Genomic DNA, 80760 nt, shown 5'->3' with positions numbered 1-80760 from the left:
CTAACAAGACAGTCTCCACCACCGGGAGTCGAAACATGCAGCGTTCCATTGCCACCGTGTCCTTGAGCGGTACCCTGCCGGAAAAACTCGAAGCCATTGCCGCCGCCGGTTTCGACGGGGTGGAGATTTTCGAGAACGACCTGCTCTATTACGACGGCAGTCCTCGGGAAATTAAACAGATGTGCGCCGATCTCGGGATCGCCATCACGCTGTTTCAACCGTTCCGCGATTTCGAAGGCTGCCGCCGCGACCGCCTGCCGCGCAATCTGGAGCGGGCCGAGCGCAAGTTCGACCTGATGCAGGAACTGGGCACTGACCTGGTGCTGGTGTGCAGCAACGCTTCCGCCGATTCCGTGGGTGATGAGCAAATCCTCATCGACGACTTGCGCCTGTTGGCCGAACACGCCGGTGCGCGTGGCCTGCGAATCGGTTACGAGGCGTTGGCCTGGGGCCGGCACGTCAATACCTGGCAGCAGGTATGGAACATCGTTCGCCAGGCGGACCACCCAAGTCTGGGCGTGTTGCTGGACAGTTTCCACACGTTGTCGCTCAAGGGCGATCCGAGTGCCATCGCCGACATTCCCGGCGAGAAAATTTTCTTCGTGCAAATGGCTGACGCGCCGATCCTGGCCATGGACGTGCTGGAATGGAGCCGGCATTTCCGCTGCTTCCCGGGCCAGGGCGAATTCGATTTGCCGGGGTTCCTCGCGCCGATCATCAAAAGTGGCTACACCGGGCCGTTGTCGCTCGAGATCTTCAACGACGGCTTCCGCGCCGCACCGCCACGGGCCAACGCCGCCGATGGTTTGCGTTCGTTGCTGTACCTGGAAGAGAAGACCCGCGAGCGACTGGCGCAGGAAACCAAACCTGCGGCCAGCCCGGACATTCTGTTCGAGACGCCGAAGGCCAGTGAATACAACGGCATCGAATTTCTTGAGTTCGCCGTGGACGAAAGCCTCGGCGCCAGGCTTTCTCATTGGCTGGAGCGGCTGGGCTTCGTCAAGGCCGGTCAACACCGTTCAAAAAGCGTGAGCCTGATGCGTCAGGGCGACATCAACCTGATTCTCAACTCCGAGCCCTACTCGTTTGCCCACAGCTTTTTCGAAGCGCATGGCCCGTCGCTTTGCGCCACTGCGGTGCGGGTCAATGACAGCGCCAGCGCGCTGGCCCGGGCCGTGGCTTACAAAGGTCAGCCTTATCGCGGACTGGTCGGCCCCAATGAGCTGGAACTGGCTGCGGTGCGCGCGCCGGATGGCAGCCTGATTTACCTGGTGGACCAGGACGCCGACGTCTACGGCACCGACTTCAATCTGCAACCGACGGAAACGGCCAGCGGTGGCCTCAAGCGCATCGACCACATGGCCATGGCGTTGCCGGCCGACAGCCTCGACAGTTGGGTGCTGTTCTACAAAAGCCTGCTGGATTTCGAAGCCGATGACGAAGTGGTGCTGCCCGATCCGTATGGTCTGGTAAAGAGCCGGGCACTGCGTAGCCGCGACAGTTCGATCCGCTTGCCGCTGAACATTTCCGAGAACCGCAACACCGCGATCTCACACGCGCTGTCGAGTTATCGCGGCTCCGGTGTGCATCACATCGCGTTTGACTGCGACGATATCTTTGCCGAAGTCCGTCGGGCCAAGGAGGCGGGCGTACCGCTGCTGGATATCCCGCTCAACTATTACGATGACCTGGCGGCGCGGTTCGATTTCGACGACGAATTCCTCAGCGAACTGGCTTATTACAACGTGCTCTACGACCGCGATGCCCAGGGCGGTGAGCTGTTCCACGTTTACACCGAGCCGTTCGAAGGGCGGTTCTTCTTTGAAATCATCCAGCGCAAGAACGGCTATGCCGGTTACGGCGCGGCCAACGTGGCGGTGCGGCTGGCGGCGATGGCTAAATCCCGCAGCGGCGCCGTTCGTCAGGCGAAGTTGTAGCAATTTCGTAAACGCGAGGTTAAACCGCTGCCGCGCGGCTTCCTTCACTGTGCCGTGCGGCTCATAATCGCCAGCCTGTGCAGTGATGGCCGTGAGCCCGCAATGACAATGACATCAGAACTCTCCGTAGCGCCCGACGAACCCTTGGCCGAGCCACGCAAGAGTCGCAAGAACAACCCGGAAAAGACCCGCGAGAACATTCTTCAAGAGGCCATTGTAGAGTTCGTCCAGCAGGGGCTTTCCGGCGCTCGCGTCGATGCGATCGCCGAGCGTATCCACACCTCCAAACGCATGATCTATTACTACTTCGGCAGTAAGGAACAGCTCTACATCGAGGTGCTGGAGAAGCTCTACGGCGATATCCGCAGCACCGAAAACCGCCTGCACCTGGCCGAACTGGCGCCGGTGGAGGCGATTCGGCGGCTGGTGGAGTTCACCTTCGATCACCATGATCGCAATGTCGATTTCGTGCGCATCGTCAGCATCGAGAACATTCACAACGCCGAATTCGTGAAGCGCTCCGATGCGATCAAGGCGATGAACAACACCATTCTTGATTCACTGGGCGTGATATTGCGTCGCGGGGCTGAAGAGGGTGTGTTCCGGGCGGGGCTTGAGCCCCTGGATGTGCATCTGTTGATCAGTTCGTTCTGCTTCTATCGCGTGTCGAACCGCCATACGTTTGGTGAGATTTTTCAGATCGACCTGCCGGACGAAAGCATCAAGCAGCGTCATCGAGAGATGATTTGCGAGTCGGTGTTGCGATACCTGCAGGCCTGACGCGTATTTGTAGGAGCCGGCTTGCCGGCGATGGCGTACTCAAGGGCGCCATCGCCGGAACGCCGCCCGCAGCAAGCCGGCTCCTACAATTTGCGTTAACCATTCATGCTTTGAAAATGCGCCAGCATTCGCTGTGCATCCGGCACCACGCCGCTGAACAATTCAAACGCCTTCACCGCCTGAAACACCGCCATGTTGCCGCCATCCAGTGTGCGGCATCCCAAGGCGCGGGCGTTGCGCAGCAGTTCGGTTTCCAGTGGGAAGTACACGATTTCCGCCACCCACAACTGTGGCCTTAGCAACTCCACCGGGACCGGCATGCCAGGCAGTTTTTTCATGCCCATGGGCGTGGTGTTTACCAGACCGTCAGCCTGAGCCAGCGTGTTCGGCAAATCATGACCCGCCACGGCTCGGCCAGCGCCGAAATGCTGATTGAGATTGTCCGCCAGACTCTGCGCGCGACTGATTTCCACATCGAAAATGCTCAGCCGCTGTACGCCTTCGCTCAATAGCGCGTGGGCCACCGCCGCACCGGCACCACCGGCGCCCATCTGGACGACACGCTCAAGGGCAACGCCCTGCAAGCCACGGCGAAAACCTTCGGCAAAACCCAGGCAATCGGTGTTGTGGCCGATGCGTCTGCCGTCCTTCAACACCACCGTGTTCACCGCGCCGATACCGCGGGCTTCCGGCGACAATTCGTCAAGCAGGGGGATGATCGACTGCTTGCACGGAAAGGTGATGTTCAGACCGGTGAAGTTCATACGTTCCGCCGCCATCAACAGGTCGGGCAGGGCGCTGCTGTCGAGTTTCAACTGATCTAGATCGATCAGGCGGTAGAGGTAACGCACACCCTGGGCGTCGCCTTCATGTTCATGCAGTGCGGGCGTACGGGACGCCTGAATGCCGGCGCCGATCAGCCCGGCCAGTACCGCGTTGTTCTGAGTCACGGCGTTCACCCTTTCAAGCGCAGGCTGAAATGCTCCAGCGCCAGGCGATAGCCGTGGCTGCCGAAACCGGCCATTACTGCGGTGGCAATGGCTGAAACAAAGGAGTGGTGGCGGAAAGGTTCACGAGCATGGACGTTGGACAGGTGGACTTCGATCACCGGCAATTCGCTGGCGACCAGGGCGTCACGAATGGCGACCGAGGTGTGGGTCCAGGCTGCGGGGTTGATGACGATCCCGGCGCAACGGCCGCGGGCGGCGTGAATCCAGTCGAGCAGTTCGCCTTCATGGTTGGTCTGGCGAAACTCCACCGCCAGGCCGAACTCTTCGGCGGCCCGGCCGCACAACGCTGCGATATCCGCCAGGGTTTCGTGGCCGTAAGTTGCCGGTTCACGGGTGCCGAGCAGGTTCAGGTTCGGGCCGTTGAGCACCAGAACGATAGGGTTCATCAGGGTCTCTCCACATATTATTTTTGGCATGGGCTGTTGTTCCAGCCTGTGGAGATAAATTGTACTAGATGGTTAATTTGGTCAATTGAACAGGCGCCGAGACGGAGGTTTGTGTGCGGTGATCGGACGGTTTCGGCATCTCAACGCGGCAAATGCTCGATCAGAAAATCAATAAACGCCCGTAATCGCAGAGGCACATGGCGGCTTTGCGGGTAAAGCAGGGTGAATGGTCGTGACCGTCCGCCGTAAGGTTTGAGGATTTCCACCAGCGAGCCATCGGCCAGCTCTTTTTCGACGATAAAACGATAGGTCTGGAATAGACCCGCCCCATGTTTGGCCAGGGTCACACCGCCCAGCACGTCGTCGGAACAACTGAGATCGCCCTCGGCGAGGATTTCGCGCTGCACGCCATCGTCGTTGAACAGCCAGGCAATCCGCCGACCGCTGCTGGGCAAATCGTACTGGATGCATTCATGATTTTTCAGGTCGTCCAGGGTTTGCGGCGTGCCCGCGCGCTTCAGGTAATCGGGGCTGGCGATCATCACCAATTGCGCGTCCTCCAGTTGCCGGGCGATCAGCCCGGAATCCGGAATCGCCCGCACGCGGATGGCCAGGTCATAGCCTTCACCGACGAAATCGATGTTGCGATTGCTGATGTGCGACTCGACTTTCACCTGCGGAAAACGCTCCCGAAACGCCGGCAGCAACGGCAGGATCCGGTGATGTGCATACGTCGTGGGAATACTGATGCGCAAGGTGCCGGAAGGCTCTTGCTGCTGGCCCATCACCTCGCGCTGAGCCTCGACCAATTGCGCCAGCGCCTGACGACATTCTTCGTAATAGCGGCGCCCGCTATCCGTCAGTTTGACGCTGCGAGTGGTGCGCGCGAACAGCCGCACGCCCAGGCGTTCCTCCATGCGCGACACGGACCGACTCACCGCTGCCGGCGTCACGCCAGCGACCAGCGCGGCGGCGGTAAAACTGCCAGCTTCAGCGGCGAGGCAAAACAGTTCGATGCTGCCGAGCTGAAGATCGTCGAATGTTCGCTGCATGATTGATTACACCGGGGATCAAATGAAGGACTTGATGCAGTGTTTATCAAATTGCGGAAAGGATTGCTTACCATTTTTGCAGCGTATCGCCACGCCCGATGCGAGTTGGAACGCTAGCCTCAAGTTCGGGCGATAAGGTGAAGGCTTGCACCGGTTATCGGATTTTCAAGGGAATGACGGGTCATTGGGCTCAATAACCTAACGGATGGGTTAGCATGAAATTGTTCAGCTACAAAGGGCTTTCAATGGTGATCATGTTGCGCGATGAACACTGCCCACCGCATACGCATGTAGACGCCGGAGCCTGGAGCGCACGCTTCAAGTTCTGCTTTTGGCACAACGGCGTCGAGCTGTGGGATGTGGTGCCTCATTCCAACCGGCCACCTGCCGCCGTGCTGGAAGGCTTGCGTCACGCACTCCGACAGCCTGCTCATTTGCGTCGTGCCCGTAAGATCTGGTGGGAAAAGCTGCACACGGTCTGCCTCAATCATCAGATATGGGACTGGCAGACCAGCGAAGTCGCCGTGGTGAAAAGGATTGCCAGTGCGACCAACATGATTTATTCGGCTTGCTATGAGCCCGAGACGAACAAGACCTTGCTGGCGCTGTTTGGCGTTTCGGAGGGTGTGGAGATCAAGTTATGAAATCGATAGAGGCGAAAACACTGGCGGATCGGCCTGTGACAGAGACCGCGCTGGATACGGCTATCCGTCGTGGGCAAGTGCGCCACAAAGCTGGTTTGCACGTGACGGCCGTGTTCTATGTGGAGCCGTGTCTGGCAGTCAGTTTCGTTGATGGCAGTGGCGTGCTGCTGCCGGTGCAGCACTATCCGGAGTTCGATGGATTCGAGGTCGAGGATTTCGCCGACCTGAAAGTCGGTTTTTCCGGAACCGCCCTCTGCCATGAGGGCAAGGATTTGCATGTATCCATCGCTGGCATGATCTCGGCGAGCAAGCCGCTGATGGACATGGCCGCCTCGGTCATCGCTTCGCGCAATGGTCGCCAAAGCAGCGCCGCCAAAGCGGAGGCGGCGCGAGCCAATGGTCGCAAGGGCGGACGTCCGCGCAAACCAGAAATCACCGAATGAGCACGCACAAAAAAGCCGTCGAAATGACGGCTGTTTTGTATCGCTCAGCAGCAATCAACGACGGGTCAACAACACCCCGGATTCCATGTGATGAGTCCACGGGAACTGGTCGAACATTGCGCATTGGGTAATGCGGTGGGTGTCGTGCAACTGGGCGATGTTGGCCGCGAGGGTTTCCGGGTTGCAGGAGATGTACAGGATATTGTCGAAGCGTCGGGTCAACTCGCAGGTGTCCGGGTCCATGCCGGCGCGAGGCGGGTCGACGAAGACGCTGCCGAACTCGTAGCTCTTGAGGTCGATGCCGTGCAGGCGACGGAACGGGCGAACTTCGTTCAGGGCTTCGGTCAGCTCTTCAGCGGACAGGCGCACCAGCGTGACGTTATCCACCGCGTTTTCGCTGAGGTTGCTCAGCGCTGCGTTGACTGAGGTCTTGCTGATCTCGGTGGCCAGCACTTTGCGTACGCGGGTCGCGAGCGGCAGCGTGAAGTTGCCGTTGCCGCAATACAGCTCCAACAGATCGTCGGGACGATCGCCGAGTGCGTCAAAAGCCCAGTTCAACATCTTCTGGTTCACGGTGCCGTTGGGCTGAGTGAACGCGCCTTCCGGCTGGCGGTAGCTGAACGTGCGGCCACCGACTTCAAGTTTTTCGACGACGTAATCGTGGCCGATGACTTCGCGTTTGCCCTTGGAGCGACCGATCACGCTGACGTTCAAGTCGGCTGCCAGCTTCGATGCCGCCGCGTGCCAGTGTTCATCCAGCGGGCGGTGATAGCACAGGGTAATCATCGCATCGCCGGCCAGGGTGGTCAGGAACTCCACCTGGAACAGCTTGTGGCTCAGGGCCGCACTGGCTTTCCACGCGGCCTTGAGCTGCGGCATCAGTTGATTGATGCGCAGGCTGGCAATCGGGAACTCTTCGATCAGGATCGGCGTGCGTTTGTCTTCCTGGGAAAACATCGCGTAGTGACGCTCGCCGGCTTCACGCCACAGGCGGAATTCGGCACGCAGGCGGAAGTTCTTCAGCGGCGAGTCAAATACGGCTGGCTCAGGCGCATCGAACGGGGCCAGCAGGTCGCGCAGGCGCGAGACCTTTTCTTCGAGCTGAACGGTGTAAGCCTGGGAATCAAAAGTCATGCGTTGAACCAACCCAACTTGATCACAAACAGAATCGACAGAATCACCAGCGCCGGGTTCAGCTCACGGCCGCGACCGGACAGCAGCTTGATGGCGGTCCAGGAAATGAAACCGAAGGCGATGCCGTTGGCGATGGAGTAAGTGAATGGCATGGCCAGCGCAGTGACCACGACCGGTGCGGCAACGGTGATGTCGTCCCAGTCTATTTCGGCCAGGCCGGAAGTCATCAGGACTGCGACGAACAGCAGTGCCGGCGCCGTGGCAAATGCCGGAACACTGGCGGCCAGTGGCGAGAAGAACAGCGCCAGCAGGAACAGGATCGCCACCACAATGGCCGTCAGACCGGTGCGGCCACCGGCGCTCACGCCCGCTGCGGATTCGATGTAACTGGTGGTGGTCGACGTACCCAGCAACGAACCGGCCATGGCCGCGGTGCTGTCCGCGATCAGCGCGCGGCCCATTTTCGGCATGTGGCCGTCCTTGCCCATCAGGCCGGCGCGTTTGGCGACGCCGATCAGGGTGCCGGAGTTGTCGAACAGGTCGACGAACAGGAAGGCGAAGATCACGCTGACCAGACCGATGTCCAGTGCACCCTTGATGTCCAGTTGCAGGAAGGTCGGCGCCAGCGATGGCGGCATCGACATCACGCCTCCGAACGGGGTGAAACCGAGGGCAATCGACGCAATGGTCACGACCAGAATCCCGATCAGCACCGCACCGCGCACGGCGAGGGCTTCAAGGGCAACGATCAGGGCAAAACCCAGGGTGGCGAGGATCGGTGCCGGTTGTTTCAGGTCACCGAGGCCGACCATGGTCGCCGGATTGCTGACCACGATGCCGGCGTTGTGCAGGGCGATCAGCGCCAGGAACAGGCCGATACCGGCAGCAATCGCCGAACGCAGCGGCAGCGGGATGCTGTTGATGATCCATTCCCGGATGCGGAAGATCGACAGCAGGAAGAAGCACACTGCCGAGATGAATACCGCGCCCAGCGCCACTTGCCAGGTGTGGCCCATGTGCAGGACCACGGTGTAGGTAAAGAAGGCGTTCAGGCCCATGCCCGGTGCGAGGGCGATCGGGTAGTTGGCGATCAGGCCCATGGTCGTGGAGCCGATGGCGGCTGCCAGACAGGTGGCGACAAACACCGCACCTTTGTCCATGCCGGTCTCGCCGAGGATGCTCGGGTTGACGAACAGAATGTAGGCCATGGCCAGGAAGGTCGTGACGCCCGCAAGAATCTCGGTCCGCACGTTGGTGTTGTGTGCCTTGAGTTGAAACAGCCTTTCCAGCATGTCTGCTCCCCGTGGCGCGCCCGGCGCCGTGAATGTATCGACCTCAACAGCAAAGCACAGACCGCTGCAGGCGCCTGGTAATTTTCTGTGGGTCGGAAAAAGCCGCGCATCATACCAGCCGCGTGGGGTTGTGGCTGCTTATGGTGGTGATCGTCGTCGATGTTTTGCGTTAAAGCCAAGTGCGCCATACTGCGCGCTGGTTTTGGGGGACATGGGGATTGCATGAAAAAGCGTCTGGTTAACGTATTTGGAGTATTGATTGCCTTGATGCTGGGGGCGCAAACCGCTTCGGCTGCCTCGGCGGCACCGTTGAGCCAGGTCAAGGTGCTCAAGGTCGAGTCGCCAGCCTGCGGGTTTGAAGACATTGGCGAGGGGCAGGAGGCAACACGCTGCGATCACAGCGGGCCGAGCATCAAGATCTACGTGCTGGAAGTCGGCTATGGCCGCAAGGCGCAAGTCGGGCTGGACGGTTTCGATGTGGACGGCACCCGAACCCCGATCTGCGCCTTTGATAACGGCAACCTGACCGATTGCACCGTCGGCAGAAAAACCGTGGGCTATCTGTATGTCTTCGATCTGGCCGGCAAGCAAGAAGGCACGTTCACCTTCAGCAACACGTCCATCAATGCGCCGGGCAACACGCTGTCGACGCAGCTTTACATCAAGTAACGGCCGGCTCGAACAAGGGTCAGGAAAGCTGACTACGCTTTAAAGATCATCCTGTGGATTGCGCCCATGACCTTTAGAGCCCTGATTACCCTCGCCGAGGGCATCGATGACCTGCAAACCGTGACGCTGATCGATGTGCTGCGCCGCGCCAAGGTTGAAGTGGTGGTGGCCAGCATCGAGGGCCGGCGCATGCTCACCTGTGCCCGCGGCACCCGCGTGACGGCCGATGCAATGCTGGTGGATTTGCTGGCCCAGCCGTTCGACCTGGTCGCGCTGCCTGGCGGTGCCGTCGGCGCGCAACATCTGGCAGGCCATCAACCCTTGCAGCAATTGATCAAGGATCAGGCGGCAGCCGGCCGTCTGTTCGCCGGCATCGCCGAAGCCCCGGCCCTGGCACTTCAGGCCTTTGGCGTCCTGCGTCAACGGCGGATGACGTGCCTGCCGACCGCCAGTCATCAACTGTCGGGTTGCAACTTCGTCGACCAACCGGTGGTGGTCGACGGCAACTGCGTGACCGCTCAAGGTTCAGGCGGCGCTTTGGAGTTTGCCCTGACACTGGTGGAACAACTTTGCGGCAAGGCCATGCGTGCGACGGTGGCGGGGGAATTGGTGGTTTAACGAGTGTCAGGCCGTCGTTTCTTCCACTGGCACATGCATGCGATCCCGGTTGGCCAGGGTCGGAAACAGTTTGATCCAGACCCCGGTCACCACCAGCGTGCCGATGCCGCCCATGACCACCGCCGGCACGGTGCCGAACCAATGGGCGGTGAGACCGGATTCGAATTCGCCCAACTGGTTCGAAGCGCCGATGAACAGGCCGTTGACGGCGCTGACCCGGCCACGCATTTCATCCGGGGTTTCCAGTTGCACGAAGGACGCGCGGATCACCATGCTGATCATGTCTGCTGCGCCCAACACGACCAGCACCGCCAGCGAGAACCAGAATGAAGTGGACAGGCCGAACGCAATGGTCGCGACGCCGAATACACCGACGGCGGTGAACATCACCCGACCGACCTTGCGATCCACGGAGAACCGCGCCAGCCATAGCGACATCAGCAACGCGCCCACTGCCGGAGCCGAACGCAACAAGCCCAGGCCCCATGGCCCGGTCAGCAGAATGTCCTTGGCAAACACCGGCAGCAAGGCCGTCGCGCCGCCGAGCAGCACGGCAAACAGATCCAGAGAAATCGCCCCGAGAATATCCGGTCGGCTGCGAATGAAGCGGATACCCGCCAGCAGCGAGTCCAGGGTGGCCTTGCCTTTGTTCAACGGCGTTTGCCGCGCGGGCAGGTTGAGCATCAGCAGGCAGGCGATCACATAGAGAATCACGGTCGGGCCGTAGACCCAGACGCTGCCAAAGGCATACAGCAAGCCGCCGAGGGCCGGCGCGACGATGGTCGCCGATTGTTGGGCGGACTGTGCAGCGGCGACGGCGCGGGGGAACAGCGTGGAGGGAACGATACTTGGCAGCAGCGCCTGGGTGGTCGGCATCTCGAAGGAACGCGCGGCGCCGAGCAGAAACGCGAGGATGAAGATCATTTCCCGGGTGACATGGCCGGTGGCGCCGCCAATCGCCAGGGTCAAGGCAATCAAGGCTTGCAGCGACTGACAGATCGCCGCGACTTTGCGCCGGTCGTAGCGGTCGGCGACATGCCCGGTGTGCAACATGAACAGCACGCGCGGGGCAAACTCCACCAGGCCGACCAGGCCCAGATCCAGCACGTTACCGGTCAGTTGATAGAGGTTCCAGCCGATGGCCACGGTGAGCATCTGAAAGCCGCTGGCGGTAAACACCCGGGCCAGCCAGAACGCGATGAAAGGGCGGTGATGACGTAACAGCAAAGGCGCTTGGCTGGGCATCGGAGGCAGATCTTGAGCGAGGGGAGGCCCGAGATTATCACCAACCTGTAACCAAAAGTTGCAGAGGCGGGAAATTTAGTTAGCTAGACACCGATCCCGAAAAACCTGAAATCCCCTGTGGGAGCGAGACCGGCTTGCCGGCGAAGGCGTCGGTACATACAACCTATAAGGGACAGACAGACCGCTTTCGCGAGCAGGCTCGCTCCCACAGGAATGTGTTGCCAGCTATGACTGTGGCTATGAGGCAACCTGTCACGCGGCAAAAGACCACACCGTCCATCGCCAAAAACCGGACTACTCTTTTACCCATGCTTGATCCAGATCAAGGCCTTTGCGGAATTGATCTGGTGGCCAGATGGCCGAATTCCCTACGTGTGATGTTTGTAAAAAGAAGAACGAATTCAAATTCGCCACACTCCTATTCGTGGGGGCCGTGGGTGTAGGCCGCAAGCCTTCAGCCGGTATTACCTGACAGAGGAAGACTTATGTTCGGTTTGGAGGCGCTTGATCTCGCCCGAATTCAGTTCGCGTTCACCATCTCGTTCCACATCCTGTTCCCGGCCATCACCATTGGTCTGGCGAGTTACCTGGCGGTACTCGAAGGCCTGTGGCTGAAAACCAATAACGACACCTACCGCGATCTGTACCACTTCTGGTCGAAGATCTTTGCCGTCAACTTCGGCATGGGCGTGGTCTCCGGGCTGGTCATGGCTTATCAGTTCGGCACCAACTGGAGCCGTTTTTCGGACTTCGCCGGTTCCGTCACCGGGCCGTTGCTGACGTACGAAGTACTGACCGCGTTCTTCCTTGAAGCCGGTTTCCTTGGGGTCATGCTGTTCGGCTGGAACAAGGTCGGGCGCAATCTGCACTTCTTCGCCACGGTCATGGTCGCCATCGGCACGCTGATCTCGACTTTCTGGATTCTCGCTTCCAACAGCTGGATGCAGACCCCGCAGGGCTTCGAAATCGTTAACGGCCAGGTCATTCCAACCGACTGGCTGGCGGTGATCTTCAACCCGTCGTTCCCGTACCGCCTGATGCACATGGCGACGGCCGCGTTTGTCGCGACCGCATTCTTCGTCGGTTCCTCGGCGGCCTGGCATTTACTGCGCGGCAAGGACAACCCGGCGATCCGTACCATGCTCTCGATGGCCATGTGGATGGCCTTGATCGTCGCGCCGATTCAGGCGGTCATCGGTGACTTCCACGGTCTCAATACGTTGAAGCATCAACCGGCGAAAATCGCCGCGATCGAAGGCCACTGGGAAAACCACGGCGATGAACCGACCCCGCTGATCCTGTTCGGCTGGCCGGACATGAAAGAAGAGAGGACCAAGTTCGCCGTCGAGATTCCGTACCTGGGCAGCCTGATCCTCACGCACTCGCTGGACAAACAGGTGCCGGCGCTCAAGGAGTTTCCGCCGGAAGACCGGCCGAATTCGACCATCGTGTTCTGGTCGTTCCGGATCATGGTCGGCTTGGGCATGCTGATGATCTTTACCGGTCTGTGGAGCCTGTGGCTGCGTAAAAGCGACAAGCTGTACACCTCGCGACCGTTCCTGTACCTGGCATTGTGGATGGGGCCGTCCGGCCTGATCGCGATCCTCGCCGGTTGGTTTACCACTGAAATCGGTCGTCAGCCTTGGGTCGTCTACGGCCTGATGCGCACTGCGGATGCGTCCTCCAATCACAGCTTCATGCAGATGAGCATCACGCTGATCCTGTTCGTCGTGGTCTATTTCGCGCTGTTCGGTGCCGGTCTGGGCTACATGATGCGCCTGGTGCGCAAAGGGCCGAAGATCGACGAAGGCAAGGAAACCAACGACGGTGGTCCCGGCCAGAAACGCACACCGGCGCGTCCCCTGTCTGCGGCTGACGATGATGGCGCCGAAAACGACCACAGCCCCAGCCTGACCAAGGAGATTTGAGTCATGGGTATTGATCTTCCGCTGATCTGGGCCGTGATCATCATCTTCGGCATCATGATGTACGTGGTCATGGACGGCTTCGACCTGGGGATCGGGATTCTCTTCCCGTTCATTCCGGGCAAGACCGACCGTGACGTAATGATGAACACCGTGGCGCCGGTCTGGGACGGCAATGAGACCTGGCTGGTGCTGGGCGGTGCGGCGTTGTTCGGCGCCTTCCCGCTGGCGTATTCGGTGGTGCTCTCGGCGCTGTACCTGCCGCTGATTTTCATGCTGATCGGGCTGATCTTTCGCGGCGTGGCGTTCGAGTTCCGCTTCAAGGCCAAGGACGACAAGCGCCACCTCTGGGACAAGGCGTTCATTGGTGGCTCCATCGCTGCGACTTTCTTCCAGGGCGTCGCGCTGGGGGCGTTCATCGATGGGCTGCCGGTGGTCAACCGTCAGTTCGCCGGCGGGTCACTGGACTGGCTGACACCGTTCACGATGTTCTGCGGCGTGGCGTTGGTGGTGGCTTATGCGCTGCTCGGTTGCACTTGGCTGATCATGAAAACCGAAGGCAAGTTGCAGGAACAGATGCACAACCTGGCGCGGCCGCTGGCGTTCGTGGTGCTGGCGGTGATTGGTATCGTCAGCATCTGGACGCCACTGGCTCACGCGGAAATCGCTGCACGCTGGTTCACGTTGCCGAATCTGTTCTGGTTCCTGCCGGTGCCGATTCTGGTGTTGGTGACCATGTACGGCTTGATCCGCGCTGTGGCTCGCAATGCGCACTACACGCCGTTCCTGCTGACGCTGGTGCTGATCTTCCTCGGCTACAGCGGTCTGGGCATCAGCCTGTGGCCGAACATCGTGCCGCCGTCGATCTCGATCTGGGACGCCGCCGCACCGCCGCAAAGCCAGGGCTTCATGCTGGTCGGCACCTTGTTCATCATCCCGTTCATCCTGGGTTACACCTTCTGGAGCTACTACGTGTTCCGCGGCAAGGTCACCCATGAAGATGGTTACCACTAATCCTGTAGGAGCAAGCTTGCTCGCGATGGCGTCATCACTGACGCCATCAACCTTGAAGAGGAGGGTTGGAACGCCATGACTGGTAAACACACTTTGGAAGAAATCCAGGCCGCAGAGAAAAAGCCGCTCTGGCAGCGGCTTGGCTGGCTGGCGATGATCTGGGCCGGCAGCGTGGTAGCGCTGTTCATCGTTGCGAGCCTGATGCGCATGTTCATGAATGCCGCAGGCCTGTCGACCCACTGAATTCGCAAAATCCCATCCCGATGCCTTGCGGCACGGATTTACAACCCTCCTGCGCTGGAGGGTTTTTTTTGTCCGGGATTATTTTCGGGCTTTGAGGATCACGAACTTCGGTGTGGCCGCCACTTGTTCGACGCCACGGAACAACCGCGCCAGTTTGCTGTGATAACCCAGATGACGGTTGCCGACGATGTACAGCGCGCCGCCCACCACCAGCGCTTCGCGCGCTTGCTGGAACATCCGCCAGGCGAGGAAATCGCCCACGACTTGTTGTTGGTGAAACGGGGGGTTGCACAGCACCACGTCCAGTGACTGCGGCTCCTGCCCGGCCAGACCATCCCCGGCACGCACGATCACGTCCCGGTCACCCAGCGCCGCGCGCCAGTTTTCGGCAGCCGATTGCACGGCCATGAAGGATTCGTCCACCAGCGTGTAGTGTGCCTGCGGGTTTTGCAGAGCGCTGGCAATGGCCAAAACGCCGTTACCGCAGCCCAGATCCGCGACCCGTGCCGTGCCGAGGTTTGTCGGCAAGTGCGGCAAAAAGGCTCGGGTACCGATATCCAGCCCTTCGCGGCAGAACACATTGGCGTGGTTGAGCAGTTCAATCGCCGGCGCATCGAGCTGATAGCGAGTCGGGTAGGGCGACGTCGCGGGGGCTTTGGCTTCAGCCGTAGCCATCAACAGCCGTGCCTTTTTCACCGCCAGCGAGGCTTGAACCGGACCGATGTAGCGCTCCAGTAAATCCCCGGCGGCGCGTGGCAGATGCTTGATCATGGCGCCGGCAATCACTTGGGCGCCGGGCGCCAGTTGGCTTTGCAGACGAATCAATTGTTCCTCCAGCAAGGCCAGGGTTTTCGGTACGCGGATCAGGACCCGATCAAACGGGCCACTAAACGCTTCGCTGGCAGGCACGCGAGGCACGGCATCAAATGCCTGAGCGTTACGGATCAGATTTTTTTCCAGGCCCTGAAAGGCCAGGAACGAGTCGCCGCTGCTGGTCACTTGAACCTTGCCCGCGAGGCTGGCGGCCAATGCGCCAAAGCTGTCGTTGAGCACCAACACTCGAGTGTTCGCGCCCGGTTGTTGGTCGGCCAGATGATTGAGCAGGTATTCGTCGGCGGCATCGAACGCTTGCAGCGGTTCGTTCTGCTGTTCTGGCTGGCGGATCAGGTCGAGGCGGGCGAAGGGTGTTTCGAGCAAAGGCATGGGGCGGGGCTCTGGGTAAATCAACGGGTATCCCGCGGCCCAGGGGCGTTGTAGCGGGCGAGGCCGTCCGAGTGCACTGCGTCGTGAAGGTTCACACGTCAACACTCAGGAGGAATCGCAAATGGTACGTTACTCGCAGGTTTTAATCGATCAACGTGTCGAGGTGCTTTTGAGGTGACCGGCCTTGATCGCGGCGATGATCGCGGCAATCTTGTTGCTGACTCCGAGTTTCAAAATCACGCTTTGAATGTGGAAATGGATGGTCCGTGCGCTCAGGTTGAGAATTCGCGCGCTTTCTTCAGCCGTCTTGCCGGCTGCCGCCAGTTCCAATACGTCGATTTCCCGTGGAGATAAATGCGCAGCGGGTGGTTTCAGCATTTTCTTGGGCAGCGATTGCGCGATCAGCGCATGAAGATGACGGCACATGAATACCGAGAAACCGAGGTTTTCATACAGCTCCAGGGCCGTGATCGGGCAATGGCTCCTTGCCAGGCTCAGAATGCTGCACAGGCCGCTGTCTTCGTCATGCAGCGATTGTGACCAGCCGTGCTGCAAACCATGCGTTTCCAAGGCCTCCCACAGGGAAGGAACCTTGGAGAAAAGAGTTTCGCTCCACATAATGGGCAGCATTGAGTGATTGCAATGAGCTACTACCGGGCCCACCGAGCTTAAGTTTTTCTGTTCATAATACTTGTTCCAGATGGTTGGGTAATTGTTGTGTCGGATAGTGTTGAGCTGGTTGTTTTTTGTTTGATAAGTGGTTGAAAAAGCGAAAAATTTAAACCCGATGTTTTTCGCGAATTCAAGTGCGATCGGGTACGCGGCATCAATATGCTTCGTGCTCGATAGTTGGTTGAGTTGTGATTCCTTCCACCGCTCCATCATGTATCTCCATTTTACAATCTGCCGGGGTGCTGATTGGATCCGAAATCCTGCACGAGCCGAGTGTAGGACGAATCCTACATAAAAGTGAGATTTTTTGGCTTTACTGCGCTTTAAAAAATAAATATCAAGTTCTAATGGAGTTTTTAAAAATACGGCGGGTTTTGAATGTTGAGTTTAATTTCATTAACCGTTTTATTAACTGAATGGTACGTCAAAAAAAATCAAATACTCTTTGTAATGTTCAGGTTGATAATAAAAGGCACTACAAATCGTCGGTGTTTGTTTTCCCCGCTTTGCGGGACACTGGATGCTATCTGTTGAATGGAGCGCCCCATGACTGCCAGTGCAGAAAAATTCACGCGCCAGACCCTGCTCGACGTCAAGCCGTTGACCCCGAGCCTGTTCACCCTGCGCACGACACGGGACCCGGGCTTTCGTTTTCGTGCGGGGCAATTCGCCCGTCTGGGCGTGACCAAGGCAGACGGCAGCGTTGTGTGGCGTGCCTATTCCATGGTTTCTTCGCCTTATGACGAGTTCCTCGAATTCTTTTCCATCGTGGTGCCGGGGGGCGAGTTCACCAGTGAGCTGAGTCGGCTGGGCGTCGGCGATACGCTGCTGGTCGACCGCCAGGCCTTTGGATACCTGACGCTTGACCGCTTCATCGATGGGCGTGATCTCTGGTTGTTATCCACAGGCACGGGCGTGGCGCCGTTTCTGTCGATCCTGCAGGACTTCGAGGTCTGGGAGAAGTTCGAGCGAATCATCCTGGTCTACAGCGTGCGCGAAGCCCGGGAGCTGGCGTATCAGGAACTGATCGCGGAATTGATGCAGCGTGACTATCTGGCCGAGTACGCGCACAAGTTTCAGTACATTGCCACCGTCACCCGCGAACAGCATCCAGGTGCCTTGAATGGCCGGATCACCACCTTGATAGAGAGTGGCGAACTGGAGCGGGCGGCAGGCGTGGCACTGACGGCCGAGCATTCAAGGGGCATGCTGTGTGGCAACCCGCAGATGATCGATGACACGCGAAAACTGCTGAAACAGCGTGACATGCACTTGAGTCTCAGCCGACGCCCCGGGCACGTGGCGGTGGAAAACTACTGGTAAAAAAAACGGCGCCACGAAGGCGCCGTTTTTTATCTGCATCAGATCATTCAGGCCGATTATTCTGGGCCTTCAACAGATCGCGAATCTCACCCAACAGCTCTTCTTCCTTGGTCGGAACCGGCGGCAGGGTGGGCGCAACGGCTTCTTCGCGCTTCAAGCGATTGATGGCTTTGACGCCCATGAAAATCGCGAACGCGACGATGATGAAGTCGATCATGCTCTGGATGAATTTGCCGTACGCCAGCACCACTGCGGGGGCGTCGCCGCTGGCGGCCTTGAGCGTAATGGCGAGATCACTGAAATCCACCCCACCGATCAGCAGGCCGATTGGCGGCATGACCACGTCGCCGACAAACGACGAAACGATCTTGCCGAAGGCGGCACCGATGATGATACCGACGGCCATGTCGACCACGTTGCCTTTTACCGCGAAGGCCTTGAACTCATTTAGCACGCCCATAGGTTATTTCCTTGTTACAGATGAGGTTGGTAACGCAGTGTAAATCAGCCAAATGGTTCTTGCCCGAAACAACTGCTTACAGCGCTTGCCTGCTATCGACCGGGGCAACGGTAAAAAGTTTTCAAAATGCCATCATTGGTGCATTTATCTGCGTTTTTCAGGTGTGTGCCCGCTATCCATCTGAAGGGTGTTGTTCGTCATTCAGTCGCTTGCGCTGATCAGCGATGGAGGTGGTGGTCCTTATCAAAAGTGCGCGCGTCACAGGAGCGACTTGTTGAGTGTAATGGGAGAGTGCGTGCTATAAGTTTTACAGCGGTTAACTTCAAGTATAAGTTCCTGGTTCGGAAAATAGTGGCTGGAGAAACACAGAATGCGTGATGCCGTAAAGCCATCGATTTGATTTTCAGTATTAAACTCTTGGTTTGTTAGGTGATGTTGTACGTTAAGTTTGCAGAGTGTTAAGAGTTGTACAGCTTTGTGGGTTTTGGATTTAACGTTGGTCGAGTTATTTTGGCAGCGCGTTGTACAAGTTATGAAAGTTGCAACGCTGTCGTTGTCTCGAGAATCGAACAAGTTGCCGCCCAATTCCATTGGGCAACTCCGTCGCACTGATCCAGTCCAGCTGAGCTATCATCGCGGTTTTTGCCGGGAGTTCAGATGGCCAAGGCCAAGCGCATGTACGGCTGCACCGAGTGCGGCTCAACCTTCCCCAAGTGGGCCGGCCAGTGCGGCGAGTGCGGGGCCTGGAACACCTTGACCGAAACCATGGTCGAGAGCGGCGGTGCCGCAGCCCCCAGCGGCCGCACCGGCTGGACCGGCCAACAGGCACAAATCAAGACCCTGGCCGAAGTCAGCGTCGAAGAAATACCGCGCTTTTCCACTGCCTCCAGTGAGCTCGATCGCGTCCTGGGTGGCGGGCTGGTGGACGGTTCGGTGGTTTTGATCGGCGGTGATCCGGGCATCGGCAAATCAACCATCCTCCTGCAAACCTTGTGCAACCTCGCCAAGAGCATGCCGGCGTTGTACGTCACGGGCGAAGAGTCCCAGCAGCAAGTGGCCATGCGCGCCCGACGCCTGGGATTACCGCAGGATCAACTGCGTGTCATGACCGAAACCTGCATCGAAACCATCATAGCCACCGCCCGGGTCGAAAAGCCCAAGGTCATGGTGATCGACTCGATTCAGACGATTTTCACTGAACAGCTGCAATCGGCACCGGGCGGCGTGTCCCAGGTGCGGGAGAGCGCAGCCTTGCTGGTGCGTTATGCCAAACAGAGTGGCACAGCGATTTTCCTGGTTGGCCACGTGACGAAAGAAGGTGCGCTGGCCGGACCGCGCGTGCTGGAGCACATGGTCGATACCGTGCTGTATTTCGAGGGCGAATCCGACGGTCGCTTGCGCTTGCTGCGGGCGGTGAAGAACCGTTTTGGCGCGGTCAACGAACTGGGCGTGTTCGGCATGACCGACAAGGGTTTGAAAGAAGTCTCCAACCCTTCGGCGATTTTTCTTACTCGTGCACAGGAAGAAGTCCCGGGCAGTGTGGTCATGGCAACGTGGGAAGGGACCCGACCGATGCTGGTGGAGGTTCAGGCGTTGGTGGATGACAGCCATCTGGCCAACCCGCGTCGGGTCACGTTGGGGCTGGATCAGAACCGACTGGCGATGTTGCTGGCGGTTCTGCATCGACACGGCGGCATTCCGACCCACGACCAGGACGTGTTCCTCAACGTGGTGGGCGGCGTGAAGGTGTTGGAAACCGCTTCCGACCTGGCGCTGATGGCGGCGGTCATGTCCAGTTTGCGTAACCGGCCATTGCCCCATGACCTGCTGGTGTTCGGCGAAGTCGGTTTGTCTGGCGAAGTGCGTCCGGTGCCGAGTGGGCAGGAACGCTTGAAAGAAGCGGCCAAGCACGGCTTCAAACGGGCCATCGTGCCCAAGGGCAATGCGCCGAAGGAGTCTCCGCCGGGATTGCAGATTATTGCCGTGACCCGCCTCGAACAGGCCCTCGACGCACTCTTCGAATAACCTGCCAGATAGAACACCGATCCTGTGGGAGCGAGCCTGCTCGCGATAGCGGACTGTCAGTCAACATCATCGTTGAATGATAAACAGCTATCGCGAGCAGGCTCACTCCCACATTGGATTGGTGTCGGGTTTTCAGACTTCGATCAGGGCGCCCAATTCGCGCTCCAGCTCCTGCGGATCCCCCAGATTGAGCTCGATCAATCGCCGCAGCCGCTCGATGGATTCCAGGCTGATGTATCGGCAAGCGAATCCCAAATGGTGAGGATCGTCGTGCTTCAGTTGCACATCCATCTTGATGTCAAAGTCCTTGCTGAGATGAATGTCGACAGAAAACATCTTTTTCGGGTCGCCCAGCCACGGCTCGGGTCGCTCGATCAGTATTCCCTTGAGCGACAAGTCAATCAGCTTCACTGGCCAGATGAATTCCCCTTGGCAAAGCTCGGTTCGGGCATCGAACGCAATACGTTTGAAGCGGCGGCGATTGGCAGGGTGTTCGCTCATGGCTTATTCCTCTTAATGTCCGCTGACTATAGACCCGCATTGTCAAAGCCTGCCAGCCGACACAGGCGTCTAGACCAATGTCGGGTATGGCCTTTGCCGTCAGGAGAGCTAAACTCGGGGTGGCTGTCTTTCTTGTCCACCCTGGCTGGAATAAAAAAATGAAAAATAATAATAGCCCGCTACGCCACCTACCCTGGCTGCTGCTGGCAATCGTAGGAGCGTGCGCCCTTGGCGTAGTGGCATTGCGTCGAGGCGAGGCAATCAACGCCTTGTGGATTGTGGTCGCTGCCGTGGCCATTTATCTGGTTGCGTACCGTTATTACAGTCTGTTCATCGCTAACAACGTGATGCAACTCGATTCACGACGGGCCACCCCCGCTGTGCTCAACAATGATGGTCTGGACTACGTCCCTACCAACAAACACATCCTCTTCGGTCACCACTTCGCGGCCATTGCCGGCGCAGGGCCATTGGTCGGTCCGGTGTTGGCGGCGCAGATGGGCTACTTGCCCGGCACGCTGTGGCTGATTGCCGGCGTGGTGCTGGCCGGTGCGGTTCAGGACTTCATGGTCCTGTTCATGTCCACCCGCCGCAACGGCCGCTCCCTGGGCGACATGGTCCGTGAAGAAATGGGCCGCATCCCCGGCACCATCGCGCTGTTCGGCTGCTTCCTGATCATGATCATCATCCTCGCGGTGCTGGCGCTGATCGTCGTAAAAGCCCTGGCCGAAAGCCCGTGGGGCATTTTCACGGTGATGGCAACCATCCCGATCGCGATGTTCATGGGCATCTACATGCGCTACATCCGCCCGGGCCGCATCGGTGAGATCTCCATCGTCGGCGTGCTGTTGCTGCTGGGTTCGATCTGGCTGGGCGGGCAGATTGCCGCGGACCCGGTCTGGGCCAAAGCCTTCACCTTCACTGGCGTGCAGATCACCTGGATGCTGGTCGGTTACGGTTTCGTCGCTGCCTCTTTGCCGGTGTGGCTGATTCTGGCCCCGCGTGACTACCTGTCGACGTTCCTCAAAATCGGCACCATCATCGCACTGGCGATCGGCATCCTGGTCACCATGCCCGAGCTGAAAATGCCGGCGCTGACCCAGTTCATCGATGGCACCGGTCCGGTATGGAAAGGCGGCCTGTTCCCGTTCCTGTTCATCACCATCGCCTGTGGCGCGGTCTCGGGTTTCCACGCGCTGATCTCCTCCGGCACCACGCCAAAACTGCTGGATAACGAGGTCAACGCCCGTTACATCGGTTACGGCGGCATGTTGATGGAATCGTTCGTGGCCATCATGGCGATGGTTGCCGCTTCGGTGATCGAGCCAGGCGTGTATTTCGCCATGAACAGCCCGGCGGCCGTCGTCGGTGGTGACGTGGTCGCGGTTGCACAAACTGTCAGCAGCTGGGGTTTTGCAATTACCCCGGAAGCGCTGCAAACGGTGGCCAAGGACATCGGTGAAACCACCATCCTGGCCCGTGCCGGCGGTGCGCCGACCCTGGCGGTCGGTATCGCGCAGATCCTGCACAGTGTCCTGCCGGGTGAAAACACCATGGCGTTCTGGTACCACTTCGCGATCCTGTTCGAAGCGCTGTTCATCCTGACCGCAGTCGATGCCGGTACCCGTGCCGGTCGCTTCATGCTGCAGGACTTGCTCGGCTCCTTCGTGCCGGCGCTGAAACGCACCGAATCCTGGACCGCCAACCTGATCGCCACCGCCGGTTGTGTGGCGATGTGGGGCTGGTTGCTGTATCAGGGTGTGATCGACCCGCTGGGTGGCATCAACACCTTGTGGCCGCTGTTCGGTATCTCCAACCAGATGCTGGCCGGTATCGCGCTGATGCTCGGCACCGTCGTGCTGATCAAAATGAAACGCCAACGCTACGTCTGGGTGACCATGGTGCCAGCGGTCTGGCTGCTGATCTGCACCACCACCGCCGGCTTCATCAAGCTGTTCGACGCCAACCCGGCGATCGGCTTCCTGTCGCTGGCCAAAAAATACAGCGATGCGCTGGCCAACGGTCAGATCCTCGCCCCGGCCAAGGACATCACCCAGATGCAACACGTGATTTTCAACGCCTACACCAATGCAACGCTGACCGCGCTGTTCCTGTTCGTGGTGTTCAGTATCCTGTTCTATGCACTCAAGGTCGGCATTGCCGCCTGGGGTAAAAAAGAGCGTACGGATAAAGAATCGCCATTCCAGGCCTTGCCGGACGCGTAATCGAGGATTGCAGCATGTTCAATGACCTGAGTCGCCTCGGTAAATACCTCGGTCAGGCCGCGCGCCTGATGGTCGGCATGCCCGACTACGACAACTACGTCGAGCATATGCAGACCAAACACCCGGACAAACCGGTGATGAGCTACGAAATGTTCTTTCGGGAACGTCAGGAAGCCCGTTACGGTGGCAAGGGTGGGCCGAAGTGCTGTTGACCCGGTTGTCGGGTTAACAGCAATCCCTGTGGGAGCTAGCCTGCTGGCGATGGCGGCTGAACATTCAACATCACTGTTGATTGACAGTCCGCCATCGCTAGCAGGCTAGCTCCCACATTTGTTTTATGTTGTTTTCTAATTTTGTAAAGCAGGAGACTCCAGTTGTCCTCTCCCATCCCCGTTACGATCCTCAGCGGCTTCCTCGGCGCCGGCAAGACCACGCTGTTGCGCCACCTGCTCAAAGCCGAGCACGGCCTGAAAATCGCCGTGATCGAAAACGAATTCAGTGACGCCGGCATCGACACCCAACTGTTGGGCGACGAGCCGGTGCAGGTGATGACGCTGTCCAACGGCTGCGTCTGCTGCACCATCCACACCGACCTGACCAAGGCGCTCTACCTGTTGCTCGAACGCCTGGACAGTGGCGAAATCGCCTTCGACCGCCTGGTGATCGAGTGCACCGGCCTGGCGGATCCGGCACCGGTGGCACAAACCTTCTTCATCGACGAAGAACTGCGTGAGCGTTACATCCTCGACGGCATCATCACGTTGGTCGATGCAGCGCACGCCGACGTACACCTGACCCAAACCATCGCCCAGGCGCAGATTGGTTTTGCCGACCGCTTGCTGGTGAGCAAACGCGATCTGGTGGACGAGCCGACCTTCACCGCGTTGAGCGAGCGCCTGACCCGTATCAACCGTCGCGCGCCGATTCGCGTGGTCGACCACGGCCAGATCGATCTGGCCGAACTGCTCGATGTGCGCGGCTTCAACCTCAATGCCGACCTGGGGGGCGGCGTGAGTTTGCGCCCGGTCAGCAAAGCGCCTTCCATCGACCGCATTTCCAGCCTGGTGCTGCGCACCGACAAGCCGCTGGATATCGACAAGCTCAGCGAGTTCATGAACGAACTGCTGGAAGAACATGGCAAGCAGCTGCTGCGCTACAAAGGCGTGCTGAACATCCTTGGCGAGCCGCGGCGCATGGTGTTTCAGGGGGTGCTGAAGTTGTATGGCTTCGACTGGGACACGGAGTGGGCAGAGGGCGAGGCGCGGGAAAGTGTGATTGTGTTTATTGCCGATGAATTGCCGGAAGAGAAGATCCGCGAGGGGTTTGCGCGGGTGGCGGCGGATTGAATCGTTTCGTTCGTCAGTGATAACGCCTTCGCGGGCAAGCCTCGCTCCTACAGTCGGTGATATCCGTAGGAGCGAGGCTTGCCCGCGAAAGCGATCTAACCAGCAACACGATCCTGACTAAGCCCAAGTCCTGAGTTCAGCAATATTTCCTCAAGATCATCCAGGTGCCCGCTCAGCAGCGAGACTGCCTTCACCGCATCCCCACGCGCCACCGCATCCAGAATTGCGGAATGCACCCGCCAATCGCAATAACCCTCCGCCGATACATCAAACTGCGCAATCGCCAGTGAAGTCAGTGGCACCAGGCTGCCCAGAAAATGCGCCAACGGTGCATTCCCCGCCATTTCGGCCAGCTGCAGATGAAACGCCCCCGCCAACCTGATCGCCGAGCCATGCGCGGCACATTGGCGCTCGCGATCAATCAACCCACGCAGACACTTCAAGTCTTGCGCACGGGGCTGCTGGCACGCCAGCCGCACCACCGTGGTTTCGGTCAGCCGCCGCGCATGCAGCGTCTGCCGGACTTGCTCATGATCGAGCGCCGCGACTCGGGGGCGATGGTGAGTGCGCAACACGATGATCTGCTGATGGGACAGCTGCGTCAGCACCCCACGCATGTCACTGCGGCGAACGCCGAACATCTGCGCCAGGCTTTCTTCGGTAAAGCGACTGGCCGCATCGATGCGCTGTTCAAGAATGGCGTCGAAGACTCGCGAGTAGAGATCATCCGTCGGCGCGGGAAAGGGCAGGGCAACAAGAGTTTGCGCTGAAGCGAAGCTGTTCATGGCCTGTCTCCGGTTCCAAGAGGGTTCAACTGCCGAGGTTGTCGTCCGGGATATTCAATTCGATGCCCATCCGCTGGCCTTCGCGAAGAATGTGCCGACGCATTTCGGCACTCGCCAGGGCGCTGTTTTTGCTGCGGATCGCGCGTACTACGGCTTCGTTTTCTTCGAGGCGTTCGGCCAGATGCTCAGGTGAGTTGCGCAGCACCTCGGCGCTTTGCTTGAGGGCGTTGCTGGTCTGCTGTACCACGCTCTGGAAAATCGGGTTCGAGGTCAGCGTGAACAGCTCTTCGTGGAACGCGATGTAGGCGTTGACCCCGGCTTCGCTGTCGTTCGCCTCCAGGGCTTCGCGCATGTCCATCAGGGTCAGGCGCAATTGCCCGACTTCCTTGCTGCTGATCGACTGCGCCACCAGACCGACGATAAACGGCTCAAGGGTGTAGCGCAGTTGCAGCACGTCTTCCAGGCTCGCACCGGCCACTGCACTGTCGTGGCTTTGGCTGTCTGTCAGTTGGGCATCGAGCACCACCACGCCTTTGCCCGGCATCGAGCGCACCAGGCCGAGGGTTTCCAGGACGATGACCGCCTCGCGCAGGCTCGGACGGCTGATGCCCAGTTGCTCGGCCAGTTCACGTTGCCCCGGCAGCATCTCGCCGGAGCGCCATTGCCCACGGGCCAGCGCGGCACGAAGTTTTTCCACTACTGAATTTACGACGGTTGACGAGGTAATCACTGTTCGCTCCAAGTCGCGATAATGTGCCCGCCCATAGGCAGGCACACGTTGTTTAAAATTCCTGCTGGTGCGCGGGCGCGACCGGTTTTCGAGGCTGGAAGGTATAACCCACCTGACCGGAAAGCACCTTGTTTGCGCGTTGGATATCGATGTCTTTTTCCCATCGGGCGATGGCCACGGTGGCGACGCAGTTGCCAATCAGGTTGGTCAGCGCGCGGCCGATGCCCATGAACCAGTCCACCGCCAATACCAGCACCAGACCGACCACCGGAATCGCCGGGATGGCCGTCAGTGTCGCTGCCAGAATCACCAGCGCCGAGCCGGGAATCCCGTGAGCCCCTTTGGAGGTGATCAGCGACACCAGCAAAATGGTCAGCAAATCAGTCATGGCCAACGGCGTACCGGTGGCATTGGCGATGAACACAATGGCCAATGTCAGGTAGATCGAAAAACCGTCGAGGTTGAATGAGTAACCGGTGGGAATCACCAACCCGACCGTTGAACTGCCGATGCCCAGATGTTCGAGCTTGCGCATGATTTGCGGCAGCACGGCGTCGGACGACGCGGTGCCCATGACGATCATCAGTTCTTCGCGCAGGTATTTGAGCAGTGGCCACATGCGCAGGCCGGACAGGCGCATCACCAGGCCGAGAATCAGCGCCACGAACGCGACACACGTCAGGTAGAAAAGACCGACCAGGCTGCCCAGGTGTTGCAGGGAGTCCAGGCCATATTTGCTGGTGGTGAAGGCAATTGCGCCGAACACGCCGATCGGCGCCAGGCGCACGATCATGCCCATGATGCGGAAAATCACGTGGCTCAGCTCATTGATCAGCCGGGAAATGCCCGACGCGGCTTCGCCCACCAGGTTCAGTGCGCTGCCGAACAGCACTGAAAACAGCAGGACCTGCAGGATGTTGTTGTCGGCAAAGGCGCCGATCACCGAGGTCGGAATCAGGTCCATCAGGAACTGCGTAGTGGTGTGCATGTGCTGGCCGCGCTGGGCGATGTCGCCCATGTCGGCGGCAGACAGCTGCTCCAGATGAATGTTCGCGCCGCTGCCGATGCCGGTGCTGAAGGCGAACACCAGGCCAATCACCAGGGCGATGGTAGTCAGCACTTCGAAGTAGATCACCGATTTCAGGCCGATGCGCCCGACCTTCTTCAGGTCGCCGGCGCCGCTGATACCGCTGACCACCACGCAGAACACGATCAAGCCGATGAGCATCTTGATCAGTTTGATGAAGCCGTCGCCGAGGGGTTTGAGCTGGGCGGAGTATTCGGGAAGGGTCAGCCCGCAGACGATGCCGAGCACCAGTCCGAGAACCACTTGAAGGAAGATTGAACGCGAGCACCATCTGAGCATGGGAGGAATCCTGGTCGGTGTCCTGGCTGCCGTGCGCTGCGCGCATCAGATTCAGGACTTAATTATTGTGGTCTTACCGGTATGTCCAGTGCAGGCGCAGTCTACGCCGGATTTTTTTACGATTACAAGTGAAAACCTGGAAATTGGCATGACCGGTCTGACCAGCGAAGCTGGTTGTGTAGGAGCCGGCTTGCTGGCGATGGCGCCAGAAAGATCCCTGCAAGGCTCAAGAACAAGCGCTCCAGCCAGCCACCTCCTACAAAACGCAGGCGAAAAAAAACCGGCCATCACTGGCCGGTTTTTTCTAACTACGGTTTAACGGGCTGATTAAGCGCCGTACACCGGCAGCTTCTTGCAGATAGCCTTGACCTTCTCACGAACGGCGTCGATCACCGCTTCGTTGTTCAGGTCAGCCAGGATGTCGCAGATCCAGCCGGCCAGCTCTTTGCACTCTGCTTCCTTGAAGCCGCGAGTGGTCACTGCCGGAGTGCCGAAGCGCAGGCCGGAGGTGACGAACGGGGAGCGTGGATCGTTTGGCACGGAGTTCTTGTTCACGGTGATGAATGCTTTGCCCAGAGCGGCGTCAGCGTCTTTACCGGAGATTTCCTGCTTGATCAGCGACAGCAGGAACAGGTGGTTTTCAGTACCGCCGGAAACCACATCGAAACCGCGCTCGATGAAGACGCTGGCCATGGCCTGGGCGTTTTTCACCACTTGTTGCTGGTAAGCCTTGAACTCAGGCTGCAGCGCTTCCTTGAAGCAGATCGCTTTAGCAGCGATCACGTGCTCCAGCGGGCCACCCTGGGCGCCCGGGAATACTGCGGAGTTCAGCTTCTTCTCGATGTCGGCGTTGGCGCGAGCCAGGATCAGGCCGCCACGTGGACCGCGCAGGGTCTTGTGCGTGGTGGTGGTCACGACGTCAGCGAATGGCACCGGGTTCGGGTAGACGCCAGCGGCGACCAGACCGGCCACGTGGGCCATGTCGACGAACAGGTAGGCGCCAACCTTGTCAGCGATTGCGCGGAAGCGCGGGAAGTCGAGGATCTGCGAGTAGGCAGAGAAACCGGCCACGATCATTTTCGGCTTGTGCTCAACGGCCAGGCGCTCGACTTCGTCGTAGTCGATCAGGCCATTGGCGTCGATACCGTACTGAACGGCGTTGTACAGCTTGCCGGAGGACGAAACGCTGGCACCGTGGGTCAGGTGACCACCGTGAGCCAGGCTCATGCCCAGGATGGTGTCGCCAGCTTGCAGCAGGGCCAGGTAAACGGCGCTGTTGGCTTGCGAACCGGCGTGCGGCTGAACGTTGGCGTAATCGGCGCCGAACAGTTCTTTGGCACGGTCGATGGCCAGTTGCTCAACGACGTCAACGAACTCGCAACCACCGTAGTAGCGCTTGCCCGGGTAGCCTTCGGCGTACTTGTTGGTCAGTACCGAGCCTTGAGCTTCCATCACCGCAGGGCTGGTGTAGTTTTCCGAAGCGATCAGCTCGATGTGTTCTTCCTGGCGCTGAGCTTCTTGCTCCATGGCGGCAAAAAGATCGGCGTCGTACTTGGCAATAGTCAAATCACGGCTGAACATGGCGGTCCTCAAGGATCGGGGCAGAAAAGGGGGGCATTCTAACCCAATGGGATTTAGATGGCATATGAAAGGGCATCATGTCGCAGACAAGTGGTGTTCATGCAGGAATCGGCGGCGATCGTGCCGGCCTCTTCGCGGGCAAGCCTCGCTCCTACAGTCGGTGATATCCGTAGGAGCGAGGCTTGCCCGCGAAGGGGTCATCTGCAGCACTACAAATTTCAATCGAACATGAACAACGCATCATTACTGAACTGCGCTTCAAACCGTCCCGCCGGCATCGGCCGCCCGAACAGGTAACCCTGAACCTCATCACAGCCATGTTCACGCAGGAAGTCCAGCTGCTCATGGGTTTCCACACCCTCGGCGATCACCGCCAGGTTGAGGCTGTGGGCCATGGCGATGATCGCCCGGGCGATCTGCGCATCTTGTTCACCCGACGGCAAGCCATCGACAAAGGTTCGGTCGATCTTCAGCACGTCGATCGGGAACTGCTTGAGGTAGTTGAGCGACGAATAACCGGTGCCGAAGTCGTCGACCGCGATGCTCAGCCCGAGGTTTTTCAGCCCGGCCAGAATCTGCATCGCCTCGCTGACTTCGCGCATCAGGATACTTTCGGTCAGCTCCAGCTCCAGGCACGCCGGTGGCAGGCCTGTTTCCTTGAGGATGGTGGCGATTCGCGTGCCGAGCTGGCCGTCGGAGAACTGCCGGGCAGAGATGTTGACCGATACCTTCGGTACCCGCACCTTGGCCTGATGCCAGGTCTTGAGCTGACGGCAGGCCTCGCTGATCACCCAGTCGCCGACGTCCACCACCAGGCCCAGTTCTTCGAGCACCGGAATGAAATCCCCCGGCGGCACCAGGCCACGGCGGGGATGACGCCAGCGCAGCAAGGCTTCGGCACCGGTCAGGCGTTTGCCGTCGCCGCTGAATTGCGGCTGGTAGTACAGAACGAATTCGTTCTGTTCCAGGGCGTGACGCAAGTCGCTTTCCAGCTCCAGGCGCTCGAGGGCACTGGCGTTCATGTCCGCCTGATAGAACTGGAAGTTGTTCTTGCCGCGTTCCTTGGCGTGGTACATCGCGGTGTCGGCGTTCTTCATCAGCTGACTGAGTTCGTTGCCGTCCTGCGGACTCAGGGCGATGCCGATACTGGCGGTGACGAAGAATTCGCGGCCTTCAAGCACGAACGGTTTCACCAGGCTGGCGAGAATCTGTTCGGCCACGTGAATCGCTCGATTGAGGGCGATTTCACGGTTGGCCCGCGGTTGCAGGAGCAAGGTGAATTCGTCGCCGCCCATACGCGCCACGGTGTCGTCGTCATCGACGCAACCGAGCAGGCGCGTGGCCATTTCCTTGAGCATGCGATCGCCGGCGGCGTGGCCCAGGGAGTCGTTGATCGGCTTGAAACGGTCGAGGTCGAGGAACATCAGCACCACCCAGGACTTCTGCCGTTCCGCCGATTGCAGCGCAGTGTGCAGGCGGTCCTGGAACAGCGTGCGGTTGGGCAGGTGCGTCAGGGCGTCGTAATAGGCGAGGCGGTGAATCCGTTGTTCACTGGCCTTGCGCTCGCTGATGTCGCTGAAGAAACACACGTAACTGGCCAGATCGCCTTCATCGTCGAGCACCGCCGTGATGCCGACCCACGCCGGGTAATGCTCGCCGTTACGACGCCTGAGCCAGACTTCGCCTTCCCAGGTGCTGTGCTGATTCAATTGCTTGAGCACATAGCGCAGGTGCGCTTCCTGCTGCTCGTCGACGGTCAGCATGTTCGGCAACTGGTCGAGCACTTGCTCCACCGCATAGCCGCTCACGCGACTGAACGCTTCGTTGGCCTGCACGATATAGCCTGCCGGGTCGGTGATCAGGATCGCCGACGTCGAGTGTTCGAATACCGTGGCCGCCATGCGCAGGTCTTTCTCGGCGCGGCGTTGCTGGCTGATGTCGCGACCGACACCGAGCACGCCTTCGAAGGCACCGTGTTCGTCCCAGACCAGCACCAGCCGCAACTCGATCGGAATCTTGCGCCCATCGGCACGCAGGCAGTCGAACAGGAACAGTTGGGTCTGCACCTGGCTGCGCAACAGCGCCAGTTGGTCGGGTTTGCCCAGCGCTTTGCTGACGCGGTCCATCAGGTTGTAGATGCCGGTCAACTGTTGCGGGTTGGCGATGGTCGACTGCCAGCCGTTCTGGAAAATCCAGTCGGTGTCGTAGCCCAGCACGGCTTGCACCGACGGGCTGACGTAGTTGAGCGAGAGCTTGCTGTCGGTGGAGAAAATCACGTCGCTGATGCTTTCGGCGAGCATCCGGTAGCGCTGCTCGCTGTCGCGCAGGGACTCACTGGCCTCGATCTGCTCGGTGATGTCCTTGGCCACGCCGATGATCCGTGTGACCTGGTCGTGTTTGTCCCGCGCCAGCGCCTGTTCACGAATATCGAAACGCCGCCATTTGCCGTTGCGGTGACGGAAGCGCAGTTGGCATTGCAGCAATTGCGTATAGCCCGCGTGCCGCTGGGTCTGTCGCGCGCGGTGGTAGTGGTCGGCATCTTCGGGGTGCAGCAGGATTTCCCAGAAGTACTCGCCCATCTGGTGCAGCTCGGTGCGGTTGTAACCGAGTGTCTGGCCCAGGTGGTGGTTGCTGAAGATCATGCGCTGGCTGATCACGTCCTGGACGTACAAATGATCCGGCACGGTGCGCACCACGTCGGACCAGAACCCTTCACGCTCAAGCAGCGACAGTTCGATGAGCTTGCGACTGGTGATGTCGCTGATGCTCAGGATCACCGCTTTATAGTCGTCCTGGTTTTCCGGCAGGCGCATCACCAGCCACAGGTGCTGATCGCGGCCATTGGCGTCTTGCAGTTTTATTTCCAGCTCGAACTGTTTCTGCTGATTGAGTACCGCTTCGAGCACTTGATTGCCGATGGCGGTGCCATCCAGCGGATTGCCGTCGATCAGCAACTTCCAGGCTTGCTCGCAGGAATTGACGTTGAGCAGTTGCAGGGCGACCTGGTTGACCTCGGTGATGCGCAGCTCCTGCAACAGTTGCTGGCGCTGTTCCGGGGTTTCCAGCCAGGCTTGCAGGTGTTCGGTGCTGATCAACTGGTTTTTGTCGAAGACGTTCTTGAGACCCGACACATCGAGCACACACAGGGCGACGCCGGTGCCTTCGAAAATATCCTGATAGCGCCGGCGACCTTCACTCACCTGGCGCTGACGACGGCGTATGTTCAACAGGGCGATCAGCGGCAGCAGAGAGAGCGCCAGCCCCAACAGGCATTTACCGATAAACGCCGGCAGCAGTTCTTCGATCACACGTTGCCGGTCGAACAACCCGCGCAGTTGCCAGTCGCTGCCGGTCAGGGGGACCGTCAGCACGCTGTTGGCCACATCATTTGCGGTCAGCTCGCTCGGCTTGGCCAGGGGCTGTGAATCATCGCGGCTGATGACCTGGTGATTGACGCGGTTTTCCACCAGCCACATTGGGCGGATACCGGCCTCGCCTGGTTTGGTCAATGACGAGAAAAAGCTCGGCGTCAGGCGCAGGACCCAGTAGCCCCGAGAGCTGCCGCTGGCTTGATGCAGCAACAGGTGCACCAGCGAACCGTTATCGGCGTTGCTGAAATAATGTGCCTGGGTACGGCTGCGGCGTACCAGCTCGACGAGGTAGTCGGCGTCGTCGCTGTCGGCGGTGGTGTCGCTGATGACTTTCCCTGAGGGGCTCAACAACGCGAGGCTGCGCAGGTCGGGCAAGGACTTTTGCAGCTTGCGCAGCAGCTCCTGCTGTTCGTCGGCGCTTTGCGGCTGTTCGACGATCGGTAGCAGGTTGAGGGCGATCTGCGCATTGAGCGACATGTTCAGGCTGACTTGTGCAGCCAGATCGGCGGTGTAGTCGATGGTGTATTGGCGCTGGTTTTTCTGGGTTTCGCGCAGCTGATCCAGCAGTTGCCAGAACAGCAACGCGAGCAGCAAAAGCACGAGTGTCGCCAGCGCGCCCTTTAATGTTCCGCGCAGGGGGGAACCGGACACAGCAGTCGGTGCACGGGTGGTCAAGGGCGGAGTGACATTAGACAAACTGTAATCCTGCGATTTAGCTGGACTGGCGCGACGTGCACTATAAGCCGGACGCCCGGAGGGCGGCTAGCATGCCTTGAGTTGTGGCAAAGTGCCAGACCCTCCCGGCTGGACTGCCTTCTGTCAATAAGGTAGCTTTGCCGGTTACGCGGGAGCGTTCCAGCTCCTAGAATCAGGTTTTTTCAGCGCGCAGCATTGATACCTATCAGTCGTCGACGCGCACGGCCTGGCCGGGCATCGCCTGCGCTCCAATCATTCATCTGTCACTGACCCAAGGTTCTCCATGGCTCAATACGTCTTCACCATGCATCGGCTGGGTAAAGTTGTTCCGCCGAAGCGGGAAATCCTGAAAAACATTTCGCTGTCCTTCTTCCCCGGCGCCAAGATCGGCGTGCTCGGCCTCAACGGTTCGGGTAAATCCACGCTGCTGAAAATCATGGCCGGCGTCGACACCGAGTTCGAGGGCGAAGCCCGTCCGATGCCGGAGTTGAACATCGGCTACCTGCCACAGGAACCGATCCTGGACCCGACCAAGACCGTGCGTGAAGTGGTCGAGGAAGCGGTCAGCGTGATCAAGAACGCCCAGGCACGCCTGGACGAGGTCTACGCGGCTTACGCTGATGAAGATGCCGACTTCGACAAACTGGCCGCCGAACAGGCCAAGCTCGAAGCCATCCTGCAAGCCAGCGACGGTCACAACCTGGATCGCCAACTGGAAGTCGCCGCCGATGCGCTGCGCCTGCCGGCCTGGGATGCCAAGGTCGAATTCCTTTCCGGTGGTGAAAAGCGTCGTGTGGCCCTGTGCCGCCTGCTGCTGTCCGCACCGGACATGCTGCTGCTCGACGAACCGACCAACCACCTGGACGCCGATTCCGTCGCCTGGCTGGAACACTTCCTCCACGACTTCCCGGGCACTGTCGTTGCGATCACGCACGACCGTTACTTCCTGGACAACGTTGCTGGCTGGATCCTCGAGCTCGACCGCGGCGCCGGTATCCCGTACGAGGGCAACTATTCGGGTTGGCTTGAAGCCAAGTCCGATCGTCTCGCTGCCGAATCCAAGCAGCAGTCGGCCCACGAAAAAGCCATGAAGGAAGAACTGGAGTGGGTGCGCAAAGGCGCCAAGGCCCGCCAGTCCAAATCCAAGGCACGTCTGCAACGCTTCGAAGAAATGCAATCGCAGGAATTCCAGAAGCGTTCGGAAACCAACGAGATCTACATCCCGGCCGGTCCGCGCCTGGGTGACAAGGTCATCGAGTTCAAGAACGTTTCCAAGGGCTATGGCGATCGCGTGCTGATCGACAACCTGTCGTTCTCCATGCCTAAAGGCGCCATCGTTGGCGTGATCGGCGGTAACGGTGCCGGTAAGTCGACGCTGTTCCGCATGCTGATGGGCAAGGAACAACCGGATTCGGGCAGCATCGAAGTCGGCGAAACCGTGCAACTGGCCTGCGTCGATCAGAGCCGCGAAGACCTGGACGGCAGCAAGACTGTGTTCCAGCAAATCTCCGACGGTTCGGATCAGATCCGCATCGGCAACTACGAGATCCCGTCGCGTACCTACGTCGGTCGCTTCAACTTCAAGGGCGGCGATCAACAGAAGTTCGTCAAGGACCTGTCCGGTGGTGAGCGCGGTCGCTTGCACCTGGCCCTGACCCTGAAAGAGGGCGGCAACGTCCTGCTGCTCGACGAACCGTCCAACGACCTCGACGTTGAAACCCTGCGTTCCCTGGAAGAAGCCCTGCTGGACTTCCCGGGCGCCGCCATTGTGATCTCTCACGATCGGTGGTTCCTTGACCGCGTCGCGACGCACATCCTGGCGTACGAAGACGATTCGCAAGCGGTGTTCTTCGAAGGTAACTACACCGAGTACGAAGCCGACCGCAAGAAACGCCTCGGCGAAGCGGCTTCCCAGCCGCATCGTGTACGGCACAAGAAACTGGCCTGATTTCGGGTTGGTTGCATGAAAAAACGGAGCCTTCGGGCTCCGTTTTTTTTTCGCATTTTTTCAGGTGTACCGAGGTGCATTCATCGCGAGCAAGCTTTGCTCCTACAGGGGGACGCGATCAACTGTAGGAGCAAAGCTTGCTCGCGAAAGCGGAATCACTACTGGTGCATGATCCAATTTGTGAATCCCTTTTTAGGTGCGAAATCAGCCTGAAAATGGAGGTTATTTATATCCTGCGCACCATTTAATTTCATAAACGCGACATTTTGCTCTATTACTGTGCGCACTCCGTTTGCTAAAGTCCGGCCCAATCTCTTCCAACGACAATAAATTTGCCGAGACTTTTCCATGATCGAATCCGTCGAAACCTTCCTTGCCCGACTGAAAAAACGCGACCCGGACCAACCTGAATTCCACCAGGCCGTCGAAGAGGTCCTGCGCAGTCTGTGGCCATTTCTCGAAGCCAATCCGCATTACCTGACCTCCGGCATTCTGGAGCGGATCTGCGAGCCGGAGCGGGCGATTGTGTTCCGCGTTTCCTGGGTCGACGATCACGGCAAGGTGCAGGTCAATCGCGGTTTCCGCATCCAGATGAACAGCGCGATCGGTCCGTACAAGGGCGGCTTGCGTTTCCATCCTTCGGTGAACCTCGGCGTACTGAAATTCCTCGCCTTCGAACAAACCTTCAAAAACTCCCTGACCTCGTTGCCCATGGGCGGTGGCAAGGGTGGCTCGGACTTCGACCCGAAAGGCAAAAGCGACGCGGAAGTCATGCGCTTCTGCCAGGCCTTCATGAGCGAGTTGTACCGCCACATCGGTGCAGACGTTGACGTGCCGGCTGGCGACATCGGCGTCGGTGCCCGCGAGATCGGTTTCCTGTTCGGCCAGTACAAGCGCCTGAGCAACCAGTTCACCAGCGTGCTGACCGGCAAGGGCCCGAGCTATGGCGGCAGCCTGATTCGTCCGGAAGCCACCGGTTTCGGCTGCGTGTACTTCGCCGAGGAAATGCTCAAACGCAGCGGTGAAGCCGTCGAAGGCAAGCGCGTAGCGATCTCGGGTTCCGGTAACGTTGCGCAGTACGCGGCGCGCAAGGTCATGGACCTGGGCGGCAAGGTGATTTCGCTCTCGGACTCCGAAGGCACGCTGTACTGCGAAGCGGGTTTGACCGAAGAACAGTGGCTGGCACTGTTGGAGCTGAAAAACGTCAAGCGTGGACGGATCAGCGAGCTGGCCACGCGTTTCGGCCTGGAGTTCCGTGCGGGTCAGTGCCCGTGGGATCTGGCGTGCGACATCGCGCTGCCCTGCGCCACTCAAAACGAACTGGATGCCGATGCCGCGCGCACGTTGCTGCGCAACGGCTGCATCTGCGTGGCGGAAGGCGCGAACATGCCGACCACCCTGGAAGCCGTGGACCTGTTTATCGAGGCCGGGATTCTGTTCGCGCCGGGCAAGGCGTCCAACGCCGGCGGTGTCGCGGTGAGCGGGCTGGAGATGTCGCAGAACGCCATGCGTCTGCTGTGGACCGGCGGGGAAGTGGACAGCAAGCTCCACGGGATCATGCAATCGATCCACCATGCGTGCGTGCATTACGGCGAAGAGAACGGCCGCATCAACTACGTCAAAGGCGCGAACATTGCCGGTTTCGTCAAAGTCGCCGACGCCATGCTCGCCCAGGGCGTGGTTTAAGCCGGTTCGATGCGGATGATTTCGATCGTCTGATCGCCCGCCGGGCGTTGCCACAGCACCTCGTCGCCGAGTTGCGCCCCAAGCAATGCCCGGCCCAGCGGTGAACCCCAGTTGATCAGGCCCGCAGACGCGTCGGCCTGGTCTTCACCGACCAATTGCACGGTTTGCTCGGTGCTGTGCTCGTCGGCGAAGGTCACGCGGCTGCCGATCTGCACCTTTTGCGTTGAACTGGCGGCGGTTACGACTTGAGCGCTTTGCAGGCGCTGATTGAAGTAGCGCAAATCCCGCTCAAGGTCCACCAGGCGTTGCTTGTCGGCCTGCTCGCCTTTGGCCGATTGTTCATTGTGCAATTGTTGCAACCCGGCAACTTTTGCCTGCAACTGGGCAAGGCCTGCGGGCGTGACGTAATTGGGCTGCGTGCTGACCTGCCGTTCGACGGGCTGATCAACTTGCGCGGCGGCGTTATCTTCATTGACGAAGGCGCGACTCATGGTTTCCTCCCGTTACAGGGTTTAGGCCATGGTCACAGGCTTTTAGTTTCGGCGGATGTCTGTCAGCGACTCATTGCGAGCGAAACGCACGGGCGGCGTCCTGATCTTTCTGCTGTTGCCAGGCTTTTTCACGTTCGTCCCAATGGTGGCTACGATAGTCCTCGCGGTCTTCGCTTTCGCGCATGGCCTGGCATTGGCGGAAGCCATCGCTCCAGCCTTCGGCGTATGGCTTGTCCTTGAGATACCGCGGCACGTTCTTGCGAAATTCACCGGTGATCGCCCCGGCAGCCTGTCGACCACTGCTGCAGCCGTCATCGAAACCATCGGCGAAGGCCGGAGGATAACCCTTGGCAATCAGGTCTTCGTGAGTCGTCTGGCAACCCGCGCACAACAGCAACACACCCATCACACCCACACAACGCCACATCTCGGACTCCCGGCCGTTCAACGGCCTATGGTTCAAGTCTAGAAGTGCATTCGTGAGACCTTCGTGAAAGACCTGTGATGAATCCGTTGAACAACACAGATCCCTTGTAGGAGCCGGCTTGCCGGCGATCGCATCGACACGGTCGCTCAGCTACACCGCAATGACGCCATCACCTGTAGGAGCCGGCTTGCTGGCGATGGCATCAACACGGTCGTTCAGTTACGCCGCGGTGATGCCATCGTCGGAACGCCGCCCGCAGCAAGCCGGCTCCTACAGGTCAGTAGTGATACCACTTCAGCTCAAGCATCACTTCATTCTCAGGTGTGGCCAGATGGCTGAATTCGCGCTGGGCGCTCAGACGCAGACCCAGGTTGCGCGACAATTCCCACTGCTGGTTCAGACTCAAACTACGGCGCACTTCGCCATTGGTGAAGAAATCCCCCTTGGCCTCCAGGCTGAAATTCCCCAGCGGATTCTTCCATAGCACACCGCTGTTGAAACCCGCCGCCGGGGCGATGAAACCGGCGAAGTCGTTATTGTGTTCGACGCGCACGGTGCCCAAGGCAAAACCGAGCATGTCATCGCCCAGTTGCCACGTGCCGCCACCACCGCCGTTGACATGGCTGACGAGGGTTTCATCGTCATGTTTGCCCGGCACCCGCTCCAGGCCGCCGGTGACCTGCCACGACAGCGGTTGCAGCAGCTCGTTGCGCGGGGTCAGGGAGCGAATGGTCGCCAGATCCAGTTGCTGCAACTGCCACTGATTGCCTTCGTACTGGCGCAGTTTCATCTGCAGGATTTCGATCTGCGCGCCGAGGGGAAAGCTTTCCGAGTTGTCGTTGAGATCGTGATACGCCATGCGCAGGCCATATTCGCCAAAGGCCTTGTCGCCCCGGGTGCCGAGGCCGGCCTGCCAGGTGCGCGATTCATGGCCATCTTCGGGCAAGCCCGGTTGCGGGATGTCCAGCTCCGGCGCCGGGTTCTGGTTGATCGCCCGCAGCAATTCAAAACTGCGCTGAGCCCGCTGCGGGTCGCGTTCCTGGCCGTTGGCGCGGTAGCGTTCGAGCCGGTAAGCCGCGTCGATGATCAGTGCCTGACGCTCGCGCGATTGCGCCTTGAACGCCGGCTCCTGCAACTGTTTCTGGTCGGCGCTGACTTTCAGTACCCACTGCTGCTCTTCAGGATTCAACGGTTCGGCGCGGCTCAGCAGTTCACGTTCGCGGGACGGCCGATACTGAATGGACTCCACCAGGCCGGCTTCTTTTACCGCTTTGACCGTGTCGGTGGGGATGGCGGTCAGCGGGAATTGTTCGGTCAGGCGCAGGCTTGGACGCGCCACTTGCAGCAGTTCCAGCAGGCGATAGGAGCAGTTTTCGTCGAAGAAGAAATAGTCGAACTGGATCTGCTTGAGTTCCCAGACGTGCTCGACCATGCGCTCGGTTTCCTGCTGCGTCAGGTTCAGCCGGTATTCCCACAGGTCACGATTTTCGAGGCTGCGGTATTCCGAGAGTTTTTCCTGATACGGCACCAGCGCAAACAGGCCCGGGTAGCCGCCCATCAAACCTTTCCAGGCGTAGAGAATGCTGTTGTCGGAACCTTCGATGTAGGCGCCGAAGTTGATGGCGTAGCTGAGCAATGACGTCTTGTCGCTCTGCACATCCGCCTGATCGATGCGCAGCAGCGTGTGGCCGAACATCGATGACGGACTGTTCAAGTAGGCTGCCGGGAAAATCATTACCGCGCTGTGGGGCGAGACATCCTTGAACCATTGCTTGAATTCGGCACAGTCCAGGGCCGGCAAATCAGTCAGGTTGAGTTGCGCCTTGAGCCAGCGGGTACGCGCCGGGTAGACACATTGCGCATGCTTTTCGCCGGCACTGGCCGGTGCGTACAGCGCCTGTACGGTGGCCGCCAGTTCGTGGTCGGGGTGTTCGTTGCCATCGGGCGCCAGAAAGAACTTCCTGTCGCTGACATAGCTGCGCCAGCCACCGAGCTTGGCGGTTTCGTAATGCCCCAGGGAAATCCAGAAGGGGTCGTTGGCCAGTTGCTGCAAACGTTGATTGTCGATGTGAGGCGCGGCGGACAGCGGGGCGCAGACACAGAGCGCCAGCCAGGCAAGGCGTTTGAACATAGTGGGCAACTTAAGTCGAAAAAAATAAAGACCCAGCGCGGTAGACACCGTCAATGTAGGAGCTGGCTTGCCAGCGATGGTCTCAAAGGCGCCGTGTTTATCCAGTAAGCACGCGTCATCGTTAACGATCATCGCTGGCAAGCCAGCTCCTACAGTTAAACAGGATTACCAAAGAGGGCAGGTCCAAAAAATAAAACCCGCTCCCCGAAAGGAGCGGGCGGGTCGAGCTTAAGCTTGAGTTGCGTACTTGGCCAGACGAGGATCGGCCTTCAAAACGGCCAGGGTGTTGGTATGCACATCTTCTGCAGTCACGTCAGCCTTGCTGAAGATCTGCTGGAAGTGCTCGTGAGTCACAGCCGCGAAATGCGCACGGTCTTCCGGCGCCACACCCAGTACCACGGCGTAGGTCGTCAGCGCTTCGCCGTTACCTTTAGCCATGTCTTCGGACAGCTCGTTCATCATGCCATTCATGGCAAACCAGGATTTGCCGCCATAAGTCAGCGACGCATTAGTCGCGCAACCGTTGGTACCAGAGGTCATACCGAACGTTGCGTTGCCGGAAGTGCCGTTGGTGGTGGATGCCAGGAAGTGAGCCGGGGTGCCACGCTGACCTTCGAACAGCATGTTGCCCCACCCGCAATCCGGGCCGCCTGGCGCCTGTGCCATAGCGTTGATGGATACAGCGGTGAAGAGAGTACCGAGAAGAATCCGTTTCATAGCTTTGTTCTCTTTATGTGCGTACCAATGGACAAGGGTTCTGGCCCGGCTCTGTACGAAAACTGCCTGCGCGACGATCAGGCTGCGTTGAAAATAGACTCGGAATGCTCATGTGGGTCCCCCACACTCCGCTTCCTCATCTGTTTTCGCCTTGCCTGATCGCCGCTCGGCGAGTTTTCGTACAGACCACTACGGCGCCAGTGGGCCGGTTATTGTTCCAGCCGCGCAGCTTGGAGTTTAGGCACGTTCCAAGGGTTCCGTTACTTTTTACGAAACATTCGTTGAAAACATTGATTTAGACCCGGCCCGCCTGGGGATGCCCGTTTGGCTATGCTTTGGCGAAAGGCGCGCCTTGCAAGTGGGGTATGGGCAGCGCCAGAATGCCGCTATCTGCCCCGCCTGATGTAAGGAAGCCCGATGCCTGATCCTGTTGCTGCCAGCTTGCGTCTAGCGCCCGAAGCGCTGACCCGTCCGTTTTCCGCTGAACAGTTCAGCTTCTCTACCACCAATGATCTGGAGCCCTTCCGCGGTGTGCTTGGCCAGGAACGTGCGGTCGAAGCCTTGCAGTTTGGTGTGGCCATGCCACGCCCCGGTTACAACGTATTCGTCATGGGCGAGCCTGGCACTGGCCGGTTTTCGTTCGTCAAACGCTACCTGAAGGCCGAAGGCAAGCGCCTGCAGACCCCAGCCGACTGGGTCTACGTCAACAATTTCGATGAGCCCCGCGAGCCGCGCGCCCTGGAATTGCCATCGGGCACGGCCGGCGCGTTCATCGGTGATATCAACGCTTTGATCGACAACCTGCTGGCGACCTTCCCGGCGGTATTCGAACATCCGTCTTATCAGCAGAAAAAAAGCGCCATCGACCGCGCCTTCAACCAGCGCTACGACAAGGCGCTGGACATCATCGAGCGCCTGGCGCTGGAAAAAGAAGTCGCGCTGTACCGTGACGCGAGCAACATCGCGTTTACCCCGATGAGCGAAGGCAAGGCGCTGGATGAAGCGGAATTCGCCCAGTTGCCGGAAGCCGATCGCGAACGTTTCCACGAAGACATCTCCGGCCTGGAAGAGCGTCTGAACGAAGAACTCGCCAGCCTGCCGCAGTGGAAGCGCGAGTCGAGCAATCAGCTGCGCCACCTCAACGAAGAAACCATCACCCTGGCCTTGCAGCCGTTGCTGTCGCCGTTGTCGGAAAAATACGCCGAGAACGCGGCGGTGTGCGGTTACCTGCAAGCCATGCAGGTTTACTTGCTGAAAACCGTGGTCGAGCAATTGGTCGACGACAGCAAGGTCGATGCGGTGGCGCGCAAGATGCTGGAAGAGCAATACGCGCCAAGCCTGGTGGTCGGTCACTCGGCCAGCGGCGGTGCACCGGTGGTGTTCGAGCCGCACCCGACCTACGAAAACCTGTTTGGCCGCATCGAATACAGCACCGATCAGGGCGCGCTCTACACCACGTATCGCCAGTTGCGACCGGGCGCGCTGCACCGCGCGAACGGCGGTTTCCTGATCCTTGAAGCCGATAAAATGCTCAGCGAGCCGTTCGTATGGGATGCGCTCAAGCGCGCCCTGCAATCGCGCAAACTGAAAATGGAATCACCGCTGGGTGAGCTGGGGCGTCTGGCCACCGTGACCCTGACACCGCAACACATTCCGTTGCAGGTCAAAGTCGTCATCATTGGTGCCCGGCAGTTGTATTACACGCTGCAAGACCTCGATCCGGACTTCCAGGAGATGTTCCGCGTTCTGGTGGACTTCGACGAAGACATCCCGATGGTCGACGAAAGCCTGGAGCAGTTCGCCCAGTTGCTCAAAACCCGTACCTCCGAAGAAGGCATGGCACCGCTGACCGCCGATGCGGTGGCGCGTCTGGCGACCTACAGCGCGCGTCTGGCCGAGCACCAGGGGCGTTTGTCGGCGCGGATCGGTGACTTGTTCCAACTGGTCAGCGAGGCGGATTTCATTCGTCACCTGGCCAGCGATGAAATGACCGACGCCGGCCACATCGAGCGTGCGCTCAAGGCCAAGGCCACCCGCACCGGGCGCGTTTCGGCGCGGATTCTCGATGACATGCTGGCCGGGATCATCCTGATCGACACCGATGGCGCGGCCGTGGGCAAGTGCAACGGGCTGACGGTACTGGAAGTCGGGGATTCGGCGTTTGGTGTCCCGGCGCGGATTTCCGCCACGGTGTACCCGGGTGGCAGCGGCATTGTCGACATCGAGCGTGAGGTCAACCTCGGCCAGCCGATTCACTCCAAAGGCGTGATGATCCTCACCGGGTATCTGGGCAGCCGTTACGCTCAGGAATTCCCGTTGGCAATTTCCGCGAGCATCGCCCTGGAGCAGTCCTACGGTTATGTCGATGGCGATAGTGCGTCGTTGGGCGAGGCGTGCACGTTGATTTCGGCGTTGTCGAAAACGCCGCTCAAGCAATGCTTTGCAATCACCGGCTCGATCAACCAGTTCGGCGAAGTGCAGGCGGTGGGCGGGGTCAACGAGAAGATCGAAGGCTTCTTCCGCCTCTGCGAAGCCCGCGGGCTGACCGGTGAGCAGGGGGCGATCATTCCTCACGCCAACGTGGCGACGCTGATGTTGGACGAGAAGGTGCTGGCGGCGGTGCGCGCAGGGCAATTCCACGTTTACGCAGTACGCCAGGCTGACGAAGCGCTGAGCCTGTTGGTCGGCGAGCCTGCCGGTGCGCCGGATGAAAATGGCGAATTCCCAGAAGGCAGCGTGAATGCGCGGGTGGTGGAGCGCTTGCGGGTGATCGCGGAAATGATCAGCGAAGAAGACCTGAAAGAAGCCGAGAAAGAAGCGGCACAGGAAGCGTTGGTCGAAGCCAAGCCGGCCTGACACAGAGGAGTCCCTGTAGGAGCGAGGCTTGCCCGCGAAGAACGATAACGCGGTTATTCCGGCAAACCGCGTCATGGCTTTCGCGGGCAAGTCGGATCGCCGCACCGCTCGCTCCTACAAGTGCCATCACTCTGACGTCAATATTCACACAATGACCATTCGGCGCCTTCTGGTCTCAGTTGGCGTGCGGGCCTGACTTTTCTTCTATTCTCAGCTCAAGGACATCGACAGTAATCACTGGATCGAGACAGTTCTCCCGTGGGAGCTGAATACCGGATCTACCGAGGGTCGCCGCCATGTCGCGCAACCTCTGCCTCACCCGTCAATGCCTGGGCCTTGTGACCCGTATCGAATGTGCCATCAAGCCATTGGCTGGTGATACGGGCATGTGGACTTTGCTTTTCGCCGCCGGAATGGCCGGCGAACAACCCTCAGCCATCAAAGCCCAAGGCCCGTTTCCTGGGCCCTTCGCGGCTGAATCGATCCTCGACACCATCGTTGAAAGCCTGACGTTGCATGGCTATGAACTGGCCGATGACCCGCAAATCTGGTGCCTGCACCTGCAAGCCCAGCTACGGGAAATCAATGGTGGGCGCTGCCGCAACATGGGCGGCTTCGAGTTCCGCCCCGATCACTGAGACGACTATTGGGCGAGGCTGGACGTATCAGCCTTGTCGAGTTTGACCTCGAATCCATATTGCACCGTGGTGAGATCGGTTCGCTGATAGGTTTCCAGCTGCGCTGGCTGGCCGTAGAAGTAATGCACGCTGAATAACGCCGGGCCCTGCGCACTTGCATCGTGAATGACCGAAAGAATCTCCTTGAGATAGTGGCCGCTGTCGTCCCTGGCGAAAAAGCGCCAGTCCTGGGCGGGGAACAGCTTCAGATCAACCACCAGTGCATTGCCTTTCAGTTCCAGGCCTTTGGGCAGCCGGTCTGTTTCAAGTGTCTGCTTGTCGACGGTGGCCAGGAACAGCGGCATGGAACCCACCGCAAACGCCGGCGTTTGTGCGAACAGGTTCAGGTCATAAGTGATGATGCCGCGCAGGGGATCGACCTGGTAAGCCTCGGGCGGCAGTTCGATCGGCTCGTCGCGTTGACCGCTGCTGTCCTCGGTAAAGAAACTGACCGGGCTATCGCCAGGGCTGAAGGACGTGCCGAGCAGTTCATCGTTGAAGCTTCGGGTGTGATCGAACTCGATGCGCGCCGCGCTCGGGTCGTCCACCGATTGGCGGATGCTGACGCTCTTCTTCAGTTGCTCCTCGCTGAGCGTTGCGCCTTTGAGCCAGGTCGGTGCCTGATCGTCGTACACGACCACGGGTAAAGTCAGTGGCTGGATGGTTTTTGCCGTGGTGTGTTGATCGAAGCGACGGATCGGCAGGTCCAGGTCCTTGCGCGTGACCGTGGCCGCCGAAAAGTCCAGCAGGCTGACTTCAAGGGTCTCGATCGGGCCGTTGAAATACACCTTGGAGTAATGCCTGGTTTGTTGCTTCTCAAACGCGCGTTGTTCTTCATCGAGCTGCCTTTCGAAGGCTTCGCTCCAGCTCTTCTGCTGTTGCATTTTCGCCAGTTGTTTCTGGTAGAAGGCAATTTGCGCGGCGGTTTGGTTGATCGAGCCCGAGCGTGAGAGAAATTGCCCGGTGGCGTCCCTGGCCTGGACGACCGACGGGTTGAAGGGTATCTCGCTGACTTCCGGGGCCAGCGGCGCGCTGTTGCTGAACTCGATTTCGGCGTAGTTGTTTGTCAGCTTCAGCAGCGTGACGCTCAGGTTGTCATTGCTGCGAGTCTGGCCGACGTCTTTTTTGGTCAGGTCGAAGCTATAGAGCCTGCGCGGGGCGATGACTTCGACCTTGCCTTGCAGGCTGACGGGCTGCGGCTGGTTCTTGATTTCCATGCCCAGGCCGTCGATGAAGGGATAAGTCACCGTGAGATCGTCGGGGCTGGTCAGGTTGGAGCTCGACGGACTCAGTTGAATGCCCGGATCGGTTTCCGACCACTCCGGCTGGAACGGGATCACGCGTTTGTTGCTCAAGGTCACTGACTGCCATTCCAGGCCGTGGGGAAAGAGAAACTCGGCCGGAATGTTGAAGTTGAACGGGAACACCGGTTGCAGATCGGTCAGGTAGTCGGAGCTGGAATCCTTGTGCAGCACGAACAGGCCGTTAATGTACGTGTCGACCAGCGCCTGTGGCGTGGGGTAGTGCTTGAGCACGGCGAGGACATCTGCGCCGTACTCGGTTTCCACCGGTTTGCTGTCGAGTTTGAGTTGCGCACGTTCGAGCAGCAGCAGGGAGCCACCGAGTTCGGCCACGGCATCCTTGAGTTTCGGGTCCTGGATCGCGTCGAGAGACGTTTCGAATTGCGCGGTCTTTTCCTCAAGGCTGACCTGGCGTTTGTCATCGTCCGGTGAACAGCCGCTCACCAGCAGGGCCAGACAAATCCCGGCGCTCATTAAAGGCAATCGCACATCCATTTCCCGTCGTCCTGTCCGATGTCGCAGAGGTGTCAATGCTTTGGACACTAGCAGAAAAACCTTGTCACACACGCGCAGGTGGCGGATTTTCCGAGTGTTTCTGGCTGTAACGGGGGGCTGGTATACTCGCGGCCATTTCCAGCCCACGTGTGAGATTCAATGGAACGCTTTATCGAAAATGCAATGTATGCCTCCCGCTGGCTGCTGGCGCCGATCTACTTCGGTCTGTCCCTCGGGCTGCTGGCCCTGGCGCTGAAATTCTTCCAGGAAGTCTTCCACGTCATCCCTAACGTGTTCTCGATGGCCGAATCGGACCTGATTCTGGTGCTGCTGTCGTTGATCGACATGGCGCTGGTGGGCGGTTTGCTGGTGATGGTGATGATTTCCGGCTACGAGAACTTCGTTTCCGAGCTGGATATCGATGACAACAAGGAAAAGCTCAACTGGCTGGGCACCATGGATTCGTCTTCATTGAAGATGAAGGTCGCGGCGTCCATCGTGGCGATTTCGTCGATTCACCTGCTGCGGATCTTCATGGACGCCAAAAACGTCGATCCCGAGCATTTGAAGTGGTACGTGATCATCCACATGACCTTCGTGGTATCGGCGTTTGCCATGGGGTATCTGGATAAACTCACCAAGCACTGATCCTCACCAGGCACTGTAGGAGCGAGGCTTGCCCGCGAAGGCGTCGTGACAGACAACACTTATGTCGACTGACACGACCTCTTCGCGGGCAAGTCGGATCGCCGCACCGCACGCTCCTACATGAACGGTGTGAAACAGACGGGCGGTGGCGTTTATGGCTTGTACTTTGATGCTGTGAGGCCTATGCCTGTATGAATGCTGGCTCGCCACTGCGTGAGGTGCGTTCATGAACTTCGTAGAGTTACGTGCTTATGCCATCGCAGGGAAAGTCGATGAGCTGAACCTGATCTCCATGGAAGGCGGAATCTACCTGTTGGAGGCGCGCATGCACGGGGCCGCCTACCCGTTGAGTGATGCTCACGGCGAGATGGTTCACCTGCGCTCGGTCGAGCATGCGCGTGAAGTGCTGCATAACTTTCCCACCTTGCCATTCAACCTTGTGCATACATCGGTTCACGATGAAATGTGCGGGTTGGGTGCGAGTGCGGGGGAAAGCCTGAAGGTGCCGATTGCCTTCGGTTCTGCCTGGCAGCACTGACACCCCCTCATCAGCGCAACGACATCTGTGCTAGTCTGCTGGCCCTTTTGGTTCCGGGCGTTCCGGGACGCGCTGTGCACGCACGGCAAGTTCCAGGGCCGTCCGCACAGCGGAGCAGTGTCATGTCCGAAGTAAATCTGTCCACCGACGAAACCCGCGTCAGCTACGGCATTGGCCGTCAGTTGGGCGACCAACTGCGCGACAACCCGCCGCCGGGCGTTAGCCTGGACGCAATCCTGGCAGGTCTGACTGACGCTTTCGCCGGTAAGGAAAGCCGTGTAGGTCAGGAAGAAATGTCCGCCAGCTTCAAGGTTATCCGCGAAATCATGCAAGCCGAAGCAGCTGCCAAAGCTGAAGCGGCTGCTGGCGAAGGCCTGGCATTCCTGGCTGAAAACGCCAAGCGCGATGGCATCACCACCCTGGCTTCCGGTCTGCAATTCGAAGTGCTGACCGCCGGTGAAGGCGCCAAGCCGACCCGTGAAGACCAAGTGCGTACTCACTACCACGGCACCCTGATCGACGGCACTGTGTTCGACAGCTCCTACGAGCGCGGTCAGCCTGCAGAATTCCCGGTAGGCGGCGTGATCGCTGGCTGGACCGAAGCCCTGCAACTGATGAACGCTGGCAGCAAATGGCGTCTGTACGTGCCGAGCGAACTGGCTTACGGCGCTCAAGGCGTTGGCAGCATTCCGCCGCACAGCGTACTGGTCTTCGACGTCGAGCTGCTCGACGTTCTGTAAAACATGAGCCTGTAGGAGCGAAGCTTGCTCGCGAATGCATCACCTCGGTTTCAAGTCGGAACCGAGTTGTCGGGTTCGCGGGCAAGCCTCGCTCCTACAGGTTTTGTGGGGTTTCTCATATTTCCAGCTTGTGATGCAGTTCATGCGACGGGCGCAACGCCCGGGCATAGCAGAACAGAAACAGATTGCGCACCAGTTCCTTGAGCACCACCGGCTCGCTGGAACTCAAGCCGTTGACGTCCAGGTCACCCTGATCCTGCAGCTCGTTCAAGGCTTCTTCTTCAAGCACCGCACAGACTTCCCCGGTTTCCCGATGCAGGATCCTGAGGTAGGGGTGTGGGCGGTCCAGCCAGGCATCGATCAAATAAGTCATGGGTCTCATCTCCATTGATTGGTTTCAATGAGAATAATTCTTATTCATCAAATAGCAAGGGCCTATTGGCGGTTTGTGATTTTTTCCGGGTAAAGATTGCGTAAGGTCAAAGCGGCTGGCGTTTGGCTATTGCGAGGAAATACGGGGCGAAGCGGGGGAGGACGAAGCACCATCCCACGCCGGGCGCGGGATGGAATACAGCAGGTTCAGACTTTTCTGACGAACTCGGATTTGAGCTTCATCGGGCCGATGCCGTCGATCTTGCAGTCGATGTCGTGATCGCCATCGCACAAGCGGATGTTCTTGACCTTGGTGCCGACCTTGACCACCAGCGATGTGCCTTTGACCTTGAGGTCCTTGATCACGGTGATGGTGTCGCCGTCTTGCAGGACATTGCCCACCGAATCCTTTTTCACGGCGTCATCGGATGCCGCTTCAGCTTCGCCGCTGGCGGACCATTCGTGGGCGCACTCCGGGCAGATCAGCTGCGCGCCGTCTTCATAGGTGTATTCGGAATTGCATTTCGGGCAGGGTGGCAACGTGCTCACTAAAGCTCCTTGGATTCAGGATCGCTAAAAAGCGCACATTATATAGGGTTTTAGCCGGGAGGGGGGCTGTAGGAGCCGGCTTGCTGGCGATCCAGTCGCCGCGGTGCTCCAGAAGCACCGCGGTGATGCAATCGCCAGCAAGCCGGCTCCTACGAAAAGCAGATCAGTGAGTGCGGGCGACCGCGAATTCACTCAGCTCGACCAATGCATCGCGGTATTCGCTGGCGGGCAGCGCGTCGAGGCATTTGATCGCACGGGCCACGTAGTCGCGGGCCAGTTGCGCGGTGTACTCAAGCGAACCGGAAGCATCAACGGCCTCGCGAATGCTTTCCAGGTCCTCGATGCCACCTTTCTGGATCGCCTTGCGCACCAGGGCAGCCTGCTCCGGCGTGCCTTCGCGCATGGTGTAGATCAGCGGCAGGGTCGGCTTGCCTTCGGCCAGATCGTCACCGACGTTCTTGCCCAGGGTCTCTGCGTCACCTTTGTAGTCCAGCAGGTCGTCGACCAACTGGAAGGCTACGCCCAGGTGATCGCCAAACGTGCGCAGGGCTTCAGCCTGTTCCGGCGTGGCTTCGCAGAGGGCGGCGGCGCTGTGGGTCGAAGCCTCGAAAAGCATCGCGGTCTTGCCACGGATGACTTCCATGTAGGTTTCTTCGGTAGTGCTCGCGTCACGAACCTTGGACAGCTGCAACACTTCGCCTTCGGCGATGATGCGCGTGGCTTGCGAAAGGATCTTCATCACCGGCATGGAGCCCAGTTCGACCATCATTTCGAAGGAGCGCGAGTACAGGAAGTCGCCCACCAGCACGCTTGGCGCGTTGCCCCACATGGCGTTGGCAGTCGAGCGGCCGCGGCGCATGCCGGACATGTCGACCACGTCGTCGTGCAGCAGGGTGGCGGTGTGCAGGAACTCGATGGTCGCGGCCAGCAGACGCAGGTCGTCGCCTTCGCGGCCAAGGGCCTTGCCACACAGCAGCACTAATAAAGGACGCAGGCGTTTACCACCGGCCGAGGTAATGTAATCGCCGATTTTCGATACCAGCGGCACTCGGGAAGTCAGCTGCTTCTTGATGATGCCGTCGACGGCGCTAAAATCGTCCGCCACCGCGCGGTAGAAAGCTTGGGGTTGCATCAGCGACAGTCGCTCCAGAAGGGTTGCGCGGCATGCTAGGACCCACGTCGGCGGGTGTCAAGGCGCGATGGACGGCCTCTTGCAACGCCACGGCAGCTTGCGTACAATCGCGCACCCTGAACTTCCTGGGCAGCACCTGCCTTACGCAATTGCAAACTGGCCTTCCAGCCATATGCAGCCATGCCAGCCAATACCTCTTCTTATAAAGAGCTGGGTGAGCAGGATTATCGGAGAAATACCATGTCGTACGCAGTAATTGTTACTGGTGGCAAGCAATACAAGGTCGCCCCAGGTGAATACCTGAAGATCGAAAAACTGGAAATCGCTACCGGCGAATCCGTTACTTTTGATCGCGTTCTGTTGGTCGCCAATGGCGATGACGTGAACATCGGCGCTCCAGTTGTTGCTGGCGCTACCGTTGTGGCTGAAGTGATCTCCCAAGGTCGTCACGATAAAGTCCGCATCATCAAGTTCCGTCGTCGTAAGCACCACATGAAGCGTATGGGCCACCGCCAGTGGTACACCGAGATCAAAATCACCGGTATTCAGGCTTAATTTCAGCCTAATTCCTCACTAGGAGAATTGACTCATGGCACACAAAAAAGCTGGTGGTAGTACCCGTAACGGTCGCGACTCAGAAGCCAAACGCCTTGGCGTGAAGATGTATGGCGGCCAGGTTATCATTCCGGGCAACATCATCGTGCGTCAGCGCGGCACCCAATTCCACGCCGGTTACGGTGTTGGCATGGGTAAAGATCACACTCTGTTCGCTAAAATCGACGGCGTGATCAAGTTTGAAGTAAAAGGCGCTTTCAACCGCCGTTACGTGAGCATTGTCCCGAAGACTGAAGTCGTCGCGGCATAATTACGTAGATGCTGGAAAAGCCCTGTCTCGCGACGGGGCTTTTTCGTTTGTGGGGTGAGTCTCTTGCAAAGCTGTTTGTAATGAGCTCCAGCGCTGGATTTGCGGTCGTTGATTGAGGTCGCTGCGCTCATTTTTGCAAGAGTCTTATGTCTGGATTTTTTCGGCTCGTCCGTATGGCGAGAGGCGTTTTGTTATGAAGTTTGTTGATGAAGTATCGATTCGAGTAAAGGCCGGTGACGGCGGCAACGGTTGCATGAGCTTCCGTCGCGAGAAATTCATCGAAAACGGCGGCCCGAACGGCGGCGACGGTGGTGATGGCGGCTCGGTCTACATGATCGCCGACGAAAACCTCAACACCCTGGTGGACTACCGTTACACCCGGCACTTCGATGCCGAGCGCGGTTCCAACGGCGGCAGCACCGACTGCACCGGTAAGAAGGGTGAAGAGCTGGTACTGCGTGTGCCGGTCGGCACCACAGTCATCGACGCTGCCACTCAGGAAGTGATCGGCGACCTGACCAAAGCCGGTCAAAAGCTGCTGGTGGCCCATGGCGGCTGGCACGGTCTGGGTAACACCCGTTTCAAATCCAGTACCAACCGCGCTCCGCGTCAGACCACTCCGGGTAAGCCGGGTGAAGCGCGTGACCTGAAGCTGGAAATGAAGGTGTTGGCGGACGTTGGTCTGCTGGGTTTGCCAAATGCTGGCAAAAGTACCTTCATTCGCTCGGTATCGGCCGCCAAGCCGAAAGTCGCCGACTACCCGTTCACCACGCTGGTGCCGAACCTGGGTGTGGTCAGTGTCGATCGCTGGAAAAGTTTCGTGGTTGCGGACATTCCGGGCCTGATCGAAGGTGCCTCTGACGGCGCTGGCCTGGGGATTCGTTTCCTCAAGCACTTGGCGCGTACCCGTTTGCTGCTGCACCTCGTGGACATGGCACCACTGGATGACACCAGCGCCCCGGATGCGGCCGAAGTGATTGTCAGCGAGCTGACCAAGTTCAGCCCGTCCCTGGCTGAGCGTGATCGCTGGCTGGTACTGAACAAATGCGACCAGATCCTTGAAGAAGAGCACGATGCTCGCGTCAAGGAAATCGTTGATCGCCTGGAGTGGACCGGTCCGGTTTACGTGATCTCCGCCATCTCCAAGCTCGGTACCGAGCGTCTTTGCCACGACATCATGCGTTACATGGAAGATCGTGCTGACCGTCTGGCGAACGATCCGGCCTACAAGGAAGAGCTGGCCGAGCTCGATCAGCGCATCGAAGACGAAGCGCGCGCTCAGTTGCAGGCCCTGGATGACCAGCGTGCCCTGCGTCGCAGCGGCGTGAAGTCGGTCCATGACATCGGTGACGATGATTGGGATGAAGAAGATGTGGATGACGAAGACGGTCCGGAAATCATTTACGTGCGTGACTGATCTGTTGCGATAAACTTGAACGCCGCTCCCTGGAGCGGCGTTTTAGTATCTGGAAATCGATTGTTGGTAACAAATAGCCACGATTAACGTCACGGGCAGCGCTGGGTCGTGCTGCCCTCAAGCTAAGGTTGAAGATGATGCGGAGCAAGGTGACAGGTGCGCAGCGTTGGGTCGTGAAAATCGGCAGCGCGTTGCTGACGGCGGACGGCAAGGGCCTGGATCGCGCGGCAATGGGTGTCTGGGTTGAACAGATGGTGGCCTTGCATGAGGCGGGCGTCGAGCTGGTGCTGGTGTCCTCCGGGGCGGTGGCAGCGGGCATGAGCCGTCTGGGCTGGACCGTGCGACCCAGTGCGATGCACGAATTGCAGGCTGCTGCCGCCATCGGTCAGATGGGTCTGGTTCAGGCGTGGGAGTCGAGCTTTGCCGAGCATGGCCGGCACACTGCGCAGATTCTTCTGACTCATGACGATCTGTCCGACCGCAAGCGCTACTTGAATGCCCGCAGCACCTTGCGTGCCTTGGTCGAGTTGAAAGTGATCCCGGTGATCAACGAAAACGACACCGTGGTCACCGACGAAATCCGTTTCGGCGACAACGATACGCTTGCGGCGCTGGTGGCCAACCTGGTCGAGGCTGATTTGCTGGTGATCCTGACGGATCGCGACGGCATGTTCGACGCCGATCCGCGCAACAATCCCGATGCCAAGCTGATTTACGAAGCGCGCGCTGATGATCCGGCGCTGGATGCAGTGGCGGGCGGTACCGGTGGTGCGTTGGGTCGTGGCGGCATGCAGACCAAGTTGCGTGCGGCGCGCCTGGCGGCCCGTTCAGGTGCGCACACCATCATCGTCGGTGGGCGCCTTGAGCGTGTGCTGGATCGCCTGAAGGCCGGCGAGCGCATCGGCACCTTGCTGTCGCCGGAGCGCGGCATGCTGGCGGCGCGCAAGCAATGGCTGGCCGGGCATCTGCAAACTCGCGGCACGCTGGTGCTGGATGCCGGTGCGGTGACGGCCTTGTCCCAAGGCAATAAAAGTCTGCTGCCGGTGGGTGTCAAGCTGGTTCAGGGCAGCTTCCGTCGCGGTGAAATGGTGGTGTGCGTCGCGCCGGACGGTCGTGAAATCGCCCGTGGCCTGGCCAACTACAGCGCGCTGGAAGCACAAAAAATCATCGGTCAGTCGTCTGAGGCGATTGTAGGTCTGTTGGGTTACATGGCGGAGCCGGAACTGGTTCACCGCGATAACCTGATCCTGGTCTGAAGGAATATTTGAATGCGCGTGGCAAAAGGATTGTTGGGCCTGCTGTTGGCAATGCCGCTGCTGGCTTCGGCCGAGGAGATTGGTCAGGTGTCGACGGTGTTCAAGTTCGTCGGCCCGAACGACCGCATCGTCGTTGAGGCATTTGATGATCCGAAGGTCGAAGGCGTGACCTGCTACCTGTCCCGAGCCAAGACGGGCGGTGTGAAGGGTGGTTTGGGTCTGGCTGAAGATCGAGCGGAAGCGTCCATTGCGTGCCGTCAGGTCGGTCCGATCAACTTCAAGGGTGAGTTGAAGGATGGCGAAGAGGTGTTCAAGGAGCGTACGTCGCTAGTCTTCAAGACCATGCAGGTGGTGCGTTTCCTCGACAAGAAGCGCAATACGCTGGTGTATCTGGTGTACAGCGATCGCTTGATTGAGGGTAGTCCGCAGAATGCGGTGACGGCGATTCCTATCCTGCCTTGGGCTCATCAGTGATCTGAAGACCGCTATCGCCAGCAAGCTGGCTCCTACAAGGATTGCGCAATACCTGTAGGAGCTGGCTTGCTGGCGATCAGTTTCAATGGGGTCTCAGGCGTGCAACACAATTCGCAGGCAATAAAAAACCGACCCTGAGGTCGGTTTTTTAACAAGCGTGTTACTTAGGCAGCAGCAAGGTTCAGAGCCTTGACGTGGCCATTCAGGCGGCTCTTATGGCGAGCAGCCTTGTTCTTGTGGATGATGCCTTTATCGGCCATACGGTCGATAACTGGCACGGCCAGAACGTAAGCAGCTTGAGCTTTTTCAGCGTCTTTTGCGTCGATGGCTTTAACTACATTCTTGATGTAGGTACGAACCATGGAACGCAGGCTGGCGTTGTGGCTGCGACGCTTCTCAGCCTGTTTTGCACGTTTTTTGGCGGAAGGTGTGTTGGCCACCGTCGAGCTCCTCGAAAGACTTTTTAGGAAATAGCAAACAAAATAGGCCGCGAATCATGCCGATGAGTTGATGTCTTGTCAAGGGCGGTTGAGACGTTCCGCTAAGTGGTAGGTATAAAGAGGCGGGATATTTATTTCCGGCGCTTGACCTGTAAACTCGCGAGCTTTGGCTCTGTGCTGCTGCGGCGCGGAGTATCGCATAAGTGGGCGCTTTGTTCGCCTGCTGTTTATCGACAGGCACAAACTCTTTCAATGAATCTGCTCAAATCGTTGGCCGCCGTCAGCTCTATCACGATGCTTTCCCGGATTCTGGGGTTCGTCCGTGACACCCTCATTGCGCGTATTTTTGGTGCGGGAATGGCCACCGACGCCTTCTTTATCGCCTTCAAACTGCCCAATCTGCTGCGCCGGATCTTCGCCGAGGGGGCGTTTTCCCAGGCGTTTGTGCCGATTCTCGCTGAATATAAAAGTCAGCAAGGCGAAGAGGCGACGCGAACCTTTATTGCCTACGTCTCCGGACTGCTGACCCTGGCGCTGGCAGTGGTCACTGCGTTGGGCATGCTCGCTGCGCCGTGGGTCATCTGGGTGACCGCGCCCGGTTTCACCGATACCCCGGAAAAATTCGAGCTGACCTCCAGCCTGTTGCGGGTGACATTCCCTTATATATTGCTGATCTCCCTGTCTTCATTGGCCGGGGCGATCCTCAACACCTATAACCGCTTCTCGGTGCCGGCCTTCGTGCCGACCTTGCTCAACGTCAGCATGATCATCTTTGCGGTGTTCCTGACACCGTATTTCGATCCGCCGGTCATGGCGCTGGGTTGGGCGGTGCTGGCGGGTGGTCTGGCACAGTTGCTCTATCAACTGCCGCACCTGAAAAAGATCGGCATGCTGGTGCTGCCACGCCTGAACCTGCGTGATAGTGGCGTGTGGCGGGTCATGAAACAGATGCTGCCGGCGATTCTCGGCGTTTCGGTGAGCCAGATTTCGCTGATCATCAACACCATTTTTGCCTCGTTCCTGGTCGCCGGTTCGGTGTCGTGGATGTATTACGCCGACCGACTGATGGAATTGCCGTCCGGCGTGCTGGGTGTGGCGCTGGGCACGATCCTGTTGCCGACCCTGGCCAAGACCTACGCCAGCAAGGATCGCGCAGAGTATTCGCGGATTCTCGATTGGGGGCTGCGCCTGTGCTTTGTGCTGGTGCTGCCGTGCTCGCTGGCCTTGGGGATTCTGGCTGAGCCGCTGACGGTCTCACTGTTTCAATACGGCCAGTTCAACGCCTTCGATGCGTCCATGACTCAGCGCGCGCTCATTGCGTATTCGGTCGGGTTGCTTGGGATTATCGTGATCAAAGTGCTGGCGCCGGGCTTTTATGCGCAACAAAACATTCGCACGCCGGTGAAAATCGCAATTTTCACCCTGGTGGTTACCCAGTTGTTCAACCTGGTGCTGATCGGGCCGCTGGCCCATGCCGGTCTGGCTCTGGCGATCAGCGCCGGTGCCTGCCTTAACGCCGGGCTGCTGTTCTATCAGCTGCGCAAACAGCAGATGTATCAGCCGCAGCCGGGCTGGGCGAAGTTCGGTGCCAAACTGGTGGTAGCGGTCACGGTGATGTCCGCGGTGTTGCTGGCCGGGATGCATTTCATGCCGGCCTGGGATCAGGGCCACATGCTTGAGCGATTCCTGCGTCTGGGCGCGCTGGTAGGGGCTGGCGTGGTCTCGTATTTCGGCATGTTGCTGTTGATGGGCTTCCGTTTGCGCGACTTCAATCGCAAGGCGCTGAACTGAGGCTTTTGCTTCGATAAACACGGGCGGGCCGGCGGTTTTGTCGGTTCGATCACTTTGGGTTACGGTGTTGCCTGTCGTCGGCCGCCGGGTGTGGTTATAATCGACCACTTTATGAGCAAGAAGCGCGTTATGCAGCTGGTTCGAGGCCTCCACAACCTGCGCCCCCAGCATCGGGGCTGTGTCGCCACTATTGGCAACTTTGACGGTGTTCACCGTGGCCACCAGGCTATCCTGGCGAGGCTGCGTGAGCGAGCGCTCGAGTTGGGCGTGCCCAGCTGCGTGGTGATTTTCGAGCCGCAGCCTCGGGAGTTTTTCGCCCCGGAGACAGCGCCGGCCCGCTTGGCGCGCCTGCGCGACAAACTCCAGCTGCTGGCTGACGAAGGCGTCGACCGGGTCCTGTGCCTGGCTTTCAACCAGCGCCTGAGCAAGCTCAGCGCCAGCGAATTCGTTGATACCATTCTGGTGGACGGTCTCGGCGTGCAGCATCTTGAGGTCGGTGACGACTTCCGCTTCGGCTGTGACCGGGTAGGGGATTTCGATTTCCTGCAACAGGCCGGCGTCATGCAGGGCTTCACCGTCGAAGCGGCGCAAACCGTTGAGCTGGACGGCATTCGCGTCAGCAGCACCCAGGTGCGAAATGCCCTGGCCGCTGCCGATTTTGCCTTGGCAGAGCGCCTGCTCGGTCGGCCGTTCCAGATTACCGGGCGAGTCCTGCATGGCCAGAAACTGGCGCGCCAGTTGGGTACGCCAACCGCCAACATTCAACTCAAGCGCCGTCGCGTGCCGCTCACCGGGGTTTACCTGGTCAACGTCGACATCGACGGCAAGACCTGTCCAGGCGTCGCCAATATCGGCGTGCGGCCCACGGTCCAAGGGGATGGCAAAGCCCACCTCGAAGTACATCTTTTAGATTTTGCCGGCGATCTGTATGACCGGCGTTTGACGGTGGTTTTCCACCACAAGCTGCGTGAAGAGCAGCGTTTCGCCTCTCTGGAGGCGCTTAAGACGGCGATCAATGCGGATGTCGCCGCCGCCCGTGCCCTGTCGCACCTAGCGCCAATCGCTAATGAAGAGCCATAAATGACCGACTATAAAGCCACGCTAAACCTTCCGGACACCGCCTTCCCAATGAAGGCCGGCCTGCCACAGCGCGAACCGCAGATTCTGCAGCGCTGGGACAGTATTGGCCTGTACGGAAAGTTGCGCGAGATTGGCAAGGATCGTCCGAAGTTCGTTCTGCACGACGGTCCTCCGTACGCCAACGGCACGATTCACATCGGTCATGCGCTGAACAAGATCCTCAAGGACATGATCATCCGCTCGAAAACCCTGTCGGGTTTCGACGCGCCTTATGTTCCGGGCTGGGACTGCCACGGTCTGCCGATCGAGCACAAAGTCGAAGTGACCCACGGCAAGAACCTGGGCGCGGACAAGACCCGCGAACTGTGCCGTGCCTACGCCACCGAGCAGATCGAAGGCCAGAAATCCGAATTCATCCGTCTGGGCGTGTTGGGCGACTTCGCCAACCCGTACAAGACCATGGACTTCAAAAACGAGGCCGGTGAAATCCGCGCACTCGCCGAAATCGTCAAGGGCGGTTTCGTGTTCAAGGGCCTGAAGCCTGTGAACTGGTGCTTCGACTGCGGTTCGGCCCTGGCTGAAGCGGAAGTCGAGTACGAGAACAAAAAGTCCTCGACCATCGACGTAGCGTTCCCGATTGCCGATGAAGCCAAGCTGGCTGCCGCTTTCGGTCTGCCGTCGCTGGGCAAGCCTGCTTCGATCGTGATCTGGACCACCACCCCGTGGACCATCCCGGCCAACCAGGCGCTGAACGTTCACCCGGAATTCAACTACGCCCTGGTCGATGTCGGCGACAAGTTGCTGGTGCTGGCGGAAGAGCTGGTTGAATCCTGCCTGGTCCGTTACAGCCTGGAAGGTTCGGTCATCGCGACCACCACCGGTAAAGAACTGGAACTGATCAACTTCCGTCACCCGTTCTACGACCGTCTGTCGCCGGTTTACCTGGCCGACTACGTTGAACTGGGCGCTGGCACTGGCGTGGTTCACTCCGCTCCGGCCTACGGCGTGGACGACTTCGTGACCTGCAAGAAATACGGCATGGTCAACGACGACATCCTCAACCCGGTACAAAGCAACGGCGTATACGCGACTTCGCTGGAGTTCTTTGGCGGCCAGTTCATCTGGAAAGCCAACCCGGCCATCGTCGACAAGCTGACCGAAGTCGGTGCGCTGCTGCACACCACCATCATCGAACACAGCTACATGCACTGCTGGCGTCACAAGACCCCGCTGATCTACCGCGCCACCGCGCAGTGGTTCATCGGCATGGACAAAGAGCCTGTCAGCGGCGACACCCTGCGCAAGCGCGCTCTTAAAGCCATCGAAGAGACTCAGTTCGTTCCGGCCTGGGGCCAGGCGCGCCTGCACTCGATGATCGCCAACCGTCCGGACTGGTGCATCTCCCGTCAGCGTAACTGGGGCGTGCCGATCCCGTTCTTCCTGAACAAGGAAAGCGGCGAGCTGCACCCACGTACCGCCGAGCTGATGGAAGAAGTCGCCAAGCGCGTCGAAGTCGAAGGCATCGAAGCCTGGTTCAAGATGGACGCTGCCGAGCTGCTCGGTGACGAAGCGCCGCAGTACGACAAGATCAGCGACACCCTGGACGTCTGGTTCGATTCGGGCACCACACACTGGCACGTCCTGCGCGGTTCGCACCCGATGGGCCACGAAACCGGTCCACGCGCCGACCTGTACCTGGAAGGCTCGGACCAACACCGTGGCTGGTTCCACTCGTCGCTGCTGACCGGTTGCGCCATCGACGACCACGCGCCATACCGCGAGCTGCTGACCCACGGCTTCACCGTCGACGAGTCCGGCCGCAAGATGTCCAAGTCGCTGGGCAACGTGATCGCGCCGCAAAAGGTCAACGACACCCTGGGTGCCGACATCATGCGTCTGTGGGTAGCTTCCACCGACTACTCGGGTGAAATGGCGGTTTCCGAGCAGATCCTGCAACGCAGTGCGGACGCCTACCGGCGGATCCGTAACACCGCGCGCTTCCTGCTCTCCAACCTGACCGGTTTCAACCCGGCCACCGACATCCTGCCGGCCGAAGAAATGCTCGCGCTGGATCGTTGGGCCGTGGATCGCACCTTGCTGCTGCAACGCGAGCTGCAAGAGCATTACGGCGAATACCGCTTCTGGAACGTCTACTCCAAGATCCACAACTTCTGCGTGCAGGAGCTGGGCGGTTTCTACCTCGACATCATCAAGGACCGTCAGTACACCACTGGCGCCAACAGCAAGGCCCGCCGTTCGGCGCAAACCGCGCTGTACCACATCTCTGAAGCGCTGGTGCGCTGGATCGCGCCGATCCTCGCGTTCACCGCCGACGAACTGTGGGAATACCTGCCGGGCGAGCGTAACGAATCGGTCATGCTCAACACCTGGTACGAAGGCCTGACCGAGCTGCCGGAAAACGTCGAACTGGGCCGCGCCTACTGGGAGCGGATCATGGCGGTGAAGGTCGCTGTGAACAAAGAAATGGAAATTCAGCGCGCGGCCAAAGCCGTCGGTGGCAACCTGCAGGCCGAAGTGACGCTGTTCGCCGAAGACGCCCTGAGCGCCGACCTGGCCAAGCTGAGCAACGAACTGCGCTTCGTACTGATCACCTCGACCGCCAGCGTTGCGCCGTTCGTACAGGCTCCGGCCGATGCAGTGGTCACCGAAGTCAGCGGCCTGAAGCTGAAAATCGTCAAGTCGGCCTTCGCCAAGTGCGCCCGTTGCTGGCACTGCCGCGAAGACGTCGGCGTGAACCCGGAACATCCGGAAATCTGCGGTCGTTGCGTCGATAACATCAGCGGCACTGGCGAGGTTCGTCACTATGCCTAACGCCATTGGCCGTTTCGGACGGCTGGGCTGGCTCTGGTTGAGTTTGCTGGTCCTGGTCATCGACCAGGCCAGCAAGTTCTACTTCGAAGGCAAGCTTGAGATGTACCAGCAGATCGTGGTGATCCCCGATTACTTCAGCTGGACCCTGGCCTACAACACAGGCGCGGCGTTTAGCTTCCTGGCCGACAGCTCGGGCTGGCAGCGCTGGTTGTTCGCCCTGATCGCGGTCGTGGTCAGTGCGGTGCTGGTGGTGTGGCTCAAGCGTCTGGGGCGCAACGAAACCTGGCTGGCCATCGCGTTGGCGCTGGTCCTGGGTGGTGCGCTGGGCAATCTGTACGACCGCATAGCCCTAGGCCATGTGATCGATTTCATCCTGGTGCATTGGCAGAACCGCTGGTACTTCCCGGCGTTCAACTTCGCCGACAGTGCAATTACTGTGGGTGCGGTGATGCTGGCGCTGGACATGTTCAAATCAAAGAAGACGGGAGAAGCAGTTCATGACTGAACAGGTATTGGCTGAGCAACGCATCCGCCAGAACACGGAAGTCACCTTGCATTTTGCACTGCGCCTGGAGAACGGCGACACCGTCGACAGCACCTTCGACAAAGCCCCGGCGACCTTCCAGGTCGGCGACGGTAACCTGTTGCCAGGTTTCGAAGCGGCCCTGTTCGGCTTCAAGGCCGGTGACAAGCGTACGCTGACGATTCAGCCGGAAAACGCTTTCGGTCAGCCGAACCCGCAAAACGTGCAGATCATCCCGCGTTCGCAGTTCAAGGACATGGACCTGTCACCGGGTTTGCTGGTGATTTTCAACGATGCGGCGAATACTGAGCTGCCTGGCGTGGTGAAAGAGTTCGATGACGAGCAAGTGACCATCGACTTCAACCATCCGTTGGCCGGCAAGACATTGACCTTTGACGTGGAAATCATCAACGTCAAATCGCTGTAACTGACTGAATGCGGTCAAATGTAGGAGCAGAGCTTGCTCCGGGCGGCGTTCCGACGAAGGCGTCATCACATTCAACATCAATGTCGACTGACACACCGCTTTCGCGAGCAAGCTCTGCTCCTACAGGATGTAATGTTCTAATTTTCCTGCGCGCAAGACACGAGGCACAGCATGCAAATCAAACTCGCCAACCCCCGTGGCTTCTGCGCCGGTGTGGACCGGGCGATCGAAATCGTCAACCGCGCCCTGGAAGTCTTCGGGCCGCCGATCTATGTGCGCCACGAAGTGGTCCACAACAAATTCGTCGTCGAAGACTTGCGCGCTCGCGGCGCGATCTTCGTTGAAGAGCTGGATCAGGTACCGGACGACGTCATCGTGATCTTCAGTGCACACGGCGTTTCCCAGGCGGTGCGTACCGAAGCCGCCGGCCGTGGCCTGAAGGTGTTCGACGCCACCTGCCCGCTGGTGACCAAAGTGCACATCGAGGTCGCGCGCTACAGCCGCGATGGCCGTGAATGCATCCTCATCGGCCACGCCGGTCACCCGGAAGTCGAAGGCACCATGGGCCAGTACGATGGCAGCAATGGCGGCGCGATTTACCTGGTCGAGGACGAGAAAGACGTCGCCGCGTTGCAGGTGAACAACCCCGAAAAACTGGCGTTCGTGACCCAGACCACCCTGTCCATGGACGATACCAGCCGCGTCATCGACGCACTGCGTACTCGCTTCCCGGCGATTGGTGGCCCGCGCAAGGACGACATCTGCTACGCCACGCAAAACCGTCAGGACGCCGTCAAGACGCTGGCCGACGAATGCGACGTGGTGCTGGTTGTCGGCAGCCCGAACAGCTCCAATTCCAATCGCCTGCGTGAGCTGGCCGAACGCATGGCCACTCCGGCCTACCTGATCGACGGCGCTGAAGACCTGCAAAAGAGCTGGTTCGACGGTGTCGAGCGCATCGGCATTACCGCAGGGGCCTCTGCACCGGAAGTACTGGTGCGTGGCGTGATCCAGCAGTTGCAGGCCTGGGGCGCTACCGGTGCCGATGAACTGGCGGGTCGCGAGGAGAACATCACGTTCTCCATGCCGAAAGAGTTACGCGTTCGTTCGCTGCTTTGATTTTTTTCCTTTCTCGCACAACGCCTGCACAGCCTTGATGCTGCGCAGGCTGACGCGACCGCTCGGGGCCAGCACCACTTGGTGCTGACTCACTGGCTCGTGTTTTGCGCAAACATGCAATGTCCCCGCTTGAAAGCCTCCGTGCTGCGGTTCGCCGAGATGGCTGAATCGTACTGAAGTCCTGACATAGTGATTGCCGACAACCGGCACCCGAGTATCGCTTCGGCGCTCGACCAGCAGCGGATTGTTGCTGTCCTCATGTCCCTTGCCATTTAAATCCAGAATCATCCGCCAGCCTTGGCCCCAATCGTCGTTTATCCCGTGTATGACGACAGCCTGGTTTCGCGTGATCGCCTCGCTTCTGGCACTGCGCATGCCACTGACAAGCGACTTCGCTGCCTCCTCCTGATGGTTCGATTCCGTGAGCGCTGCAAACGCCGGACTGACCAGGTGCAGAACAATCCCGACAATCGTCAGTCCCATGAGCAGTTCAATCAGACTAAAACCCTGCTGATGCATGACATCTCCCTCCCTGGAGTGCGGTGGCCCGCGCAATCCTTGCGCAGTAATGGCAAAACAACCGACACCTGTGGGTCGATTGTTCTAGCGTGTAACAGCAGGTATAGCCGACGGCAACGGAGGGCATTGATGGATCATCGTACAAAAGGTTTCACGCTGATCGAGTTGCTGGTCGCGCTTGCGGTCTTTTTGATTCTGATCACCCTGGCAGTACCGGCGTTTACCCGTTCGGTGCAAGGCACCAGGGCCGACACCGAGATCGGCGACCTGCAGCGCGCCTTGAATTTCGCCCGGCTTGAGGCCATCGATCGCGGCATCACCACCCGGGTGCGGCCGACGGCGGGTGGCAGCGTCTGGACCGGAGAGTTGGCGGTCTATGACAGTGCTGGCACTGTGGCCAATGTATTGCGGGTTGTTCCCGCGATGAGCAGCGGCGCGACTCTGACGCTAACCTCAGGCGTGACCGCCATCGATTTCAACAATCTGGGCGGTCTGTCGGCACCGTCCACGGCGGTGGTGATCAGCTACGTACTGGGGGCGCAAAGCAGGACGCTGAATGTGTGTTTGAACGGACGAATTCTATTGGGTGGAAGTTGCGGATGAGGGGATGGAGCAAGCGTGCACAGGAGGGCATGACGCTGATCGAGGTTCTCGTGGCGTTGTTGATTTTGAGCGTGGGGCTGTTGGGGGCGGCGGCGTTCCAGCTCAATGCGCTGAAGTACACCGACAGTTCGCGGATGACCAGCCAGGCCAGTTTTATCGCCTACGACATGATGGACCGCATCCGCGCCAACGCCGGCGCCGATTACACCGTCACGCCGCCGACGTCGGGCAACCTCAACGTTGCCCGGGATCAGGACCTCTACGACTTCACCACCAATATCGTCAGTATGCTCGGCGCCACCGCTACGGGCAGCGTCACCCTCAATCAGCGGGTGTACACCATCACCATTACCTGGGACGACTCGCGGGCTGCCAATGCCGCCAATTCCCGTCGCAGCTTTGTACTGACCAGTCGCGCCGCCGTCGATCCGGTGGCGACACCATGAACCGGCTCAACAGAGGTTTCGGCCTGATCGAAATGTTGATCGCGTTGGCGTTGAGCCTGGTCGTGGTGCTCGGTGTGGCGCAGATTTTCATAGCGGCCAAGAACACGTATGTCAGCCAGAACGCGGCGGCGAACATGCAGGAAGACGCGCGTTTCGTGCTGAGCAAAATGATTCAGGAAATCCGCATGGTGGGGATGTTTGGTTGTCTGGGGGCTATTACTGATGCAAGCGCCGGGGCGAGTTTTACTGCCAGCCAGATAGCGCCGATCAGCTGGGACAATGCCAACCTCAAGCTGACCCTGGTGACCGCCGATGTCGGCGCGGGTGGCGGTACGCCGACCTGGACGGTGGTTTCGGATTGCCGAAACACCGCGACGGCTTACTCCAACGTGCAGGCTCCCGCCACGGGACAATTGGCGTTTCCGATTCGACGACTGATCTACAGCCTCAAGAACGGCCAACTGACGATGGGCAGTGGCATTGGCACGCCGGCTCAGGCAGTGCTTGTCGACAACGTCAAAGCCTTTGACGTGAGCTTCGGTCTCGCAGCGTCAGCCACCGATACGGCCGCTTCCAGTTACAGCACCAACCCGTCCGACCCTGCGCGAATCCGTAGTGTGCGCCTGACGCTGACACTGAAAGATACGAACAACCGGGTCCGCGATCAAACTTTCAACGTGGTTGCCGCCTTGCGCAACCGCTTGCCATGAGGGGAGGGCAGATGAGTTTTTCTCCCGCTACCTCTCACGCCCAGCGCGGCATGGCGCTGCTGGTCAGCCTGGTGTTCCTTCTGTTGCTGACGCTGATTGGCATTTCATCGATGCAGAACGCAACCCTGCAGGAAAAGATGGCCAGCAGCGTCAGCCTGCGCAATCAGTCGTTCCAGATCGCCGAAGCCGCGTTGCGCATCGGCGAAAGTGCGGTTCAGCTCGATACCTATACATTGCCGGTTTGCAGCGGCAATCAATGTTTGCCGCCCGCCGAGTCATCGACCCTCACGGCTGCCGGTCTCAATTCCTCCTCGGGGGTCACCTGGGTCGCGGCCGCCAACGGTTTCTATGGGGTACAGAACATCGGCACCACGTTGAATGCCGTGAATGTGCCGAGCAACACCTCTGCGACGCTTTATCGGGTCACGGCAGTGGCCATCGTGGGCAACAACGTGCGCAGTGTGGTGGAGAGCATCTATGCCAAATACTAATAGATGCTCAGGGATCTGGCGGTTTCTGAGTGGTATTGCGTTGGGGCTGTACCTGTCAGCGCCTGCGTACGCGTTCACACCTTCGGACTCGCCCCTGTTGAGCGCTGCGGCGGTTGCGCCCAACGTGATGCTGCTGATCGATGATTCGGGGAGCATGAACAACATCATTTGGGCGCCGGGATTCGATCCGACGGTCAGTCGCCCGCAAATTGCCAATTGCAGTTCGAACAGCTCGTGTCTGACTGGTCAGAACCTGGACATGGACGATACCAACATCGCCTTGTCGAGCCTCAATCGCGGCGGTTGCTCCAACAATGGCAACTGGTACGGTTTTTATCGGGGTTTCTTGGGACTGTCATCGATATGCCTGAAGCTGCCCGACCCGGTGGGCAACGAAAACACGCGTTATACGGCTAACTATCTGTCTTATCTGGTCACACTGGCCAACGGTTCGAACAGGGATTTCACCACCGGTACCGGTGCGATCCCCAATGATTACCGCATCAGCGTTGCGCAGGATGTGTCCACCAATCTGGTCACCAGCAACCGTTCATTGAGAATAGGCCTGGCGACATTCAACCCTTCTGTCAGTGGCAACTCCGGCCCCGGCGGTTATATCGCCCGCGCGGTCAGTGACCTGTCTCCCGTCAGTGGTAGCGTTACCCAGGCCCAGGCGGACACCAACTACAACGCCTTGATCTCTTCGATCAATGGTTTGAGTGCAATCGCCAGTACCCCGTTGGCGGAAACCTATTACGAGATTACGCGGTACATGCGCGGCATGGCGCCGTACTACAACTCGACGCCAACCACTTACACCAGCCCGATCCAGTATCGCTGCCAGAAAAACTATGGCGTGGTGATCACCGATGGCTTGCCTACGTTCGACAGGACCTTCCCGACCAACGATCCGCTCGGTGGCGCCCGCTTGCCGAACTGGGACGGCAACAGCGCGAACGATGGCGACAACCTCTCTGGTGATGGCGAGGGGGACACGTTGTACCTGGACGACATCGCCAAATTCGCCTTCGACATCGATATGCGTACCACTGGTACCGACGCCGGTGGCAAAAACTGGAACGCCGCAGATTTCCCCAAACAGAACATGAACACCTACACCGTGGGTTTCACCGCCGCGAACCAGATGTTGTCGGACGCCGCCGGTTACGGGCAGGGCAAGTACTACCAGGCAACGGACAGTGCCGGCCTGAATACCGCGTTGTCATCAGCGCTGGGCGACATCACGTCGAAAGCCGGTTCCGGCGGGAGCGGCACCACCAGCAGCGCAATCGTCGGGGTCGGTTCCGCTTACTACCAGACCAGCTACGACCCCAAGGATTGGCGCGGCACCATCAAGTCCTACGGGTTCACCGCCACCGGCTCGGTCAATACCTCCACGGTGCTCTGGTCGACTGATACGGCCATCGTGCCCGGCGCCACAGCGCCGATTTACCAGTCGTGGAACAACGTGAGCAATGCCCCAGTCACGTTGGCCTTCGCCAATTTCGCCCCGGCACAGCAAACCGTTCTGAATCAGGGCCTGCCCACCGGCATCACGGGCAGCGACCTTGTGGAGTGGAGCAAGGGCACCAACAAGACCGGGTTGAAAGTACGCAGCGTGTTGCTCGGCGACATCATCAACTCGCCTTTGGTGCTGGCCTCGCCAACGGAAAAAACCGCATCCGATCTGGTCAGTGACACCAGCTACAGCACCTATCTGGCCACCAAATCCAGCAACATGAACACCAGCCTGGTGGTCAATGCCAACGATGGTTTTGTCAGCGTCATCAACTCGGGTAACGGCGCCAGGCGTTATGCCTACATGCCCTCCAGTGTTTTGCCATCGTTGCGCTATATCGCCGATTCCGCCTACATCAACGGCGTCAGCCACAAGTTTCTGGTCGACGGTCAGGTCGGAGTATTCGATGCACAACTCAACAGTGCCTGGAAAACCCTGGCGCTCGGCGGAACAGGCGCGGGCGGCAAGACGTTCTACGCTTTGCAGCTGTTTGACGCCTCGGCCGGCAACGTGACCAAGGCGTTGTGGGAAATCAGTGCACCTGCCACAGCAAACACGGCGAACGTTTTCAATGATCTGGGTTATGCCTACGCCCGTCCGGAAGTGGCACGCTTGGCGGATGGTCGATGGGCAGCATTCATCTCCAACGGCTACGGCAGCAATTCGGGTGTGGCGGCGTTGTACGTGGTGGATATCCGCGATGGGTCGCTGATCAAGAAAATCGTCATCGACAGCACGGAAACCACCAACGGTTTGTCGTCGGTGAAACTCAAGGTCAACTCGCAGAATGTGGTGCAGGCCGCCTATGGCGGGGATCTGAAAGGGCGTTTATGGAAGTTTGATTTGAGCGGCGCCACCACGGACACCTGGGGCGTGGCGTTTTCCGGCAAACCGTTGTTCACGACGGCGGGCGGCGCCACCCAGCCAATCACCGCGCAGCCGTTGCTGGCGGACAATTCACTGGGCGGCAAAGTGGTGTTTTTCGGTACCGGCAAATTCAATGAAACGGTCGACAAGACCAACAAGGATCTGCAGGCGTTCTATGCGGTGTGGGATGCTGACGGCGGCTCTGGACAGATCACCACGTCCAGTTTGCAGGCCCAATCGGTGACCGGTGTGTTCTCGGGAAGTACGGGGCAGTTCATCACCACCAGCCAGAACGAAGTGACCTATCCGGCGGAGAAGGGTTGGTATTTGCCGCTGGTCTACAACAGCGTATTGACCGGTGAGCGAGTGATCAGCCAAGCGGCTCTGGTGTTGGGGCGAATCGTATTTACCACGGCCATTGTGGACACCACGGACCCTTGTGCCAGTTTTGGCACCGGCAAACTGGTCGAACTGGATGCGTTCAGCGGTAAGATGCTCAACTACGCGGTGCTCGACACCACTGGCGATGGGCTAGTCGACAGCAACGATGCGATATCCAGCGGGGTGATTTTCACTAGCGGGATGCCATTCTTGAGCGCCGTTACCAACGGCGGCACCGGCAAGATCGTAACCGATACAGGTTCAACGGTAACCAAGCTGACCGAAAAGGGCGGCGGTGGCAGCCGTCGCATCATGTGGCGACAAATACAGTAAGTGAGAGTTGAGGCATGCGCAGATCCAACCGAGGTTTTACCCTGATCGAAATCATGATCGTGATTGCGATCATCGGGATCGTCATCACCATTGGCTACCCGAGCCTCACCGAATACGTGAAAAAGGGCCGCCGGGCTGAAGTGGCCGGGCTGCTCTCCGAGCAGGCGCAGGTTCTTGAACGGTTTTACTCGAAGGGTAATGTCTACACCGGTGCCACCGGCCTGAGCGCCGGCAATGACTATTACACCATCACCCCGACCCTGACCGACCAGACCTTCCTGCTGACCGCTACACGCAAGGCCGGCAGCATGGCGACTGACAAGTGTGGCGACTTCACCATCACCAACACCGGTGTCAGAAGCATGGTCAATGCGACGGCCGGACTGACCACCAAAGATTGCTGGGGTCGCTGAGTTTTTTTTCGGGCGCCTTTTGCGCCTCCTGTCTCTTTAACGGTTGGATCGGAACATGACCATGCAACAGCAAGTGGTGATAGTCGGCGGCGGTGTGATTGGCCTGCTGACAGCGTTCAATCTCGCGTCGCAAGTACAGAGCGTTGTGCTGCTGGACCGTTCGAATGTCGGTCAGGAATCGTCCTGGGCCGGTGGCGGCATCGTTTCGCCGCTCTACCCGTGGCGCTACAGCCCGGCAGTTACCGCGCTGGCCCATTGGTCTCAGGACTTTTATCCACAGCTGGGCGAGCGTCTGTTTGCCGCGACCGGGGTTGATCCCGAAGTGCACACCACCGGCCTGTACTGGCTGGACCTGGACGATGAAGCCGAGGCGCTGGCCTGGGCCGAGCGGGAAAACCGTCCGCTGCGGGCTGTGGATATCTCGGCGGTGCACGATGCGGTGCCGGTCCTGGGTGGCGGTTTCACCCGCGCGATCTACATGGCCGACGTGGCCAACGTGCGCAATCCGCGGCTGGTGAAATCCCTCAAGGCTGCCTTGCTGGCGATGCCGAACGTGACGATTCATGAGCAGTGCGAAGTCAGCGGGTTCGTTCGCGAAGGCGAAAAAGTCGTCGGCGTGCAGACTTCGGCGGGCGCGATCCACGGTGATCAGGTGGTGCTGACGGCGGGTGCCTGGAGCGGTGATTTGCTCAAAAGCCTGGGCCTTGCGTTGCCGGTTGAACCCGTGAAAGGGCAGATGATTCTTTACAAGTGCGCGGCGGACTTCCTGCCGAGCATGGTGCTGGCCAAGGGGCGTTATGCGATTCCTCGCCGGGATGGACACATTCTGATTGGCAGCACGCTGGAACATGAAGGCTTCGACAAGACACCGACCGGCTCTGCGCTTGAGAGCCTGAAAGCGTCTGCAGTGGAATTGATTCCAGCGCTGGCGGATGCCGAGGTGGTCGGGCATTGGGCGGGGTTGCGACCGGGTTCACCGGAGGGCATTCCCTACATCGGCCGGGTGCCGGGCTTCGAGGGGTTGTGGCTCAATTGCGGGCATTACCGTAACGGGTTGGTGCTGGCGCCGGCGTCGTGTCAGTTGTTTGCGGATGTGATGCTGGGCAGGACGCCGATCATTGATCCGGCGCCGTATGCGCCGGCGGGGCGGATCTAGACGCGAAACATTCGTCGTCTTCCAGAACGCTTTCGCGGGCAAGCCTCGCTCCTACAGGATTTGTGGCGATCACAATATTTTCGATCGACTCAAATCCTGTAGGAGCGAGGCTTGCCCGCGAAGGGGCCCTCAATCCAGCCCGAATTTCTTCAACCTGTAACGCATCGACCGAAACGACAAATTCAATCGCTGAGCCGCCGCCGTGCGGTTCCAGCGGGTTTCCTCAAGGGCCTGGAGGATGAGTTTGCGTTCGACGTTTTCCAGATAGTCTTCCAGATTGTCGATCTGCGTCAGGTCCGGCACACCGCTGTCGGCGCTGCAATTGCCTTCGGCCAGTCGCAGGTCGCTGGCTTCGATCTGCTTGTTGTCGCACAGGGTATGGGCGCGTTCGAGCATGTTCTCCAATTCCCGCACATTGCCCGGAAAACGATAGCTTTTCAGCGCTTCAAGCGCTTGTGGGTGGAGCTTCGGGGCGGGTTGGCCGCTGGCTGCCGCCAGACGCTTGAGCACATGACCGGCCAATGACTCGATGTCGTCGCGGCGCTCGCGCAAAGGCGGAACCCGCAGTTCAATCACATTCAGCCGGTAGTACAAATCCTGGCGAAAGCGTTCAGCGGCGACTTCAGCGTCGAGGTCTTTGTGGGTGGCGCAGAGGATCCGCACATCGACCACGGTTTCCTGCTGGCCGCCAACGCTGCGAACGGCTTTTTCCTGAATCGCCCGCAGCAGTTTGACCTGCATCGACAGCGGCAAGTCGGCCACTTCGTCGAGGAACAGCGTGCCACCCTGGGCGGCCTGGAACAGCCCGGGCTTGTCTTCGATAGCGCCGCTGAAACTGCCTTTGCGATGGCCGAAAAACTCGCTTTCCATCAGTTCCGACGGTATTGCGCCGCAATTGACCGGGACAAACGGCTGGTTGGCGCGCGGTCCTTGTTCGTGGATCAGTCGGGCGACCAGTTCCTTGCCGCTGCCGGATTCGCCGCTGATGTAGACCGGCGCCTGACTGCGGGCCAGTTTGTCGATTTGTTTGCGCAGGCTGCGCATGGGCAGCGAATCGCCCAGCAACCGTCGGTCGATGGCTGCGCCCGGTGCTGGCATGCGCAAGGCACTGGTGACCAGTTCGCGCAGCCGCGTGAGGTCCACCGGTTTGGTCAGGAAGTCGAAGGCGCCGGCCTTGAGGGCGTTGATCGCCGTTTCGAGGCTGCCGTAGGCGGTAATCATGGCCACCGGCAGGTTTGGGGCGCGTTGCTGGATATGTTGCACCAGCTCAAGACCGGTACCGTCCGGCAGGCGCATGTCGGTCAGGCACAGGTCGAAGGTCTCACGCTTCAACAGCGCCTGGGCTTCGCCGAGGTTACGGGCGCTGAAGGTGTCGAGTTTCATCCGTCCCAGGGTGATTTCCAGGAGTTCGCGGATATCCGGCTCGTCGTCGACGATCAGGACTTTTTGCCGTGGGTACATGTTCAACTTTGTTTCCGTCCGTGAGCAAAGGTGATGCGAAAGCAGCCGCCATCATGGCGTGGCTTGAAGTCTAGGCGGGCCTGATTGCTTTCGCACAGCTCACGGGACAGATACAGCCCCAGGCCTGTGCCTTGGGCGCTGGTGGTATAGAACGGTTCGAACAAATGCACCTGCTGGTCCGGTGCCACGCCGGGGCCATCGTCCCGAACCTCGATGATCGGCAACTGGCTGTCGGGGTCGACAAACAAATCGAGCCAGACCTGCGCCTGATCGTGGACCTGAGCGCTATGACGCCAGGCGTTGCGCAACAAATTGTCGAGAATCTGGGTGAGCTGGTTCGGGTCCATCAGGGTTTTGAAGTCGCCTGAACCGATGCGCAGGTGAATCTGCTGGCGATCGAGCGCACTTTCGCGACTGTCAGCAACGAACTGCTCCAGCCACGGTTTCAGATCGAGTCGTTGTGGGATGGTTTGCTGACGGCGGGACAGTTGCAGGACGTTTTCGATAACCCGATTCATTCGCTGAGAGTGGTCTTGAATAATCTGGGTCAGACGTCGATCCGCGCCGTTCAGTTCCTCCGATTCCTGCAATAGCTGAGCGGCATGACTAATGGCGCCCAAAGGATTGCGAATTTCGTGGGCGATACCGGCTGTCAGGCGGCCCAAAGCGGCGAGCTTCAGTTGTTGGGCCTGTTGGGCGATTTGTGCGAGATCTTCAAGGAAGACTAGGGTTTGGTGGTGTGGGCTTTGGGCCAGGGCAATGAAGCTCGGTTGCAGTTCCAGGCCGCTGTTGGCGATTTTCAGGCTCTGGGGGCGCAGCGTCGGATTGTTCCGCCACAGTTGCAGGCGTTCGACCAGAATGGGCGAGCAGTCGTCGATCCGTTGGCCTTCGAGATGGTCTCGGCCCAGTAAGATCAGCGCGCTGTGGTTGGCCAATTGCACCCGCAGTTGGCCGTCGAGCACCAGGATGCCGGTGCGCATGCGTTGCAGGATCAATGCATTGAGGGCTTCGAGGCCCACCACTTCGCTGGCCCGTTGTTCGGCGAGGGTTTCGCTGACTTCCAGGCGCTGGATCAAGCCTTGCACCAGCAACGCCGCGGCAAAGCACAACACACCAAGGGTACCGGCTTGCAGGTAATCGTTGGGGCTGGCGGGATGGCTGAAACTCAGGAGAAAGCTCAGCCCGACGATGCCGAGCGCGCCCACGGCGGCGATCAGCAGGCCGATGCGGCTTCGCAACAAGGTGTTGCTGATGGCCACCGAGACGATCAGCAAGTTGCCGATGGCGCTGGCGACACCGCCGGCGGCGTAGAACAAGCCACACAGCAGCAGGACATCAATCAGCGCCAGGCTGAACAGTTGCGCCGGGCGGCGGGTGTTCTCGAAGAAGACCACCAGCAAGATGTTCAGCACCAGGTACAGCCAGCTGCCACTGCGCAACAGGCTGTCATTGGCGAACGTCAGCAACTGGTTGTCCAGATTGCTGGAGATCAGCAGCACCAAGGTGATGCCGACGCTTAGGCGGTAGAGGTGATAAAGGCGCAGCAGTCGCTGAGCCTGTTTGCTGCCGGGACTGGACGTCTCAGCGATCACTGGAGCCCGGGCCTTGCTCGAGGTGAGCCTGGCTGCAATACCACTGTTGTTGAAGGCTCAGCGCGCGGTCGCGGGGCAGGTGTACGCCGCAATGGGCGCAGCGGACCATGGGCGCGGCTTCCAGTTCGGCAGGGGACTTGGGCACAGAAGCCTGGCCCTTGAACTTGCGCCAGAACCATACCGCAGCGGCAATCAGGGCGATCCAGAACAGTAAACGAAGCATGATGAGCTGCTTTATGACGAGTGATTAAGCAGTTTAGCCAAGGACATGACGGGCGCACAGCCTGTTAGCGCCGCAATAAAAGTCCGGACATAAAAAAGGAGCCTCGAAAGGCTCCTTTTTGCACCACCGGTCGTATCAGTCGAACACGCCGAAGGTCATGTAGCTGAACCACGAGCGGTCGCTGTTGTTGCCTTCCGCTTCGTGATTTTCTTCTTCGATCACGTCGCCATTTTCATCTTTAGGCTTGAGATCGTTCGGAATCGCTTCTTTCGCGTCCCGGAATTGTCTCTGCACGTCCTGGTTGGCGCGGGTTTCGCCCGGCGGCAGCGGTGGACGGGATTCGATCAGGCCCAGAGTCGCCTTGCTCAACCACGAACGGTTGTCGGCTTCGTCGACCGATGGCACGAACTGACCGTCTACCAGCGTTGGGTGGTTCGGGTAGTTGAGCTTCAGGGTTTCGAGGCTGGTGGCTGCCAGGTCGTCCAGGTGCAGACGCTGGTAGGCTTCAGTCATCACCGCCAGGCCGTCGCCGACCGATGGGGTTTCCTGGAAGTTTTCCACCACGTAACGACCACGGTTCGCGGCAGCGACGTAGGCCTGACGGGTCAGGTAGTAGTCGGCGACGTGAATTTCGTAGGCCGCCAGCAGGTTGCGCAGGTAAATCATGCGCTGCTTGGCGTCCGGCGAGTAGCGGCTGTTCGGGAAGCGGCTGGTCAGCTGGGCGAACTCGTTGTAGGAGTCGCGGGCAGCACCCGGGTCACGCTTGGTCATGTCCAGCGGCAGGAAACGCGACAGCAGGCCGACGTCCTGGTCGAAAGAGGTCAGGCCCTTGAGGTAATAGGCGTAGTCCACGTTGGGATGCTGAGGGTGCAAACGAATGAAGCGCTCGGCGGCAGACTTCGCAGCCTCAGGCTCGGTGTTCTTGTAGTTCGCGTAGATGAGCTCGAGTTGAGCCTGATCGGCGTAGCGACCGAACGGATAACGCGACTCCAGCGCCTTCAGCTTGGCTGTGGCGGCGGTGTAGCTATTGTTGTCCAGATCTTGCTGAGCCTGCTGGTACAGCTCGACTTCGCTAAGGTTTTCGTCTACGACTTCCTTCGATGAGCAAGCAGCGGTCAATGCGAGGATGGCGATCAGCAGCAGGTGTTTCACTTGCATGGCGGCTTGCGTCCCTATGACGGCCGCTGTCTTGGGCGAGGCCGTCCTGTTATGATGAGCGCCCCGTTGAATAGCCTCGGGGCAAAAGACGCCGTATTTAACCACAAGCGCGCAGCCGAAACCAAAGGCTGTGCCGACGCCTAGTCTGAGCATGTCCGATAAAATTGAACTTCGCGCAGAGGTGCCGTCCGAATTGGGCGGCCAACGCCTCGATCAAGTCGCCGCACAATTATTCGCTGAGCACTCGCGCTCGCGCCTTTCCGCCTGGATCAAAGACGGCCGCCTGACTGTGGATGGGGCGGTTATCCGCCCGCGAGACATCGTTCACGGTGGCGCCATTCTTGAACTGACTGCCGAGCAGGAAGCTCAGGGCGAATGGATCGCTCAAGACATCGAGCTGGACATCGTCTATGAAGACGACGACATCCTGGTGATCAACAAGCCTGCGGGCCTGGTGGTACACCCGGCTGCCGGTCACGCTGATGGCACCTTGCTCAACGCCTTGCTGCACCACGTGCCGGACATCATCAATGTGCCCCGCGCCGGTATCGTGCATCGTCTGGACAAGGACACCACCGGTCTGATGGTGGTGGCCAAGACCATTCAAGCGCAGACGCAGCTGGTGACACAGTTGCAGAGCCGTAGCGTCAGCCGGATCTACGAGTGCATCGTGATCGGCGTGGTGACGGCGGGCGGCAAGATCAACGCGCCGATCGGTCGTCACGGCCAGCAACGCCAGCGCATGGCCGTGATGGAAGGTGGCAAGCAAGCCGTCAGCCATTACCGTGTGCTTGAGCGTTTCCGCTCCCACACTCACGTGCGGGTGAAGCTGGAAACCGGTCGTACGCACCAGATTCGCGTGCACATGGCGCACATCAACTACCCGTTGGTCGGAGATCCTGCCTATGGCGGTCGTTTCCGTATCCCGCCAGCCGCCAGTCAGACCATGGTCGATTCCTTGAAGACGTTCCCGCGTCAGGCGCTGCATGCGCGGTTCCTGGAGCTGGATCACCCGACTACCGGTAAACGCATGAGCTGGGAATCGCCACTGCCGGACGATTTCGTCTGGTTGCTGACGCTGCTCAAGCAAGACCGCGAGGCGTTCATCGGATGAGTGACTGGCTGATTCCCGACTGGCCTGCGCCTGCCGGGGTGAAAGCCTGCGTCACCACCCGTGCGGGCGGCGTCAGTCTGGCGCCGTTCGACAGCCTCAACCTCGGCGATCACGTCGACGACAGCCCCGAAGCTGTTGCCGAAAACCGCCGTCGCCTCACCGATCATTTCTCCATGCAGCCGGCCTGGTTGAAGCAGGTTCACGGCATCGCCGTGGCTCACGCGGACCCAGGCCTTGTGGCCACCGCCGACGCCAGCTGGACGGCAACGCCCGGCATTGCCTGCGCGGCGATGACGGCTGATTGCCTGCCTGCGTTGTTTTGCGACCGTGCCGGCACTCGCGTCGCTGCGGCCCACGCCGGTTGGCGCGGGTTGGCGGCGGGTGTGCTCGAAGCGACGCTCGATGCGCTGGCCGTGCCCTCGGAAGACGTGTTGGTCTGGCTCGGTCCGGCCATTGGCCCGCAAGCCTTTGAAGTCGGCCCGGAAGTGCGGGCTACCTTCGTCGAGCAATTGCCCGAATCCGCGAAAGCCTTCGTGCCCAGCCAAAACGCTGGAAAATTCATGGCTGACATCTATGAGCTGGCGCGTTTGCGTCTGGCGGCTCGTGGTGTCACTGCTGTTTATGGTGGCGGTTTCTGCACCGTGACCGATCCCCGCTTCTTTTCTTACCGTCGTAGTCCTCGCACCGGTCGGTTTGCCTCCCTTATCTGGCTCGAACGCTAAACTCCTCTGACCTGCGTCAACTGTACGACGCTTGAAACTCCCAGAATCGACCACATCTATAGCGGTATCTGGCAGGTTTCTTCATTCAGGATGTTTTATAGGTCCGGCCTGCTCAAAAGGAAGGTGACCCATGCGTATAGATCGTTTAACCAGCAAATTGCAGTTAGCTCTATCCGACGCCCAATCGCTGGCCGTCGGCCTGGACCATCCCGGTATTGAACCGGCGCACTTGATGCAAGCCATGCTTGAACAGCAGGGTGGTTCGATCAAACCTCTGTTGATGCAGGTCGGTTTTGACGTCAACAGCCTGCGTAAAGAGCTGACCAAAGAGCTCGACCAGCTGCCAAAAATCCAGAACCCGACCGGCGACGTCAACATGTCGCAGGACTTGGCGCGTCTGCTCAACCAGGCGGATCGCCTGGCCCAGCAGAAGGGCGATCAGTTCATTTCCAGTGAGCTGGTGCTGCTCGCCGCCATGGACGAGAACAGCAAACTCGGCAAATTGTTGCTCGGTCAGGGCGTCAGCAAAAAAGCCCTGGAAAACGCGATCAACAACCTGCGTGGTGGCGAAGCGGTCAACGACGCCAACCACGAAGAGTCGCGTCAGGCGCTGGATAAATACACCGTCGACCTGACCAAGCGCGCCGAAGACGGCAAGCTCGATCCGGTAATCGGTCGTGACGACGAAATTCGCCGGACCATTCAGGTGCTGCAGCGTCGCACCAAGAACAACCCGGTGCTGATCGGTGAGCCTGGCGTGGGTAAAACCGCCATCGCCGAAGGCCTGGCCCAGCGCATCATCAACGGCGAAGTGCCGGATGGCCTGAAAGGCAAACGCCTGCTGTCCCTCGACATGGGGGCGTTGATCGCGGGCGCCAAGTACCGTGGCGAGTTCGAGGAACGCCTGAAATCCCTGCTCAACGAACTGTCGAAGCAGGAAGGGCAGATCATTCTGTTCATCGACGAACTGCACACCATGGTCGGCGCCGGTAAGGGCGAAGGCTCGATGGATGCGGGCAACATGCTCAAACCTGCGTTGGCCCGTGGCGAGTTGCACTGCGTCGGCGCGACCACGCTCAACGAGTACCGCCAATATATAGAGAAGGACGCGGCCCTTGAGCGGCGCTTCCAGAAAGTGTTGGTGGACGAACCGAGCGAAGAAGACACCATCGCCATTCTGCGTGGCCTGAAAGAGCGTTATGAAGTTCACCACAAAGTGGCGATCACCGACGGCGCGATCATCGCCGCGGCCAAGCTCAGTCATCGCTACATTACCGATCGTCAGTTGCCGGACAAGGCCATCGACCTGATCGACGAAGCCGCCAGCCGCATCCGCATGGAGATCGACTCCAAACCGGAAGTGCTGGACCGTCTGGAGCGTCGTCTGATTCAGCTGAAGGTGGAATCCCAGGCGCTGAAGAAAGAGAGCGACGAAGCGGCGATCAAGCGTCTGGAAAAACTCCAGGAAGAAATCGTTCGTCATGAACGTGAGTATTCGGACCTCGAAGAAATCTGGAACTCGGAAAAAGCCGAAGTCCAGGGCTCTGCGCAGATCCAGCAGAAAATCGAGCAGTCCCGCCAGGAGCTGGAAGCCGCACGCCGTAAAGGCGACCTGAACCGCATGGCCGAGCTTCAATACGGGGTGATCCCGGACCTGGAGCGCAGCCTGCAAATGGTCGACCAGCATGGCAAAAGCGAAAACCAGTTGCTGCGCAGCAAGGTGACCGAGGAAGAAATCGCCGAAGTCGTCTCGAAGTGGACCGGCATCCCCGTGTCGAAAATGCTCGAAGGCGAGCGCGACAAGCTGATGAAGATGGAAGGCCTGTTGCACCAGCGTGTGATCGGCCAGGACGAAGCGGTGGTCGCGGTTTCCAACGCGGTGCGCCGTTCGCGGGCCGGTTTGTCCGACCCGAATCGTCCAAGCGGTTCGTTCATGTTCCTCGGCCCGACCGGTGTCGGTAAAACCGAGTTGTGCAAGGCGTTGGCCGAGTTCCTTTTTGATACCGAAGAGGCGATGGTGCGGATCGACATGTCCGAGTTCATGGAGAAACATTCCGTGGCCCGGTTGATCGGTGCGCCACCAGGCTACGTAGGGTATGAAGAGGGCGGTTACCTGACCGAGGCGGTGCGTCGCAAGCCTTATTCGGTGATCCTGCTGGATGAGGTCGAGAAGGCCCACCCGGATGTGTTCAACATCTTGCTGCAAGTGCTGGAAGATGGCCGCCTGACCGACAGCCATGGCCGCACGGTGGATTTCAAGAACACCGTGATCGTCATGACCTCCAACCTGGGCTCGGTACAGATCCAGGAACTGGTCGGTGATCGTGAGGCTCAGCGCGCAGCGGTGATGGATGCGATTTCCACGCACTTCCGGCCGGAGTTCATCAACCGGGTCGACGAAGTAGTGATCTTCGAGCCATTGGCACGGGATCAGATCGCGGGCATTACCGAGATCCAGTTGGGTCGTCTGCGCAGTCGCCTGACTGAGCGCGAACTGAAACTGGAACTCAGCCCTGAGGCCATGGACAAGCTGATCGCGGTTGGCTACGACCCGGTGTACGGCGCACGGCCACTGAAACGTGCGATTCAGCGCTGGATCGAAAACCCGCTGGCGCAGCTGATTTTGTCGGGGCGTTTCATGCCCGGCGATACCGCCAAGGGTGTGGTGGAAAACGACGAAATCGTCTTCGCCTGATCCGCGTTAGCAACAAAATTGAAGAGGCCTCGCATTGCGAGGCCTTTTTTTCGTCAGGTTGTTGAACTCAAAGGAAAAGGCTTGTAAAGTGCGCCCCGCAGTAAGTCACCCGGAAGGGTTTCTGCTCCCCAAGCAGGAATCTGAAATAAGTTGCAAATCATTAACTTGAATGCAATTTAGGGGGTTGACAGAGGTGCTTAAGATTGTAGAATAGCGCGCCTCAGACACACGAACGCAGCGATGCGAACGGGTCGAAGAGAACGCAGTAAAGCTTCACCGTTGTAAATTGAAATGTGTAGTTCCGTGATAGCTCAGTCGGTAGAGCAAATGACTGTTAATCATTGGGTCCCAGGTTCGAGTCCTGGTCACGGAGCCAATTTCAAACCGGGGTATAGCGCAGTCCGGTAGCGCGCCTGCTTTGGGAGCAGGATGTCAGGAGTTCGAATCCCCTTACCCCGACCATTTTTGGGTCGTTAGCTCAGTTGGTAGAGCAGTTGGCTTTTAACCAATTGGTCGTAGGTTCGAATCCCACACGACCCACCATTTTTGAAACCAGTTAACGCTGGAATCGAATCTTAAGATCAGACGCCAAAAGCTCTGTTCGCAGAAGGCGCCTTTTAAAGGTGCCTTTTTTTTACCGGGGTATAGCGCAGTCCGGTAGCGCGCCTGCTTTGGGAGCAGGATGTCAGGAGTTCGAATCCCCTTACCCCGACCATATTAAAAATCCTCGTATCGAAAGATACGGGGATTTTTTTTGCCTTCGAAAAAGCCGAATCCTTTCAAGTCATCGTACAACTAGCCGATAACGAGCTGTCGGGGCGCACTCGCGACCTCCCATTCAGGCCAACAACAAGAAAGGCACTCGTTATGTTTCTTCGTCAGCTGAATATTGCCCCTCGTGCTGCGCTGGGTTTTGCCTTGATTGCCGTGCTGGTGGCGTTGCTTGGAATATTTGCCCTGGGGCAGATGTCGAGCATTCGCGAGAGCGAGGTGGCGGTGGAGAAGCAATGGCTGCCGAGCATCCGTGGTGGTGATGAGATCCGCGAGCTGATGCTGCGCATCCGTACCATTTCCTTGCGCATGGCACTGGATCAAGACCCAAAGAACATTCCAACCTACCGCGGCCAGATGGACACCCGCGACAAGGAACTGAGCGAGAAGATTGCGGCTTACGACAAACTGGTCGACACCGCTGAAGGCCAGGCCTTGTACGACCAGTTCAAAACCACCTTCGCCGCCTATCGCACCGGCATTGCCCAGTCGTTCACGCTGGCCGAGCAAGGTCGCCGTGACGAGCTGACCAAACTGCTGTTGATCGACATGAAAACCGTGGTCGATGGTTCCGGCAAGCAGCTCAATGACCTGGCGGACCTGTTCGCCAAACAGGTCGCCGTTGAAAGCCAGAAATCCGCAGCGCACTACGAAACCTCGCGATCCATCGTCAGCCTGTTCATCGCACTCGCGGCGCTGGCGACCGTCGGCCTGGCGATGTTGCTGACTCGCAGTATCGTCCGTCCGCTGAACGAAGCCCTGAGTGCGGCGGAAAGCGTGGCGCAGGGCGATTTGACTCGGCCTATCGCGACCCATGGCAACGACGAAGTGAGCCGTTTGCTCAAGGCGCTGGCGACCATGCAGCAAAACCTGCGGGAAACCCTGCAAGCCATCAGTGGCTCGGCGACGCAGCTGGCCACGGCGGCGGATGAGCTGAACGCCGTCACCCTCGACAGCACCCAGGGCCTGCAGCAACAGAACAACGAGATTGAGCAAGCCGCCACGGCGGTCAACGAAATGACCTCCGCCGTCGAAGAGGTTGCGCGCAACGCAGTGTCGACCTCCGATGCCACTCGCCAGTCCAGCGAGTCGGCGCATCTGGGGCAGGAGCGGGTCAGCGAAACCGCGAGTGCCATCAGCGCCCTGGCCAATGATGTGCAGCACACCGGTGAGTTGGTGCAATCGCTGGCCAATCAGTCCCAGGACATCGGCAAAGTGCTGGATGTGATTCGCGCCATTGCCGAGCAAACCAACCTGTTGGCGCTCAACGCTGCAATTGAAGCGGCGCGTGCGGGTGAAAGCGGGCGCGGTTTTGCGGTAGTGGCCGATGAGGTGCGTGCACTGGCGCATCGCACGCAGCAATCGACTCAGGAAATCGAACAAATGGTCCAGGGCATGCGCAGCGGTTCGAGCCTGGCGCTGGACTCGATGAATGCCAGCGCTTCCCGTGCTGCCGAAACTCTGGTGATGGCGACGCGGGCGGGGGACGCATTGCAGACGATCACTGCATCGGTTCACGAAATCCACGAGCGCAACCTGGTGATTGCCAGTGCAGCGGAAGAACAGGCTCAAGTGGCCCGGGAAGTGGATCGCAATCTGGTGAACATTCGTGATCTGTCGGTGCGTTCCGCTACCGGCGCGGATCAGACCAGTGCCTCCAGTCATGAGCTGTCGAAACTGGCCAATGCGTTGCAGGGGATGGTGCAGCGTTTTCGGGTGTAAAACCGCCAGGCGAAAAAAAGCCGCACCTCTCGGTGGAGAAGCGCGGCCGGGTGCCTTGCTCGGATGTGGCCATTTAACGGGCGAGGTGTATCGCTGCTGTGTCGCGCAAGGGGGAGTTTGTAAGCGAAGGGGGAAAATCGCGGGGGGAGGTACAGTAAGACACGGATCTCCAAATCAGTGGAGATCAAATGTGGGAGCGAGCCTGCTCGCGAAGCGGTGTGTCAGCCAACTCATGTGGTGACTGACACTCCGCTAT

At 59.3% G+C, this 80760-nt stretch carries 73 protein-coding genes and 4 tRNA genes; 48 read left to right on the top strand and 29 right to left on the bottom strand.

What is annotated here, in order from left to right; genetic code table 11:
• Positions 1-35 precede the first annotated feature (35 nt).
• Entirely contained in the window at positions 36-1937 is a 1902-nt protein-coding gene (gene quiC, locus KGA97_RS08670) for a 3-dehydroshikimate dehydratase QuiC (RefSeq protein ID WP_223480588.1), read from the top strand.
• 102 nt (positions 1938-2039) lie between these two features.
• On the top strand, positions 2040-2717 hold the full coding sequence (locus tag KGA97_RS08665; protein ID WP_008028922.1) for a TetR family transcriptional regulator: 678 nt from the start codon (positions 2040-2042) through the stop codon (positions 2715-2717).
• A 95-nt stretch (positions 2718-2812) separates the two neighbouring features.
• Here KGA97_RS08665 and KGA97_RS08660 read toward each other — a convergent pair whose 3' ends face one another.
• The 3 genes from KGA97_RS08660 to KGA97_RS08650 all read right to left on the bottom strand — a co-directional run bounded on the left by KGA97_RS08660 (position 2813) and on the right by KGA97_RS08650 (position 5165).
• Positions 2813-3667, bottom strand: coding sequence for a shikimate dehydrogenase (locus KGA97_RS08660; protein ID WP_223480587.1), 855 nt, complete (start codon positions 3665-3667; stop codon positions 2813-2815).
• 5 nt (positions 3668-3672) lie between these two features.
• Positions 3673-4113, bottom strand: coding sequence for a type II 3-dehydroquinate dehydratase (gene aroQ, locus KGA97_RS08655; protein ID WP_008028918.1), 441 nt, complete (start codon positions 4111-4113; stop codon positions 3673-3675).
• A gap of 140 nt (positions 4114-4253) precedes the next feature.
• Positions 4254-5165, bottom strand: coding sequence for a LysR family transcriptional regulator (locus KGA97_RS08650; RefSeq protein ID WP_008028916.1), 912 nt, complete (start codon positions 5163-5165; stop codon positions 4254-4256).
• A gap of 215 nt (positions 5166-5380) precedes the next feature.
• Between KGA97_RS08650 and KGA97_RS08645 the strand changes: the two genes are divergently transcribed.
• Both KGA97_RS08645 and KGA97_RS08640 read left to right on the top strand, forming a co-directional pair.
• Positions 5381-5809: a DUF4160 domain-containing protein gene (locus tag KGA97_RS08645; protein WP_192418910.1), complete on the top strand. Its 429-nt coding sequence runs from the start codon at positions 5381-5383 to the stop codon at positions 5807-5809.
• Positions 5806-6252: a DUF2442 domain-containing protein gene (locus KGA97_RS08640; RefSeq protein ID WP_223480586.1), complete on the top strand. Its 447-nt coding sequence runs from the start codon at positions 5806-5808 to the stop codon at positions 6250-6252. The genes KGA97_RS08645 and KGA97_RS08640 overlap by 4 nt, the downstream gene beginning before the upstream one ends.
• A gap of 54 nt (positions 6253-6306) precedes the next feature.
• On the opposite strand, the gene trmA is transcribed toward KGA97_RS08640, so the two are convergent.
• Both trmA and KGA97_RS08630 read right to left on the bottom strand, forming a co-directional pair.
• The gene (gene trmA, locus KGA97_RS08635) at positions 6307-7386 is read right to left on the bottom strand and encodes a tRNA (uridine(54)-C5)-methyltransferase TrmA (RefSeq protein WP_223480585.1); all 1080 of its coding nucleotides are present in this window, start codon (positions 7384-7386) and stop codon (positions 6307-6309) included.
• Positions 7383-8678 (bottom strand): NCS2 family permease, encoded by a 1296-nt coding sequence (locus KGA97_RS08630; protein ID WP_008028910.1) that lies wholly within the window; start codon positions 8676-8678, stop codon positions 7383-7385. The genes trmA and KGA97_RS08630 overlap by 4 nt, the downstream gene beginning before the upstream one ends.
• A 222-nt stretch (positions 8679-8900) precedes the next feature.
• On the opposite strand from KGA97_RS08630, the gene KGA97_RS08625 reads away from it, so the two are divergent.
• Positions 8901-9347 (top strand): DUF4879 domain-containing protein, encoded by a 447-nt coding sequence (locus KGA97_RS08625; RefSeq protein ID WP_207285510.1) that lies wholly within the window; start codon positions 8901-8903, stop codon positions 9345-9347.
• 66 nt (positions 9348-9413) lie between these two features.
• Positions 9414-9965, top strand: a complete 552-nt coding sequence (locus KGA97_RS08620; RefSeq protein ID WP_008028906.1) for a DJ-1 family glyoxalase III — start codon at positions 9414-9416, stop codon at positions 9963-9965.
• A 6-nt stretch (positions 9966-9971) separates the two neighbouring features.
• Here KGA97_RS08620 and KGA97_RS08615 read toward each other — a convergent pair whose 3' ends face one another.
• The gene (locus KGA97_RS08615) at positions 9972-11210 is read right to left on the bottom strand and encodes an MFS transporter (protein WP_223480584.1); all 1239 of its coding nucleotides are present in this window, start codon (positions 11208-11210) and stop codon (positions 9972-9974) included.
• A gap of 485 nt (positions 11211-11695) precedes the next feature.
• Between KGA97_RS08615 and KGA97_RS08610 the strand changes: the two genes are divergently transcribed.
• The 3 genes from KGA97_RS08610 to KGA97_RS08600 all read left to right on the top strand — a co-directional run bounded on the left by KGA97_RS08610 (position 11696) and on the right by KGA97_RS08600 (position 14392).
• Positions 11696-13138, top strand: coding sequence for a cytochrome ubiquinol oxidase subunit I (locus KGA97_RS08610; protein WP_008040295.1), 1443 nt, complete (start codon positions 11696-11698; stop codon positions 13136-13138).
• Between the two features lie 3 nt (positions 13139-13141).
• A complete protein-coding gene (gene cydB / locus KGA97_RS08605) occupies positions 13142-14149 on the top strand; it encodes a cytochrome d ubiquinol oxidase subunit II (protein WP_008028900.1) in 1008 nt (335 codons plus the stop codon).
• Positions 14150-14224: 75 nt separating this feature from the next.
• Entirely contained in the window at positions 14225-14392 is a 168-nt protein-coding gene (locus KGA97_RS08600; RefSeq protein ID WP_008028899.1) for a DUF2474 domain-containing protein, read from the top strand.
• Positions 14393-14470: 78 nt separating this feature from the next.
• On the opposite strand, the gene KGA97_RS08595 is transcribed toward KGA97_RS08600, so the two are convergent.
• Entirely contained in the window at positions 14471-15595 is a 1125-nt protein-coding gene (locus KGA97_RS08595; RefSeq protein ID WP_223480583.1) for a methyltransferase, read from the bottom strand.
• Between the two features lie 150 nt (positions 15596-15745).
• Complete coding sequence (locus KGA97_RS08590) at positions 15746-16477, bottom strand: helix-turn-helix transcriptional regulator (RefSeq protein ID WP_223480589.1); 732 nt, start codon at positions 16475-16477, stop codon at positions 15746-15748.
• A gap of 336 nt (positions 16478-16813) precedes the next feature.
• Here KGA97_RS08590 and KGA97_RS08585 point away from each other — a divergent pair, with 336 nt between their 5' ends.
• Positions 16814-17590 carry a ferredoxin--NADP reductase gene (locus KGA97_RS08585; RefSeq protein ID WP_008040319.1) on the top strand — a complete coding sequence of 259 codons (777 nt, stop codon included), beginning with the start codon at positions 16814-16816 and terminating at the stop codon, positions 17588-17590.
• Between the two features lie 43 nt (positions 17591-17633).
• Here KGA97_RS08585 and mscL read toward each other — a convergent pair whose 3' ends face one another.
• Entirely contained in the window at positions 17634-18050 is a 417-nt protein-coding gene (gene mscL / locus KGA97_RS08580; RefSeq protein WP_008040320.1) for a large-conductance mechanosensitive channel protein MscL, read from the bottom strand.
• A 657-nt stretch (positions 18051-18707) separates the two neighbouring features.
• On the opposite strand from mscL, the gene radA reads away from it, so the two are divergent.
• On the top strand, positions 18708-20075 hold the full coding sequence (gene radA, locus KGA97_RS08575; RefSeq protein WP_008028888.1) for a DNA repair protein RadA: 1368 nt from the start codon (positions 18708-18710) through the stop codon (positions 20073-20075).
• Positions 20076-20207: 132 nt separating this feature from the next.
• Here radA and KGA97_RS08570 read toward each other — a convergent pair whose 3' ends face one another.
• Positions 20208-20576, bottom strand: coding sequence for a PilZ domain-containing protein (locus KGA97_RS08570; RefSeq protein ID WP_223480582.1), 369 nt, complete (start codon positions 20574-20576; stop codon positions 20208-20210).
• Between the two features lie 158 nt (positions 20577-20734).
• Here KGA97_RS08570 and KGA97_RS08565 point away from each other — a divergent pair, with 158 nt between their 5' ends.
• From KGA97_RS08565 to yjiA, 3 genes are all read left to right on the top strand, one after another.
• The gene (locus KGA97_RS08565) at positions 20735-22801 is read left to right on the top strand and encodes a carbon starvation CstA family protein (protein WP_008040323.1); all 2067 of its coding nucleotides are present in this window, start codon (positions 20735-20737) and stop codon (positions 22799-22801) included.
• A 14-nt stretch (positions 22802-22815) separates the two neighbouring features.
• On the top strand, positions 22816-23013 hold the full coding sequence (locus tag KGA97_RS08560; protein ID WP_007895266.1) for a YbdD/YjiX family protein: 198 nt from the start codon (positions 22816-22818) through the stop codon (positions 23011-23013).
• A gap of 162 nt (positions 23014-23175) precedes the next feature.
• Complete coding sequence (gene yjiA / locus KGA97_RS08555) at positions 23176-24147, top strand: GTPase (protein ID WP_008028882.1); 972 nt, start codon at positions 23176-23178, stop codon at positions 24145-24147.
• A 95-nt stretch (positions 24148-24242) separates the two neighbouring features.
• Here the strand turns inward: yjiA and KGA97_RS08550 are convergent, their stop codons facing one another.
• The 3 genes from KGA97_RS08550 to KGA97_RS08540 are packed head-to-tail and all read right to left on the bottom strand — an operon-like array spanning position 24243 to position 27028.
• Positions 24243-24932: a GntR family transcriptional regulator gene (locus tag KGA97_RS08550; protein WP_223480581.1), complete on the bottom strand. Its 690-nt coding sequence runs from the start codon at positions 24930-24932 to the stop codon at positions 24243-24245.
• A 25-nt stretch (positions 24933-24957) separates the two neighbouring features.
• Positions 24958-25662, bottom strand: coding sequence for a FadR/GntR family transcriptional regulator (locus KGA97_RS08545; RefSeq protein ID WP_008040325.1), 705 nt, complete (start codon positions 25660-25662; stop codon positions 24958-24960).
• Positions 25663-25714: 52 nt separating this feature from the next.
• Positions 25715-27028, bottom strand: a complete 1314-nt coding sequence (locus tag KGA97_RS08540; RefSeq protein WP_008040326.1) for a C4-dicarboxylate transporter DctA — start codon at positions 27026-27028, stop codon at positions 25715-25717.
• On the opposite strand from KGA97_RS08540, the gene KGA97_RS08535 reads away from it, so the two are divergent.
• Positions 27027-27347 (top strand): hypothetical protein, encoded by a 321-nt coding sequence (locus KGA97_RS08535; RefSeq protein ID WP_223480580.1) that lies wholly within the window; start codon positions 27027-27029, stop codon positions 27345-27347. The genes KGA97_RS08540 and KGA97_RS08535 overlap by 2 nt on opposite strands.
• 8 nt (positions 27348-27355) lie before the next feature.
• Here the strand turns inward: KGA97_RS08535 and glyA are convergent, their stop codons facing one another.
• Complete coding sequence (gene glyA, locus KGA97_RS08530) at positions 27356-28609, bottom strand: serine hydroxymethyltransferase (RefSeq protein ID WP_008028869.1); 1254 nt, start codon at positions 28607-28609, stop codon at positions 27356-27358.
• 218 nt (positions 28610-28827) lie between these two features.
• A complete protein-coding gene (locus KGA97_RS08525) occupies positions 28828-32676 on the bottom strand; it encodes a bifunctional diguanylate cyclase/phosphodiesterase (RefSeq protein ID WP_223480579.1) in 3849 nt (1282 codons plus the stop codon).
• A 283-nt stretch (positions 32677-32959) separates the two neighbouring features.
• Here KGA97_RS08525 and ettA point away from each other — a divergent pair, with 283 nt between their 5' ends.
• Together ettA and gdhA are read left to right on the top strand one after the other, a co-directional pair.
• Positions 32960-34624, top strand: a complete 1665-nt coding sequence (ettA, locus tag KGA97_RS08520; protein WP_008028865.1) for an energy-dependent translational throttle protein EttA — start codon at positions 32960-32962, stop codon at positions 34622-34624.
• Positions 34625-34972: 348 nt separating this feature from the next.
• Entirely contained in the window at positions 34973-36310 is a 1338-nt protein-coding gene (gdhA, locus tag KGA97_RS08515; protein WP_223480578.1) for an NADP-specific glutamate dehydrogenase, read from the top strand.
• Here the strand turns inward: gdhA and KGA97_RS08510 are convergent.
• From KGA97_RS08510 to KGA97_RS08495, 4 genes are all read right to left on the bottom strand, one after another.
• Entirely contained in the window at positions 36307-36801 is a 495-nt protein-coding gene (locus KGA97_RS08510) for a GreA/GreB family elongation factor (RefSeq protein WP_008037922.1), read from the bottom strand. The genes gdhA and KGA97_RS08510 overlap by 4 nt on opposite strands.
• Before the next feature lie 70 nt (positions 36802-36871).
• A complete protein-coding gene (locus KGA97_RS08505; RefSeq protein ID WP_008037920.1) occupies positions 36872-37228 on the bottom strand; it encodes a hypothetical protein in 357 nt (118 codons plus the stop codon).
• Between the two features lie 277 nt (positions 37229-37505).
• Complete coding sequence (locus KGA97_RS08500) at positions 37506-39359, bottom strand: DUF4105 domain-containing protein (protein ID WP_223480577.1); 1854 nt, start codon at positions 39357-39359, stop codon at positions 37506-37508.
• A 228-nt stretch (positions 39360-39587) separates the two neighbouring features.
• Complete coding sequence (locus tag KGA97_RS08495) at positions 39588-40076, bottom strand: DUF3015 domain-containing protein (protein WP_008028855.1); 489 nt, start codon at positions 40074-40076, stop codon at positions 39588-39590.
• A gap of 417 nt (positions 40077-40493) precedes the next feature.
• Between KGA97_RS08495 and KGA97_RS08490 the strand changes: the two genes are divergently transcribed.
• Together KGA97_RS08490 and KGA97_RS08485 are read left to right on the top strand one after the other, a co-directional pair.
• Positions 40494-42932: a Lon protease family protein gene (locus KGA97_RS08490; RefSeq protein ID WP_008028854.1), complete on the top strand. Its 2439-nt coding sequence runs from the start codon at positions 40494-40496 to the stop codon at positions 42930-42932.
• 296 nt (positions 42933-43228) lie between these two features.
• Positions 43229-43570, top strand: a complete 342-nt coding sequence (locus KGA97_RS08485) for a hypothetical protein (protein WP_008028851.1) — start codon at positions 43229-43231, stop codon at positions 43568-43570.
• A 5-nt stretch (positions 43571-43575) separates the two neighbouring features.
• Here the strand turns inward: KGA97_RS08485 and KGA97_RS08480 are convergent, their stop codons facing one another.
• Positions 43576-45405: a hypothetical protein gene (locus KGA97_RS08480; protein ID WP_192228006.1), complete on the bottom strand. Its 1830-nt coding sequence runs from the start codon at positions 45403-45405 to the stop codon at positions 43576-43578.
• Positions 45406-45564: 159 nt separating this feature from the next.
• Between KGA97_RS08480 and KGA97_RS08475 the strand changes: the two genes are divergently transcribed.
• The 3 genes from KGA97_RS08475 (at position 45565) to KGA97_RS08465 (ending at position 47331) form a co-directional block, all read left to right on the top strand.
• A complete protein-coding gene (locus KGA97_RS08475; RefSeq protein ID WP_008037914.1) occupies positions 45565-46053 on the top strand; it encodes a TIGR00645 family protein in 489 nt (162 codons plus the stop codon).
• Positions 46054-46279: 226 nt separating this feature from the next.
• Positions 46280-46591 carry a DUF6482 family protein gene (locus KGA97_RS08470; RefSeq protein ID WP_008028846.1) on the top strand — a complete coding sequence of 104 codons (312 nt, stop codon included), beginning with the start codon at positions 46280-46282 and terminating at the stop codon, positions 46589-46591.
• A gap of 122 nt (positions 46592-46713) precedes the next feature.
• Positions 46714-47331 (top strand): FKBP-type peptidyl-prolyl cis-trans isomerase, encoded by a 618-nt coding sequence (locus tag KGA97_RS08465; RefSeq protein ID WP_008028844.1) that lies wholly within the window; start codon positions 46714-46716, stop codon positions 47329-47331.
• 115 nt (positions 47332-47446) lie between these two features.
• Here the strand turns inward: KGA97_RS08465 and KGA97_RS08460 are convergent, their stop codons facing one another.
• The 3 genes from KGA97_RS08460 to KGA97_RS08450 all read right to left on the bottom strand — a co-directional run bounded on the left by KGA97_RS08460 (position 47447) and on the right by KGA97_RS08450 (position 49384).
• Positions 47447-47704, bottom strand: coding sequence for a hypothetical protein (locus KGA97_RS08460; RefSeq protein ID WP_008028843.1), 258 nt, complete (start codon positions 47702-47704; stop codon positions 47447-47449).
• Between the two features lie 206 nt (positions 47705-47910).
• Positions 47911-48252, bottom strand: coding sequence for a zinc ribbon domain-containing protein YjdM (locus tag KGA97_RS08455; protein WP_008028840.1), 342 nt, complete (start codon positions 48250-48252; stop codon positions 47911-47913).
• A gap of 163 nt (positions 48253-48415) precedes the next feature.
• The gene (locus KGA97_RS08450; RefSeq protein WP_008028837.1) at positions 48416-49384 is read right to left on the bottom strand and encodes a polyprenyl synthetase family protein; all 969 of its coding nucleotides are present in this window, start codon (positions 49382-49384) and stop codon (positions 48416-48418) included.
• Between the two features lie 240 nt (positions 49385-49624).
• Between KGA97_RS08450 and rplU the strand changes: the two genes are divergently transcribed.
• The 5 genes from rplU (at position 49625) to KGA97_RS08425 (ending at position 53396) form a co-directional block, all read left to right on the top strand.
• Positions 49625-49939, top strand: coding sequence for a 50S ribosomal protein L21 (rplU, locus tag KGA97_RS08445; protein ID WP_003176051.1), 315 nt, complete (start codon positions 49625-49627; stop codon positions 49937-49939).
• Between the two features lie 34 nt (positions 49940-49973).
• Positions 49974-50249, top strand: a complete 276-nt coding sequence (rpmA, locus tag KGA97_RS08440) for a 50S ribosomal protein L27 (RefSeq protein WP_003215862.1) — start codon at positions 49974-49976, stop codon at positions 50247-50249.
• A gap of 193 nt (positions 50250-50442) precedes the next feature.
• Positions 50443-51666: an Obg family GTPase CgtA gene (cgtA, locus tag KGA97_RS08435; RefSeq protein ID WP_223480576.1), complete on the top strand. Its 1224-nt coding sequence runs from the start codon at positions 50443-50445 to the stop codon at positions 51664-51666.
• 137 nt (positions 51667-51803) lie between these two features.
• On the top strand, positions 51804-52922 hold the full coding sequence (gene proB, locus KGA97_RS08430) for a glutamate 5-kinase (protein WP_017340857.1): 1119 nt from the start codon (positions 51804-51806) through the stop codon (positions 52920-52922).
• Between the two features lie 12 nt (positions 52923-52934).
• Positions 52935-53396: a CreA family protein gene (locus KGA97_RS08425; RefSeq protein WP_008028828.1), complete on the top strand. Its 462-nt coding sequence runs from the start codon at positions 52935-52937 to the stop codon at positions 53394-53396.
• 164 nt (positions 53397-53560) lie between these two features.
• Here the strand turns inward: KGA97_RS08425 and rpsT are convergent, their stop codons facing one another.
• Positions 53561-53836, bottom strand: a complete 276-nt coding sequence (rpsT, locus tag KGA97_RS08420) for a 30S ribosomal protein S20 (RefSeq protein ID WP_008028826.1) — start codon at positions 53834-53836, stop codon at positions 53561-53563.
• Positions 53837-54088: 252 nt separating this feature from the next.
• Here rpsT and murJ point away from each other — a divergent pair, with 252 nt between their 5' ends.
• The 6 genes from murJ (at position 54089) to ispH (ending at position 61608) form a co-directional block, all read left to right on the top strand.
• Complete coding sequence (murJ, locus tag KGA97_RS08415) at positions 54089-55627, top strand: murein biosynthesis integral membrane protein MurJ (protein WP_008037902.1); 1539 nt, start codon at positions 54089-54091, stop codon at positions 55625-55627.
• A 129-nt stretch (positions 55628-55756) separates the two neighbouring features.
• Positions 55757-56707 carry a bifunctional riboflavin kinase/FAD synthetase gene (gene ribF / locus KGA97_RS08410; RefSeq protein ID WP_008028822.1) on the top strand — a complete coding sequence of 317 codons (951 nt, stop codon included), beginning with the start codon at positions 55757-55759 and terminating at the stop codon, positions 56705-56707.
• Positions 56708-59539: an isoleucine--tRNA ligase gene (gene ileS, locus KGA97_RS08405; RefSeq protein ID WP_008028820.1), complete on the top strand. Its 2832-nt coding sequence runs from the start codon at positions 56708-56710 to the stop codon at positions 59537-59539.
• Positions 59532-60044, top strand: coding sequence for a signal peptidase II (gene lspA, locus KGA97_RS08400; protein WP_008028819.1), 513 nt, complete (start codon positions 59532-59534; stop codon positions 60042-60044). Before ileS ends, lspA begins: the two co-directional genes overlap by 8 nt.
• Before the next feature lie 7 nt (positions 60045-60051).
• A complete protein-coding gene (gene fkpB, locus KGA97_RS08395) occupies positions 60052-60489 on the top strand; it encodes an FKBP-type peptidyl-prolyl cis-trans isomerase (protein ID WP_177318165.1) in 438 nt (145 codons plus the stop codon).
• 171 nt (positions 60490-60660) lie between these two features.
• A complete protein-coding gene (gene ispH / locus KGA97_RS08390) occupies positions 60661-61608 on the top strand; it encodes a 4-hydroxy-3-methylbut-2-enyl diphosphate reductase (RefSeq protein WP_008028815.1) in 948 nt (315 codons plus the stop codon).
• Here ispH and KGA97_RS08385 read toward each other — a convergent pair.
• Positions 61585-62127, bottom strand: a complete 543-nt coding sequence (locus KGA97_RS08385) for a GspH/FimT family pseudopilin (protein WP_223480575.1) — start codon at positions 62125-62127, stop codon at positions 61585-61587. The two genes, ispH and KGA97_RS08385, sit on opposite strands and share 24 nt — an antisense overlap.
• A gap of 129 nt (positions 62128-62256) precedes the next feature.
• Between KGA97_RS08385 and KGA97_RS08380 the strand changes: the two genes are divergently transcribed.
• The 7 genes from KGA97_RS08380 to thiO are packed head-to-tail and all read left to right on the top strand — an operon-like array spanning position 62257 to position 69046.
• Complete coding sequence (locus KGA97_RS08380; RefSeq protein WP_223414067.1) at positions 62257-62730, top strand: GspH/FimT family pseudopilin; 474 nt, start codon at positions 62257-62259, stop codon at positions 62728-62730.
• Positions 62727-63176, top strand: a complete 450-nt coding sequence (gene pilV, locus KGA97_RS08375) for a type IV pilus modification protein PilV (protein WP_008037891.1) — start codon at positions 62727-62729, stop codon at positions 63174-63176. Before KGA97_RS08380 ends, pilV begins: the two co-directional genes overlap by 4 nt.
• Positions 63173-63886 carry a PilW family protein gene (locus KGA97_RS08370; RefSeq protein ID WP_223480574.1) on the top strand — a complete coding sequence of 238 codons (714 nt, stop codon included), beginning with the start codon at positions 63173-63175 and terminating at the stop codon, positions 63884-63886. Before pilV ends, KGA97_RS08370 begins: the two co-directional genes overlap by 4 nt.
• An 11-nt stretch (positions 63887-63897) precedes the next feature.
• Complete coding sequence (locus tag KGA97_RS08365) at positions 63898-64377, top strand: PilX N-terminal domain-containing pilus assembly protein (protein WP_223480573.1); 480 nt, start codon at positions 63898-63900, stop codon at positions 64375-64377.
• Complete coding sequence (locus KGA97_RS08360) at positions 64364-67477, top strand: pilus assembly protein (RefSeq protein WP_223480572.1); 3114 nt, start codon at positions 64364-64366, stop codon at positions 67475-67477. The genes KGA97_RS08365 and KGA97_RS08360 overlap by 14 nt, the downstream gene beginning before the upstream one ends.
• A 14-nt stretch (positions 67478-67491) precedes the next feature.
• Positions 67492-67890 carry a type IV pilin protein gene (locus tag KGA97_RS08355; RefSeq protein ID WP_008028801.1) on the top strand — a complete coding sequence of 133 codons (399 nt, stop codon included), beginning with the start codon at positions 67492-67494 and terminating at the stop codon, positions 67888-67890.
• A 55-nt stretch (positions 67891-67945) separates the two neighbouring features.
• Entirely contained in the window at positions 67946-69046 is a 1101-nt protein-coding gene (thiO, locus tag KGA97_RS08350) for a glycine oxidase ThiO (RefSeq protein WP_223480571.1), read from the top strand.
• A gap of 129 nt (positions 69047-69175) precedes the next feature.
• Here the strand turns inward: thiO and KGA97_RS08345 are convergent, their stop codons facing one another.
• From KGA97_RS08345 to KGA97_RS08330, 4 genes are all read right to left on the bottom strand, one after another.
• Complete coding sequence (locus KGA97_RS08345; RefSeq protein ID WP_223480570.1) at positions 69176-70507, bottom strand: sigma-54-dependent transcriptional regulator; 1332 nt, start codon at positions 70505-70507, stop codon at positions 69176-69178.
• Between the two features lie 2 nt (positions 70508-70509).
• Positions 70510-72099 (bottom strand): sensor histidine kinase, encoded by a 1590-nt coding sequence (locus KGA97_RS08340; protein WP_223480569.1) that lies wholly within the window; start codon positions 72097-72099, stop codon positions 70510-70512.
• On the bottom strand, positions 72089-72322 hold the full coding sequence (locus KGA97_RS08335; protein WP_008037883.1) for a PP0621 family protein: 234 nt from the start codon (positions 72320-72322) through the stop codon (positions 72089-72091). The genes KGA97_RS08340 and KGA97_RS08335 overlap by 11 nt, the downstream gene beginning before the upstream one ends.
• A 135-nt stretch (positions 72323-72457) precedes the next feature.
• Complete coding sequence (locus KGA97_RS08330) at positions 72458-73480, bottom strand: outer membrane protein assembly factor BamD (RefSeq protein WP_008028792.1); 1023 nt, start codon at positions 73478-73480, stop codon at positions 72458-72460.
• Between the two features lie 151 nt (positions 73481-73631).
• Here KGA97_RS08330 and rluD point away from each other — a divergent pair, with 151 nt between their 5' ends.
• The 8 genes from rluD (at position 73632) to KGA97_RS08290 (ending at position 80504) form a co-directional block, all read left to right on the top strand.
• On the top strand, positions 73632-74594 hold the full coding sequence (gene rluD, locus KGA97_RS08325) for a 23S rRNA pseudouridine(1911/1915/1917) synthase RluD (protein WP_008028788.1): 963 nt from the start codon (positions 73632-73634) through the stop codon (positions 74592-74594).
• Complete coding sequence (pgeF, locus tag KGA97_RS08320; protein WP_223480568.1) at positions 74591-75316, top strand: peptidoglycan editing factor PgeF; 726 nt, start codon at positions 74591-74593, stop codon at positions 75314-75316. The genes rluD and pgeF overlap by 4 nt, the downstream gene beginning before the upstream one ends.
• Positions 75317-75446: 130 nt before the next feature.
• Complete coding sequence (clpB, locus tag KGA97_RS08315) at positions 75447-78011, top strand: ATP-dependent chaperone ClpB (protein WP_223480567.1); 2565 nt, start codon at positions 75447-75449, stop codon at positions 78009-78011.
• A gap of 300 nt (positions 78012-78311) precedes the next feature.
• Positions 78312-78387 (top strand) — tRNA-Asn (locus tag KGA97_RS08310).
• Between the two features lie 9 nt (positions 78388-78396).
• Positions 78397-78473, top strand: a tRNA-Pro gene (locus KGA97_RS08305).
• Positions 78474-78478: 5 nt separating this feature from the next.
• A tRNA-Lys gene (locus KGA97_RS08300) sits at positions 78479-78554 on the top strand.
• Positions 78555-78649: 95 nt separating this feature from the next.
• Positions 78650-78726: transfer RNA gene (locus tag KGA97_RS08295), tRNA-Pro, on the top strand.
• Between the two features lie 152 nt (positions 78727-78878).
• A complete protein-coding gene (locus KGA97_RS08290; protein WP_223480566.1) occupies positions 78879-80504 on the top strand; it encodes a methyl-accepting chemotaxis protein in 1626 nt (541 codons plus the stop codon).
• Positions 80505-80760 lie beyond the last annotated feature (256 nt).

Origin of the sequence: Pseudomonas sp. BF-B-15, assembly GCF_019946675.1 — a bacterium.
Classification (GTDB): Bacteria; Pseudomonadota; Gammaproteobacteria; order Pseudomonadales; family Pseudomonadaceae; genus Aquipseudomonas; species Aquipseudomonas migulae.
The sequence above is the reverse complement of the archived record's forward strand: the minus strand, read 5'-3'. Positions and strand labels throughout refer to the sequence as shown.

What these genes read in the sequence shown, in the direction of transcription:
- ribF (WP_008028822.1), top strand. Translation starts at nt 55,757, where the DNA reads ATGCAGCTGGTTCGAGGCCTCCACAACCTGCGCCCCCAGCATCGGGGC.
- KGA97_RS08490 (WP_008028854.1), top strand. Translation starts at nt 40,494, where the DNA reads ATGCCTGATCCTGTTGCTGCCAGCTTGCGTCTAGCGCCCGAAGCGCTG.
- KGA97_RS08540 (WP_008040326.1), bottom strand. Translation starts at nt 27,028, where the DNA reads ATGCTCAGATGGTGCTCGCGTTCAATCTTCCTTCAAGTGGTTCTCGGA.
- KGA97_RS08355 (WP_008028801.1), top strand. Translation starts at nt 67,492, where the DNA reads ATGCGCAGATCCAACCGAGGTTTTACCCTGATCGAAATCATGATCGTG.
- KGA97_RS08345 (WP_223480570.1), bottom strand. Translation starts at nt 70,507, where the DNA reads ATGTACCCACGGCAAAAAGTCCTGATCGTCGACGACGAGCCGGATATC.
- cydB (WP_008028900.1), top strand. Translation starts at nt 13,142, where the DNA reads ATGGGTATTGATCTTCCGCTGATCTGGGCCGTGATCATCATCTTCGGC.
- proB (WP_017340857.1), top strand. Translation starts at nt 51,804, where the DNA reads ATGCGGAGCAAGGTGACAGGTGCGCAGCGTTGGGTCGTGAAAATCGGC.
- aroQ (WP_008028918.1), bottom strand. Translation starts at nt 4,113, where the DNA reads ATGAACCCTATCGTTCTGGTGCTCAACGGCCCGAACCTGAACCTGCTC.
- KGA97_RS08560 (WP_007895266.1), top strand. Translation starts at nt 22,816, where the DNA reads ATGTTCAATGACCTGAGTCGCCTCGGTAAATACCTCGGTCAGGCCGCG.
- KGA97_RS08550 (WP_223480581.1), bottom strand. Translation starts at nt 24,932, where the DNA reads ATGAACAGCTTCGCTTCAGCGCAAACTCTTGTTGCCCTGCCCTTTCCC.
- KGA97_RS08450 (WP_008028837.1), bottom strand. Translation starts at nt 49,384, where the DNA reads ATGCAACCCCAAGCTTTCTACCGCGCGGTGGCGGACGATTTTAGCGCC.
- KGA97_RS08425 (WP_008028828.1), top strand. Translation starts at nt 52,935, where the DNA reads ATGCGCGTGGCAAAAGGATTGTTGGGCCTGCTGTTGGCAATGCCGCTG.
- KGA97_RS08630 (WP_008028910.1), bottom strand. Translation starts at nt 8,678, where the DNA reads ATGCTGGAAAGGCTGTTTCAACTCAAGGCACACAACACCAACGTGCGG.
- KGA97_RS08620 (WP_008028906.1), top strand. Translation starts at nt 9,414, where the DNA reads ATGACCTTTAGAGCCCTGATTACCCTCGCCGAGGGCATCGATGACCTG.
- KGA97_RS08640 (WP_223480586.1), top strand. Translation starts at nt 5,806, where the DNA reads ATGAAATCGATAGAGGCGAAAACACTGGCGGATCGGCCTGTGACAGAG.
- KGA97_RS08370 (WP_223480574.1), top strand. Translation starts at nt 63,173, where the DNA reads ATGAACCGGCTCAACAGAGGTTTCGGCCTGATCGAAATGTTGATCGCG.
- KGA97_RS08570 (WP_223480582.1), bottom strand. Translation starts at nt 20,576, where the DNA reads ATGAGCGAACACCCTGCCAATCGCCGCCGCTTCAAACGTATTGCGTTC.
- quiC (WP_223480588.1), top strand. Translation starts at nt 36, where the DNA reads ATGCAGCGTTCCATTGCCACCGTGTCCTTGAGCGGTACCCTGCCGGAA.
- KGA97_RS08535 (WP_223480580.1), top strand. Translation starts at nt 27,027, where the DNA reads ATGGGAGGAATCCTGGTCGGTGTCCTGGCTGCCGTGCGCTGCGCGCAT.
- pilV (WP_008037891.1), top strand. Translation starts at nt 62,727, where the DNA reads ATGAGGGGATGGAGCAAGCGTGCACAGGAGGGCATGACGCTGATCGAG.
- KGA97_RS08595 (WP_223480583.1), bottom strand. Translation starts at nt 15,595, where the DNA reads ATGCCTTTGCTCGAAACACCCTTCGCCCGCCTCGACCTGATCCGCCAG.
- KGA97_RS08590 (WP_223480589.1), bottom strand. Translation starts at nt 16,477, where the DNA reads ATGGAGCGGTGGAAGGAATCACAACTCAACCAACTATCGAGCACGAAG.
- ispH (WP_008028815.1), top strand. Translation starts at nt 60,661, where the DNA reads ATGCAAATCAAACTCGCCAACCCCCGTGGCTTCTGCGCCGGTGTGGAC.
- trmA (WP_223480585.1), bottom strand. Translation starts at nt 7,386, where the DNA reads ATGACTTTTGATTCCCAGGCTTACACCGTTCAGCTCGAAGAAAAGGTC.
- KGA97_RS08645 (WP_192418910.1), top strand. Translation starts at nt 5,381, where the DNA reads ATGAAATTGTTCAGCTACAAAGGGCTTTCAATGGTGATCATGTTGCGC.
- thiO (WP_223480571.1), top strand. Translation starts at nt 67,946, where the DNA reads ATGACCATGCAACAGCAAGTGGTGATAGTCGGCGGCGGTGTGATTGGC.
- KGA97_RS08380 (WP_223414067.1), top strand. Translation starts at nt 62,257, where the DNA reads ATGGATCATCGTACAAAAGGTTTCACGCTGATCGAGTTGCTGGTCGCG.
- KGA97_RS08460 (WP_008028843.1), bottom strand. Translation starts at nt 47,704, where the DNA reads ATGACTTATTTGATCGATGCCTGGCTGGACCGCCCACACCCCTACCTC.
- KGA97_RS08330 (WP_008028792.1), bottom strand. Translation starts at nt 73,480, where the DNA reads ATGCAAGTGAAACACCTGCTGCTGATCGCCATCCTCGCATTGACCGCT.
- KGA97_RS08465 (WP_008028844.1), top strand. Translation starts at nt 46,714, where the DNA reads ATGTCCGAAGTAAATCTGTCCACCGACGAAACCCGCGTCAGCTACGGC.
- KGA97_RS08510 (WP_008037922.1), bottom strand. Translation starts at nt 36,801, where the DNA reads ATGAGTCGCGCCTTCGTCAATGAAGATAACGCCGCCGCGCAAGTTGAT.
- rpmA (WP_003215862.1), top strand. Translation starts at nt 49,974, where the DNA reads ATGGCACACAAAAAAGCTGGTGGTAGTACCCGTAACGGTCGCGACTCA.
- KGA97_RS08615 (WP_223480584.1), bottom strand. Translation starts at nt 11,210, where the DNA reads ATGCCCAGCCAAGCGCCTTTGCTGTTACGTCATCACCGCCCTTTCATC.
- KGA97_RS08585 (WP_008040319.1), top strand. Translation starts at nt 16,814, where the DNA reads ATGACTGCCAGTGCAGAAAAATTCACGCGCCAGACCCTGCTCGACGTC.
- pgeF (WP_223480568.1), top strand. Translation starts at nt 74,591, where the DNA reads ATGAGTGACTGGCTGATTCCCGACTGGCCTGCGCCTGCCGGGGTGAAA.
- KGA97_RS08600 (WP_008028899.1), top strand. Translation starts at nt 14,225, where the DNA reads ATGACTGGTAAACACACTTTGGAAGAAATCCAGGCCGCAGAGAAAAAG.
- KGA97_RS08650 (WP_008028916.1), bottom strand. Translation starts at nt 5,165, where the DNA reads ATGCAGCGAACATTCGACGATCTTCAGCTCGGCAGCATCGAACTGTTT.
- KGA97_RS08360 (WP_223480572.1), top strand. Translation starts at nt 64,364, where the DNA reads ATGCCAAATACTAATAGATGCTCAGGGATCTGGCGGTTTCTGAGTGGT.
- cgtA (WP_223480576.1), top strand. Translation starts at nt 50,443, where the DNA reads ATGAAGTTTGTTGATGAAGTATCGATTCGAGTAAAGGCCGGTGACGGC.
- rluD (WP_008028788.1), top strand. Translation starts at nt 73,632, where the DNA reads ATGTCCGATAAAATTGAACTTCGCGCAGAGGTGCCGTCCGAATTGGGC.
- KGA97_RS08625 (WP_207285510.1), top strand. Translation starts at nt 8,901, where the DNA reads ATGAAAAAGCGTCTGGTTAACGTATTTGGAGTATTGATTGCCTTGATG.
- ettA (WP_008028865.1), top strand. Translation starts at nt 32,960, where the DNA reads ATGGCTCAATACGTCTTCACCATGCATCGGCTGGGTAAAGTTGTTCCG.
- KGA97_RS08385 (WP_223480575.1), bottom strand. Translation starts at nt 62,127, where the DNA reads ATGCATCAGCAGGGTTTTAGTCTGATTGAACTGCTCATGGGACTGACG.
- KGA97_RS08500 (WP_223480577.1), bottom strand. Translation starts at nt 39,359, where the DNA reads ATGTTCAAACGCCTTGCCTGGCTGGCGCTCTGTGTCTGCGCCCCGCTG.
- KGA97_RS08610 (WP_008040295.1), top strand. Translation starts at nt 11,696, where the DNA reads ATGTTCGGTTTGGAGGCGCTTGATCTCGCCCGAATTCAGTTCGCGTTC.
- KGA97_RS08565 (WP_008040323.1), top strand. Translation starts at nt 20,735, where the DNA reads ATGAAAAATAATAATAGCCCGCTACGCCACCTACCCTGGCTGCTGCTG.
- radA (WP_008028888.1), top strand. Translation starts at nt 18,708, where the DNA reads ATGGCCAAGGCCAAGCGCATGTACGGCTGCACCGAGTGCGGCTCAACC.
- KGA97_RS08665 (WP_008028922.1), top strand. Translation starts at nt 2,040, where the DNA reads ATGACAATGACATCAGAACTCTCCGTAGCGCCCGACGAACCCTTGGCC.
- KGA97_RS08365 (WP_223480573.1), top strand. Translation starts at nt 63,898, where the DNA reads ATGAGTTTTTCTCCCGCTACCTCTCACGCCCAGCGCGGCATGGCGCTG.
- KGA97_RS08495 (WP_008028855.1), bottom strand. Translation starts at nt 40,076, where the DNA reads ATGAAACGGATTCTTCTCGGTACTCTCTTCACCGCTGTATCCATCAAC.
- murJ (WP_008037902.1), top strand. Translation starts at nt 54,089, where the DNA reads ATGAATCTGCTCAAATCGTTGGCCGCCGTCAGCTCTATCACGATGCTT.
- glyA (WP_008028869.1), bottom strand. Translation starts at nt 28,609, where the DNA reads ATGTTCAGCCGTGATTTGACTATTGCCAAGTACGACGCCGATCTTTTT.
- gdhA (WP_223480578.1), top strand. Translation starts at nt 34,973, where the DNA reads ATGATCGAATCCGTCGAAACCTTCCTTGCCCGACTGAAAAAACGCGAC.
- KGA97_RS08335 (WP_008037883.1), bottom strand. Translation starts at nt 72,322, where the DNA reads ATGCTTCGTTTACTGTTCTGGATCGCCCTGATTGCCGCTGCGGTATGG.
- KGA97_RS08485 (WP_008028851.1), top strand. Translation starts at nt 43,229, where the DNA reads ATGTCGCGCAACCTCTGCCTCACCCGTCAATGCCTGGGCCTTGTGACC.
- mscL (WP_008040320.1), bottom strand. Translation starts at nt 18,050, where the DNA reads ATGGGCGTGCTAAATGAGTTCAAGGCCTTCGCGGTAAAAGGCAACGTG.
- KGA97_RS08290 (WP_223480566.1), top strand. Translation starts at nt 78,879, where the DNA reads ATGTTTCTTCGTCAGCTGAATATTGCCCCTCGTGCTGCGCTGGGTTTT.
- clpB (WP_223480567.1), top strand. Translation starts at nt 75,447, where the DNA reads ATGCGTATAGATCGTTTAACCAGCAAATTGCAGTTAGCTCTATCCGAC.
- rplU (WP_003176051.1), top strand. Translation starts at nt 49,625, where the DNA reads ATGTCGTACGCAGTAATTGTTACTGGTGGCAAGCAATACAAGGTCGCC.
- ileS (WP_008028820.1), top strand. Translation starts at nt 56,708, where the DNA reads ATGACCGACTATAAAGCCACGCTAAACCTTCCGGACACCGCCTTCCCA.
- KGA97_RS08505 (WP_008037920.1), bottom strand. Translation starts at nt 37,228, where the DNA reads ATGTGGCGTTGTGTGGGTGTGATGGGTGTGTTGCTGTTGTGCGCGGGT.
- KGA97_RS08475 (WP_008037914.1), top strand. Translation starts at nt 45,565, where the DNA reads ATGGAACGCTTTATCGAAAATGCAATGTATGCCTCCCGCTGGCTGCTG.
- KGA97_RS08470 (WP_008028846.1), top strand. Translation starts at nt 46,280, where the DNA reads ATGAACTTCGTAGAGTTACGTGCTTATGCCATCGCAGGGAAAGTCGAT.
- KGA97_RS08480 (WP_192228006.1), bottom strand. Translation starts at nt 45,405, where the DNA reads ATGGATGTGCGATTGCCTTTAATGAGCGCCGGGATTTGTCTGGCCCTG.
- lspA (WP_008028819.1), top strand. Translation starts at nt 59,532, where the DNA reads ATGCCTAACGCCATTGGCCGTTTCGGACGGCTGGGCTGGCTCTGGTTG.